This window comes from Clostridium sp. YIM B02555 (assembly GCF_022320955.1).
In the GTDB taxonomy this organism is placed as follows: domain Bacteria; phylum Bacillota; class Clostridia; order Clostridiales; family Clostridiaceae; genus Clostridium; species Clostridium saccharoperbutylacetonicum.
Window position 1 is genome coordinate 173,015 of the sequence record NZ_JAKJJY010000005.1, and the last position, 115,343, is coordinate 288,357.

Annotated in this window: 107 protein-coding genes and 1 riboswitch (1 of these 108 cut by a window edge); of the genes, 11 read left to right on the forward strand and 96 right to left on the reverse strand. The window is 28.5% G+C overall.

Annotation, left to right across the window (positions count from 1 at the left end; all coding sequences use genetic code 11):
• From L3B98_RS09915 to L3B98_RS09960, 10 genes are all read right to left on the reverse strand, one after another.
• Position 1: a 1-nt sliver of a PilN domain-containing protein gene (locus L3B98_RS09915; RefSeq protein WP_238916490.1), read on the reverse strand. The gene continues 557 nt to the left of window position 1, outside the view; only 1 of the gene's 558 nt is visible here; its start codon straddles the left edge of the window (only 1 of its three bases is visible, at position 1); the stop codon falls past the left edge of the window.
• 11 nt (positions 2-12) lie between these two features.
• A complete protein-coding gene (pilM, locus tag L3B98_RS09920; protein WP_238916491.1) occupies positions 13-1,194 on the reverse strand; it encodes a type IV pilus assembly protein PilM in 1,182 nt (393 codons plus the stop codon).
• 233 nt (positions 1,195-1,427) lie between these two features.
• Positions 1,428-1,886, reverse strand: a complete 459-nt coding sequence (locus tag L3B98_RS09925; RefSeq protein WP_015394512.1) for a prepilin-type N-terminal cleavage/methylation domain-containing protein — start codon at positions 1,884-1,886, stop codon at positions 1,428-1,430.
• A 77-nt stretch (positions 1,887-1,963) separates the two neighbouring features.
• Complete coding sequence (locus L3B98_RS09930) at positions 1,964-3,166, reverse strand: type II secretion system F family protein (protein ID WP_238916492.1); 1,203 nt, start codon at positions 3,164-3,166, stop codon at positions 1,964-1,966.
• 19 nt (positions 3,167-3,185) lie between these two features.
• A complete protein-coding gene (locus L3B98_RS09935; protein ID WP_238916493.1) occupies positions 3,186-4,880 on the reverse strand; it encodes a type II/IV secretion system protein in 1,695 nt (564 codons plus the stop codon).
• Between the two features lie 116 nt (positions 4,881-4,996).
• Positions 4,997-5,749 carry an A24 family peptidase gene (locus L3B98_RS09940; protein ID WP_238916494.1) on the reverse strand — a complete coding sequence of 251 codons (753 nt, stop codon included), beginning with the start codon at positions 5,747-5,749 and terminating at the stop codon, positions 4,997-4,999.
• A 95-nt stretch (positions 5,750-5,844) separates the two neighbouring features.
• Positions 5,845-5,928, reverse strand: a riboswitch (cyclic di-GMP riboswitch).
• A gap of 423 nt (positions 5,929-6,351) precedes the next feature.
• Positions 6,352-7,389, reverse strand: coding sequence for a PilT/PilU family type 4a pilus ATPase (locus tag L3B98_RS09945; protein WP_238916495.1), 1,038 nt, complete (start codon positions 7,387-7,389; stop codon positions 6,352-6,354).
• Between the two features lie 240 nt (positions 7,390-7,629).
• Positions 7,630-8,196, reverse strand: coding sequence for a hemerythrin domain-containing protein (locus L3B98_RS09950; RefSeq protein ID WP_238916496.1), 567 nt, complete (start codon positions 8,194-8,196; stop codon positions 7,630-7,632).
• A gap of 104 nt (positions 8,197-8,300) precedes the next feature.
• Positions 8,301-8,714 (reverse strand): hypothetical protein, encoded by a 414-nt coding sequence (locus tag L3B98_RS09955; RefSeq protein WP_238916497.1) that lies wholly within the window; start codon positions 8,712-8,714, stop codon positions 8,301-8,303.
• A gap of 69 nt (positions 8,715-8,783) precedes the next feature.
• Positions 8,784-9,200: a hemerythrin domain-containing protein gene (locus L3B98_RS09960; protein WP_238916498.1), complete on the reverse strand. Its 417-nt coding sequence runs from the start codon at positions 9,198-9,200 to the stop codon at positions 8,784-8,786.
• Positions 9,201-10,022: 822 nt separating this feature from the next.
• Here L3B98_RS09960 and L3B98_RS09965 point away from each other — a divergent pair.
• Positions 10,023-11,666 (forward strand): hypothetical protein, encoded by a 1,644-nt coding sequence (locus L3B98_RS09965; protein WP_238916499.1) that lies wholly within the window; start codon positions 10,023-10,025, stop codon positions 11,664-11,666.
• A gap of 1,004 nt (positions 11,667-12,670) precedes the next feature.
• Here the strand turns inward: L3B98_RS09965 and L3B98_RS09970 are convergent.
• From L3B98_RS09970 to hflX, 8 genes are all read right to left on the reverse strand, one after another.
• The gene (locus L3B98_RS09970; protein WP_238916500.1) at positions 12,671-12,892 is read right to left on the reverse strand and encodes a hypothetical protein; all 222 of its coding nucleotides are present in this window, start codon (positions 12,890-12,892) and stop codon (positions 12,671-12,673) included.
• A gap of 279 nt (positions 12,893-13,171) precedes the next feature.
• Entirely contained in the window at positions 13,172-13,912 is a 741-nt protein-coding gene (locus L3B98_RS09975) for a YebC/PmpR family DNA-binding transcriptional regulator (protein WP_015394532.1), read from the reverse strand.
• A gap of 483 nt (positions 13,913-14,395) precedes the next feature.
• Complete coding sequence (locus L3B98_RS09980) at positions 14,396-16,513, reverse strand: sensor domain-containing diguanylate cyclase (protein ID WP_238916501.1); 2,118 nt, start codon at positions 16,511-16,513, stop codon at positions 14,396-14,398.
• Positions 16,514-16,548: 35 nt separating this feature from the next.
• Positions 16,549-17,196, reverse strand: a complete 648-nt coding sequence (locus tag L3B98_RS09985; protein WP_015394534.1) for a YigZ family protein — start codon at positions 17,194-17,196, stop codon at positions 16,549-16,551.
• Between the two features lie 92 nt (positions 17,197-17,288).
• A complete protein-coding gene (locus L3B98_RS09990; protein WP_238916502.1) occupies positions 17,289-18,719 on the reverse strand; it encodes a PLP-dependent aminotransferase family protein in 1,431 nt (476 codons plus the stop codon).
• A gap of 116 nt (positions 18,720-18,835) precedes the next feature.
• Complete coding sequence (locus tag L3B98_RS09995; RefSeq protein WP_015394536.1) at positions 18,836-19,741, reverse strand: nucleotidyltransferase domain-containing protein; 906 nt, start codon at positions 19,739-19,741, stop codon at positions 18,836-18,838.
• 130 nt (positions 19,742-19,871) lie between these two features.
• The gene (locus L3B98_RS10000; RefSeq protein WP_238916503.1) at positions 19,872-20,567 is read right to left on the reverse strand and encodes a hypothetical protein; all 696 of its coding nucleotides are present in this window, start codon (positions 20,565-20,567) and stop codon (positions 19,872-19,874) included.
• Between the two features lie 55 nt (positions 20,568-20,622).
• Positions 20,623-22,413, reverse strand: a complete 1,791-nt coding sequence (gene hflX / locus L3B98_RS10005; protein WP_238916504.1) for a GTPase HflX — start codon at positions 22,411-22,413, stop codon at positions 20,623-20,625.
• Positions 22,414-22,804: 391 nt separating this feature from the next.
• On the opposite strand from hflX, the gene hpt reads away from it, so the two are divergent.
• Positions 22,805-23,326, forward strand: a complete 522-nt coding sequence (gene hpt / locus L3B98_RS10010; protein ID WP_238916505.1) for a hypoxanthine phosphoribosyltransferase — start codon at positions 22,805-22,807, stop codon at positions 23,324-23,326.
• 47 nt (positions 23,327-23,373) lie between these two features.
• On the opposite strand, the gene yunB is transcribed toward hpt, so the two are convergent.
• A complete protein-coding gene (gene yunB / locus L3B98_RS10015; protein ID WP_077365485.1) occupies positions 23,374-24,033 on the reverse strand; it encodes a sporulation protein YunB in 660 nt (219 codons plus the stop codon).
• A 105-nt stretch (positions 24,034-24,138) separates the two neighbouring features.
• Between yunB and L3B98_RS10020 the strand changes: the two genes are divergently transcribed.
• Entirely contained in the window at positions 24,139-26,730 is a 2,592-nt protein-coding gene (locus L3B98_RS10020) for a transglycosylase domain-containing protein (RefSeq protein WP_238916506.1), read from the forward strand.
• Positions 26,731-26,791: 61 nt separating this feature from the next.
• Here L3B98_RS10020 and L3B98_RS10025 read toward each other — a convergent pair whose 3' ends face one another.
• The gene (locus L3B98_RS10025) at positions 26,792-27,649 is read right to left on the reverse strand and encodes a PepSY domain-containing protein (protein ID WP_238916507.1); all 858 of its coding nucleotides are present in this window, start codon (positions 27,647-27,649) and stop codon (positions 26,792-26,794) included.
• Positions 27,650-27,857: 208 nt separating this feature from the next.
• On the opposite strand from L3B98_RS10025, the gene L3B98_RS10030 reads away from it, so the two are divergent.
• On the forward strand, positions 27,858-28,217 hold the full coding sequence (locus tag L3B98_RS10030) for a NifB/NifX family molybdenum-iron cluster-binding protein (RefSeq protein ID WP_015394543.1): 360 nt from the start codon (positions 27,858-27,860) through the stop codon (positions 28,215-28,217).
• 328 nt (positions 28,218-28,545) lie between these two features.
• On the opposite strand, the gene L3B98_RS10035 is transcribed toward L3B98_RS10030, so the two are convergent.
• The 3 genes from L3B98_RS10035 to L3B98_RS10045 form a co-directional block, all read right to left on the reverse strand.
• Positions 28,546-28,989 (reverse strand): DUF134 domain-containing protein, encoded by a 444-nt coding sequence (locus tag L3B98_RS10035; protein ID WP_238916508.1) that lies wholly within the window; start codon positions 28,987-28,989, stop codon positions 28,546-28,548.
• 489 nt (positions 28,990-29,478) lie between these two features.
• Complete coding sequence (locus L3B98_RS10040; RefSeq protein WP_238916509.1) at positions 29,479-30,339, reverse strand: 4Fe-4S binding protein; 861 nt, start codon at positions 30,337-30,339, stop codon at positions 29,479-29,481.
• 181 nt (positions 30,340-30,520) lie between these two features.
• Entirely contained in the window at positions 30,521-31,396 is an 876-nt protein-coding gene (locus tag L3B98_RS10045) for a LysR family transcriptional regulator (RefSeq protein WP_238916510.1), read from the reverse strand.
• A 127-nt stretch (positions 31,397-31,523) separates the two neighbouring features.
• Here L3B98_RS10045 and L3B98_RS10050 point away from each other — a divergent pair, with 127 nt between their 5' ends.
• The gene (locus L3B98_RS10050) at positions 31,524-32,522 is read left to right on the forward strand and encodes a YeiH family protein (RefSeq protein ID WP_238916511.1); all 999 of its coding nucleotides are present in this window, start codon (positions 31,524-31,526) and stop codon (positions 32,520-32,522) included.
• 168 nt (positions 32,523-32,690) lie between these two features.
• Here L3B98_RS10050 and L3B98_RS10055 read toward each other — a convergent pair whose 3' ends face one another.
• Positions 32,691-33,278, reverse strand: a complete 588-nt coding sequence (locus L3B98_RS10055) for a cupin domain-containing protein (protein WP_238916512.1) — start codon at positions 33,276-33,278, stop codon at positions 32,691-32,693.
• A 144-nt stretch (positions 33,279-33,422) separates the two neighbouring features.
• On the reverse strand, positions 33,423-34,052 hold the full coding sequence (locus L3B98_RS10060; protein ID WP_238916513.1) for a L,D-transpeptidase family protein: 630 nt from the start codon (positions 34,050-34,052) through the stop codon (positions 33,423-33,425).
• A gap of 325 nt (positions 34,053-34,377) precedes the next feature.
• On the opposite strand from L3B98_RS10060, the gene L3B98_RS10065 reads away from it, so the two are divergent.
• Both L3B98_RS10065 and L3B98_RS10070 read left to right on the forward strand, forming a co-directional pair.
• A complete protein-coding gene (locus L3B98_RS10065; RefSeq protein ID WP_015394550.1) occupies positions 34,378-35,274 on the forward strand; it encodes a cation diffusion facilitator family transporter in 897 nt (298 codons plus the stop codon).
• 437 nt (positions 35,275-35,711) lie between these two features.
• The gene (locus tag L3B98_RS10070; protein WP_238916514.1) at positions 35,712-36,284 is read left to right on the forward strand and encodes a methyltransferase domain-containing protein; all 573 of its coding nucleotides are present in this window, start codon (positions 35,712-35,714) and stop codon (positions 36,282-36,284) included.
• Positions 36,285-36,441: 157 nt separating this feature from the next.
• Here the strand turns inward: L3B98_RS10070 and ndk are convergent, their stop codons facing one another.
• A complete protein-coding gene (gene ndk / locus L3B98_RS10075) occupies positions 36,442-36,855 on the reverse strand; it encodes a nucleoside-diphosphate kinase (RefSeq protein ID WP_015394552.1) in 414 nt (137 codons plus the stop codon).
• A gap of 293 nt (positions 36,856-37,148) precedes the next feature.
• Between ndk and L3B98_RS10080 the strand changes: the two genes are divergently transcribed.
• Complete coding sequence (locus tag L3B98_RS10080; protein ID WP_238916515.1) at positions 37,149-37,421, forward strand: acylphosphatase; 273 nt, start codon at positions 37,149-37,151, stop codon at positions 37,419-37,421.
• A 79-nt stretch (positions 37,422-37,500) separates the two neighbouring features.
• On the opposite strand, the gene L3B98_RS10085 is transcribed toward L3B98_RS10080, so the two are convergent.
• On the reverse strand, positions 37,501-38,232 hold the full coding sequence (locus tag L3B98_RS10085; protein WP_077365511.1) for a phosphatase: 732 nt from the start codon (positions 38,230-38,232) through the stop codon (positions 37,501-37,503).
• A 299-nt stretch (positions 38,233-38,531) separates the two neighbouring features.
• Between L3B98_RS10085 and L3B98_RS10090 the strand changes: the two genes are divergently transcribed.
• Positions 38,532-39,320 (forward strand): HAD family hydrolase, encoded by a 789-nt coding sequence (locus L3B98_RS10090; protein ID WP_238916516.1) that lies wholly within the window; start codon positions 38,532-38,534, stop codon positions 39,318-39,320.
• Positions 39,321-39,375: 55 nt separating this feature from the next.
• Here L3B98_RS10090 and L3B98_RS10095 read toward each other — a convergent pair whose 3' ends face one another.
• Entirely contained in the window at positions 39,376-41,448 is a 2,073-nt protein-coding gene (locus L3B98_RS10095) for a bifunctional glycosyltransferase/class I SAM-dependent methyltransferase (RefSeq protein ID WP_238916517.1), read from the reverse strand.
• 177 nt (positions 41,449-41,625) lie between these two features.
• On the opposite strand from L3B98_RS10095, the gene L3B98_RS10100 reads away from it, so the two are divergent.
• The gene (locus L3B98_RS10100; protein WP_238916587.1) at positions 41,626-42,606 is read left to right on the forward strand and encodes a glycosyltransferase; all 981 of its coding nucleotides are present in this window, start codon (positions 41,626-41,628) and stop codon (positions 42,604-42,606) included.
• Between the two features lie 49 nt (positions 42,607-42,655).
• Here L3B98_RS10100 and L3B98_RS10105 read toward each other — a convergent pair whose 3' ends face one another.
• On the reverse strand, positions 42,656-43,702 hold the full coding sequence (locus L3B98_RS10105; RefSeq protein WP_077365519.1) for a DNA polymerase IV: 1,047 nt from the start codon (positions 43,700-43,702) through the stop codon (positions 42,656-42,658).
• A gap of 160 nt (positions 43,703-43,862) precedes the next feature.
• Here L3B98_RS10105 and L3B98_RS10110 point away from each other — a divergent pair, with 160 nt between their 5' ends.
• The gene (locus L3B98_RS10110; protein ID WP_015394559.1) at positions 43,863-44,294 is read left to right on the forward strand and encodes a hypothetical protein; all 432 of its coding nucleotides are present in this window, start codon (positions 43,863-43,865) and stop codon (positions 44,292-44,294) included.
• Positions 44,295-44,374: 80 nt separating this feature from the next.
• Here the strand turns inward: L3B98_RS10110 and L3B98_RS10115 are convergent, their stop codons facing one another.
• The 67 genes from L3B98_RS10115 to L3B98_RS10445 form a co-directional block, all read right to left on the reverse strand.
• Positions 44,375-46,108, reverse strand: a complete 1,734-nt coding sequence (locus L3B98_RS10115; protein WP_077365521.1) for a flagellinolysin — start codon at positions 46,106-46,108, stop codon at positions 44,375-44,377.
• A gap of 93 nt (positions 46,109-46,201) precedes the next feature.
• Entirely contained in the window at positions 46,202-48,826 is a 2,625-nt protein-coding gene (locus tag L3B98_RS10120) for a cation-translocating P-type ATPase (protein WP_238916518.1), read from the reverse strand.
• Positions 48,827-49,090: 264 nt separating this feature from the next.
• Positions 49,091-50,737, reverse strand: coding sequence for a putative manganese-dependent inorganic diphosphatase (locus tag L3B98_RS10125; protein ID WP_238916519.1), 1,647 nt, complete (start codon positions 50,735-50,737; stop codon positions 49,091-49,093).
• Positions 50,738-50,973: 236 nt separating this feature from the next.
• Positions 50,974-51,741: a flagellar hook-basal body complex protein gene (locus L3B98_RS10130; RefSeq protein WP_238916520.1), complete on the reverse strand. Its 768-nt coding sequence runs from the start codon at positions 51,739-51,741 to the stop codon at positions 50,974-50,976.
• Between the two features lie 26 nt (positions 51,742-51,767).
• Complete coding sequence (locus tag L3B98_RS10135) at positions 51,768-52,538, reverse strand: flagellar hook-basal body complex protein (protein WP_238916521.1); 771 nt, start codon at positions 52,536-52,538, stop codon at positions 51,768-51,770.
• Between the two features lies 1 nt (position 52,539).
• Positions 52,540-52,713: a hypothetical protein gene (locus L3B98_RS10140; RefSeq protein ID WP_198046256.1), complete on the reverse strand. Its 174-nt coding sequence runs from the start codon at positions 52,711-52,713 to the stop codon at positions 52,540-52,542.
• A gap of 20 nt (positions 52,714-52,733) precedes the next feature.
• Positions 52,734-53,285 carry a hypothetical protein gene (locus tag L3B98_RS10145; RefSeq protein WP_238916522.1) on the reverse strand — a complete coding sequence of 184 codons (552 nt, stop codon included), beginning with the start codon at positions 53,283-53,285 and terminating at the stop codon, positions 52,734-52,736.
• A gap of 67 nt (positions 53,286-53,352) precedes the next feature.
• Positions 53,353-54,084 (reverse strand): FliA/WhiG family RNA polymerase sigma factor, encoded by a 732-nt coding sequence (locus L3B98_RS10150; protein WP_015394567.1) that lies wholly within the window; start codon positions 54,082-54,084, stop codon positions 53,353-53,355.
• A gap of 50 nt (positions 54,085-54,134) precedes the next feature.
• Positions 54,135-54,776 (reverse strand): flagellar brake domain-containing protein, encoded by a 642-nt coding sequence (locus L3B98_RS10155; RefSeq protein WP_238916523.1) that lies wholly within the window; start codon positions 54,774-54,776, stop codon positions 54,135-54,137.
• A gap of 12 nt (positions 54,777-54,788) precedes the next feature.
• Positions 54,789-55,643 carry a MinD/ParA family protein gene (locus L3B98_RS10160; RefSeq protein WP_015394569.1) on the reverse strand — a complete coding sequence of 285 codons (855 nt, stop codon included), beginning with the start codon at positions 55,641-55,643 and terminating at the stop codon, positions 54,789-54,791.
• On the reverse strand, positions 55,637-56,962 hold the full coding sequence (flhF, locus tag L3B98_RS10165; RefSeq protein ID WP_238916524.1) for a flagellar biosynthesis protein FlhF: 1,326 nt from the start codon (positions 56,960-56,962) through the stop codon (positions 55,637-55,639). The genes L3B98_RS10160 and flhF overlap by 7 nt, the downstream gene beginning before the upstream one ends.
• The gene (gene flhA / locus L3B98_RS10170; protein WP_238916525.1) at positions 56,963-59,029 is read right to left on the reverse strand and encodes a flagellar biosynthesis protein FlhA; all 2,067 of its coding nucleotides are present in this window, start codon (positions 59,027-59,029) and stop codon (positions 56,963-56,965) included.
• Positions 59,030-59,237: 208 nt separating this feature from the next.
• Complete coding sequence (locus L3B98_RS10175) at positions 59,238-61,076, reverse strand: fused FliR family export protein/FlhB family type III secretion system protein (RefSeq protein ID WP_238916526.1); 1,839 nt, start codon at positions 61,074-61,076, stop codon at positions 59,238-59,240.
• A gap of 13 nt (positions 61,077-61,089) precedes the next feature.
• On the reverse strand, positions 61,090-61,359 hold the full coding sequence (locus L3B98_RS10180; RefSeq protein WP_015394573.1) for a flagellar biosynthetic protein FliQ: 270 nt from the start codon (positions 61,357-61,359) through the stop codon (positions 61,090-61,092).
• Between the two features lie 10 nt (positions 61,360-61,369).
• Positions 61,370-62,149: a flagellar type III secretion system pore protein FliP gene (fliP, locus tag L3B98_RS10185; protein WP_015394574.1), complete on the reverse strand. Its 780-nt coding sequence runs from the start codon at positions 62,147-62,149 to the stop codon at positions 61,370-61,372.
• Positions 62,139-62,537, reverse strand: coding sequence for a flagellar biosynthetic protein FliO (locus L3B98_RS10190; RefSeq protein WP_238916527.1), 399 nt, complete (start codon positions 62,535-62,537; stop codon positions 62,139-62,141). Before L3B98_RS10190 ends, fliP begins: the two co-directional genes overlap by 11 nt.
• A 9-nt stretch (positions 62,538-62,546) precedes the next feature.
• Entirely contained in the window at positions 62,547-63,044 is a 498-nt protein-coding gene (locus L3B98_RS10195; RefSeq protein WP_238916528.1) for a flagellar basal body-associated FliL family protein, read from the reverse strand.
• Between the two features lie 61 nt (positions 63,045-63,105).
• Positions 63,106-63,297, reverse strand: a complete 192-nt coding sequence (locus L3B98_RS10200) for a flagellar FlbD family protein (protein WP_077365543.1) — start codon at positions 63,295-63,297, stop codon at positions 63,106-63,108.
• A gap of 223 nt (positions 63,298-63,520) precedes the next feature.
• Positions 63,521-64,594, reverse strand: a complete 1,074-nt coding sequence (locus L3B98_RS10205; RefSeq protein ID WP_238916529.1) for a flagellar hook-basal body complex protein — start codon at positions 64,592-64,594, stop codon at positions 63,521-63,523.
• Between the two features lie 150 nt (positions 64,595-64,744).
• Positions 64,745-65,143, reverse strand: coding sequence for a TIGR02530 family flagellar biosynthesis protein (locus tag L3B98_RS10210; RefSeq protein WP_238916530.1), 399 nt, complete (start codon positions 65,141-65,143; stop codon positions 64,745-64,747).
• Between the two features lie 9 nt (positions 65,144-65,152).
• Positions 65,153-66,361, reverse strand: coding sequence for a flagellar hook capping FlgD N-terminal domain-containing protein (locus L3B98_RS10215; protein ID WP_238916531.1), 1,209 nt, complete (start codon positions 66,359-66,361; stop codon positions 65,153-65,155).
• A 12-nt stretch (positions 66,362-66,373) separates the two neighbouring features.
• Complete coding sequence (locus L3B98_RS10220) at positions 66,374-67,762, reverse strand: flagellar hook-length control protein FliK (protein ID WP_238916532.1); 1,389 nt, start codon at positions 67,760-67,762, stop codon at positions 66,374-66,376.
• 89 nt (positions 67,763-67,851) lie between these two features.
• Positions 67,852-68,295 carry a flagellar export protein FliJ gene (gene fliJ, locus L3B98_RS10225; protein WP_015394582.1) on the reverse strand — a complete coding sequence of 148 codons (444 nt, stop codon included), beginning with the start codon at positions 68,293-68,295 and terminating at the stop codon, positions 67,852-67,854.
• 153 nt (positions 68,296-68,448) lie between these two features.
• Entirely contained in the window at positions 68,449-69,765 is a 1,317-nt protein-coding gene (gene fliI, locus L3B98_RS10230) for a flagellar protein export ATPase FliI (protein ID WP_238916533.1), read from the reverse strand.
• Between the two features lie 169 nt (positions 69,766-69,934).
• Complete coding sequence (locus L3B98_RS10235) at positions 69,935-70,720, reverse strand: FliH/SctL family protein (RefSeq protein WP_238916534.1); 786 nt, start codon at positions 70,718-70,720, stop codon at positions 69,935-69,937.
• Entirely contained in the window at positions 70,704-71,720 is a 1,017-nt protein-coding gene (gene fliG, locus L3B98_RS10240; protein ID WP_015394585.1) for a flagellar motor switch protein FliG, read from the reverse strand. The genes L3B98_RS10235 and fliG overlap by 17 nt, the downstream gene beginning before the upstream one ends.
• Positions 71,721-71,725: 5 nt before the next feature.
• A complete protein-coding gene (fliF, locus tag L3B98_RS10245; RefSeq protein WP_077365559.1) occupies positions 71,726-73,297 on the reverse strand; it encodes a flagellar basal-body MS-ring/collar protein FliF in 1,572 nt (523 codons plus the stop codon).
• Positions 73,298-73,317: 20 nt separating this feature from the next.
• Positions 73,318-73,635, reverse strand: a complete 318-nt coding sequence (gene fliE, locus L3B98_RS10250) for a flagellar hook-basal body complex protein FliE (protein WP_015394587.1) — start codon at positions 73,633-73,635, stop codon at positions 73,318-73,320.
• A 13-nt stretch (positions 73,636-73,648) separates the two neighbouring features.
• On the reverse strand, positions 73,649-74,056 hold the full coding sequence (flgC, locus tag L3B98_RS10255) for a flagellar basal body rod protein FlgC (protein WP_015394588.1): 408 nt from the start codon (positions 74,054-74,056) through the stop codon (positions 73,649-73,651).
• A 75-nt stretch (positions 74,057-74,131) separates the two neighbouring features.
• Positions 74,132-74,530, reverse strand: coding sequence for a flagellar basal body rod protein FlgB (gene flgB, locus L3B98_RS10260; RefSeq protein ID WP_077365561.1), 399 nt, complete (start codon positions 74,528-74,530; stop codon positions 74,132-74,134).
• A gap of 421 nt (positions 74,531-74,951) precedes the next feature.
• Positions 74,952-75,851 carry a flagellin gene (locus tag L3B98_RS10265; protein ID WP_238916535.1) on the reverse strand — a complete coding sequence of 300 codons (900 nt, stop codon included), beginning with the start codon at positions 75,849-75,851 and terminating at the stop codon, positions 74,952-74,954.
• 182 nt (positions 75,852-76,033) lie between these two features.
• Complete coding sequence (locus tag L3B98_RS10270) at positions 76,034-77,038, reverse strand: SGNH/GDSL hydrolase family protein (RefSeq protein WP_343073680.1); 1,005 nt, start codon at positions 77,036-77,038, stop codon at positions 76,034-76,036.
• A gap of 10 nt (positions 77,039-77,048) precedes the next feature.
• A complete protein-coding gene (locus tag L3B98_RS10275) occupies positions 77,049-78,278 on the reverse strand; it encodes a 6-hydroxymethylpterin diphosphokinase MptE-like protein (RefSeq protein WP_238916537.1) in 1,230 nt (409 codons plus the stop codon).
• Entirely contained in the window at positions 78,265-79,308 is a 1,044-nt protein-coding gene (pseG, locus tag L3B98_RS10280; RefSeq protein ID WP_238916538.1) for a UDP-2,4-diacetamido-2,4,6-trideoxy-beta-L-altropyranose hydrolase, read from the reverse strand. The genes L3B98_RS10275 and pseG overlap by 14 nt, the downstream gene beginning before the upstream one ends.
• A gap of 33 nt (positions 79,309-79,341) precedes the next feature.
• Positions 79,342-81,318, reverse strand: a complete 1,977-nt coding sequence (locus L3B98_RS10285; protein ID WP_238916539.1) for a glycosyl transferase family 1 — start codon at positions 81,316-81,318, stop codon at positions 79,342-79,344.
• Between the two features lie 35 nt (positions 81,319-81,353).
• On the reverse strand, positions 81,354-82,406 hold the full coding sequence (pseI, locus tag L3B98_RS10290) for a pseudaminic acid synthase (protein ID WP_238916540.1): 1,053 nt from the start codon (positions 82,404-82,406) through the stop codon (positions 81,354-81,356).
• Between the two features lie 187 nt (positions 82,407-82,593).
• A complete protein-coding gene (gene glf / locus L3B98_RS10295) occupies positions 82,594-83,679 on the reverse strand; it encodes a UDP-galactopyranose mutase (protein WP_238916541.1) in 1,086 nt (361 codons plus the stop codon).
• Positions 83,680-83,791: 112 nt separating this feature from the next.
• Positions 83,792-84,298 (reverse strand): DUF4422 domain-containing protein, encoded by a 507-nt coding sequence (locus L3B98_RS10300; RefSeq protein WP_343073681.1) that lies wholly within the window; start codon positions 84,296-84,298, stop codon positions 83,792-83,794.
• Positions 84,258-84,452: a hypothetical protein gene (locus L3B98_RS10305; protein ID WP_238916542.1), complete on the reverse strand. Its 195-nt coding sequence runs from the start codon at positions 84,450-84,452 to the stop codon at positions 84,258-84,260. Before L3B98_RS10305 ends, L3B98_RS10300 begins: the two co-directional genes overlap by 41 nt.
• Before the next feature lie 203 nt (positions 84,453-84,655).
• A complete protein-coding gene (locus tag L3B98_RS10310) occupies positions 84,656-85,141 on the reverse strand; it encodes a hypothetical protein (protein WP_238916543.1) in 486 nt (161 codons plus the stop codon).
• A gap of 14 nt (positions 85,142-85,155) precedes the next feature.
• The gene (locus tag L3B98_RS10315; protein ID WP_238916544.1) at positions 85,156-86,052 is read right to left on the reverse strand and encodes a glycosyltransferase family 2 protein; all 897 of its coding nucleotides are present in this window, start codon (positions 86,050-86,052) and stop codon (positions 85,156-85,158) included.
• A gap of 51 nt (positions 86,053-86,103) precedes the next feature.
• Complete coding sequence (locus L3B98_RS10320; protein ID WP_238916545.1) at positions 86,104-87,174, reverse strand: FkbM family methyltransferase; 1,071 nt, start codon at positions 87,172-87,174, stop codon at positions 86,104-86,106.
• A 17-nt stretch (positions 87,175-87,191) separates the two neighbouring features.
• Positions 87,192-88,277 (reverse strand): D-alanyl-lipoteichoic acid biosynthesis protein DltD, encoded by a 1,086-nt coding sequence (locus L3B98_RS10325; RefSeq protein ID WP_238916546.1) that lies wholly within the window; start codon positions 88,275-88,277, stop codon positions 87,192-87,194.
• A gap of 2 nt (positions 88,278-88,279) precedes the next feature.
• Positions 88,280-89,281 (reverse strand): glycosyltransferase, encoded by a 1,002-nt coding sequence (locus L3B98_RS10330; protein WP_238916547.1) that lies wholly within the window; start codon positions 89,279-89,281, stop codon positions 88,280-88,282.
• A gap of 26 nt (positions 89,282-89,307) precedes the next feature.
• Entirely contained in the window at positions 89,308-91,665 is a 2,358-nt protein-coding gene (locus tag L3B98_RS10335) for an HAD family hydrolase (RefSeq protein WP_238916548.1), read from the reverse strand.
• 84 nt (positions 91,666-91,749) lie between these two features.
• Complete coding sequence (locus L3B98_RS10340) at positions 91,750-92,760, reverse strand: glycosyltransferase (protein ID WP_238916549.1); 1,011 nt, start codon at positions 92,758-92,760, stop codon at positions 91,750-91,752.
• Positions 92,761-92,773: 13 nt separating this feature from the next.
• Positions 92,774-93,871 carry a glycosyltransferase gene (locus L3B98_RS10345; RefSeq protein ID WP_238916550.1) on the reverse strand — a complete coding sequence of 366 codons (1,098 nt, stop codon included), beginning with the start codon at positions 93,869-93,871 and terminating at the stop codon, positions 92,774-92,776.
• A gap of 10 nt (positions 93,872-93,881) precedes the next feature.
• Complete coding sequence (locus tag L3B98_RS10350) at positions 93,882-94,325, reverse strand: hypothetical protein (RefSeq protein ID WP_238916551.1); 444 nt, start codon at positions 94,323-94,325, stop codon at positions 93,882-93,884.
• 171 nt (positions 94,326-94,496) lie between these two features.
• A complete protein-coding gene (asnB, locus tag L3B98_RS10355) occupies positions 94,497-96,356 on the reverse strand; it encodes an asparagine synthase (glutamine-hydrolyzing) (RefSeq protein WP_238916552.1) in 1,860 nt (619 codons plus the stop codon).
• 43 nt (positions 96,357-96,399) lie between these two features.
• A complete protein-coding gene (locus L3B98_RS10360) occupies positions 96,400-97,821 on the reverse strand; it encodes a hypothetical protein (protein WP_238916553.1) in 1,422 nt (473 codons plus the stop codon).
• 45 nt (positions 97,822-97,866) lie between these two features.
• On the reverse strand, positions 97,867-98,565 hold the full coding sequence (locus L3B98_RS10365) for a sugar phosphate nucleotidyltransferase (protein WP_238916554.1): 699 nt from the start codon (positions 98,563-98,565) through the stop codon (positions 97,867-97,869).
• Position 98,566: 1 nt separating this feature from the next.
• Entirely contained in the window at positions 98,567-99,436 is an 870-nt protein-coding gene (locus L3B98_RS10370; protein WP_238916555.1) for an NAD(P)-dependent oxidoreductase, read from the reverse strand.
• Positions 99,437-99,458: 22 nt separating this feature from the next.
• Complete coding sequence (locus tag L3B98_RS10375) at positions 99,459-100,100, reverse strand: acetyltransferase (protein WP_238916556.1); 642 nt, start codon at positions 100,098-100,100, stop codon at positions 99,459-99,461.
• Positions 100,101-100,136: 36 nt separating this feature from the next.
• A complete protein-coding gene (locus L3B98_RS10380) occupies positions 100,137-101,294 on the reverse strand; it encodes a LegC family aminotransferase (protein ID WP_238916557.1) in 1,158 nt (385 codons plus the stop codon).
• A gap of 47 nt (positions 101,295-101,341) precedes the next feature.
• On the reverse strand, positions 101,342-102,328 hold the full coding sequence (locus L3B98_RS10385; RefSeq protein WP_238916558.1) for an NAD-dependent 4,6-dehydratase LegB: 987 nt from the start codon (positions 102,326-102,328) through the stop codon (positions 101,342-101,344).
• Between the two features lie 156 nt (positions 102,329-102,484).
• Complete coding sequence (locus L3B98_RS10390) at positions 102,485-103,774, reverse strand: glycosyltransferase family 10 (protein ID WP_238916559.1); 1,290 nt, start codon at positions 103,772-103,774, stop codon at positions 102,485-102,487.
• A gap of 38 nt (positions 103,775-103,812) precedes the next feature.
• A complete protein-coding gene (locus L3B98_RS10395) occupies positions 103,813-104,736 on the reverse strand; it encodes an NAD-dependent epimerase/dehydratase family protein (RefSeq protein WP_238916560.1) in 924 nt (307 codons plus the stop codon).
• A 274-nt stretch (positions 104,737-105,010) separates the two neighbouring features.
• Positions 105,011-106,411: a glycosyltransferase family 2 protein gene (locus L3B98_RS10400; protein ID WP_238916561.1), complete on the reverse strand. Its 1,401-nt coding sequence runs from the start codon at positions 106,409-106,411 to the stop codon at positions 105,011-105,013.
• A 30-nt stretch (positions 106,412-106,441) separates the two neighbouring features.
• Positions 106,442-107,527 (reverse strand): GDP-mannose 4,6-dehydratase, encoded by a 1,086-nt coding sequence (gmd, locus tag L3B98_RS10405; protein WP_238916562.1) that lies wholly within the window; start codon positions 107,525-107,527, stop codon positions 106,442-106,444.
• A gap of 193 nt (positions 107,528-107,720) precedes the next feature.
• Positions 107,721-108,278 carry a dTDP-4-dehydrorhamnose 3,5-epimerase gene (gene rfbC, locus L3B98_RS10410; protein WP_238916563.1) on the reverse strand — a complete coding sequence of 186 codons (558 nt, stop codon included), beginning with the start codon at positions 108,276-108,278 and terminating at the stop codon, positions 107,721-107,723.
• A 20-nt stretch (positions 108,279-108,298) separates the two neighbouring features.
• Complete coding sequence (locus tag L3B98_RS10415) at positions 108,299-109,192, reverse strand: NAD-dependent epimerase/dehydratase family protein (protein ID WP_238916564.1); 894 nt, start codon at positions 109,190-109,192, stop codon at positions 108,299-108,301.
• Complete coding sequence (gene rfbH, locus L3B98_RS10420; protein ID WP_238916565.1) at positions 109,189-110,532, reverse strand: lipopolysaccharide biosynthesis protein RfbH; 1,344 nt, start codon at positions 110,530-110,532, stop codon at positions 109,189-109,191. The genes L3B98_RS10415 and rfbH overlap by 4 nt, the downstream gene beginning before the upstream one ends.
• Positions 110,532-111,605 carry a CDP-glucose 4,6-dehydratase gene (gene rfbG, locus L3B98_RS10425; RefSeq protein WP_238916566.1) on the reverse strand — a complete coding sequence of 358 codons (1,074 nt, stop codon included), beginning with the start codon at positions 111,603-111,605 and terminating at the stop codon, positions 110,532-110,534. Before rfbG ends, rfbH begins: the two co-directional genes overlap by 1 nt.
• Positions 111,587-112,363, reverse strand: coding sequence for a glucose-1-phosphate cytidylyltransferase (rfbF, locus tag L3B98_RS10430; RefSeq protein WP_238916567.1), 777 nt, complete (start codon positions 112,361-112,363; stop codon positions 111,587-111,589). Before rfbF ends, rfbG begins: the two co-directional genes overlap by 19 nt.
• Complete coding sequence (locus L3B98_RS10435) at positions 112,360-113,652, reverse strand: NAD(P)-binding protein (RefSeq protein ID WP_238916568.1); 1,293 nt, start codon at positions 113,650-113,652, stop codon at positions 112,360-112,362. The genes rfbF and L3B98_RS10435 overlap by 4 nt, the downstream gene beginning before the upstream one ends.
• A 259-nt stretch (positions 113,653-113,911) precedes the next feature.
• Positions 113,912-114,574, reverse strand: a complete 663-nt coding sequence (locus tag L3B98_RS10440; protein ID WP_238916569.1) for a glycosyltransferase family protein — start codon at positions 114,572-114,574, stop codon at positions 113,912-113,914.
• 30 nt (positions 114,575-114,604) lie between these two features.
• The gene (locus L3B98_RS10445) at positions 114,605-115,285 is read right to left on the reverse strand and encodes an HAD-IA family hydrolase (protein ID WP_238916570.1); all 681 of its coding nucleotides are present in this window, start codon (positions 115,283-115,285) and stop codon (positions 114,605-114,607) included.
• Positions 115,286-115,343: the final 58 nt, after the last annotated feature.

Here is a 115,343-nt window from a genome sequence, read left to right on the forward strand (position 1 = left end):
CTTTATGGCCTCCTATTCATGCCTTATGACTGACCCTATAGCATTTATATAGTCATCAATAGGTTTTCCATCATCATTTGACTTAAAGGCTATCTTAGAAATTCCTTTTATCTCTGTCATTATTCCAAGCCTATCTGTCATATATTTTTCCATACCTTTTATTTTTGAACTACCTCCAAAAATAATTATGTTATTTATTTCATTACCTTTATTTCTATTTTTATAAAATTGAATAATTTTTTCTATTTTTTCAATCCATTCATCTACTATTGCTCTTGTTCTAATATTTATTGGTTCAAATTCTTCACTTAGATCTATATTGCTATTTTTAAATTTTTCTACTTCATTACTTTGAAGACCATTTGATTCTCTTAACATTTCATCAATTTCATTACCACAATCTTTGATTATTCTAGTAAAATCTAATTGATTATTTTTATATATATTAACATCGATTGTACTTGCTCCTAAATCTATAAAAGCAACTGCTTCGTTTGTATTATTTTCATATTCTTTAGTTATACCTATTAAATTAATAAATTTATTTACTGCATTATAATTTACATCTAAGGCATATGGCTTTAATTCTAATTTTAACAACAAACTATAATACCCTCTTGCCACCTTTTCAGGGTAAGCAATAACACGAACATTAAGCTTTTTAACACCATCTACCTCTAGCTCTTCTAAAATTGTTCCTTGTAATATATAATCTTCTAAATTTATAGGTAGATATTGTTGAATTTCATATCTAACTACAGTGTCCATTTCTTCTTCTTCAACCTTTGGAATCATTATTTCTCTGTTTATTATTAAAGATGAATTAGTTGTACAAATAGCATCCTTAGTTTTGATTCCATTTTCTTTTAAAACTTGATTTAATTTTTTATGTAATTCTACTTCTTTTTTGATTTCTCCATCTACAATTGCATCTTTAGGCGTAGGAATTTTAATATATTTATCAATTGTTAAACTATTTTTATAATATAAACCTTCAACTATTTTAATTGTTGAACTCCCCATATCAAAAGCTATGACTTTTCTCTTTTTCAAGGAAAGATTTGTTTGTTTTGTGTTTTTCAAATTTTTAAGTAGTTTTTGCTTTACTATACCCAAATCCATATTCATTATGGCTTTTATATCAATTTTCCTTTTGTTCTTCTTAGGATTTAATTCCTTATTTTTATTCTCCATAATTCCCCCATGTACCCTGCCCTAAATTTGCAGATATAATTTAATTATAACTATATAGATGTGACATCATTTTTTAATATATATACATCAAAAAATATATAACTTGAACTAAAATAATTGTTTAGGATAAAATCAATTTCCATCTTATTACATAAACAGATCATATAATCATAAACATTATCTTAAAATGGAGAATCACAATACAATTCTCCATTTTAATACATTAGCATTTTTTAGTTTGCAGCACTATATGGATTTCCAGCTACATGTGCTACTTGCGGAAGTACTTGTAAAGTTGTAGCTCCATTCACTACATTAACTACTACTTCCCCATTTCCATCAACAATAGCTTGAAATGTGTCTGCTGTATGCCCATCAGCTTTTGGTCTTGGCACAACTCCTCCTGAAAGTACATCTGTAAGATCATTTCCAGCAGCTACTGCTGCGTTTAATGTACTATTAACCGGAATAGTTCCATTAGCTACCCCTGTAGCTACAGCTGTTTGAATGGTTTTAGCTGTTGCTATATCAGCACTTACATTTGAATTTTCTCTTATTTGACCAAATCTAGGCAATGCTATTGCTGCTAACACTCCAATAATTGCAATAACAATAATTAATTCAATTAATGTAAATCCTTTCTTTTTTTTCTTTGTTTGTAGATTGTTTTTTCTTATAGATAATTGGTTCATTCTAAACCCCTCCTGTAATTATTTTTTTATATATTAATGCACTCTGGCTCGCACATTGTGCACTAATTCCTCTTTAATTAAATTTGATTATAACTATCAAACATAGGTATCATTATCGATGCCACCATAAAGCCTATTAAGAGTCCCATTATTACTATTAATAATGGTTCAAGCATAGCCACCGAAGCTTGGATTATTGCTTCTAATTCATAATCATAAAAGTCTGCTGTCTTATTTAAAATATCATCTAAAGAACCTGTTTCTTCACCTATTTTTATCATTGAATAAAGCATTGGAGGAAACATATTACTTTCAACCATTGAAGCATATAAACTTTCTCCTCTCATCACATTATCTCTTATTCTTAATAGAGCCTTCTCTGCAACTTTATTTCCTGTAACGGTTGAAACTATATTTAAAGCTTCTACAAGAGGTAGGCCACTTGCTATCAAAGTAGATAAAGTTCTTGTAAATCTTGATACAATAAGCATTTGATTAAGCTTTTTAAGAATTGGCAGCTTTAATCTTAGCTTACTAAAAAATAGAATTCCTTCATCAGTTTTTCTAAGTATATTTAAGAAAAAGCTAATTATAAATATTACTGCTATTATAATAAACCAATAATTTTGAATTCCTTCACTAATCCCCATAATAAATTTAGTAGTCCAAGGCAGCTCCGTTCCACTTTGTTTAAATATATCTATAAAGGTAGGCATTACATAAACTAAAATAAAGGCAACAGCTGCAATTGAAACAAAACCTAATACTATTGGATAAATTAATGCGCTTGTGACTTTATTATTAATTTTATTTTCCTTTTCATAATGAGTTGACATTCTTAGCATTATGGCTTCCAAACTACCACTTGCTTCCCCTGAAGCTACTAAGGAAACTAAAAGCTCTGGAAATACTTCCTTATGCTTTCTCATGGCTTCCGACAGCACTCCACCTTTTTCAACTTCCTCATTAACTGCTTTTGTTGCTTCTCTTAATTTTTGATTTTCAATTTGATTTGCTAATATATCTAAACACGTTAAAATTGGAACTCCCGCATTTAACATAGTATAAAACTGTCTACAAAAAACTGATAAATCTTTTAGTTTAACTTTCTTACTTAACTTTAGTTCAATATTAGCGCTTTGTACTACTTCTTCCACCATTAAAGGGTAATATCCATTGCTAGAAATAAAGGCTATAACCTCATCTTTAGAGTTAGCTTCATATTGTCCTTCTATTTTTTCTCCTTCTGAATTCATAACTCTATATTTAAACTTTCCCATATGTTATCCCCCCTTTAAATTATGCTTTTTTTATCATAGCAATAGTTGAAAGTTCTTCCATTGTAGTGACTCCACTTAATACTAAGTCTTTACATTCACTTTCTAAGGTTTTCATTCCATTTGCTACTGATATATCTCTAATAACATCTGAATTTCCACCTTTATTTATTGCTTCTCTATGTTCTCTTGTCATTTCCATAATCTCATAAACACCAATTCTACCTATATATCCTGTTTCATTGCAATATCCACAGCCCTTTGCTTTATAAAGCATAAGAGGCTTGTCTGCATCTTGTTCTAATATTTCCTTTTCATATAAACTTGCTTCATAGGCTTCTTTGCATTTATTGCAGGTTCTTCTAACCAGCCTTTGTGCCATTACTCCCATAACAGAAGTTGACACTAAATATGGTTTAATTCCCATATCTACAAGTCTTATTATAGATGAGGGTGCATCATTTGTATGAAGAGTACTTAACACTAGATGTCCTGTTATGGCAGCTCTAGTGGCTATTTCTGCTGTTTCTTCATCTCTTATTTCTCCTATCATGATTATATCTGGATCTTGTCTTAATATACTTCTAAGTCCATTTGCAAAAGTAAGCCCAGCTTTTTCATTTACACTTACTTGATTTACTCCATCCATGGTAAATTCAACAGGGTCTTCTACTGTAATAATATTTACATCACTATCATTTAATTCTTTAAGTATTGAATACAAGGTTGTAGACTTTCCACTTCCTGTAGGCCCAGTAACTAAAATTATTCCATGGGGATTTGAAATTATTCGCTCTAAGCGCTTTAAATTTTCTTCACTCATGCCCAATTGACTTTTTGTTAATACAGCAGCTCCTGTATTTAATACTCTTATAACTACTTTTTCTCCATTAACAACAGGTAAAATTGAAACTCTAAGGTCGATGTCTTTACCATCTACATTAGTCATAATTCTTCCATCTTGAGGTATTCTTTTTTCAGCTATATTTAAGCCTGCTAAAATTTTAATTCTTGTAACTAATGGCCCTAAGCTTTCTATTCCAAGAGTATTAACAGTTTTAAGTTTTCCATCTATTCTATATCTGATTCTTATGTCATATTCAAAAGGCTCTATATGTATGTCTGATGCCTTAAGTTCAACTGAGTTTTTGAACATATAATCAATCATCTTAACAGCAGGAGCACTATTTACTTCATTTATATCTTCTACAGTTCTTGTTTTAGAATTTCTATTTAATTTTAAGCTTTCTTTTTCAAGCTGAAGGGCTGCATTATTAACCTGCTGACTGCTATAATATATCCCTATAAATTTTTTAATATCAGCTGTCCTTGCTATAAAGGACTCTATTTCAAAACCTGTTGATATAGCCACATCATCTATTGCAAATATATTTAAAGGATCTGCAAGCGCAACTTTTATTTTGTTATTATCAAAGCCAAAGGGAATTAATATATATTTTTCACATAAATTCTCAGGAATTAATGTTATTGCTTTTCTATCAAAATTAATTATATTTAAATCTACCTTTTTAATTCCTGTCTGTTGTTCAATAGCTTCAATTATATCTTCTTCAGTGATTATTTTAGTATCTACCAATATTTCTCCAAGCTTTTTACCTAGAGCCTTTTGTGACTTTAATGCTTCTTGTAATTGATAACTGGTAATTTTCCCTGCATTCACCAGTATATTCCCTAATCTTCTTTTCTCTGTAGCCATTTCTCATATCGCACCTTTCTATCTCATATTCTCCCATGCAATATTCTTCATTAGTATAAAATTGTTCTTAAGCTTTTTCAATCATTAGTATGTTAAAAGCTTATTATAATTTGCTCTTACATTAAATAGTTCATATATAATGTTAATATTTCTACTCCAAATAACATAGAAATCAAACTTCCAATTGCTATACATGGTCCAAAGGCCATTTTATCTTTTGCTTTTTTAAGTTTTAGTAGCAAAATTATTATTCCGACTATTCCTCCAAGAATAACTGCTAAAAACAATCCAAGCAAAATTCCTTTAATCCCCAAAAATAATCCACAGATGCCTGCAATTTCAATATCACCTTCACCCATTCCTTTTGTCAAATATACTATTAAGCCTATTATTCCTCCACCGATAATTCCACCTAAAAGCAAATCTATAACTCCATTTTTATTTATAATAGCCTGTAATATTACAAATCCAATTCCAACAACTCCACCAAAAATAATCGTATTTGTAAACACAAATTGTGTATCAAAGTCTATCATCCCAATTACAATTAAAATAGATGCTAAAACACAATATTTTAAAGTAATAATTGTTAATCCAAATTTTAAATATATTAATAAATATAAAATTCCATTAACAATTTCAATAACTGGATATCTTACAGAAATTTTAGCTTTGCAATACTTACATCTTCCGCCAAGAAATATATAACTTATTATTGGAATAAGATCAAGCGGTTCCAGTTTATGGTCACAATTTGTACAATGAGATGGCGGAAAAGCAATAGATTGTTCCAACGGTATTCTATAAATACAGACATTTAGAAAACTACCTATGACCAAACCTAAAACCAAAACTAACACAAAATCCATTTCAATTTAAACCTTTCCATTTTTATTCATTTATGTATTTTAAGAGATTAATTTGTAATTTTTTTCTTTAAAAAAGCGCAAAAAACGACCCTAAAAAAATTTAAGGCCGGTTGCACTACTAACTCCTCATGCATCAAGTGCCCATCTACAATACATGATTCATAGTCTTCTTAAACAAATTAAATTATCTTATTTTTAATATAATAATATCATACTACTATTAATTTACAAGTGTATTTTGTAAATTTTCACAAAACACTTTAACATAAATTTTAATATCTAGATATAGATATCCAAATGAATAACCAAACTTATAAATGTAATATGTATAAACTCTTAAGAAATTATAATAGTAACACTACACTAGAAATTAGATACATATTTGTGCAAGCGGCATATGAAATTAAGCTGTGATGGTTATTAGTGGAAGGTTGTTCCACTTTCTGCTTGTCATAAATTTACTTTAGGAACATGCAGAAATGGGTGCATCCTTCCAATTAGAACCCATCCAGCGAAAATTTCATTAGTCCGCTGTAATAAATATGTGTTTAATTTCGGTAAGTTCCGCATATGTCTAATTCTTGCTTTGGATATCTATAGGATTAATTAATTTTATTATTTCTAATCCAGGTATCATATTCTTCTTTTGAAATTATATTACTGTTAACCAATCTTCTTAAATCCATTTCCATTGTTTGCATTCCAAACTTTGATCCCATTTGAATAAAACTATTGATTTGTTCAAAATTCCCTTCTCTTATTAAGTTTTTTATACTTGAGGTACATACCATTATTTCCATTGCTGCCGACCTTCCAATTCCAGATGCATTTGGCAATAAAACTTGTGAAACAACTCCTCTAAGCAAGGATGATAGTTGAATTTTCACTTCATTTTGATGACCAGCTTCAAATGAATTTATAATCCTATATATACTATTTGCTGCTCCCATATTATGAAGCGTTGAAAAAACCAAATGTCCTGTTTGTGCTGCTCTTAATGCTATTTCGATAGTTTCAGGATCTCTCATTTCTCCAACTAATATAACATCTGGATCTTGTCTAAGTGCTGCCCTAAGACCAGCCGCATAACTTTTAGTATCTTCTCCAACTTCTCTTTGATTTATCACCGACCTATTTGTTTCATGTATATATTCTATTGGTTCTTCTAATGTTATTATGTGCTTTTCCTTATTCTTGTTGATTTCATTTATCATTGCTGCTAAAGTTGTGCTTTTACCTGAACCAGTTGGTCCCGTAACTAAAACTAAGCCATCCTTTAATTCCGTGAATTCTTTCAAAGCTTCTGCTGTTGATATATCACTAAGTTTAGGAATCTTTTCCTTAATAATTCTCATACATATTGCATAACTTTCTCTGCATTTAAACGCATTTACTCTGAAATTACAAATTCCTTTCCTATTATATTTAAAATCAATTTCTCCTTTTTCGAGAAATTCCTCAAATTTTTCTGGCATTAAATCTTCAATATATTCTCCAACTACATCATGTGAAATAATTTCTTCATTCGCTCTCACTAAATTGCCATCAATTCTTACCATAGGAGTTAATCCAGATGTGATATGAATATCGGATGCACGTTTAATGTCAATGGTATCTAGTAATTCATCTATCTTTGCCATAATTTTACGCCCCTTTATATAAATTAAGCTACTGCTTATATTATTAACTTGTAACTACATTAAAAATATCACCATTTTTCTAAATGTGTCAATATCTTCTGAAACTAATATATAAAAATAAAAAAACACTAAATTGAAGATAGCATATAAAAGATTATTCAACAAAAGAATCTCTTACATATACATTTCTTAATTTAGTGCCTTAATTTTTCATCTTACAAATAATTTTAGTCCTAAAAATTATTTCCTGATTTTTCTCATTAAAAATTCCCCAAAATCTTTATCTAAATTTATAACGTGTCTTCTATAAGATGTAAGCATTTCTTGCTGAATTTCTACTACAAATGTAGTTGATAGCTCATCTTTTTCTATAACTCTTCTCAAATCATCTATTTGATTTTTAAATTCTTCATGCTCTTTATGTACTAATCCATAATTATGATATTGATTTTGCTTTTGAATAGATTCCTCTTCAATAAAGTGTTTAAGCAAACTTTCTTCTAACAAATCTAAAGATTTAATTATTTCTTTTTTATCCTCTTCCTGCTCCATATCATAAAATAGCTTATTAGCATATTTAAATATTTCCTTATGTTGCTTATCAAGATTATCAATTCCTGTTGATAAAGACTTGTCCCAATTTGTATTATCAAAGAAAATTACAATTTCTCCATTATTATTATCATTTTCATTCTCTTCTAATATCATAGTCTTCACTTTCATATCCTTATGTTGCTTTACATTTTCTTCTATTCTTTTTAATTTAACATCTTTTTTTCTTTCCCCACCTTTTTCGTTTGTAACCATATACATACAACCACTCCTCACATAATTTTTATCAAATACCCATCTTAACTTTACATTTCTACATATTTATTGTTTTTCATCTTATTTCATTACTATACAACAAATTATTCCGGATTAATTTTAATAGATACCTTATTTAAATAAAAATCAAATTTTTCAATTGAATTTATAAACCCATTTATAATTTTACCAACAGCATATTGTTCTTTCGTAATTATCATATTTTCATTCGGCCCAGGAATAAAACATTTACATCCATCAACAAATACCCCATAGATTTTTTTTACAATATTATCTCTATACTTTAATATAAACCTTTTTCTATACGCACGACTTTCAAAAGATTTATTTGCCCAATCATCATAACAACAATCATCACTATTTTCCAACCAACTTATATCATTTTCTATTACAATATCAATATCATATTTATAAAAATAAACCCCTGACTCATCATCATAATTCCAATCATCTATTGTACTATTACATATTTTCTCAAAATATTCATCATATCTCATATTTCTCAACTCCTTTGAAACAATATATACTAAAGCCTCCTTTCATATAATAAAATCCCAATATTACATCTAAATTGTAACTTTACATTTTTCTTTTAAAAACCTTCCAAAATCTTTATCTAATTTCTGTATGTGATAATTCCAAAAATCTAGAATTTTTTGTTGCATATAATTAATCACTGCCCCTGTGGCACCATAAGACTCATATATATATCTTATATCTTGTAAATGATTTCTAAACACTTGATGTTGTATACATTGCTGATTATACTTCCCATAATTATACTTTCTCTGAATTTCTTCTTCTAATTTACAATGATCATTTGTGTATTTTTCAAGAAAATCTAGTATTCTAATCACTTCTTCCTTTGTCGCCCCACTATTCACTGATTCGAAAAAATAATTAATTCTTTCAAGAAGCTCCCTATGCTGATTATCAATATCCGGATAGCCAATTTCTAAAGATTTTTCCCACATTAACTTCATAAAATCACACACCCTTTATATCAAAATAATATTTAACTAATTTTATAATATCATAATATTTTAGCTTTTATATAAGCTGTCATAACAATTATTTTGACAATAAATTGTTTTTTTCTTATTTATTCGCAAAAAGTGCAGCCAAATCACTGACTGCACTTTTTGAACCTTTATATAAGGAGAATAAAATAATTGGATTTAAAGTTATACATATTCCATATATTTTTCTTTGGTTTTCGACACCATATATAACAACCCTTAACTTTTTCTATTTTTACTATAACATATTATCACATTAAATTCCATACTATTTTTTACCCTTGATTGTATTTTATTTTTCGACAAAGTATATTTTTTATTCATCTCTAATCATTCTTTCTGTATTGTTAATAAATATTTTTTACTGTTTACATTTATGACACAATTTTGTAACATTTTAAGTATATAATATATCTTGTAATTCTTTTTAACATATTATTTATTCCATATAAATAATATGGGATAGAAATGACTTATTTCCCCAAAATTAAGTCATTTCTTTTTTTATACAAAAAACCATTTTCTATCTATTCCCACATAAAAAAAATGATTTTTAAAAGTTAATCTGTCCTTTAAAAATATCTTACAAATCGGTTTACAATTTATTGTTCATAAACCAAACACTTTGCCATTCCAATATATAATTATTTATCACCATTTATTAATTTTTTACAATTTTTCCTTGAATTTTCCACCATATAGTTGTATTATAATACTTAATTGAGATTAATTGGAAATAAAATTATTTTTTCTCAGTTTATGTTGTAAAATAAAAGGGGGATTTTTATGTTAAAAAAATTTTTAGGGATTACATTAACTATGCTTTTATGTCTACCATCAAGTGTAGCATTTGCAAATAGTAATGTTAATTCATCAAGTGAGAAATTTACCACTTTCACAAAAACTCTTAGTAATAGCTCTGACCAAAATAGTGACTACAGAAAACTCTTAGCCAACGCAAACATAGCACCAGAAAATAAATCATCTGATTTATTAGAATCAGAAAGAGTTGTTGATAGTAACATAAAAATAGGAAAGTTTACTAAAACAGATGTAAATGATGCTTTATTAAGTAATCAACAAAATTCAACTAAAGAGAAAATAAACTTTAAAACAAGTAACAGTATTGCAAGTGTTTCTTCTATAGAAACAGCAACTACTACATCTTCTGCCGTAGATGTTAAGCCAATTGCTAACTTAAAATACGCTATTTTAAATCCAGCATCTTTAAAAAATGGGCAGATTACTACAGATACTCAAATTGCATGGTTATGGTCTTATAATGGACAAAATTATACTTATGATCCTAATGGCTATAAAATCACTAATGTGAATATAGATGGAACTCCAGGTGTAAGCGACTCTATTATAGGAACATTGACAGGTAATATTGGGTTTGCTACTCAATTTAAAACACCAGGGCAATATATATTGAAATTTAAATGCATGAATGATCACAATGTATGGTCTGATGAGTGGAGTATAGCTATATCTGTTGAACCAACAGATAATAACACTAGACCTCAATGTGTTCTTAATTATTCTGCGTTAAGCGGAAATACAGATACAGAATTTTTCTTTAGCTGGGCTAACTCAAAAGATAATGATAATAATGATTCACTAAAAAATGTACAAAGTTTAGTAATAGTAGATGGAGAAACTCATCTACTCTATGATTATGCTTTAATTAAAGGTGATAATTCTTGCATAGTAAAATTAAAAAAACCTGGCACTTATCCAATAATGGTTAGGGTAAGTGATTCTCATGGCGCTTGGTCTAATTGGGTTGGTTCTGATGTTGTTGTCACAGCTTCTACACGTACAACACCTCCAAAAAACACACCAACACCTAATAATATTTCTATTGATGAAGTATGGTCAAAAATTAAGCATAACCCTAAAAATAATACTCCGTACACTAACCCAGATGATCTTGTAAATGCAGAAGCTTATACAAGAACTAGTCCTTCTAAGTCTGAATATATCACTTCTTATAAAGACAACTTAGGTTATGTTCATAATTATTATAGGCTAAAACTTGATCAGATGCTAACTTATCCCGATCTTCCTTCTAGTTTCGATCCTGTTTATTTGATATACGACGATGAATTTTTGACTTCTTATCCATATCTAAATGGCTATTTTGGTACATGGTTTCCAGAAAACTCAATGAAGTTTAAAGATGGAGTAATGACAGCTGATCTAAACTATCAACTGCATTCTTATGAAAAGCCTGATGAACGTAAAAAATTTCATATATTTGATTTTTATACTGCAAAGGACTATACCATTACTTATTATAATGGTTCATTAAAAGATAAACATTCCTTTTTGGAAAATATGACTGATAATACTAGAATAGTATATAGTGATAAAAACAACACTTATAGCATCGATAGACAAACTGGTAAAACAAGTATAATCCGATGATATTATTAATGATATCAATGGGTAATTGTTCCAACATATAATTAATTTATAAATTAACACTTTATTAAGATGATTTCTGTATTGAACAGGAGTCATCTTTTTTTAATACATAGGTAAAAACTCTTCTAATTCCTTAACTTCAAATTCACTTTTGCAATAATTTATAATTTTAAAACTAGAATTAAAACAAGTTTTTATTGTTCTTTGACTATAATTATTTTTAGTAATATTCAATATTCGAAAATCTCTTCATCTATATATGTATATATGCCATATTTTCCAACAACAAAAAAAGAATCTAGTATAACTTGTACTAAATTCGAAATTATAATATTTATATTATTATTTTAAGCCTTCTACTTATTATTTCAAGCCTTCAAAATTGTATTTTTTACCATATAATGATATACTTAACATGCCATCTCGAATATTTATACATCGCAGGAGGCGGTACACATGAAACGTAGACTTAGCAGAAAACGTTTCGATAAAGAACTACTGAAAGATATATTTGTTTTTCTTGGATCTCTATTTAATTTAGTCTCCGTAATTCTAAAATGCCTTAAATAATAAATTGATATACAAAAGTAAAATTTAAAGGATTAGTATAATTATATTACTTAAAAGCGTGAATGGTACTCACGTGAGATGGTAAATAATATAATCAGAAAGTCCTTTTGTTTAATTAAATTATCAAGTATAACTTATTCTACTCAAAACACAAGTCTTATTATATCATAAATAGAAATACGTGTCAATTGTTAATGTGATTCTATAAATAAAATAAATAAAAAAAATAGGGATAGCAAAACAAGAATTTCCCCTATCTATACTATCCCTATTATGTATTGGCTAGTTGTGCAATTTAGCCTTAAATATTATAACATATTAAATATCTACTATGTAATACGAATTTAAGAACAATTCTCCTATCCATTATCCCTATATATGTACTACCCTAACTTTTCCATTATTCTATCAACTTTCTATTCTATGTCTTCCATTTAAGTATTTACATTACCCACAAAACTTGCATTAGTTTCTACTAATACTTTATTATTTTCAGTGATTGTACTAAGTGACTTTAAAAGTTCATCCAATATTGGCTTAAAGAATTTATCGCATAATGCTTTAAATCCTCTATATACTCCATAAATAATTATCAATGCAAGCCCAATAGGAAAACCACCACTTCCTATTAAACTGCCCATAGCTGTCAAATCCATATTACTCACCCCTATTCTGTCTTATCAACTTCTTTTGTTTGATTTGTTGTACTGTCTTGTATTTTAACCATCTATTTTAATAATTTCTTATCTCTAATTCAAGTATGAATTCTCTCAATAAATCTTCTAATAACAAAAAACACCCACTGTTAATAACAGAAAGTGTTTATCATTACATACACCATTAACAAAAACCATAATAGACGTATACCTTAATTATTTAGTTTTTAGAGTTATAACTTTGATACATTCAAAGCTAGTGATACCACAGTCTTTAAACTATTCATCCCATCCTTCTGGGAATTCAGCGTTGTGATACACCTCTTGAACATCATCATCTTCATCAAGTAAGTTTAACATCTTTTGGAATTTCTTTGCTTCATCTTCATTAATTGCTGTATAAGTATCTGGAATCATCTTAACAGCTGCTTCTAGGAATTCAATTCCTTCTGCTTCTAATGCTTCTCTAACTGTCCCAAAATCTTCTGGTAACGTTGTTACTACAAATACTTCTTCTTCGTCAGCTGAGAAATCTTCTGCACCAGCATCTAAAGCCAGCATCATCATTTCTTCTTCATCCCTATCACCTTTTTCAATGATAAGTTCTCCCTTTTCTTGGAACATGAATGCTACACAACCAGATGTTCCCATATTTCCGCCACCTTTAGTAAATGCACTTCTTACATTTCCAGCAGATCTATTTTTATTATCAGTAAGAGTTTCAACTATTACAGCTACTCCACTAGGGCCATAACCTTCATAAACTATATTTTCATAATTAACTGATGACAATTCACCAGATGCTTTTTTAATTGCTTTTGCTATTGTATCATTAGGCATATTCGCAGCCTTTGCCTTTGCAATTACATCTCTTAATTTTGCATTTGTATCTGTACTAGCTCCACCATTTTTAACAGCCACAACAATTTCTTTACCAAGCTTAGTAAATACCTTTCCTCTTGCTGCATCTGTCTTACCTTTTTTTGCTTGAATGTTATGCCACTTTGAGTGTCCTGACATATGCTTTCCTCCTTACTTTATTTCCTGTAATTTGCTTAATTATAGTAGATTTAATTAATCAACTTGAAAATTAAACCATCAAATATTATACCATGTAATCTATGAATTTACAATTTTCATATTATATTCACCATAAAAAAATCGCAGGCGACTGTGGAGCCGGAGATTTTTAATATTAAGTTCCGTATTGTGCTTCGCACTCTTTTTATAGGTGCGCATCTGCCTTTTCGAACGTATGTGAGAAAAATGTGCACCTTAGAAAGAGCAGCTATGCTGCGTATAAGAACATTTCCTTAGAAAAGGCAGCTATGCTGCATATGATAACATTTTATGCAGGCGAATATGATTTGTTTTTTATTCTTTTCTTATAAACAGCTCATTTAAATAGCCTTTTCCATATATTATCCATAGATTTTACTACATCATAAATTCCTAAAAGAATAAAAAAACATGTGTTACCGGTCACACATGTTCTTTATTTTCTTAATTCCCATCACTTTCTTTACATTCATCAAAACTAACACTTATATTTCTCCCCATATCTTTAGCCTTATAAAGCGCCATATCAGCTTTTTTTAGTCCATCTATCAGCAGCTGATCACTTTCACTGAACTCATACACTCCCAAACTCACAGTCACTTTCCCATAGATTCCATCTTTTATTTCATATTCTGATTTTTCAACTGTTTCTCTTATAAGTTCAGCAATCTTCTTCGCATTTTCTAAATCTAATTTAGGGAGTAAAATCAAGAATTCTTCTCCACCATACCTTCCAACGAATCCAATATCCTTAATTTGTTTTTTAGATATTTTAGCTATTCCTTTAAGTACAATATCGCCAACATAATGCCCATAAGTATCATTAATTTTTTTAAAATAATCTACATCCATCATTATTATCGATAGTTTACTATTGGTTTTAGCTCTATTTCTGACTAATTCTTCACCTTGTCTTATAATTTTATTACGATTTAGAATTTTTGTAAGCATATCATTATTGGCAAAATAATTCACTTCATCGAAGAGCTTTCCATTTTCAATTGCAATAGCAATATACGAAGCCAATATTCTCAATGCAAATATATCACTACTTGCATAAACATTTTTTGCATTGCTTTGTACGGTTAAAACTGCTATCGGCTTATCCTCTAATAAAATTGGTAGATATATTATTGAAGCAGGATATTTATCTATTCTTTCTATATCCAAAGGTAATATATCAACATACTTCCAATATTCATTGACAATGTCATTTATCACAACTTCTTTTTTAGTTAAAAAACTATACACACCCAAACTTGCTTTGTTATCAAGAGATAATTCCTTATATTCAACTTCTTCTCCTTTTTCTATAAAAGTCTCATAAACAAGTCTATTTTTTTCCTTATTATATAAACCAACCCCAACCACATCTGCTGCTACAACTTTTCCAATTTCATTATAAATCAATCTTACAAGCTGCTTCATCCCTAAGCTTGCGGTTATTTTTCTACCTACTGTTGATATCAAATCCATTTTTTTATATAAGGATTTATAGGTTTTAGCTTCCTTAGCTGCACTCTTATATCTTAAAATAGAAAGACATAAATTGCTATGATTTGTATTTGCTTCTTTTTTATATTCATCATATTTTTCAAAGGCTTTATATGCTTTTTCAAAGTCACCCATATTACTATAAATATTCTTAAGCATTTCATAAGCTTGAACTCTGAACTTTATATAAGAAGCTAGATTTTCATCATTAATTGCAATAAATAATTTTTCTTTTGCTAATTCATATTGTTTTAAATTAAAATAGCACTTTGCCCATCTTATAGCAGTCTTAATTTTATAAAAAGAATCATTATTTTCTGTAGTAATTTTAATTATTTCTTCAAATTCCTTTATAGCTTCTTCAATATTTCCTACTCGATAATTTATTAATGCTCTTGTGCCCATAAATTCTTCTCTATCTATTATATAATTAATTTCATCCATAATAGTTAATGCTGTATTACAATATTCATAAGCCTCATTATAATCTCCATTATATAGAGCACACTTGGATAAAACACTAAGTATTACAACTTCACTTTCAGGAGCAAGATTATAATTATCATTTTTTAATCTTTCCACTAAATCCAAAGCTTCATCATAGTTTTCGCTTTCAACATAAGTTTCAGCGGTATTCAAAAGTAAAGAAACCAAATTTTTTTCATCTTCTTCTTCAGTAGCTAATTCTATTCCTCTCATTCCATTTCTTATTGCTAGTTCTAATTCTCCTAAATTCAAATAATCTGAAAGCAGAGCATTACAAGATACAATTATTCCTTCTACACATTGCTCTTTTTCAAAGAAATCATTAGCAATCAAATGAGTAGTAGATGCTTTCAAAAAATCATTAGCACAATTTTCACACCAACCAATATAAGTTAAACACCAATGTTCAGCAAATTTATACTTCCACTTTCGGGTTAGTTCAAGAATATATTCAAGGACCTCTTTTACATATTTGAAATCTGACATCATATTCTTTATAGCATAATTTCTAAAATACTGAATATAATTCTCATCTTTTTTCAACTTTTCGATATGTTCATAAAATTCCATATATTTATACATCGTAAGCCCCCATTTATCTTAATTCATTTTAAGCTTCAAAGTTCTTTATATAGCCTATTTCCTTCTTTAAAATAAATCCCTGCCTCACTTTCATGAATTATTATTTTCCCATTAGCAGCCTCAATCATTTCATTTTTAATATCTTCAGAAAGTGTTTTTTCCGATAAAATGTGAACTATTACTTTATCGGTATACTCTGTTTCCTCTATATGCAAGTTCTTTTGAGAACATAAATGTTGAATTTTTCCAAATAAATCATATTCCATTTCAAAACTCAATTTAATACCATCAACTTTTTCTACTATTCCAGCAGCTTTTATTGCTATGCTTGCACCTTTTGTATACGCTCTGGTTAATCCACCAGTTCCTAAAAGTATCCCACCAAAGTATCTGGTAACAACTATTGCGCAATCTGTTACTCTGCTTTTTTTCAACACTTCAAGTATAGGTATTCCTGCGGTACCTTGTGGCTCCCCATCATCAGAATATTTTTGTATATTCATATTTTGTCCAATTATGTAAGCTGAGCAATTATGTCTTGCCTGCTTATGCATATTCTTTATCTCTGCTATAAAAGCCTTTGCCTCTTCCTCAGTCTCCACTCTCTTTGCATAGCCAATAAATTCCGACTTCTTTTCTTCAAACCTATCTTCACCTAAACCTCTTATTGTAATGTAAGACATCTCTATTTACTCCTTTTCATTATTTTACCCATATAAATTTCAAATAGTAGTACTCAATTTTAGATCTTCTAAAAGTGAATTAAAGAAAAATCTTACTTATGAGGTTCTTTTAATAGTAACAACTCCTCTTTTAATATTGTTAATCCTTTTTTAATTTTAGCTTCATTTGTCTGATAAAAGGATATTCTAAAAGAGTCTTGTCCTTGATCTTGTACTGTAAAAAACATAGCTCCAGGTGTAATGTATACTTTTCTTTTCTTTAGGCGAGTGAAAAGTTCTGTTGTATTTATTTTAAAATTTTCCCTTAATGTTATATAAAAATTCAACCCACCTTTAGGTTCTTTGTATACTAATATATCCTTAAAGTCCTTGTTTAGCAAGTCTTTCATACAATTATATCTTTTTATATATTCATCATTTAAATTTTTAATATTATTTTTCCATTTCTCACCTGAAATATATGATTCTAAAGCTCTCTGCATTAGACTTGAAGTAGTTATATCCGTATTATGCTTTGAATTTTGAAGAGTTTCTCTGAAAATTGTAGGTGCTATTAAATAACCTAAGCGTATTCCAGGAAGAAAGATTTTAGAAAAACTTTTTATATATATTACCCTATCTTTTTTATCAAGCCATTTAAATGGAATATATTCTAAAGAACTTTCATATATGAGTTCAGACAAATAATCATCTTCAATTATGTAAAAATCATAAATTTCAGCAAGTTCTAAAATTCTTTTTTTCTTTTCTAAACTATAACTTATTCCTGTAGGATTCTGAAAATAGCTCATTGTATAAAAACATTTTATTTCATTCTTTTGGAGTATTTTTTCGAATTTATCTAAATTCACGCCATCTTCTTCAATTGGAACCTCAAATAAATTAACCTTTCTCCACTTAAAGACTGATAATGCCCCTACATAAGTTGGCTTTTCAACTATTATATTATCATTAATATTTAATATTCCTTTTGATGCTATATCAATTCCTTGCTGAGCTCCTGATACAATTATCACATCTTCATTTTTTAATTTGTCATTCCAAAAAACTTTATTAATTGTAGCTATTAGTTTTTCATATCCATTTCTATTATCTGAAAATAGAGCTTTGGCACCATCTCTTTCTAGTACTTCATTAATAATAGTCTTTAAATCATCAATAGGAAATAATATTTCCCCTGTAGTTTCACCTGTAAAATCTATCACTTTTTCTAAATCTTCTGTAGATATCTTTTTTAATGCATTTGAATATTCTTTTCTTAAACTAGAAGCAACTTCTTTTCTTTTAGCATAACTTCCACTTCCAACCTTTTGGTATGCATACCCCTCAAGCTTAAGTTTATTATATGCACTAACTATTGTTACATTGTTAACTCCAAGCTTCTTTGACAAATCCCTTATGGTTGGAAGCTTATCCCCTTCTTTTATTTTCCGCTTGTCAATTAAATTCTTTATATAATTAGCTACCTGAACGTATTTTGGTGTCTCATCTTCTTTAAATTTAAAATTTTTATAGATATCCATAATTTCGCTCCTGTCACAAAACCATTCAAATGATTATATACCAATTGTCAATACTCAATTAACTTTGAAATCCATTAAGAATTTCTCAAATTGAGATGTACAATCTTTATTTCAAATTATATGTAAACTTTATATGAATATACATTTTCACATACTAAATTTTCATTAAATGGCAGTTCCAAATTTTTAGTATCCTTTATTATTAAATTTCTTTTATATAATTCCTTTAAAATATCTTCTATTTTTATATCAAATTCTTTAAAGAGCTGGCTGTTCTTTATTTCATATGAACTTATAAATATCCCTTTATCGTATAGATAATCTAACAAAAGCTTAGCCGCCTCAGCTATATTTTCATCTAAAAAATCATTTATATAATCAATACTATACTGTATATTTTCCTTTGTGCATTTATTATTATACAGTTCCTTTATTAATTTATTAAAAGTATTATTTAAATTCATAACCATTTTAACTGCATCCTTAACTACACTATACCCATTTAAGTTTAAGTATAATTTAGCAAAACTATCTAATGCCCTAATTATCACTTCGTAGCAAGTAAATATACTATCATTTTGTAAATACTTTTTAGTAACTCTAATATCCTTAATTATATTCCCCAAATATACTAAATCCCATATTTCTTTATACTTATCAGAACTATATTTTGCTTTATTAAAAATATTTTCTACCTCATCATCTCTTGAAAATATCATTTTAGAGGATATCAATAAATTTCTTATTTTTCCTTTATCTCCATCACAGTTATATAGTTCCAAAAATCTTTCTCTACTTAGTACTTTCATATGTACAGGTATATCTAACATTTCTGAATATACATCTCTAACTTCATCAAAAACATCCTTATAGACAACAAATAAATCTATATCAGATTCTTCCCATAAATCTCCGCTAACTATACTTCCAAATGCAAATATAGCTAAAACTTTCATATTATCTTTTAATGTATTTATTAATTTCTCAGAGGATTTTTGATAATCCACTATGGATTTTGACATCTTATCTCCACCTTTTTGTCTAAGTAAATAGTATCTGTTTAAAACTCATTACCATTATAACTGAAACATGTATTTATTTAAAGAATTGTCTACTTAAAAATATTATAAAAAGATTCTTAAATAATTAAATCTAAGAATCTTCTTTATAATTAAATGGTGGACAATTTCTATCCATACTATCTATTTCTGAAACATATAATTTTATTCTTCTAGTTAAAGCTCCTAATAATTCTTCCACTTCGCCATTCATTTTATAACATAATTTAAATGCATTTTTAATTTCTTTTCTATCACCAAAGGTGTTAATATTTATGTTTTGTGCAACAGTCGACATATTTGAAGCTGCAAAAGCTATAAGATTTACAGCATCAATCAAAGGTCTTACTTCCCTTGTAAAATATATATTACTTAATACTTCAACCCTAAGAGATGCTATATTATCTCTAGTTAAAGTAATAGATGATATAGCATCATTTAAATTTTTAAGATTATCTAAAAGTTCCTGCTGCTTTGCTTTTATTTCTTCATAGCATTGATTGGCATCAGCAGATGTTGTATCTGATATATTATTAGTTGTATCCTTTGCATCTGTTTCGTTTTTATTAGACGCATCTTCAGAAGTATTTTCCACACTACCTTCTGATATATTTTTTGTATTAGCATTTGAATTTTGTTCTTGCTTAGTACCAAAAAAGATCTCGGCAATTTCATCATCACTATTTTTTTGCTTGCTTTGTTCTTTGGATAAATTAGATTCATTATTCTTTGCTCTATTTTTTTTTGATTTTCCTTTTTTAGAACCACGCTTAGAATGTCTTTTACCCATAACTATGAATTCCTTAATTAATACTTATATATAATATATTAATTAAGCTTAATTTTTATTCTTTAGTCATATATTCAACTGTTTTGTTATAAACTTCATCATCTACTTCTGCAATCATAAAAGTACCATTTTCTTTATACTCTTCTTCAAGCACCCTTGCATTTCTATGCAAATATGATTGAACATCACTCTTATCATATGGTATTAAATACTCAATCTTTCTATAATTGTATGGAACCTTTTCTTCAATTAGGTTTAAAAGTTCTTCTAAATTTATTTTTTCTCTAGCTGAAATTTCAATTATTTCACCTTCACCTATTTCTTCTTTGATTGCCTTTATTTGCTCGTCTGATGCTTTATCTATTTTATTTAATACAAATATCGTTTCTTTATCAATTGCACCTAATTCATTTAAAACTTCATTTACTGCTTTATATTGATCTAGTGCGCTATCTGAAGCTACATCTATTACGTGACATAAAAGATCAGAATAAATAACTTCCTCTAATGTAGATTTAAAAGCTTCTACCAATTCATGAGGCAGCTTTCTTACAAAACCAACTGTATCTGTGAGTGTAACCACGCCCTTCTTACTCAAGGTTATAGCCCTTGTAGTAGTATCTAAGGTTGCAAAAAGCATGTTTGCTTCAAATACTTTATCTTTAGTTACATTTTCTTTTTTAGCTGCTAAATCACAAAGAGCATTTCTTAAAGTGGACTTTCCTGCATTTGTATATCCAACCAAGGACACTTTAGGAATATTTTCTTTATTTCTTTTTTCTCTTTGAATATCTCTAGTTTTTTTGATTTTTTTAAGTTCATCTTTAAGATTATATACTGTCTCCATTATATGTCTTCTATCTGTTTCAAGCTTCTTTTCTCCAGGTCCTCTAGTACCTATTCCTCCACCTGTTCTAGATAAAACTGTTCCTAGACCTTGCAATCTGCTCATTCTATATTTTAACTGAGCTAATTCTACTTGAATTTTGGCTTCTTTGGTTTTTGCTCTTGTTGCAAATATTTCTAATATTAATGTGGTTCTATCAATTACCTTTGCTCCTAAAGCAGCTTCAAGATTTCTAACTTGAGAGCCTGAAAGTTCATCATCAAAGATAATTACATTTGCTCTTTCCACCTGTCTCATCGATGCAATTTCTAATACCTTCCCTCTACCTATAAAAAAGGCTGCATCAATTTTATTTCTACTTTGAAAAACTGTCTTTAAAACTGGTATATTACAAGCCTCAGTAAGCTCCTCTAATTCTTCTAAACTTTCCTTAGTATCAGAACCAACTAATATTGCTTTTTCTTCTGTATCTTCTATAACATCATTAGTTTTAATTAAATTTTCAATAAATCTTATTTTATCTAATATATGAATAGTTTTTATCTCTTCTAGTGAAAGATTGCTCTTTTCTTCTGCTTCCAACTTATTATTAAATAAAGAAAGCATTCCTAATGAAAAATCAATTATTTTCCCATCTACTATTGCTACAGATACAATTGCATCTAATTTTAGCTTTAGAAGTGCTGTTAAATCTAAAGCTGATAAATTACAGTAACCATTTGGATGTGTATGAATTACCCTAATTCCTGATAATCTCTTTTCTTCTATATCTATTAGAGGTACTTCTACAGATGTAGAATCTCCTATTGCAACAGAAGTTACATTTCCCTTTCTATTTATTCCAACACTTACTTCTCTTTCAATTAAACTTGAAATTCTAGAAATTATATATAAAATTTCTTCATTACATACTTCATCCTTTAAATTTCTAATTGAATAAATACTTTCTAGTTCATCTATTATAGATTTTTTAATTCCTTCAATATTTCCAAATATCATATTAACACCTCACATTAGCTATCTTGACAACTTTCTTATAATTTTATACTATTAATTCATTAAGGTATATTATATAAGCAATAAGTCAATATTTTTTATATATTTGACTTGTTTTTTATTTAGTACCCCTAATTATAACTTATAAAATTCACAATTGACAATGTACAATTGATAAATTTAAGGTAATTTATTATGTTTTGTTGAAATATTTCATAGAAAACCTACAATAATGTGTGCTGAAAAAATTTGATAAAATTATAATATTTTCAAGGAAAATAAGCATTCAATGTTCATCAAATATTGAGCATTGATAATTTCAATTATCCTATATTTTTCCCCTTGTACTATGTTAGTTGCAAAATAAATAAAAAATAAAAGGAGTTTTTTAAACATGGACGATAAGAAACGTAACATTCTTTTTTCTGAAGAAAAAATTAATTCTAGAATAAAGGAATTAGGAAAAACTATTACTGAAGATTATAAAGGTAAAAATATTTATCTATTATCTTTACTTCGCGGAAGCTTTGTCTATGCCGCTGATTTAGCTAGAGCAATAGACTTAAATGTAAAAATAGGATTTATGACTACTTCAAGTTATGGAGATTCTGAAACTTCTTCTGGATCTGTTAAAGTGGTTAATGATATTTCTGATAACATTGAAGGATGGGACGTTCTTATCGTTGATGATATTGTTGATACTGGTATTACAATGGATTTTGTTGTTAAGCATGTACAATCTTTAAAGCCTGCAAGCGTTAAGACATGTGTTCTTCTTGACAAGCCATCTAGAAGAAAGGTAGAAATCAAACCAGATTATTGCTGCTTTGAGATTGAAGATTTATTTGTAGTTGGTTATGGATTAAACTATGGTGATTTTTACAGAAATGTACCATATGTATTTAATTGGGAATAAAAAAGAAACCTTTAGGGTTTCTTTTTTATTACACATTTTCATTATCTTTAATTTTTATTCTGATCGTTTGTTGGAATACCAATAGTTGTATTTGGTATTTTTCCTACTATTATTGTATCTGATACAGGAATTTGCGTAGTTACGTCAACCTCTTGATCTCTTAGAGGTAATTTCAATTTAACCTTTGCATTGACATCCAAATATATTTTATGTCTAGTTTGGTTAATTCCTGCACTTTCAAATTTAGATTCATAACTTGTAATTATATTTCCTATGGGTTCAATTTCAATTGTCATTTTAGGACCCAAGCTGTAAAAGGCACTTTGTTTACTCATCCATCCTAAAGGAACCTGTATAGCAGAATTTTTCATATCACTTAATTCTTTATTGCATTCTGAAGATAATTCGGCTGCTATATAATTTAATTTAACTGTATCAGACTGCATTAATATTATATTTCCTTGATTATCCTTTTCTATCTTTATCATTTCATCATATTTAAAATCTTTTGATAAAATGTTCACACTTTTTTCATTAATAATATTTAAGGTTTGAGTTTTTGCCATTATCATTGCAATTTCAGTTACTGCTGGCATAACTCTTTTATCAAAAAATATTAATAAAATGTTAAATATGACAATAATAAAGATAATAACTATTATAAATGATATGTATTTATGTTTTTTCCGTTTTGTATAATACTCCATTATGAACACCTTTATATTGAGTTATTGATTTAATCATAATATAATTATGCTATAATGTTATAGAATATTATTAATTTACAAACCTTATTATTTTAGGAGGACACAATGGCAATTAACGATAAAGCAAAAAAGACAAATAGTGCTCCCAGAACTAAAAAGCCAGTTAAGCAAAAAAAAGGTAGGAAAATCTTTAAAGGTATATGTTTTGGATTACTATTTTGTTTTATGGCAATTTTTGTAGTTGGTGCTGGATATGCTTTTGCTATAATAAAATCTACGCCTCCTCTTAATGTCAATGAAGTATTATCCCTTAACCAAGCTTCAAGCTTATATGATAGCTCTGGAGAATTTATGGATAATCTCCATTCAGACGAGGAACGTTATGTTATTGATTCAAGCAAAATTCCTGCTAACTTAAAAAATGCTTTTGTATCTATAGAAGATGAGAGATTTTATTCCCATCATGGAATAGACCCTCAACGAATCGCAGGTGCCGCTTTTCTAGATGTCAAAAGAATGCTAACAGGACAAAAAGGCATGCAAGGTGCTTCTACATTAACTCAACAATTACTTAAAAATACAATTTTAACCAATGATCTTTCTATTGAGCGAAAAATCAAAGAAGCGTATTTAGCGGTCAGCCTAGAAGATAGATTGACTAAAGATCAAATATTAACCGCTTACTTGAATACTATACCTTTAGGCGGTCATGCATATGGAGTTGAAGCAGCATCTTTGTTATATTTTAGTAAAAGTGCTTCTGACTTATCCCTAATTGAATGTGCATACATTGCTGGTATAACTCAAGCACCAACTTCTTACAGCGCATATAATGCAAATAATCAAAAAGATCCAACTCCATATATTAATAGAACTATTACAGTATTAAGTATGATGCATAAACTTCAATATATTAGCGATGCTGATTACGAAAAAGCAGTTAATGATGTTAAAAATGGCGGTTTAGTTTTTAAATCTAGTAAAAAAGACTATAGATTAAATTACGAATGGTTCGTATATCCTACAGTAGCTCAAGTAAAAGAAGATTTAAAAGAGAAATACAACTATACGGACGATGAAGCATCAAAATTAATGGTAAATGGTGGTCTTAAAATTTATACAACCATGAATAGGCAACTTCAAGATTTTACTCAAGCAACTTTAGATGACTATAGTAATTTACTAATCAATAATAAGGAAGCTTATGATAAAGATGGGGTTCCTTTATTACAAGCTTCTGCTACAATTATGGATTATAAAACAGGCCAAATTGTTACTATGGTCGGAGGTCGTGGTAAACAAATGCCTCAATCCCTTAATAGAGCTTATAATGACTTAAAGCCTATTGGTTCATCAACTAAACCATTAACTGTGTATGGACCTGGGATTGATAAAAAAATAATAACAGCTGCTACCCCTATAGATGATGCTCCATTACCTGATGACTTTAGCAATAAATATAAAACTGGTAATGAACCTTATAATCCTTTAAATTCTCCAAATGAATATGCTGGACTTATGACTGCAAGAGAAGCACTTACTCATTCGAAAAATACTGCTGCAGTACTTATGGAGGATAAGATTGGATTAAAAACAGGTGTTTCTTATGGTGAAAAGTTAGGTTTAAAATATAATTCTGCTTCAAAAGCTTCTATTGCCTCTGTAGCATTAGGCCAATTTAATAATAATCCTAATGATCGAGATGGAGGAAATACAAGTATTTTAGCTGCTGCTTATGGTTCTTTTGGTAATGATGGTATATATACAAAACCAGTATTATATACAAAAGTGGTTGATTCTAATGGTAAAGTTTTACTTGATAACACTACTCCTAAACAAACTAAAGTATTTTCACCTCAAGCAGCATATATTTTATACGATATGCTAAAAGGTCCAGTAAATGAATATAATGCTACTGGAGCAAAATGGGGAGATATGCCTGTTGCAGGTAAAACTGGTACTACATCAAATTCAACAGATTTATGGTTTGGTGGACTTTCAGCTTATTATTCAGGTGCTGTTTGGGTTGGTTATGATAAACCTACAAAACTACAAGGTAGTTCTAGCGGTTGTGCCAGCATTTGGGGAAAATTAATGGCTAAAGCTCATGAAAACCTAGAAGTAAAAGATGTTCAAGAACCTAGTGGTATAGTAAATGTTAGTGTTTGTAAGGATTCTGGTTTACTTCCTAGTGATTTATGTGGTCAAGATCCTAGAGGAAGAGTATATGATGAAATGTTTATTGATGGAACAGAGCCTACAACCATATGTGAAACTCACGTTGCTGCAAATATAAATAGATTTACTAATAAAGTTGCTGGTCCTCTTACTCCATCAATTTTAACCAAAAGTAATATATTTATAAAAAAGGATCATCCAAATCCTGTTACAGCAGATTATTATATGGTATTACCTTCATCCTATGATGCAGGTGGAACTGAATCACAAACTAATACAGCTACAGATGGAAGCCAAGAAAACGCTCCTCCTGTAACTAATAATATGGCACCTCCACCTATTGGAGACACTGCCCCTATTCAAAATAATGATAGTAAAACAAATTCAAATGCTAGTACTAACGATAATAGCAATCATGCAAATACTAATTCAAATAATACTAATAGCAATAATACTCATAATCCTAATGGTCCTGGAAGCACTAATTCAAATAAACCAAGTACTATTATGAGGCCGTAAAATCAAATTAAATTAGATAGAAAAAGAGGATAATCCTTCAGTTGATTATCCTCTTTTTTATCTAATTTGTTACTACTTCCTCTTCTGCTCCATCCTTTAATATATTTAATATAGTCCCATTTTCAGCACTAACAAAAATTTTCCAAGAAATATATGAGCCTTTATCATTTTTGCCATCAGTAGTAAAAACATAACAAACCTCATATATTTGATTTTCCTTCTTGTCCATCCTGTTATTTGCATAAACTAACTCAACGTTATTTCGAGCTTCTCCAGAATTATTATATTTTTCAAAAGTTTCTAATGCTATCTTCTTAGCTTTTTCTTCACTGATATTTATTGTTGGCTCTTTACTTTCTTTCTGCATTGTAGAGTTTGAATATCCATCCAAGAAACCGTTTTCTTTATCTATGTTTACTTTTATTTCATCAAAATAAAACGCATATCCATTTTTCTGTTTAGTATACACAAATGAATAATAGGGTAATGTACTTTCATCCATGTTATCATTAATTGATTTTAATATCACTTCTCCATCATAAATTTTTTTTATATAAGAGTCTGCCAAAATTGTTGCATCTTTTAAACTAATCTTAGTTGTATTTACTGGAATTTCTTTTTTAGTAAATCCTATAACATTATTGTTTTTATCTAGATCTATACCGTAATTTTGAGTAACTATGCTTTTACTAACCATTTTTTTATCATTATTTAATACTCTACCTCTTTCATACTTTATAGATTCTAAACTAAACTCATTACTAATTGCATTTATTGAATACAATTTAGATATAAATTCCTTAGATGCTTTAACATCTTTAGAGCCTGGTCCAATAAAATTATATAGTATTATACCAACTATAACGAGAAGACTTAATATAATAAGCAAGACTATAATACTAGCTTTTTTTAACTTCATTAATGACCTCCTTCTGGAAATTTAATTTATTTTTCTTTCATATTATATCACATTTTTTTCTTTAAAGCTTAAATTTTCTTATAAACAATAGTGATATTTCAAATATTATTGACATCTTTTATTTACAAGTTTATTATAATACATAAAGGGCATATGCCAATAATTTTCTTACATATGCTATTTTAATTTAATATTGGAGGTTTATTTTATGAAAATTGCATTACCATCACGTAATAATAATATTGATGATCATTTTGGACATTGTGAGTACTTCACTGTTTTAACTATTGATCAACAAAATAAACAAATAACCGCTTCTGAAACTGTTCAATCACCAGCTGGCTGTGGTTGTAAATCAAATATAGCATCAACTCTTGCCGAAATAGGTGTTAAGGTTATGCTTGCTGGTAATATGGGTGAAGGTGCTGTAAGAGTATTAAACAATGCTGGAATTGACGTAGTACGTGGATGCTCTGGAGAGATTAACACAGTTGCCCTAAATTGGCTTAAAGGCTCTCTTGTAGATTCTGGCGATTCATGTGATCATCATGATTGTCATCATGAATAAATAAAAAAATCGCAGGCGACTGTGGAGCCGGAGATTTTTAATATTAAGTTTCGTATTGTGCTTCGCACTCTTTTTATAGGTGCGCATCTGCCTTTTCGAACGTATGTGAGAAAAATGTGCACCTTAGAAAGGCAGCTATGCTGCATATAAGAACATTTTATACAGGCGAATATGATTTGTTTTTTATTCTTTTCTTATACACAACTCATTTAAATAGCCTTTTTCAGATATCATCCACAGATTTTACTGCATTATTAATTCCTAAGAATAAAAAAAGATTGACTGGAAATATGTGAACTTTCCGGTTAATCTTTTTTAAATTTAATTACTATATTTTATTTCCTCTGCACCAGTTTTTGCAAAATCCTGCTTTTTTACTACACATGACTTTATCAGAACCACAACTAGGGCAAACAGCTCTATCTGAATCATAATTTATCTCATAAATTGTTTCACATTCTGCACATTTAAATTTACAAAGCTTTGTAGTATAATGACCACCACTTATTCTTATTGCTTTTCCTTCTGTTAATGCTGTGGCTACTTTTTTTCTTGCGCTATCAATTATATTCTGAAAAGTCTGCCTAGACACCTGCATTTTTTCAGCACATTCTTCTTGATTTAACTCTTCAATATCTTTTAATCTCATTGCTTCAAGTTCTTCTACTTTTAAAAGTATATCTTCTATTTCACATTTTGGTTTTCCACAGGGCACAAAATAATCGTCTTCTGGAAAAAACTCAACTGTTCTAAATTTTGTTGGTCTTGCCATTTTTTATCCTCCTTGGCTTACTATACATTCAAAATGATATATCTCCTAAATCTATCGTCACTATTTATATATTTAATTATACTCGATTTAATAAAATGCTTCAAATTTGCATATACAGCAACCAAACCACAGTATTACTAACAAAATGTAATTCTAAAGCCTCTGCTTATTCTAATTATAAATTTCACCTAAGCTCCATTTATTTTATTTGACTTTATCAAGTGAAACTTGATTCAGGTGGGGTTTGATCCCCATCTGAATCTTAGTTGAACTTATCCAGGAGCGTGCAGACATTATATCCCACTTAAAGAAGTGGGAGTGTTAAGGATGCTAGCTATCGGATAAATTCATATATCATTTCTGCTGTATCACTACTAAGCTCAACACAAGGATGTTTTTAAGCAATACATAATAATTTATCTTAAATATAACAAAAGTGAGAATACTCTATATAAAGTTTCCCACAATAAAAATAATTAATCTAATTATTTAGTCAAGCTTTCTTAATACCTCAGATATAAACTTTCCCTTCCCAACTCTATCCATAACTCCTGAAATTCGCTCACCTTTATTTCCTATTTCTCTGTAATGTTCCATTATTTTATCAATAACAAACACTATTTCTTCTTCTTTAAAAATCCTTCCAAGTGAATCTCCAATTCTCATTCCTCTTCCAAATCTTCCACCAACAAATATATCTGCACCTTTTTCTTTAGCAATAGCTCCATTAGTTTTGCATACTCTTACACATTCACCACAGCTTACACACAATTCCTCATTATAAATTATTTTTTTGTCTACTACTTCTAACGCTTTTTGTCTACAACCTTGTATACAAAGTCCACAACCTATACATTTATCTAAGTTAAATTCTGGTATTGTTTTTCCCATTACTCCAATATCATTTATATTTGCTTTTGCACAGTTATTAGCACATCCAACAATACCCATTTTACATTTATGAGGCGTATCTGTTCCAAAATACTTACTTTCCAATTGTCTACAAATTTCTTGAGTATCAATATTTCCATGAAGACAAACAGTCCCTTTACAGGCCACTAGAGGTCTTATTTTTTGACCTGTACCACCATGGTGCAAACCTATTTTTTTTGCTTTTTCAATCACTTTTTCTACATCTTCATCTTTAATCCAAGGAATTTCTATTTGAAGTCTTGTTGTAAGTCCACAATATCCCCTTCCATATTTTTCTGCAAGCTTATTAATATTGTTTAGTTCTACAACTGTAAAGTTACCTGCTTTACTTAAAAATCTCACTGCAAAATGCTCTTTATCATTTTGTAATAAAAATCCTAATGATTTCATTTCTTTTTGTCTCTTTGCATTAACCATAAAAAATATACATCTCCCTTAAACTTATCATCTTTTAAATAAAAGACACTTAAAAATATTTATTGATCTCAAGTTTTCTATTTTCCTTCATGCTCTTAATATTATATTTTGATAATTTTAAGTATAATTTATATTTATTCATAAGTGAAATAAGTATTTATTATGCAATCATAAATATAGCTTATTGAAACTCTTTTAATATTTCCAGATACAATTCTTCAAAAGTACTATTTTTTCTCCATATAAAATAAAACTTATGATTTTTTTGTAAATCAGAAACTTCAACTTTTTGTAGAGATCCATTTTCAAGTTCTTCTTTGACTGCTGCCTCATATAAAGCTGTAATTCCGTGATTATTTTTAACTAAATATTTTATTGAATTTATATTTCCTATTTCTATAACTTTACTAAAATCATTTATAGTTAAGTTTTGTTCTTCTAAGTTCTTCTCAAAAATATCTCTTGTACCAGAGCCCTTTTCTCTTACAATCAAGGTTTCTCCTAATAAATCTTCTAATACTTGTGGCTGTTTTTTTAATTTGTAATTCTTACCTGTTACACAAATATAGTTTTCCTTTGAATAAACAACATAGTCATACTCACTCTTAATAAAATATCCTTCAACTAATGCAAAATCAATTTCTCCATGTTCTAATCTATATAGAAGCTCCTTAGTATTTTCTACAATCATAGTAATTTTCATATTCTTATTTTTGTTTAAATAAGAATTAAGTTTAGCTGACAATATAAATTCCCCAATTGTAAGGGTTGCACCAAATTTAATACTTGTAATTCCTAGTTGTTCCTCTTTAATTTTCCCCTTAAGATATTCTTCATCATGCTTCATAGTAATACTGGTTTGATATAATAATTTTCCTGCTTTTGTTAGCCTTATTTTTTTCCCTTCATATTCAAATAACTTTGAGTTATATACTGTTTCTAAATATTTAATGTGCTGTGATACAGCCGGCTGCGTAATACATAGTATTTCCGCGGCTTTAGTAAAATTCATATATTCACATACAGTTAAAAAAGTATTTATTCTAAAATCTAACATATCTCCACCTCTTCAAATTAATCATAACATATTTTTATCATTATATAAAAACAAATAATTTTATCTTATTATATTGCTATGCTACTATTAAGCCATAAAAGAAAAAATTAAGAAAAGAGGAATAGTTATGAACTTCATAAAAAGAAATTATCAAGGCCTATTACTTTGCCTTATAATGGGTATTTTTGCAACATTACTAGGAGAGAATTTTTCAATCATAGGTGGTCCTGTGTTTGCAATTTTACTAGGCTTAATAATTGCACTTTTTCCGCGTAAAGACTATTTTCAAAGCGGAATATCCTTCACCTCAAAAAAAATCCTTCAATATGCAATTGTTTTACTTGGTTTTGGTATGAACCTTTTTGATATTTTTAAAGTTGGTAGTCAATCATTATTAATAATAATATCAACAATCTCAACTTCACTTATTATTTCATATTTAATAAGCAAAGTTATAAAAATCCCTTCAAATGTTTCTATTTTAGTAGGAGTTGGCTCCTCCATATGTGGGGGATCGGCAATTGCTGCAACTGCACCAGTAATTGATGCTAGTGATGAAGATATTGCCAAATCAATTTCTGTTATCTTCTTATTTAATGTAATTGCAGCCTTTTTATTTCCATTCCTAGGCAATTTATTAGGCTTTAATGATATAGGCTTTGGTATGTGGGCTGGAACTGCCATAAATGATACCTCTTCAGTGGTGGCTGCTGGACAAACCTGGGCAGGTTCTCATGGAAATGACATTGCCCTTAATTATGCTACTATAGTCAAACTTACACGAACTCTTGCTATAATTCCGATCACATTAGCTTTAGCTTTATATCGTTCTAAGAAAAATGCATCCACTACTGTTAATTTTTCAAAAATATTTCCATGGTTTATTTTATTTTTCCTATTAGCAGCTATTATAAGTACAATTTTCAATCTTAATCCTTACACTACAAAATCTTTATCTGATCTTGGTAAAATTTTCATTACAATGGCTATGGGTGCAATAGGTTTAAATACTAATATAATAAAATTAATAAAAACAAGTGAAAAACCAATTATTATTGGACTTTGCTGCTGGATCTGCATAGCCTTTGTCAGTCTTCTTATGCAGCATTTACTACATATTTGGTAAGAATCTATTGTAAAGTTAGCTTCTTTATATAATACTTATAAGCAAACAGCTCTTTATAGTAATTCTATCCAACCATAAAGACCTATACATAATAAAGGATGAATAATTTAAGCTAAATTCATTCACCCTTTATTATTAATAATTCATTATTATATTATTATAATTATCTTATTCAGTAGGTTTAGTTGCCTGAACTACTCCATGCGGATGATGAGGCGGTGCATATATAGAGTATACCTTAAGAGGCTTATTCCCTGTATTGATAATATTGTGCCAAGTACCGGCAGGTATCATAATTGCAAAGTCATCACGAGCATTTGCTTGAAACTCTAAGTTATCTTTACTATTTCCCATTTTAACAACTGCTTGCCCCTCTTCTATACGTATGAACTGATCAGTATCTGGGTGAATTTCTAGGCCTATATCATCACCTACATTGATACTCATCAACGTAACTTGATAATGTTCTCCTGTCCATAAAGCAATACGAAAATTGTTATTTTGCTTGGTAACTTTATCGATGTTAACTACTACTGGCTGTGGTCCATAATCTTGCAATTTGATTTGATTGGTTGCCATTTCTGAAGTGGAGTAATCAGCTCTTGAATCATTTTCTATTTCATCAAAAAGCGTACTACATGGGACATATCTAAAATTAAAACTCGGATATGTCCAATCATTATTGTATATATTGTCTGAATTATAACTTGAAGTTTCAGGCGAGTAATCCGCTGAATACATTTTATTATTATACATGCTTTTCTTCCTTTTTAGTATTTCAAATTATACTATGTTTGAGTTTTCTCAAAGGTTCTATATTAAAGTAGCAAGAAGCATAACTAAACTTTTTTCCATTGACTCCAATTAAATTCAAATCAATCTCCATTTATCTTAAGTTAATTAATCTACCAAAGTAATCCCAAGCTTTTCATAGAATTCTTTATTAATGTCATGGCCTTCCTTAAGATTGTTGTCCTTTCTAAATTTCATCACATATTTTTTCATTTCCTCTCCATATATCCCATCCAGATTTCCTGGGTAATAACCCTTTTCTTTCATTTTTCTTTGCACTTCTAAAACATCAGCACCTCTATCTCCTGGTCTTAAAAGTACTAATCCTTTTTCAAAAGGGCCATATGGGCCAGCATATATACATATTATCATCCCTGGATTTATATACGCATATAATTCTTCTATATCTTCATTTCTCATTCTAATACAACCATGTGAAGCCTCTCCTCCAATTGATCCTGGTTTATTGGTACCATGAATTCCATATATCCCCCAAGGAACATTTATTCCAATCCATCTTGTTCCAAATCCACCACTCCATTTTCCCATACTAACAACTTTCCAAGTTCCAACTGGCGATGGTGTTTCTGCTTTGCCACTGGCTATAATATATTTTTTTAATATTATATTTTTTTCAGAATCTATTAAATAGAGCCTTTCTTCACTAATATCAACTAATATTGATAAATTGCTCTTAGAATAATTTTTTGATTTTGCTTCAACAGTATATCTCAACATATTAAATATAAAAACAAATGTAAGAAATAAAATAAAATTTTTTATTAGAGTTCTTCCTTTCAATTATTGCACCTCATTTCATTTAACTTATCTTTAGTATTTTTATATTTAGATATTTTTTATACATTTATGTCTACATATTAAATATTCTTTATCATTTTCAAATAATACTATGTGATTCTCCTGAAACTATAATAGGTATTATTATCAATTGATAATACACATCATCATTCACCTATTGACTTATAATGCATATAGATATATTATATTATTAATTCGTTTTATCAAATGATAAAACTTATGTTAAATTATGGAGGATTTTAAAATGAATGCAAAAACTAAAGTTGCAAGATTATCTCTATTGTCAAATAGCACACTGATAATCTTAAAACTAATTGTTGGACTTGCTACTGGATCAGTAAGTATAATTTCTGAAGCGATACATTCAACTATGGATTTATTGGCTGCCATTATAGCTTTTTTTTCTGTAAAAATATCTGATAAACCAGCTGATGATGTACATCCTTATGGACACGGTAAAATAGAAAATGTTTCTGGTGTGATAGAGGCTCTTCTTATTCTTGTTGCTTCCATTTGGATAATAATTGAAGCAGTAAGCAAATTACTAGAACCCGGTGAAGTAGAATCCATTGGTCTTGGTTTTATGGTTATGTTTATTTCTTCAGCTATAAATTTTGTAGTTTCTAAAAAACTATACGCAGTTGCAAAACAAGAGGACTCTATTGCTCTTGAAGCTGATGCCCTACATTTAAAGGCTGATGTTTATACATCCTTAGGTGTTGGAATTGGTTTATTTCTTATATGGATAACTAAATTGAATTTTTTAGATCCAATTGTAGCTATTTTGGTTGCCGTATTTATATTAAAAGAAGCTGTTGAATTATTAATCTCTGCATTCAACCCACTTTTAGATGTTAAATTATCTAATGATGAAATTAATATAATTAAGAACAATATAAATAAATACTCAACTATTTATTGCAACTATCATGACTTTAAAACTAGAAAATCTGGGAGAGTTAGATATATTGAACTACATTTAGTTTTTCCTGAAAACATGAAAATAAAGGATGCTCATGATGTATGTGATGAAATTGAAAATGATATAAAAAAATCACTTGATCACTCTGAGATTATGATTCATTTAGAGTCTCCAGAAAATAGTCGTAATTGTGATCAATGCAAAAATATACACCTATAAAAAGAGCAGCTATGCTGCAATACGGATCATTTTTTTTAAAAAAGCAGCTATGCTGCAATAAAGATCATTTTTTTTAAAAAAGCAGCTATGCTATGCTACAATGAAGATCATTTTTTTAAAAGAGCAGCTATGCTGCAATTAGGATTAATTTTGAAATTATCCAATAAAGCTATGGAATAATTCCATAGCTTTATTGGATAATTTATTTACTTAAATCTAATCACAAAATGCTATAAAGAGCCTTTATTAAAGCATTCTAAGCAAAAAATTTTTCTTTAAAATGTTCAAATACTTTATTGTTAAAACTTTTCTGTGATAAAATCACATTTATTTTTTCTTCCATGTGTATTAATATATAATATAATTGTAATTAAGCGCTTATAATGCTTAAATTTTATATATTATTAATAAATAATTTCAGGAGGTGCCTTTAAAAAATGACACATAAATTTGACGTAAAAAATAAACATAAACTTGATAATGAAAAGAGAAGAGAACTTTTACCACCAAAACAAACACTTATTAATCTTCATTTGCAAGAAGAAGAAATAATGGCTGATATAGGTTGTGGAATTGGATATTTTACTATTCCAGCATCAGAAATTGTTGGAGTAAAAGGTAAAATATTTGCAATGGACATATCAACTGAAATGCTTGAAGAGGTTAAAATTAGAATTAGTGATAATCATATTTCAAATACAGAACCAGTTTTAACAAAAGAAAATGATTTAATACTAGAATCTAACAAAGTTACTTTTGCTTTTATCAGTCTTGTATTACATGAAGCTGATGATATAAAGAACTTTTTAAAGGAAGTAAAAAGAATTATAACTCCTAATGGAAAAATTGCTATTGTTGAATGGGAAAAGGTCTCAAGTGAATTCGGACCACATATTAATCACAGACTAGATAGAATGTACTTAATGAAGCTTCTAGATGAACTTGGATTTTCAACAATAGAATCTATAGATATTGGCGAGAATTTTTATGGCATTGTAGCACAAAAATAATTTTTAGTTATTATCTTTTCCATATTCAATAGCTAGTTGTACTCTAAATACAGTCAGGTTCACCCGTAGCTGGCAGTATTGCGAATACAATAAGACGCTGCCGCAATTTAATACGACAGCGCCATTTATAATCATTAAATTAGATTTTATTTTTTATTTAATTTTCAACTTCTGGAAACCATAATGCAATCTCTTCTTTTGCACTTTCTACAGTATCTGAAGCATGAACACAATTTTCCGTCTTACTTCTAGCATATCTATGTCTTATTGACCCTTCCTCAGCATCAGTTGGACTAGTTGCTCCATTAATTTTTCTTATCCTAGCTACTGCATCTTCTCCTTTAAGAATTACTGCACATAATGGACTTCTTGTAATAAATGTTATAAGTTCCTCATAAAAATCCTTGCCTTTATGTTGAGAGTAATGCTTTTCAGCTATTTCTCTTGTAGCTCTCATAAGCTTAAGTTCAACTATTTTTAATCCATTAGCTTCATAACAACTTAAAATATTTCCAATTATATTTCTTTCTACTCCATCAGGTTTAATTAATACTACACTTCTTTCAATCATCTTAAAGCCTCCATATCATGTAAATTCTTTGTTATTCTTACCCTTTATATGTATATTATACTAAAAATTCTGAAAATTTAAAACACTTTTATAGTTTTATTTTGTAAGTATTACATTATGTACCCTATATGATATAATCTTTATAAACAATATTCAATTGTCAATCTTCAATTATCATTAGTGATTAATTGTAAATTTTTAATTTACTTTTGAGTAATTTGAAAAACAAAAAGAAAGGAGCAGGTTACTAAATTCTATATAAGTTTTTATAGTTTAGTAACTGGGATGAACATATGATCAGATATTTAATTATTGTAAACGGAAGAGTTCAAGGTGTTGGTTTCAGATATTTTCTTCAACTTACCGCCAGCAAATTAAATCTAAGTGGTTGGTGCAAAAATCTTATGAATGGCGATGTAGAAATTGAAGTACAAGGCTTAGAAAAGAATGTTTTTTCCTTTGTTTCTGAAATAAAAAAGGGAAATGGCTTTGCAAGAGTTGATGATATTGATGTAAAAGATATTTCAGTAGTAGAAGACGAAAAGAAATTTTCTGTAAAATACTAATTTAAAGGTTCAATAATCAATTGTCAATGATCAAGTGTCATTGATCATTGATTATTGATGACAATTTGTCATTGACAATTTAGAGTTCAACGTCCTGTAATTTTCCTTTTTTCTTTAATCTAGCTAGTAATTGATTTGGATCTTTATTTATTATAAGTTCCTCTGGAAAATCTATTGATTCCAACATATTAACAGCTTCTGAAAATTCCCCTATTAATGTACAAAAATGTGCATCACTATTCATTATTAGTGTAGCTTCATGTTTTTTACATAACTTTGCTATTTCTGTACAATTTCCTAAACTTCCTATTCTTGATGTAGTAAAGGAACTGTTATTAATTTCAATTAAAACCTCATTTTCCTTTGCACATTTAATCACTTTTTCAAAATCTACTGGCACTCCTGGATTTCCAAGATGACCAATTATATCAACTTTTCCACTCTTTATTACATTTATAAAAGCTCTTGTATTTTCTTCAACACTTCCAACTTTATAAACTTCATCGTGTATGCTTGCAATTACAATATCTAATTTTTCTAAGGTATAGTCTTCCATATCTAGCTTTCCATCATAATCAATAATATTAGCTTCTGTCCCATAAAGCATAGTCACACCATACATTTCTCTTGGTAATACCTTATAATTGTGGAAATACCAAATATGTGGAGAATGTGGCATAGAAACACCATGTTCTGTAGTTCCAAGAACCTTTAAGCCTTTTTCCGATGCAGCCTTTGCATTTTCTATTAATGTTGAATATGCATGCCCACTTGCAATAGTATGCGTATGTACATCTAATGCATATTTCATATAAATCACCTCTTCTTATTTCACTGAAAAATTATCGCATAATAATTCTTCATTACTATGTTATCATATTTAAATTATTAATGAAACTCAAACAATCCCTTGAAATCTTTTACTATAAAATAAAATTTTCATAACTTTATTGGATAAATAATCTATATTAGGTCTAATTACGATTATACATCTCAATTCAAGAAATCCTAAAGGGCTTTCGCTATTAATTGAACATTGATAATTGCAATCACTATATGCTATCATTAGAAAGGTTAAATTTTAAGAATAAAGCATTGGAAGGAGTTCTTATGATAAAATTAATTGCAACAGATATGGATGGAACATTGTTAGATGAAAATGGTGTTTTACCTATTGAATTTACAGAAATTTTAGATCGTTTAGCAGCAAAGAACATAAAATTAGTCGTAGCTAGCGGAAGGCCTTATTATACTTTACAAGCCAACTTTGACCCTATTGGAGAAAATTTATCTTATATATGTGAAAATGGTGCTTTAGTCGTTGAAAATGGTAAAATAATATATGAAAGTTCTATTGACAGAAATCTTGTTCATGAGGTCATCGAATGTGCTAAAGGGATAGTTGGTAATGCAGTTATCTTATGTGCAGCTAACTGTGCTTATGTTGAAAAGAATTGTTCTGAAGGTCATTTAAATGAAATAAAAAAATATTATAAAATTATTAATCCTGTAGATGACTTAAAAAATGTTGATGACGATATAGTTAAAATTACCATATGCAATTTAGAAAATTCCTTAGAAAATCTTAATAATGTTTTCAAACCTAAATTTGGAGATATATTAAATGTGGTTGGTTCTGGTGAGGTTTGGATTGATATCTCCAATACAGGTGCAAATAAAGGTGTTGCTTTAAGAAAGCTAATGAATACAGAAAATATTACAAAAGAAGAAACCATGGTATTTGGTGATTATTATAATGACATAGAAATGCTAGCTGAAGCTGAATATAGTTTTGTTATGGAAAATGCTCCAGAAGATATGAAACAATATGGTAAGTACATAGCTGCAAGTAATATAGAACATGGAGTTCTAAAAGCTATTATTGAGTATGCTCTTTAGACAGCAATGATCAATTGTCAGTAGCCATTTATAATTGACAATTGATCTTTCATACTTATTGATTTATCTGTTCATTAATAAAATCTTCTAATTCATCTGTATCATTATTACTTGCATACAATGAATTTAGATAATCTAATGCTTGAATATATTCATGTCTTGTTGTTAATAACGCACTCAAGTTGTAAATAATATCCAGATCTCTTGGTTCTAATACATTTGCTTTTTCTAAAAGAGGAAGCACATGCTCCTCTAGATTATTATTAAGACATGCAATTGCAATTTTACTTAATATTTTCCCTTGATGTTTAACCTTATTTTCAATCCTCTTAATAATATAACTGCTTGTTATATTTTCAGATTTTATTAATTTTATTAATTCTGACACCATACCATCGTTTTCTAAATTTTTATCTAATTCCTTAATTATAATATTAATATCATTTTTTAGATTTTCCGCTCTCTCTTTTTCATCGTTTGTTATATCTATATTTTGAGCCTTAATATAATACTCAAAATTAATTAATTCTTCTTGAATATTTTCATAATTTGATAATGCACTTATTTTGTTAATAAATTCATTGTCTTCAATAGTTTCAGGCATATTTGCAATTGACGTTATAAAAATATTATTATAGTTTGCTTTTTTTAGCATTGCTAATATATCTTTATAAGTAAAAAATTTCAAACACTCCGCATCTAAAAATCCTTCATTTTCATAATACCAATTTCCATTAATCAAATCTTTTAATATCGTAAAATTCATTACATTAGGTACACTTATTAAAACCTTCCCCTTATATTTTAAATATTTTTTTATATTTTCTAATGTTTTAATTGGATATTTTAAATAATTTAAAACATCGGCAAGAATAATATAATCAAAAAAGTTCTCTTTATAATTTAACTTAGAATTCTCTATATCTCCAATAGTAATATTGGCAAATGTCTTTGCGATCTCTGCAGTATCTTTATCTAATTCAACCCCATAAATATTTGCATTGGGATATAAATTTTTAATTTCCAGTAAAGTCGCTCCACAAGCACAACCAATCTCGAGAATATTAAAGGTTGAATTATTTAGTTCATCTATTAGCTCTAATATATCATTTCTTCTTCTAAAAGATTTTTCTGGATCAATTCTCCATTTATCTTGAAATTTTTTATTATTAACATTTAATATATCACTATAACGCTGAATATCTCTTTTAAAACTTTTACCACCATAATGATATATGAAACTATCTTTACAGAGTATGTTTTTATATCCTAACTTAACAATTCTCAGACTTATATCATTATCTTCATAATTTCCTGGTGTAAATATTTCATCCAATAACCCAACTTCATTTAATACTGTTCTTTTGAATAATAATGCGAATCCTATTAATGTTAACCTATATTCATATTTATTATCATTTGGAATATTATTTTTTAATGAATAATTATGATATTGAGATATACTTTCAAATTTCTCTTGTATAGTTTGATATGGAGCTTCATTACTTACTGAACTAACTGATCCAACACTTTCATTGGAATACAATCCCATTCTCAATGTAAAAATTGAATTTGGCATTATTAAAGTATCATTATTCAAAAGAAAAACATCATTATCTTTATTAGCAATACTTATTCCTTGATTACACCCTGCTGGAAAACCGTTGTTTTCGCTATTTAGTATATATTTAATATCTTTTTGAGCTTTTAGCCATTCCCTTGTATCATCAATAGAATTATTATCTATTACAATAATTTCATAATTATTTAATGTATTATATTTTCTAATACTTTCTATACATTGTATTGTATATTTCAAGTTATTAAAGGTAAGTATTATTATAGAAAAGTTATTAATTGATATTGCTTTAGATTCCTTTAATTTATTTATTTCAAAAATAATATTATCTTTTTCTTCAATATTTTTAGAATATTGTAATGCATTTTCAAAACACAAATATGCACAGTTATAATTTTTCTTATAATTATATACTAATCCCATATAATAATATAAATCACTATCAAAAAGGTTTATGCTAAGTCCTTCTCTTATTAGCTGAATTGCAGAATCATATGAAAAATCATTAATGTGAGCTAATATTGTACTTTTTAGTTGTTCAAATCTCATAATCTCCTCCTATTTTAGTATTTATTCTACACATAATTTTACCTTAGATAAATCATAAATGCATGAACAATTTACATATTATTAAAATTTAATTTCCTAATATATTAACATAAAGTATTAACTTTTTATAATTTCCTTTATAATATATATATACTATAAAGAGGGACAGTGAAAAAAATGATAAAAGTATCAATAATTGTACCTGTACATAACAGCGAAATATATTTACATAAATGTTTGGATTCTCTTGTAAATCAATCTTTAGAAGAGATTGAAATAATATTAATTAATGATAATTCTATAGATGAAAGCATTAATATACTTCAAGAATATAAAAATCGTTATCCAAATAAGATAATTTTAATAGATTTAAAGGAAAGACAAGGTCCTGGTGGTGCTAGAAATGAAGGCCTTAATATTGCTAGCGGCCAATACATAGGCTTTGTAGATAGTGATGATTATGTTGAAATCGAAATGTTTGAAGAACTATATAATTTAGCAATATCAGGAGATTACGATATGGTAGATTGTTGTTTTGAAAATAAAAGAGTTGAAAAATTCGCTTTATCAACTACTGAAAATACCTGGGGAAAACTAAATATAGAAAAAAGACGACAGCTTATTGCTTATCCAGGATTTTTATGGAGTAAAATTATCAAAAGAAACATATTAATTGACAACCATATAAGATTTAGAGAAAAGGTCACTTATGAAGATATGGATTTTTTACCTGTTGTTATGCTGTATTTAAAGAGCGTTTATGCAACTGATCTTCTTTTGTATTACTATGAAAACAATCTACATTCAATTACAAATAGCTATGAAAAAGATATTCAAATAAAGGATAAAATGGCAGCTTTAAAAGCTTTAGTTGAAAAGTTTAATGAATTAAATGCTTATGAAGATTATAAAGAAGAAATTACTTTTCAAGTATACAATACATACATGCATATGGTTAAATTCTGTACATTCTATCTAGATGACAATGAGGTAAATTACTCTATTTATAAGGAACTTCAAGAATTTTTCTTTAAATTAGTAAACCACGACTATAAAAATAACAAATATATTGCTAAATTGGACAAGAAGAATAGAATGTATGCAGACCTTAACAATATTGATTATAGAATAATTTTAGATACTTACCACGAACAATAAGTAATGATCAAAAATCAATTTTCAAACGACAATTGATTTTTGATCATTGTTAAATTAAGCTTATCTGCTCCATTTCTGTTTCTTTAAATGAGGATATACTTATTCCAATTAATCTTACCTCTTCATTTAACTCTTCATCTTCTAGCAATTCTTTGGCAACATTAAAAATCTCACTATTATTTCCAATATAATAATTTAAGGTCTTGCTTCGTGTATGGTTTTCGAAATTCTTTGTTTTAAATTTTAATGTTATGGTCTTTCCAACAACATTCTTTCTTCTCAAGATCTCTTCAATTTCAAAAGAAAATTCTTTTAAATACTCAGCTAATTCTTCTTTATTTCTTGTATCAAATTTTAGTGTAGTTTCTTTACCAACAGACTTTCTTTCGTGAAGAGTTTCAACTTTTCTATTATCAATGCCTCGAATTCTATTATATATATCAATTCCATTTTTTCCAAAGCAATCTATATAAAAATTTTTTGGCATATTGTATAAATCTTTTACATAATATATTCCTATGTTATTTAGCTTAGCTGCTGACACCTTACCTAAACCATGAATTTTAGAGATAGGAAGAGGAAAAAGGATATCTGGAAGCATTTCTTTATTTATTTCCTTTATCCCATTTGGTTTATTCCAATCAGATGCAAGTTTTGCTAAAAATTTATTATAAGATATGCCAATAGATAAGGTCAATCCAACTTCTCTAAACACCTTATTCTTAATATATCTTGCTGCTTCCATTCCATCATTAAACTTTCCTTGTGATATATCTAGAAATCCTTCATCAATAGAAACCTGTTCCACTAAAGGAGTCACTTCATTAAATATTTTAAATATCTCTTGAGAAACTTTAGTATATCTGCCATACCTCCCAGGTACAAATATTCCATTTGGACATTTTTCTTTAGCCATAAAGATTGGCATCGCTGAATGAACCCCAAATTTTCTTGCTTCATACGAACAAGTAGATACCACTCCTCTTTCACTTGCACCACCAACAATAACAGGCTTTCCACGAAGTGCTGGATTATCTAGTTGCTCAACTGATGCAAAAAAAGCATCCATATCAATATGTAATATTTTATTTTCCATTAATCTCACCCCATTATTGATACATTATTATAGCATAATTTTTATGTAATGTAATGCCCTATTATTTACTTTCCTGTACTTTAAACATATGGTATAATAATTAAGTATTTTAAGTAACATAGCTTTGTTAGCTATATTTTTATGTAAAGGAGTAATTTTTATGGGTCTTAAAGAAAAACTGAGCAATAAGTTCGGTAACTATTTTCAAAATGCTTATATAGAAAAGTATGGTGACAGAATTACAAGTATTTCTGGAACTGTTTTATCTGTAAAGTTAATTGAAAAGAGTTACATTATCTTCAATAGATTAATGGTTGAACTGGTTATTAAACCTGAAGTTGGTACAAAAATCGTTAAATGCTGGTATAAGAAAAATAGATGGTTTAAAAAACCCGAATTCATCCCTGTTAAGCAAGGTAATAAAGTTATAGTAATGGGTGTTACAGGTGATAAGGAAAGCAAGAAAGAAAATTCACAAGAAGTTCAAATTATGAATTTATTAAATCTTACAACTAAAAAAGATTTAATTCCAATTGACCACAGTCAACTAAAAAAATCGCGTCAACAAGCTTCAAATATGATGAGAAGATAGATTTAAGTTTATCAAAACTTAAAAAGCTGGAAAATTTAAATATTAATTTTCCAGCTTTTATTGATTTTATTCTCCATTGGTTATCCTTGTAGTAGTCCAAGGATTTTGTTTGGCTGCTGATTTGCTTGTGCCAGCATAGTCTGTGCAGCTTGAGTTAATATATTATCCTTAGTGTAAGACATCATTTCCTTAGCAATATCAGCATCCCTTATTCTACTTTCTGCTGCTGTAAGATTTTCAGATGTATTATCTGTAGCTGTAATAGTATGCTCCAATCTATTTTGCGTTGCTCCTAATGTAGCCCTTTGAGTCGATACATTATTAATAGCAGTATCAATTATAGCTAATGCATCAACAGCACCACTTCTTGATGAAATATCCATATTATCTATTCCCAAAGAACCACAAGTAACATTTCCACCTGTCACTGATATTATATCTCCAATATTACCACCAACTTGTATATCCATTCCTTTTCCAGTTATAGGTGTTCCCCATTCTATTGAATAGTTTCCAATTGTAGAAGTTCCCGTTGGCGTCGTTGTATTTAATGCACCTGCTTCTGGTACTATATCTGATGCATCTAACGGAGCTCCTCCACTTGCATCAGAACCTGTTAAAGAACCTGTATCTGCATCAGTTAAATCTATTTTAGCTAAACTCAGCAAATCACTTGTACTGTTAATATCTGATGACAGTTTCGATAAAAATGCACTTGCAGTAGCTGGCGCTGATGATGGATTTGCAGATGCAGCTTTTGCTGCAGTCAAAGCTTGATCAAATGTATAACTTGTATTATTTTTTAACTGATTTAATATATTTTTAATACCATCATTACCTGCTCCAGTTTCATATAATTTATTCATATATCTTGTTGCAATATATGCTGCAGCATATTTATCATTATTACTTGCCCAGCCACTACTTAAAGTGCTTGTAAGTCCTGAAACTGTATTAAGACCATTACTTAAAATACCTTCTACTCTGTCATCACCACCGTGAACACATTCTGCTACGCCTTCTATAAACCAAGTAGGCTGATTCCACATATCAGTTGTTGCTGCCATGGTTGCATGAGTTAATTCATGAGCGATAACTCTGTCTATATAAATATTTCCTGTTTTTCCATCCTTATCACTAGTTAAATCCAAACCCTTTATAAAAGCAGTACTAACATGCAATTCTAAATTTGGATTAGCAATGTTATTACTATATTGTACAAATGCTGCAAGATTAGATGCCATATTATTATCCATTACAACTTTCATTCCTGTTCCTGATGGTACGTCAAGTCCTGTTGCATTTTTGACTAAATTTTGAGCACTGCTTATCCACCAAGTATTCAAGCCTTGTAATGCTTGATTCTGCTCCTGAGTACTAGCTCCCGCACTACTTAAACTACCATCTAATACATAGTTCCCATTAAATGTAGTATTCTTTGCTATTCTATCAATATCTTTCTTAATTTCTTGTAGTTCTTGATTTGCCATTTCTCTATCTTTATCTTGATAAGTACCATTTGCACACTGTGTTGCCAAGGTCTTACATCTTTGTAGCATGCTATGAACTTCACTCATTGCACCTTCTGTAGTTTGAATTAATGAAATTCCATCTTGAGAATTTACACTTCCCTGTTCCAATCCCCTAATCTGAGATCGCATTTTTTCAGATATTGCAAGACCAGCAGAATCATCTCCTGCTCTGTTTATCCTATATCCAGAACTTAATTTTTCGGCCGTTTTACTTTGATTACGTACATTTGTTCCTAACTTGCGTTGTGCATTCATTGCACTTAAATTATGTGTTATAACCATAATTTCTCCTCCTTGAGTTTTTACCTTCATTTATCTTTCGTATAAGAAATTAATTTCTTAATAGTAAAATAATACACTTTGTCTTAATATCTATTATTTGGATTTAATTAGTAAATACACGCTATTTATAAATGCAATTATTCCTGAAAAGAAAATTACAATAAGCCATTGATTTAGCGTTAATGCTACAGTATGAAATATATTTTGTAAAAATGGTACATATAGTACTGAACACATTAGTAATACTGATATTAACACTGCACCTACTAAATATGGATTTGTCAATAATTTTATTTGGAAAATGGAATGTCTTTCAGATCTGCACTCAAATACGTGTATAAGCTGGGACATTACTAAAGTGCACAAAGCTAACGTCCTACATTCCTCTAAATTCATCCTATAAAATCTTCCAACCATAAATGATAACAAGGTACACAATCCTATAAGTGATCCTCTAACTAATATTTTCTCTACTAATCCCCTAGCAAAAATGCTTTCTTTCTTTTCTCTTGGAGGTTGTCTCATTATATCCTGTTCTGGTGGATCAACTCCAAGTGCTATTGCTGGAAGACCATCTGTAGCTAAATTTACAAGTAATATTTGAATTGGGCTTAATGGATTAGGTAAATAAAAAATAGTTGCTAGAAACATAGTTAATACTTCACCAAGATTACAAGATAATAAATATCTGATAAATTTTCTTATGTTATCATATATTATTCTTCCTTCTTCTACAGCTGCTACAATAGTAGAAAAGTTATCGTCCATTAGAATCATTGAAGATGCCTCTTTTGTAACATCTGTCCCAGAAATCCCCATTGCAACCCCTATATCAGATTCCTTAATTGCAGGTGCATCATTTACACCATCACCTGTCATAGCAACAATATTACCTTTTCTCTTAAATGCTCGTACAATTCTTAACTTATGGTTAGGAGATACTCTTGCAAATACTCTTATTTTTTTAATCGTTCCTTCTAATTCTAAGTCACTTATTTCTTCGATCTCTTCTCCTGTCATTACTTGGTCTGATGTATTGCATATATTCAAAGCTTTTGCTATAGCAAGCGCTGTATTTTTATGGTCTCCTGTAATCATAACCGGTTTTATTCCTGCAAGTTTACACTTTAGCACTGCATCTGCTGCTTCTTGTCTAGGTGGATCTATACTTCCTGCAACACCTAAAAAAATCAGATTTTGCTCTAATCTCTCTCCTCTTGTTAAATGTTCTTCTTTATAAGCAGCAGCAATACATCTTAAGGCTCTGGAAGACATTGCAGTAATAAATTCCATTACTTGCTTTTTCTTTTGATATGTGAAAGGTTTAAGCTTACCACTTTCCAAAATCAAATCACATTTATCAATCAACCTTTCAGGAGCTCCTTTTACATAACAAGTTTCCTTTCCTTCCTCTTTTACTATTACAGACATCATCTTTCTTGTTGAATCAAAGGGAATATCATATACTCTGTTGGCTCTATTTATAAAGCGTTCTAATTCTTTAGAATCGCTAAAAAATACATTAACCAACGCTGTTTCTGTTGGATCTCCATGCATAACTTCACACATTTTATTTTTAGTAAAGTCATAATTGCAATCATTACAATATACTAGTGCCTTCATAAACTTTGTATAGTCATTTAATTTTTCTTTTTCAAGTTCATGAATTCTTCCATTTAAATAAACTTCTTTTACAGTCATCTTATTTTGAGTCAAGGTTCCTGTTTTGTCAGAACATATTACAGATGTACAACCCAAGGTCTCTACTGCTGGAAGTTTTCTAATAAGTGCATTTTTCTTAAGCATTCTGGATACTCCAAGAGCAAGAGATACTGTGACAATAGCAGCTAATCCTTCTGGTATTGCCGCTACTGCTAAACTTACACCAAGTAAAAACATTTCTGTAATATCATTACCTCTTATTATCCCCATTATAGTTACAATAGCACAAATAATAATGCAGATAACAACAAGAATTTTACCTAAGGAATCTAATTTCTTATTTAATGGAGATTTTTCTTCCTCAATATTTTGAATCAAATCCGCTATTTTTCCCATTTCAGTATCCATTCCTATGCAGTCAACCTTAAATAAGCCTCTTCCTTTAACTACTGTTGTTCCCATAAATCCTTCATTATTAAGACCATTTTCTTTTTTGCTTTTTCCTAATTTATTGCTACCATCTTTCCCTTCTTCTGCTTTCTTTGAACTAATTTTATATTTTCCACATTCTTTATTCACTCCAACTGATTCACCAGTTAATAGTGATTCATCTACAACGATTCCTGAACTCTCAATAAAAAAGCCATCAGCTGGTATTCTATCACCAGCCTCTAAAATAACTACATCACCTATAGTTAAATATATTGAGTTAATAATTTTTATACTTGAATCTCTTAAAACTTTGCAAGTTGGTGCAGCTAACTCTTTTAAAGCTTCTAATGATTTCTCTGTTCTAAATTCTTGAACAAATCCTAATATTGCATTAATTACTACTATTATAAGTATAGTAACAGCATCTGCTTTATCTCCTATTATTCCCGAAATTATTGTTGCTGCAATTAATACCCAAACAATAAAATCATTAAATTGCGATAATAATATTTTTATAGCAGATATCTTCTTTTGATGCTTCAATTCATTAAGTCCAAAGTTCTTAATTCTCTTTTCCGCTTCCTTAGTACTAAGACCCGAAGTCAACTCTTTTTCCTGTATCACAACTTTTTCCTCCTAAATAGAAATATATTACTATATATATTTCACTTTAGAAAAGTTATGCACTTATAGATATAATTCTATCACCAATAAATATTATTCTATCCTATTTAAATGTAATTCCATGACCTTAAAATACTTTTATATCACCTCTAAAAAAATACTTTCCCATCACAATTGACTATTAAAAATAAAATACAAAAAAGCAGTGTTTTTAAATTATCCCCGATAATTTAAAAACACTGCCGAAACACTTAACTGAATTAACTATTTCATTGAATTAATCACATTTGTAAGTGGTGGTATTACTTGTTTCTTTCTTGATAATACTCCTGGTAAGAAGGCCATTGAATCTACTAATTCAACCTTAAAAGTCTTTTCAATGAAATCAGGTCTATCTCCTGCAACTAATACCTGTGAGCCTTCAGTTAATATATCTGTTAATAATAAAGCAACTACAGCATAACCTTTATTATCTGCTTCACTTTTCATGAAACTTAACATTTCATCTTTTAATGGCATAAAGCCTTCAATATCCATTGTATTAACTTGAGCTACACCTACTTTATAATCTCCCATAGTGAAAGGCTTAAAGTCTTGGTTAAAAATTTGAGATACAGTTTTTCCTTTTAAAGAAGTACCTGCCTTAAACATTTCCTTAGCGAAATCTTCAATACTTGAGATACCAGCTATTTCAGCTAGCTTCTTACAAACTATTTTGTCTTGTTCTGTGCAAGTTGGACTCTTAAATAATAGAGTATCTGAAATAATAGCTCCACATAATAATCCAGCAACTTCCTTTGATGGTGTTAAATCAAGTTCAAAATAACTTTTTGCAACTATAGTAGATGAACTTCCTAATGGTTCATTTCTAAAGAAAATAGGATTACTTGTTTGAATATCTGCAACTCTGTGGTGGTCTATAATCTCAATAACTTCTGCTTCTTCTAGCCCATCAACAGATTGGCCTCTTTCGTTATGATCTACTTGAATTACCTTTTTCTTGTGATTAGAAATCAAATGATATCTTGAAACAGTTCCTATAACTTTACCATCTTCATCAACTACTGGATAGCTGTTAAATCTAGTTTCAGCCATAATATCTCTAATATCTTCAACTAAATCATCCTTTGAGAATGAAATTAAATCTTTAGTAGCCATAACATAACTTACAGGTATACTTTGAATTAATAATCTTGATGCTGTAAATGAATCATGAGGGGTACTAATAATAGTAACTCCATTTTCCTTAGCTTTAGATAATAAATTTTCTGCAAGTTTATGAGAGCCCGTTATAATAATCAATGATGTCTTTATATCTATTAATGCCTCTTGCACGTCAGGTCTGTCCCCTACAATTGCAATATCACCTTCATCAACGATTTCCTTTAAGCTTTCTGGCTGCATTGCTGTAACAGCAATTTTTCCTTTGAATACTTTGCATTCTTCATTTATGTATATACTGTTAGCAGAAAGTGTATCTAAAATGCTTTCAATTGATGTTTTACTTTTTGCTAATATATCATTATCTCCTATGTCCATATATGATGATGTTAAATTTGAAATAGAAAGAACTCCTATTAAATGTCCTTTAGCATCAGTTACTGGCAATGACTTTATATGATTATCTCTCATAATATTCCAAGCCATTCTTAAAGAATAATCACCTTTGATTGCTTCAATGGTATCAAAATTTAAATCTTCTACTTTAAGCTTAACTGTTTCTAATAATTTTGGAGCTTTAACTCCAAAATAATCTAAGATAAATTGTGTTTCTCTATTTACATTTCCAAGTCTTACTGGTACAGCAGGAAGATCGCTAGTTCTATTTTTAAATTCTGCATAACCATATGCAGCACAAATGGAATCTGAATCGGGATTTTTGTGTCCAGTTACATAAACTACGTTTTCCAAAATAATTCCTCCTATGTCTTTTAATAAAAAATAATACATATTTATTTTACTTTTAAAATTAATTTGTGTAAAGTCTAAATTTACATGTTGAGGAAGTTGAGAAAAATAAAAAAATGACAAGCTCTAGATGATAAGTTACAAACTAAAATACATACAGTTTTATAGATAACCTTTTTATCAAAACCAATATTTTACTTAACTAATAACTTATCAAATTTTACTTGCCACTAAACTAATTATCTCATACTATTAATCATTCCCCACATATCATCTGCAGAGGTTATTGCCTTTGAACTTAGTTGAAAAGCTCTAGTTGTTAATACCATATCTGAAAAAGCTTCAGCTGTATCAACATTCGATGCTTCTAAATAGCCTTGTTCAATATTATAATCATTACTTAAAGTTACTTGTGCATCTGATGCAGGAACAAAATGATTATTTCCAACAGGTATAAAACTTTTATCTCCTATAGATGTAAATACCGGTATATTCCCTATTACTGTCTCCTGCCCATCAACCTTCATTGATATTTCACCATTTTGAGCTATAGAAATATTTTGACTATCTAATGCTGGATTACCTTCTGAGGCTCCATTAGTATATTCCACATACACTTTTGTTCCACTTGTATCAACCAAAACTCCATTCGAATCTACTTTAAAATTACCATCTCTAGTATATGCAACAGTTCCATCTGATTGAGTAAGACCAAAATAACCTTTTCCATCAATAGCTAAGTCAGTCTTTCCACCAGTTGTAATAAGATTTCCCTGCTTATTACTTGCATAATTTGTACCTAACCTAACTCCTGTTCCAGTCACTGCTTTTTCATTGACTAAAGGGGTTCCCTTTCTGTTCAATGTATCAGTTACTAAATCCTTAAAATTTACATCTGTTCTCTTATAACCTGTTGTCTCATTGTTAACCAAGTCATTTGAAATATAATCAATTTTTTCTTGATATGCTGTTAACCCACTTTTTCCGGTTGCGAAAATATTAAACATAATTTTTTACTCCTTTATACCTATTTCTATACACGTCCTAATTCAGTTGCAGCTTTTTGAATTGTTTCGTCCTGCATTTTTACAAACTTTTGATTTGTTTCAAATTGTCTCTTTATTTCCATAAGCTTTACCATTTCTGTTGAAGGATCAACGTTTGAACCTTCAAGGAAATTCTGTCTTATATTAACTTTAGCATCATAAACTGGATTCTCTGTTGTACTATAATTATCACCAATAGGTTCTAAATTTTTATAACTTTGAAAATCAGCAGTTAATAATTTATGTGTCTGCCCAATTCCATCTATGTTAATATTATTTTCTGCATCTAAAGAAAATTTATTATTTCCAATATAAATAGGTTCCCTTGCCCCTGTTGCAAGATTAGTACCTAGAACTTGAGATCCATCATTAGTAATCAAATATCCTTGATTGCTAATTTTAAAATTTCCATCTCTCGTATACACTTCTTGATTTCCATTTTGAGCTACAAAAAAGCCTCTTCCATCTATGGCAAAATCAGTTGAACTATCTGTAGCTTTAAGAGTCCCTTGTGTAAATACAGTTTCTACATCATTAACTTTTACTCCTAAGCTTAATTTTCCAATATCATTTCTAACATATTTATCTCCATCAAGCTTTTGTCTATTTGATATCATAACATCATCGAAACTACTTTTTGTCAAATCACGCTTTTTATATCCTGTGTTATTTATATTAGCAATATTATTTGTAGTTACTTCCTGATCATTTTGAAGTGCTATTAATCCTGAAACAGAAGTATACAATCCTCTTATCAATTTAATCCTCTCCTTTTAACAAAGATTTACTCTCATTTGGGTAAATCATACCTAATCCTCTAGCTTTTTGTTCAATTTGACTATCTGACATGCTCGAAGTATAATCATATCCCCACATGAATATTACCCCAATAACAAGTCCTATTCCTATCCCTAATAAAATTTTTTTATCCATGAGTTTCAAGATAATGCTTTTTATTTTTTGAATAAACCTTTTACTAATAACACTTCCCCCTTGCTCACAGATAATTCATGACATATTTGTTCTTCAGTTAATCCCTCTTCCAAAAGTTTTTTAATCTTATGAGTCTTATTGCTGTCAGTTTCTTTTGAAAATTTAATTTCAGATATTACATCTTCACCAACCTTAAGCAATGAGTTTTCATTTATATCAGCACTTTCTTCAGAAGCTTCACTATTTTCTATTAATAAATCAGATTTTATAACATCATTATTTTCTAATTCTTCTTTATTTTCGTATAACTTTTCGTTTTTCTTAAGTATATTTATCTCACTTTTCATTTCTAAAATTTCTTCTTGCAACTCAGTGAGGCTTTCAGCTATATCTCTTCGCAAAATTCCAATTTCTATTTTATAATCTTCCAATTCTTCTTTATTATTGGAAAGTACACGTTCAAAAGGAATATCTAAACCTTCATCTGTATTTTTTGCCTTTTCTTCAATTTTAATAGCTCTATAATTGTATATTATCAAACCTATTCCGATTGCTAATAATATTAATGGCATAAAACACCTCAAATATCAATGATCAATGATCAATGATCAATTGTAAATTCATTTTAATATGTATAATTTAATCCATATAATGCAGTTTTCGCATACATTCTCTTAAACTACTTATGGCTCTGCTATGTAATTGACAAACTCTAGATTCAGATACACTTAATACTGCACCTATTTCTTTTAAGGTCAAACCTTCATAGTAATATAGATTTAATACTGTCTTGTCTTTTTCTTTAAGCAATTCTATTGCCTTAGTTAATGTCTCCAGCTGCTCCTTATCCTGCAGATAGGAATCAGGACTTGGACTATTTTTATCTTCTATTATTCCAATAAGATTTACATCTTCATCATCCGAAAAAATAACATTTTCCAAGGAGACCATAGAAATGTAGTTGATATAATTTTCAATTTCTGCAACTTCGCTTAAAGATATACCTAAGTGCTTTGCAATTTCATCACAGGATGGCTCTCTGAGCAACTCAGCTTGTAAAGTATCAATTGCTTTATTATATTTATTTAGCTTGTCCATAGCTCCTTTAGAAATTGGTCTATTCTTTCTCAGTTCGTCTATCATTGCACCTTTAATTCTTATGGATGCATAAGATGAAAATTTCATTCCTTTTGTGCTATCAAACTTATTAATAGCATCCATGAGTCCAATCATACCATGACTCACTAAATCTTCATATTCCATATATTTATTTTTACCGAACATAACCCTTGAGGCAATATATTTTACTAATGGAATATATTCTTGTATTATTTGTTCTTTTCCATCAACATCTTTCTTTAATGCCTGCATACCCTCATTACCTCCCCATTTTTTTCTCATCTCTATTTTCCATCTAACATTTATACATTAGATCTTTGTTTTCTAACTATCTGGAAAAGTTCTTTGATAATAATTTCCACTTGTGTAGGCATGATGTCAACAAATCTTAAACCACATAATTTCTCTTTATCATCAGCTATTACACTTCTCACAAATTCACATCTCAATTCAAATTCTATCTTAGGAAGCTTAAGATCAACTAAAATTATGTCACCTTTCCTCAAATCCTCTTTAGTCTTCAGCCTTAAGCCACCAGCGCTTACGTCAACCATTAACCCTTTTTGATAAGGTATACTCTCAATATCATCCTCATCTATATTTGTTATTTTCTTAAATTGTATTTCTTGTACTAATTCAACCCTAAAAAAATTTCTTCTTTGTATCTTGGCCACATTAAAAGGTGTAGATAATCTGTAGTATATAATGTTTCCTTCTTTACCTCTTGAAAGCACCGTGCAAAAGAAATTATAACATCTGCTTTCATCTAAATAAGAATTAATCTCAATTTCTTCCCCTGTATGTAATACTAAATAATCTCCATCATATACCGGTACATTTATTCTCAAAAATTCATCTTCAACGTCTAAGATTAGCGATTTGTATGCTTTTTCATTTGCCACTATCTCTATTCTGTCATTAACTTTTAAGTTAAAATCAATCACCTTTAAATCCTCCTATGAAAATATATTGAATAGTCTTTTAAATAACCCCTTTGCTCCATTTAAAGAATTAACTTCTTGGCCCATAAGCTTCATGGCTATATTATGAATATCATTAGCTGCATCGCAATTTGGGTATAATACCACAAAAGGTTTTTGTTGTCTTACGCTTTGAACTAATTTCCTATCTTCCAGTATACATCCTAAGTATTCAATATTAATCTTCAAGAACTTACTAACTGCCCTGTCAAATTTTTTATAGGTTTCTTCTCCTTCTTCCTTTGTAAAAGCCTTATTTACAACAATTTTTGCTGTAGTCTTAAGCTTAAAATGATCAGTAGCCTTAATTAAACTGTAACCATCAGTTAGAGATGTTGGTTCAGGAGTCGTTAAAATAATTAACTCTTCAGAAGCTGCTATAAAAGATAATACATCCTTATTAACCCCTGCACCTGTATCCATTAAAATGTAATCATACTCGTCTAAAGTTTCAAGTTTCTCCAAAAAAAGTTTTCTTTCTTCTTCCGTTAACTCTTGAGCTTTATTTAATGCAGATCCAGCTGGAATTAAATTTACACCATTAGTTCCTTCTACAATTATATCCTTTATTTCAAGTCCAGTAAATACTATATCAAATATATTATGTTTAGGATATAATCCCATTAAAACATCATCATTTCCCATTCCTAAATCAGCATCAAAAATCAGAACTTTCTTGCCTTGATTTTGAAGAGTTATGGCTAAATTTACAACAAAATTACTTTTTCCAACTCCACCTTTTCCTGATGTCACAGTTATTATTTTAGTTGCAGAATTTTTTTCATCCTCTTCATTAACCAATCTTCTTAAGGCTTCAGCTTGATCTAGCATATAATTTCCTCCCCTAGGATGAAACTTGCAATCTTTTCCTTGGTTGGTACCATTATATCATCTGGTACATTTTGTCCAATAGTAATAAAACTAACTGGTTTATTCGATAATTTTGCTATATTATATAGAGACCCATATACTGTAGTTTCATCAAGTTTTGTAATAATTATATTATCAAAGTCAAGTTCCGCATAACCTTTTAATATACTTTTAATATCACTATTTTTAGTAGTTGCACTTATTACCATATCGACATGATCAGGGTTCGCCTTTTGTACAAAAGCTCTTAACTCAGAAATCTGCATTGCATTTTTACTGCTTCTTCCTGTTGTATCAATAAGAATGACATCACATTCCTTCATAGCTTCTATTGCTTCTTCCATTTCTTTCATGGTAATTACAACTTTAAATGGAATATTCATAATTTCCGCATATGTCTTAAGCTGTTCAATTGCTCCAATTCTATAGGTATCAACTGTAATTAATCCAACCTTCTTCTTTTCAACAAGAGCTAATCTTCCTGCAAGCTTTGCTATAGTAGTAGTTTTACCTACACCAGTAGGTCCAACTAATACAACTCGTCCAGTTAAATTTTGTCTAGCTACTAATATGTCTCTTTCAAATACATCTCTTAATATTTCTATTTCATCAATATCTTCAGTTTTCATTGTTTCTGCAACACTTAAAATATCATCTTGAAGTGCTTCATCAATATCTAGATTTTTTAGTCTTTCTTGAAGAAGATTTTCTGAAATTTCTCCATAAGTACCTGTCTTTATTACTTTATTCAATAAATCCTTTAATTCAGTTACTTCTTTATGTATTGATTCCATACTTGAATTTTCTTCATCATTACTTTTTACAGCTTTTGTTTGGATCTTATCAACTTTGTTTATTTGAGGTATATTTTCTTCTTTACTCGTAGCTGTTTCTTTTTCAACATTAGTATTATGTTCTAAAATTTTATCAAATAATGTTTCAGCCTTTACCTCTTCTTTGATTATATTATTACTATTAGAGGATAGCATTTCATTCTGCATGAGTTTTTTTATGCTTTCTAAAGAATTCCTAAATTCTTCTTCTTCATCCTTTTGTTTATAGTAATTTTTATCTTGTTTAAAACTCCTATTATCTTTTTCCTGATCTGTAGAATTTTCAACAGCTGCCGTAACTTCAATTAGTTTTTTTGATAATAGCCCTATGATTCCAGGTCTTCTAACTTTTCTTTGGCTTATGATAATAGCGTCTTTTCCTAATTCGTATCTAATTCTAGTTAAACCTTCGTTCATGTCTTTCACAAGATATTTTTTAATAATCATCTAAATTCTTATGACTCCTTCACTATTAATTTGAACATCATTTGGTATTTCATTTAATGAAAGTACCATAATATGTGGAAATACCATTTCAATTAATTTTCTAAATACAGGTCTTATATTTGGTGAAACCAATATTATTGGCTGATTATTATAGAAATATACTGATTCAACAGTATTTTTAATACCTGTAAGTATATTAGTTGTCGTTTCTGGGTCAACTGTTGGGAATGAACCTTGAACAGATTTTTGTATATTACTTGATACTATTTCTTCAATGCTAGGATCTAATGTTACAACTGTAATTGTTCTGTTCTCATCAACCACTTGATTACAAATAGTTCTTGCCAATGCAAATCTAACATATTCAGTTAATACTTCTAAATCTCTAGTATTTTTTGAGTTATCTGCTAATGATTCCATTATAGTAACTGTATCTTTAATTGGCACTTTTTCTCTAAGTAAATTTTGTAATACTTTTTGAAGTTCACCAATTGATAACAAATCTGGTATAAGCTCTTCAACGACTGCACTATATTTTTCTTTTGCATTATCAACGATAAGTTTAACTTCTTGTCTACCAAGTAATTCATAAGAATGACTCTTAATAGTTTCAGTTAAATGCGTTACCATAACAGTTGTTGGATCAACAACTGTTAATCCTTTAATTTCTGCTTCTTCTCTTTGATCCTTATTTATCCAAACTGCTGGAAGACCAAAAGTTGGTTCAACAGTCTTTATACCAGGGATATCTGAATTTTCCCCAGTAGGATCCATGCAAAGCAACATGCTTGGCATTAAGTCAGAAGACACAACCATAGTTCCCCTTATTTTTATTATGTATTCGTTAGTTCTTAATTGAAGATTATCTCTAATTCTTATAGGTTGTACAACTATTCCCATTTCAATAGCACATTGTCTTCTAACTGATGCTATTCTTTGAAGTAAATCCCCTCCAGAAGCTTCATCTGCAAGCGGGATAAGACCATATCCAATTTCCACTTCCATTGGTTCTACAGAAATTAAATTCATAACATTTTCTGGCTCTTTACGTTCTGCTTGAATAATCTCTTCTTCCTCTGAAACAAAATCCTCCATTTGTTTATTAGCAGCATCTTTATATAGCAGATAAGTTAGAGATCCCATTGCTAAAGAAGCTGCAAAAAATGGAATTTTAGGCATACTAGGCACAATCCCTAAAAATAACATTATTGCACTAGCGATTCCTGTTGCTATAGGAAATCCTGTTAATTGTCGTGACAATGTATCTCCTAATGTTTCTGAACTTCCTGAACGTGTTACCAAAATACCTGAAGCTGTTGATATTAATAAGGCTGGGAGTTGACTTACAAGACCATCACCAACAGATAAAATAGTATATGTTTGTGCAGCAGTAGCAGCACTCATATTCTTCCCAAGTATTCCAATTATCATTCCACCAACAATATTTATAATCGTAATTATAATTCCAGCTGTAGCGTCACCTTTTACGAACTTAGATGCACCATCCATAGCTCCATAAAAATCTGCCTCTGATTGAAGGTCTTTTCTTTTCTTCTTTGCTGTTTCTTCATCTATTAACCCTGAATTTAAGTCAGCATCAATACTCATTTGCTTACCAGGCATAGCATCAAGAGTGAATCTTGCAGCTACTTCTGAAACTCTACCTGCACCAGCAGTAATAACCATAAATTGAATTACGACTATAATTAAAAATATTACAATACCAACTACATAATTTCCACCTATAACAAAATTTCCAAAGGCTGTAATAATTGTTCCTGCATCTGCATCGAGCAGTATTAACCTTGTGGATGATATGTTAAGTGCTAATCTAAACAACGTTGTAACCAGCAATAGCGTTGGAAAAACGGATAATTGTAATACACTTGTTGTAAACATCGTAATCAATATTATAATTATAGAAATTGTTATGTTTAAAGCTAAAAGTAAATCTATAAGTTGTTTTGGTAATGGAATTACAATCATTAGTACAATAGTAATAATTGCAAATGCTATAATTACATCCAAATTATCCTTTATATTCAGCCTTTTGTTACCAAACTCCAAAATTTAAACCTCCCATTCATATTTTACCACCATAATTAAAATCTAAAGGGCATATTTATTTCAAATTAAATCAAATTGTATTATATATCTATATTCTTGCTTAATTGCGTTTATCCTTCTAAATAATTCAAATTTCAATCATTAAATATCAACATATTAGTGATAAAAATTTGATATTTGAATATTATCAATTAAACATTGACATTTCTTATTTTTTAAGTTTCATTACTACAACTAAAACTTCTGCAACAGCTTGATACATATCCTTAGGTATATCTTCGCCTATTTCCACTCTATCATACATCAATCTTGCCAAAGGTTTATTTTCGATGATCGGAACATTATTTTCTTTAGCAACATTTTTTATCTTAAATGCAATGTAATCAGCTCCCTTAGCTACTACCTTTGGTGCTTCCATATCTTTACCTTCCTCATATTTTAAAGCAATTGCTAAATGAGTAGGATTTGTTATTACAACTGTTGCATCTGGAACAGAAGACATCATTCTTCTCATTGATACTTCTCTTTGCTTCTGCTTAATTTTTCCCTTTATTACTGGATCTCCTTCTGCATTTTTATATTCATCTTTAACTTCTTGCTTAGTCATTTTCATATCCTTCTTGTACATTTTCTTTTGAATGTAATAATCTATGGCTGCAATTACAACAAGTACTATACAAATCTGCTTAAAAATTCCCACTACTAAATTTTTAACTTCATCACTCAAAGAAGGTAGGTAGAGATTTGAAATTCCTAATAAATTTTGATAATTTCCTGCTAAGTATTTATATGATATTATCGATACAATTGTTACTACAACAATGTTCTTTAACATATTTATCATGCTTCTTTTTGAAAACATATTCTTAAATCCAGAGAATAAATTCATTTTCCCAAAAGATGGTTTTAATGGTTCCGTAGTGAACATAAACCCTGTTTGCATTATACTTGCTACAATTCCACCTATCATTAAAGGAAAAATGAAAGGAAATAAGTAACTTGCTGTTTTCATTGCAACAGTAGTTACTATATATGAAAGTGATGCCTCATTAAAGCTATCCAACATTGGAAATCTAAAAAAATAAACTATTACATCCTTAAATCCACTTGTTAATACTCCCCATGAAGCAGATATTACTGCCGTACAGATTATCATAGTTATTGCAACAGAAACATCTTTACTCCTAGCTATCTGACCTTTCTTCTTAGCATCACCTTGTTTCTTTGGTGTAGCTTCTTCAGTTTTGTCATCAGCTGCAAAAATAAGCAATAATGGAACTGCAGGAATTAAATTAACTATTTCCCGGAAAATATTTGGTAAATTATATATAGCTGTACCTAGTAATTTAAGCATTAATGGCAATAGTATAGTATATGTAATTAACCCTAGCAAATTTTTTATTGGAACACCAAAAATCATAATAGGAATAGTTGGTACTGTTCTTGAAATCAGCCCCAAACATACATCCGTCATAACAATTATTAATACTACTGGAATTGCTATCTTTATTCCCAAAGTAAAAAATGTTGAAATTGTCTGCATTACTCCCATTAAAGTTTCTTGATATACAATTGTTTTTCCAATAGGAACTATTTTAGTACTCTCCACTAACATATTTATAACTATATGATGCCCATCAATAATAAAGAAAAATGCTACTGCAACAAAGTGTGAAAAGTTTCCCAGTAAAGTTGATGAACTTTGACTTGTTGGATCTATTACTGATATCATTGAAAATCCTGCATGTATATCCATCCACTCTCCTGCTAGCTTAGCAGCATGAAAAACCAAACTTGTAATATATCCCAAGATTAAGCCCGTAGTAATTTCACTTACAGCATATATTATCAATATATAACTACTATTAATAGTATTAACTGTAGAATAATCTATTCCAGACATCATCCCAAAAGCTAAAATTAAAGAAAAAACACCTTTCATAATTTCAGGTGTTCCAGTTGGAAAAAATACTTGAACCGCTATAAAATATGAAGTTAGCCGCAAAACTAATAGAAACAATGCTAGAAAGTAGGCTATATCTACCAAAAGCCTTCCCTCCTTATGTAATTACTTTTGATATTAAATCAAAAATCCTATGTGTAAAAGACATTATCGTTTCAAGCATCCAACTTCCTAAAAATATTCCCACTGCAGCTGCTGCAATTAATTTAGGTACAAAAGTTAAGGTTTGTTCTTGTATTTGAGTTGATGCTTGTAATATACTTATAATCAAGCCTAATACAAGTACAACTATCAATATAGGTGCAGCTACTTTTGCTGCTGTTACTATTGTATCTTTAACTACAGCAGTAAGCATTGTCTGCGTCATAATTTTCACCTCACATAAAACTCTGTATTAGTGATTTAGTTAATAAAAGCCATCCATCTACCATAACAAATAGTATTAATTTAAACGGCAAAGATACCATTGTAGGAGGAAGCATAAACATACCCATAGACATCAAAACACTGGCAACTACCATATCAATAACTATAAATGGTAAATAAATCAAAAATCCTATTGTAAATGCTGTTTTTAATTCACTAATAGCAAAAGCTGGAATCAAACTTGTAAATGCTACATTTTCTCTTGTTATATTATTTGCGTCCACACCACTAATATCTACAAATAATTTCAAATCATCTTGTCTAGTTTCTTTTAACATAAATTCCTTTAATGGTTTTGATGCCTCTTCATAGGCTTGTTCTTGTGTTATTTTATTATCTAAATAAGGTTGTATTGCATTTGTGTTTATTTGAGTATATACAGGTCTCATAATAAACAAGGTCAAAAATATTGCAAGCCCTGTTAATATTTGATTCGGAACTGCCTGCTGCACTCCCATTGCACTTTTAAGAAACGAAAATACCACGACTATTCTAGTAAAAGATGTCATCATTATAACAATTGAAGGTAGTAATGATACAATTGTTAAAAATATTAATATCTTTATACTAGCAGCATAATCTTGTGGAGTACCATTTTGATTTCCAAGAGAAATATTTAATTGTGGCATATTAGTATTACTCGGAGCAGCATATGCATGTACAGTTGAAAACATTATTATTCCAATAGCCATCATAAAAACAAATGCTATTTTTCTTTTATTATTTTTCATGCTTCTCTTCCTTTGATCCTATATTCTTAATCGTCTTTGAAATCATCCCTTTAAATTTAAGTCCTGCCTGCTTGTAATTTTTAATTATTTCCTCATTGGACTTCTTCTTATCTTCTTCAATGTTTTTAATTTCATATTCTGATAGTTCTGATAACTTTTCCATATGTCCTGCTGTACTAGTCATTATGTATCCTTTTTCTCCTATTTTAACTATCAATATGGAATTTTCTTTTGTAATCTGGACTCGATCTATAACTTTTATATATTTATTATTATTAATAACATTATATTTTGAGCCCATAACTTTAAAACTTAAAAACATTAAACCAAAAGTAACTCCCAATGCAAAAATAAGTTGTCCCAATGATTTAAATAATTCAAAATCCATTTTGTCTCCTTACTGAACTAACATACTTTTGAATCTTATATCTGTAATTTTTCCTTTAGTTAAATCTTTATTTATAGCTTCAATTAATTCCTTTTTCATAGTCTCTCTATTTGCCACATTATTTATAAAGTCAGCTTTTTGACTCTTAAAGAAAAATATAATATCATCTCTTATAACTACTTGATTTTCAGTTAATTCTTGTTGAAACTTTGTTTTGGTTTTATCATATCCTAAAGATAATTCACCCTTAAAATATCTTTTACCACCTTCATCAGCCAAATTAACTGTGAATTCTGCTAAATCCATATAAGCATTTTCTACCACAACTTCTTGTGCTTCAACAGTTTTACTTTGCTTCATAAACAAATATACTCCACCGAAGGTTGCAGCACCTAAAACTAATAATCCTAAAATAAATAGAACTACCATTACCCCTTTATTACTTTTACCGCCCTTTTCAACATTTTCAGCAGCATCATTTTCTTTATTCTTTTTTCCAAAAGCCATTATATTCACTCCTTACTATTGCAACTCTCTCTAATAATAATTAATTAATGCATTTTATTTATTATACCTTTAATGTAAATATTTTATTTTTATATACCATGACAGCATTTTTAACTTCATCAATGCTTTCAAGAACTATATATTTTCTCCCATTCGTTAATGTTATTATTGTCTCAGGCACTTCCTCAATTTTTTCAATATGATCTGCATTTAATACAAACTTTTCATGATTCATTCCCGTTACATTTATCATAACTTTTCACCCCTTTAATATTAACTGTACAGTTCACAATACACAATCATTTTCTGCTGTATATTTACCAAAATATTTTATATTATGTTAAAAAATACACCCACTAATTGTGCATTGTGCATTGTGCATTGCAAAATTCACCCTAAATAAATTTTGTAATCCCAATTTTAATTTATTGCAAGTTGAGATATACTCAACTTGCATTAATTTAATTTTCTCTTAATTATCTAACTAAACCTGTTATAGTTGTAAGAATTTCATCTCCAGTAGATATCAACTTTGACGCAGCTTGGAAACTCTTAGATGCTGTTATCATATCTGTAAATTGTTCTGTTAAATCTACATTTGATCCTTCAAGGGCACCTTGAATCATAGATCCATATCCAGCCGAATTATCTGGTGTTGTAGCAGTTTTTGTTGTTGCATTAACTTTTCCATTTTTATAAACAGTTGGTCCTGAGTTTGAAGAATTTAAACTCATATTTCCTCCAATATCTGTTAATCCTTCTGGATTTTTAAAGCTCGCCATAGCAATTTGACCTATTGCGGCTCTTTTACCACTTCCAAGTACACAAGTAATAACTCCATCTGATCCAATTTCATATTTTTTTACTGGATCTTTTACAGCTGAAGCTCCAGTTCCAACTGTTATACTGTCAGGTATTGCCAAAGGTTTCATTGTATTATCAGTTGTAGCTTGTAAATCCTTCATATCTGCATTTACATAAGTGGCTTCTATAGCTCCACTAGTAGCATTATATGCTAAACTAGTAGCATTAGCAGTCCCACCTGTATTGGTTGCACTAGTCATGTAATATCCCATAACTCTATGACCATCAGCAGTCAATAAATTTCCTTGATAATCTAATGTAAGATTACCATCTCTTGTAAACAACGTTTCAGAAAGAGTTCCTGTAGCTGTTGATGTTGTAGCAAGTCCATCAGCAGGAGTAATTGTTATACCTCCTGTTATATCGCCTTTAGCCACTACTAGATAACCATCTCCATCTATACATACATCAAGACTTCTTCCTGTTGCTAGAGCATTACCTTGTCCCATTACTTTATTAATGCTTGAAACCTGCGATCCAAGACCTACTTGTTTAGCATTTGTACCACCAAGTGCTGAAGTTGGTGCAGTTGCTTCACCTGCATTTTGATATAACATATCCTTAAATCTTACACTTGACGATTTAAATCCTGTAGTTGATACATTTGTTATATTATTACCGATAACATCTAATTTCGTTTGATTAACCTTCATTCCGCTTATTCCAGAATACATAAATCTTAACATAAACGTTCCTCCCATTTATTATATTTTGCCTGCTTCTGTCATTCTGCAAGCTTAGCCCCGTCGTATCAGTTTGCAGTTTACAAGGTACAGTTTACAGTTTCTTTCAACTGTAAATTGTAAACCCATAACTGTAAACTGTCCAAAGTCCAGCTATAATATCACAACACTATCTATATTTGTAAATATGTTGTCCTTTGCTCGATCCTTTTCTACAGCTGTTATTAAAGTTTTGTTTTCAACACTAGCTATTAACGCTACATCTTTATATAACATTACTGTATTTTTAGAATTCTTGTCTTTTGCAATTTCAAACCCTTTTTCTATTTCTTTCATATCATCTTCTGTAAAATTAATTTCATTAAGTCTTAAAGCTGCATGCTTTGATACTGTGAATCCAGCATCTTTAGCCTTAGCATTCTCAAGCAGATCCTTAAAACTTGACTTTTCACTATTTTCATTAGTAACATTTGCTTTACTTTTTTGGATAAAATCTATTTGAGCAAAATTTCCAATAGGATAAGCTTGGCCATTAATTATTCTATAACTCATTGTCCTCACCTAACCATTTTGAACTTCATTAGCTTTTTGTATTTGCTCATTAATAGTATCCGAAGTAGAGGTATTACTTGTAGAACCCTTAACATCATTTGTTTGACTTGCTAATTTTGCTTCTGCTGCTGCCTTTTTAGCTGGATCAGTTGTAGTAGATGTATAATCTTCAAGTTTAACATTCATATCCTCATCAGTTAAATTTCCTGATTTCACTATTTCAGAGTATGGATAATCTGTAGTTGTAACTGTTTCTTTTCCATCTGCATCAAAGGTTGCTACACTTACTTTTGCAACATTATTTTGAAGGAATGCTTTTTTAACAGTTCCTTTTACTAAAGATTTATTTCCATTGTCATCAGTGTGAACAATAATGACTTTATTGTCAGCATTATTAGCTAAAGCTTTAGCTGCTGTAAGATCAGAATTTTGAATATAATCTTCAAGTGTTACATTCATATCTTCATCTGTTAAGTTACCAGCTTTTACTATTGAAGAATATGAATAATCGGTAGTCGTAGTTGACTCTTTTCCATCAGAATCATAAGTTGCAACTCTCATTTTTACTACTCCATTATCTAGGAATGCACTCTTAACTGTACCTTTTACTACTGACTGAGTACCTTTGCTATCAGTATTTAAAATAACAACTTTATTATCCTTATTACTAGCCAAACTTGAAGCTGCCATAAAATCAGAATTAACAAGCATACTAGCACTTGTATTTTCTGTAGTTCCCAACACAGATTTTAATGTACTCGCTTCAAATACTTTAGATACAATTTTCCCACTTTCCTTCACATCAACAGATAAATACCAAGTATTATTCATTCTAGATACACCTTTTACAATACCTGTGTAATCATACCCATCAGTATCAGCAACACCAACTGTAACCCCTTTTCCAAGCAAAGCTTGATATGAATAAGCACTCATAGTCTTATTTAAATCACTCATTTGTTGCATTGTGGTCATTTGAGCCATTTGAGTAACATATGCAGTATTATCTTGACTTGAAGAAGGATCTATATTCTTCATTTCTGCAACCATTATCTTCAGAAAAGATGAACCATCCAAATCATTATCTCTCGACCTTTGAATCAAAGTTCCCCTATCTGTAGTTTGTTTTCCATAAGTGTTTGCTCTTTTTGCTGCTGCTGCGTTATCAACAGCCTGTTTACCTGTGATAACATTCGTAGTATTCATTTGAGAATCCATAATTGTCACCTCCTATGCAAAGAAATTAATATTATTATTCTCTTCAGCTAAATTTTCTTCTATTTCTTCACCTGCTATGCCTTGAGCATTTGATACTCCACTTTTAGCATTACTGTTTTGTTTATTTTGTTCTCCTGCAAGTTCTCCTTGAAAACTTTGTCCCTTAAAGAAAGTAGTATCATCTTGATAAAGTTCAATATTAACATCAGAGATTTTTATATTTTGTTCACTTAACTGCTTTTTAATTTCTGTTAAGTTTTGAGAAAGTAAAGCTGTTGTCTCTTTTGAGTTAGCTTTTAAATTTGCTTTCATAACTCCATCTTCTTCAACTAATTTAATAGTAATTTCACCCAAGTTTCCTGGGTTTAGCTTTACAGTTAATTCTTTTAGTGAATTATTACTCATATACTTAACATCTTTTATCAAGTCATCTGTAAAAGTAGCCTTGTTAATAGTAAGCCCTCTAGCTACAGTATTTGCTCCCTGATTTTGTATTGAAGCAGTTCTTGATGCAAACAAATTAATTTTATTTGAAGAATCATCCTTTTTATCATCAAGTAAAGAATTCAAGAATTTATCTTCCTTTGAAAGTTCCTTATTTTCATTAGAAGTTGACGAATTTTCTTCTTGACTAGAACTATCACTATTACTCTTACTTTGTGAATAACTCTTATTTAAAATATCTTCAAGAGTTAATACTTTATTAGTTTGAGCATGTTTATTATCTAGTATATTTGATATTTCTGACATTAAATTCTTAATACTGTTCTTGATATCTTTAGTAGCTTCTGATTTATCATCAGCTAAGCTAGTACTTAAATTACTTAAAATTTTATCTACTAATTTCAAGGAATTAGTATCCAACTTATCGGATTCAATCTTTAAAACTCCCATAATTTTTTCCAATAAATTATTGGAATTATTGTTTGAATCTTGTTTTTTATTAATTTGCTCAAGTATTGCTTTTAACATATCAGAATCAACTTTACTATTTCCTTTTAAATCTTCTTCTTTTATTCCAAATTGTGCTAACAAGTTCAATAATTCTGCTAATACATCATTAACTTTATCTTTAGAATCAGATTTACTATCTTCTTCTAATTCTTTAAGTTTTTCATTCAATTCATCAACCTTATCATCAGTTTTAGGTGTACTCTCTGTATCAACTTTCTTACTATCATTTGGAACTTCTTTTTGATTATAGTCCTCTACCTTTTCAGCATCTCTTTCTTTTGTAGAAGTTTTTGAATCTAATACATTCTTAAAATCTTCGCTTTTGTAAGTAGATTTATATAATTCAGAATTTGATTTATCTAACGAAGTACTTGTTCTGTAATTCTTTACTGAAGTATCTACAGTATTCATTAATGAATCAGTTGACGTTTTAATAGCCATAACCATATATTCTCACCTCCTTTCAATGATCAAAATCAATTATCAATGAACAAATACTTATCTCTTCATTAACAATTGAGTATTGAAAATCACTTTTAATTCCCTATCCCACTATTTCTAACATATGCATAAAGAGCTAATTCATCAAGATTAATTTGTTCTATTCTATCTTGTTCCTTAACATATGCAGAGTACTTTTTTTCCTTCAAAGTTTGAACAGTTTTTCTTTCCATCTGCTTAACAGTAAGATCTCTTCTTCTAACATTAATTTCCTGTTCTTTTTTTTCCAAATCTTTCTCTGTTGTTTCTATTCCACTTTGAAGTCCTTGAAGATAATATCTTTTCAATTTTTGATATACAACATCTTCATTTGGAGATATTCCATTATATTTGTGAAAATTCTCATTTAATTCTTCTAGCTTTTCTTCTATCCTCTTTTTTTCTCTTTGACTTTCGGTAAATAATCTTTTGCTTTCCTCTTCCTTAGCTATTCTTATTTCAAGAAGTTTTTCTAACCCAAACTTAAACTTCTCAGCCAAAGTAAATCCCCCTTTATTTTAGTTTACAGTTTATGCCCTTTAGAGTACCCTGTGGGCAATTTACAGTTCACAGTTATGAGTTAACAGTTAACTGTTATTATATGAAATTTTATAAATTAATTGTTATTTATAAAATTTAATAAGTATTTCTCTTTATTTAAACATCGATACTAAACCATTTTGTGTTTCTTCAAAACTTGATTTTTCTTCAATCCCTTGACATAGGAACTCATTTAACATTTCATTATAATTAATGGCCATATCTATTTTTCTATTACTTCCTTTTACATAAGCACCTATATTAATCAAATCTTCTGAATCTTTATAAGTAGCTAAAAGGTCTCTAGCTATCGATGCAGATTTTTTATGTTCATCTGGTGCTATTTGACTCATAAGTCTGCTGACACTATTTAGTATATCTATAGCTGGATAGTGATTCTTATGCGCTAAATCTCTAGATAAAACTATATGTCCATCAAGTATACCTCTTACAGCATCTGCTATTGGTTCATTAAAATCATCACCATCAACAAGAACTGTATAAAAAGCTGTAATTGATCCATCTGCTGAAGTACCTGATCTTTCCATAAGCTTAGGAAGTTTTGCAAAAACAGAAGGAGTATATCCTTTTGTTGCTGGAGGCTCTCCTATAGCAAGTCCAACTTCTCTCTGAGCCATAGCAAATCTTGTAACTGAGTCCATCATAAGAATTACTTTTTTTCCTTTATCCCTAAAGTATTCTGCTATTGCAGTTGCTGTTAATGCACCTTTAATTCTTATTAAGGCTGGTTTATCAGATGTTGCACATACTACAACTGATTTTTTCATGCCTTCCGGTCCTAGATCCTTTTCAATAAACTCTAAAACCTCCCTGCCTCTTTCTCCAATAAGTGAAATAACATTAACATCAGCCTTAGCTTCTCTTGCTATCATACCTAAAGTAGTACTCTTACCAACTCCACTACCTGCAAAAATACCAATTCTCTGTCCATCTCCACAAGTTAAAAATCCATCTATTGCTCTAACTCCTGTTGGCATTATTTCTTTTATTCTTTTTCTTTTCAATGGATCTGGAGCTTCATTTTCCAAAGGATACTCTTCTCCATCCATTGATATACTATCACAATCAAGAGGTTTACCAAGACCATCAATTATATGTCCAAGTAATTTATCTGAACACTTTATACTCAGTGGTTTACGCTGTGGTACAACTCTACAGCCTGGTGAAATTCCAATAAGTTCATCTAGAGGCATAAGAATGACAAATTCCTCTTTAAAACCAACAACTTCACAATTTACCGGAAAATTTCTTTCATTATATATGATACAAAGTTCGCCAACAAAAGCTTTTATTCCTTGTACTTCAATTGTAAGTCCTATTACCTTTTTTACAACGCCCTCACAATATATTGTGGATATATTATTGACCTTTTTAGTCAATTTTTGAAAATCCAAATCTAGCTCTAGCATTCTCCACCCCCACTTGTGCAGTTTACAGTTGTCAATTCACAGTTTACAGTTAATGATCAAATTTCTACGAAATTTCTTTTTTTATAATCTCAGCTTGTGAGTGAAATTTTAATTTTTATTCATTAAAAACTCCATAGGAGTTTTCTCCTCAACTATAAATTGTAAACTCTTAACTGAATAAAGCCTTTCGTATTTGTTCCATGCCAGTATCTACACCTATTTTTACAATACCACTTGGCTTTTCTAAAATTGCATTTCCTGGATTCATAAAATCATCAGCAACTACAAAAATTTCATTTTTTATACCATAGGTCTTTGTCCATAATACCGATTGTTCTTTCAGTTCTTCAACATGAACTGAGTTAACCTTTATAATAACATTTTCCTCTCCCTTTGAAAGCTTAAAGGCTTCTTCTATAAGAGAGTTCATAGCATCATCTTTACTTAAAGTCTTTTGGGTAATTCCTTCTGCTATCTCCAGTGCTAATTTAACTATTTCAACCTTTTTATGTTCTAAATACTGCTCATAATTTTCATTAGCCGATTTTAAAAGTTGCTCAGCCTTAGCTACAATTTCTGCTGCTTCAGCCTTTGCCACTTCAACATTTTCTTCATAAGCCTTTTTATATCCATCATCATATCCATTTTCAAGTCCTTTGGAATAGCCTTTTTCATAAGCCTGCTTTTCTGCTGAGTCAGCTTCCATTTGTGCTCTTAGAGCTATAGCCTGCTTTTCCCTTTTAGCATCTTGAATTATTCTTTGACCAATATCTTCATAACGCTTTAAAAGTTCTTCTGGATCAACTTGAGGTACTTTTTCAACCTGTTCTTCTTCGATTTCTTCTTGTTCAAAAGTTGGAAATTCATGTTTTTTACCAGCATATTCTGTTGAAATAACCTTGCTTTCTCCTGATTTAGCAAAGTTTTTCTTTATTAAACTATACGATGATTGCATCTTCTCCACCTCTTGAAATAATGATTTCATTTGCATCATCTAATCTTCTAATAACAGCAACAATCTTTTGTTGTGCCTTTTCAACATCAGTAATTCTAACTGGCCCTAAGAATTCCATATCTTCCTTTAATGCAGCTGAAGCTCTCTTAGATTGATTTCTGTAAATAGAATTAGCAACCTCATCAGAACATCCTTTAAGTGCAAGTGCAAGATCACCAGATTCAACTTCTCTAAGAATTCTTTGGATAGAAACATCATCAAGAGAAATAATATCCTCAAATACAAACATTGAACTCTTAACTTTATCAGCAAGTTCAGCATCTTCTCTTTCTAAGCCTTCAGTTATATTCTTTTCAGTTGTTCTATCAACTTGATTTAATATTCCAACTAATGCTTCTACTCCTCCTAATGAAGTCATTTCAGTTCTTACAACTGAAGATAACTTACCTTCAAGAACAGCTTCTATTTCCTTAATTACCATTGGTGAAGTATTGCTCATAGTTGCAATTCTATATGCAACTTCACTTTGAGTATCTTCTGGCAGCTCAGCCATAACTTGAGCTGCCTTTTCTGGTTGAAGATAACATAAAATCAACGCTATTGTTTGTGGTTGTTCTGATATAATTACATTTAACAATTGATGCGAATCTGCTTTTCTCGCAATTGAGAACGGTCTGTATTGAGCAGTCGCCTCAGATACTTTCTCTAAGATTTCACTTGCTCTTTGAGATCCTAATGCCTTTGATAATAAAGTTTTAGCATAATCCATACCGCCTTCAACAATATAATCTCTTGCCTTATTTATTTGTAAAAACTCATTTAATATTTCTTCTCTTTGTTCTGATGTAACAGAAGTAATATTAGCAATTTCATAAGTTATTTTTTGAATTTCATTTTCTGGCAATTTCTTTAGTATACCAGATGAAGCTTCTGGACCAAGTGTTATAAATAATATTGCTGCTTTATGCACTCCAGTCAATTTCATTTCTTCCTTTGGCATACTTATCACCTCTCACTTTCAGTCAACCAAGACTTGATAATTTCAACAACTTGATCTGGTTTTTCCATTGCATATTTCTTAATTTCTTCTTCTAAATGTGACTTCTTAGTCTTAGTCTCAAATTCAATAGGTTCAAATGTTTCTGGTTCTTTAGGTATTATCGAATCATCAATTAATGTATCTAACAATTGAGCTTCTTCTTCTTGTTTCTTTCTTCTCTTTCTCATGAATACTATAATACCTGCAATAGCAGCTGCTAAAATGATTGTTCCTAAAATTCCAGCAATAACCATCATCCTATTTCTGCTTTCAGTTGCTACTTGAGCATTCATTGCATCTATATCTTTTTGAGCATCTGCTTGAGCTGTTGTATCAAATGCCATACCAAGGACTGATACTTTATCTCCTCTAAGTGCGTCATATCCAATAACATTTGCAACTGCATTTTCAAGTGCCTGTTGCTGTGTTGCATCTAAATTCCCATCAATAATAACTGATGCTGTAACTCTTTTTATTGCACCTTGTGCGCTTATAGTCTTAGATTCACTTTTCCCAACTTCATAATTAGTTTTTTGATTTTCTTTGCTTGAAGTTGAATTATTTGCATTATTAGTAATTTGATTAGACATATTATTATCTACAGGACTTTGACTTGTAGCTCCTGTACTTCCAGTGTTTGCTTCTTTATTATTTTCTTGACTAATAATAACTTTATTAGGATCAACAGTAGTTTTTGTATCCTGCTTTGAATCAAAATCCAAATCAACATTAACACTAGCTTTAACTTTATTTTTACCAATAATAGGCTCTAATTGATTAATAATTGCTTTTTGAAGCTTATCTTCCTGAGCTTTTACTGCTGCCTGCTGCTTTGAAAGAGCTTCAGAACTAATAGAACCATTTTGCTCAGAATTAATATCCTTAGTTAATAAGTTCATTTTTCCATCAACAATATTAATATTTTCTTTAGGAATATTTTGACTTGCTCCAGATACAATTGCCACAATTGCTTTAACCTGATCTTCACTTAAAGTCTGTCCATTCTTTAGCATCAAAGTAACTGATGCTGTACCAGGCTTTTTATCCTTTGCAAATACAGAATCCTGAGCTTCTGTAATATGTACCCTTGCGTCCTGCACTTGAGGAAAACTTTTTATGGTTTTTTCCAGTTCCCCTTCTTGCATTCTAAGTTTCTTAATTTTAAACTCTTCATCTGTCATACCAAAGGAACTTGCGTTATCCATAAGCTCATAACCCTTGCTTCCAGATGTAAGAGTTGGTGCCAACTCTAATCTCAATTTATCTTTTTGATCTTTTGGAACCCAAATAGTATTAGTATTACTGTCTATTTTCGTTTCAATTTTTTGATCGTTCAGCTTCGTTATTACAGTTTGAGCATCAGCTGGATCAAGATTTGCAAACAAAATATCATATTTATTAGATGATGAATAGACAACTCCACTAACTATAGCTATAATCACTGCTAAAATAGATACAATTATAGCTATTTTTATCTTCTTGTTTTGGGATTTAAACTTTTCCAAAAGCCCCTTAACTTTCTCTAAAAGTTTTTTCATTATTTAGCTCTCCTCACCTACTACAATTGCAACCTTGATAATTGATTATAACCTTCCAATAACTTGTCTCTAGTTTGAGTTAAAAACTGTAAACTTAGACTAGCTTCTTGATTTTTAATCATAACGTCATCTACGCTAACATCTTCACCCTTAATAAATCTTGTTGCAGTTGAATCAGCTGTTGAAAGCTTGTTATTTGTATCTTCCAAACACTTTTTCAAAACATCTCCGAAACCAACAACACCTTCATTAGTTTCACTATTTTCATTACCACTAATCTCATTAAATTTACTATTAAATCTCGCTTGATTTATAGCAAAATTATCCTCTATTCTCATAAATCATTTCCCCCTACTTTCCAATTTCCAAAGCTTTTGAAAACATGCTTTTCAAAGCATTAAAAGTGTCAACATTAGCCTCATAAGATCTTGATGCCACCATCATATCTGCCATTTCATTTAAAACATTAACATTTGGCATAGTTACATATCCATTTTTATCTGCATCTGGATGTGTTGGATCATATACTTTTCTCAATGGAGATGAATCCTTTTCAATTTTAACTGCTTTAACTCCAGCCATTTCTTTATTGGCATCTAGTGCCTCTTGAAACACGGCTACTTTTCTAACATATGGTCCACTTCCATCTGCACTCCTTGTTGTATTGGCATTAGCCATATTAGAAGTTATGGTATCCATTCTCAATCTTTCCGCTGAAAGACCAGTTGCACTTATTTGCATAGAACTAAATGCGTTCATTCACAATTCCCCCTTATTAATAAACACTAAATGTATTGTTGTTTTATACCCTATTTTTTGTAATAAAACACCCTATTATTTCATTACAGTTCTTAAGTCATTAAATTTATGATTTATTTCAGTAATCAAAGCATTATACTTCAGCGTATTAGCTGCTTGATTAACTTTTTCAATATCTAAATCCACATTATTCCCATCATTTTTCATACTAGTACTCTTATCTTGTTCAATTGTAACATTGTCACCATTTGAATTGTTACTCGCTAAATGAGCTGAATTTGTTCTCTTTAGTTCAAAATCTGATGAATCAGATTTTTCTAAATTTTCTTCAAAAACCACATTAAATCTCTTATAATCTTTTGTATTAACATTTGCCATATTATTAGCTATGGCTTTTGCCCTAATATTCGATGCATTAATACCTAATTTTAATAAATCATAAGTACCATCAGTTCCAATAAACCCCGTTCCCATTAATTCACTTCCTCACAATCTCTCTTTAAATTTCAATTAACAAATTCTATAATTCCTTTATATTTAATGATACCTTAAATATAATAATTTGTAAAATTAAATATAATTTTATCTAAGTATGTTTTTTATAAAAATATATATATTTATTATAAAATAAATAGATTTATTTTACCATAAATTTTTGAAAATTTCTCTAGTATTTTTATTTATTCTATAATATATAACAAATTTAGTTAAAACTCTGTTATTAATTCGCATTTTTTGTCTTTATAGCACCCTTAATTAAACACAATTATTATCTTCTAGAATCTTCTGCACGAAAATAGGTAGTTTTAATTACAATGTACGTAATTAAAACTACCTATTTAAAATCCATGCTCTCATAAGCTATAATAATTCTACATTAATATCAATATTCATTCTATCTAACACTTGCTAATACATTCAAAGCATTTTGTGGTAATTTATTACTTTGAGCCATAAGCGCTATAGATGCTTGATAAATCACCTGTGTTCTTGATAGTTGAAGTGATTCTTCTGCAATATCTGCATCTTCAATACTGCTTTGTGCACTTGTAAGGGATTGATTCATACCTGAAATATCATCTAAAGTATCATTTAATCTTGATTGAATAGCTCCATATTTACTTCTTGCAGAACTAATTAATTTACCAGCATAATCTGTCCAATCAATGTTAGTTTGTAATTTTGTTGTATCTGTAACATCAATATTGGCAATTCCTGTTCCAGCATTTGTCAAATTATAAAAAGGAATATCAATGCTCTGATCTGGCAATGCTCCAATTGTTGACTGTCTGTTGACAGGAGTTTGATTGTCAAGAGGCAACTTAGCTGTTAATGCCGATGGCGATGCTACTAATGTTGGATCTTGTGCTAATGTAGCCCCAGAGTTTGACATAACAATTCCATTAAACTTAGTATTTGTAGCTAAATAATCCATGTCTTCTTTAATTTTATCAATTTCAGTTTGAATTATTTTTCTATCTTCTGGTCTAGTAGTTCCTGTCGCAGCTTTAACTGTTAATTCTTTAATCCTCGTTACATTGTTATTCATTTCCTGCAATGCTCCATCAAAGGTTTGAAGCATTGAATTTGTGTCTTGGATATTTTGACTTGCTGCATCTCTACTTAATAAACTTATCTTTATATTTCCTGCCTCAGCTATTTTCCCAGGGTTATCTTTAGCAGAATTAAGCTTCAAACCAGAACCAATATTATTCATTGCTTTTGAGTTTTGCACCAAGGTTCTTTTATAATTCTTATATATCCCTTCTGAAAACATATTATGACTTAATCTCAATCATATCACTCCTTAATTCAATGCTGCCTTTTTATTATATTTAAGCATTATCATAATTCTTTATACTAACTTATTTGACTAATTCCAATTAGTTTCTATCTTTTTTTATTATCGTATTTTATATAAAAAACTTAACAATTATTTTTGTAATACTCAGCAATACACTTCTATTAACATAATAATTAAATCTCATCAACACAAAAACCACCAATAATAATTTTATTTCCAGTACTATTACTATTTCTTTTGTCACTTACTATCATCGTTAGGGTATGTTCTATATCTTCTAAGTCAATCAAATTGATAGTATTTTCAAAATATCCATCTGAATCCATATATAAATCAATATTAAAGGTATAACTATCTAGTTTACATTGCAATATTCCTGAATCCTTAGATACTAAATTCATCATACTTAAATAACTTCCTTTAAATTTAAATATAATACCATCTCCAATAGACTCTGTAATTGCTGCGTTATCAAATTTATTATTTAATTTAAAACTTTGTTCCGCCCAATGCCCATAATATTCTATACAATTATCATCATAAGAATTTATTTTAGGATTCTTAAAAACATAATTTGAAATTGTATCTTCACTTAATTCAACTTTTATATCACTTATATTGATTTCTTCTAAATTTTCTTTTATAATTTCAAAATATAAATTATGTCCTGCATCATTTGGATGAAGATTATCTATAGCAATATCATCCCACTTAAATTTTATAGAACCTATTCTTTTACATACTTCATCTTTAATATCTATGACGGGAATATCATAATAATATGCTATTCTCTTATGTACACTTGTACTGCTATCTGCAAGACCTGTAGGAAGATCAATAATCATGATTTTTTGTGTTATTTTTGCACATTCTCTAATTAAGCCTTCAAAATATTTGCTCGAGTCAACAGAATCATATATCCTATCATTCACTGCAAATTCTACAAAAATTACATCCGGTTTAAAATTTCCTAAATCTCTTTTTAATCTAAAAAGGCCAAAATGAGATGCCGTACTTCCATACCCTAAATTTTTAATTCTTATATCATTATTTTTAGCACTTAAATATTTTTCAAGTTTATACACATAAGATTTTTCATATGCACTAGCACCTGAACCTCCTGTTATAGAACCACCTATTATTGCTATATTAATTTTTAATTCTTCTATTGCTCTAATTAGCCTACTTTTAGTCTCCTACTTTTTTGTTTATATACTCTTTAAAAGACATATGAATTGTCCCTTTTATTTTAGCCCCCATACTGCAATTAATAAATTTTATCTCCTTATTTTCTAAAATTAACGATTCTATTTTATTTTTAAACATCATATATCCCTGAGTTGTAGGCAGCATACTGCCATTAACTCCTCGAACCTCCTTATTTTTATGATCGTTTTTCACATTATCTTGAAACCCATAAACTTTTTCAAAGGTTGCTGTATGAGATTTCCCATCAATAAAAGCTAAGTCTTGTCCTAGAAATATAATTTCCTTTGAATTACATTTTATTGCAATATCAATAGCTGAAACTGCCACTGTTCCTCTAGATTTTATACTAGTTTCATTTTCTTTTCCAGTATTGAATATAAATTTAGGACCATTATAAGCATTAACTGCCCATCTTGAAGCACTTGACGAAAAACATAAGGGTATATCCTCATTTTCATATCCTACCAGTTGCATTTTTACAACTTCTTTCCCATCTAATATAACTACTGCATCTGGTTTTATTCCATTATTCATTAACGCCCTTAGAGAGCTCCCAACACTTATTATCCTAAATTTTTCTCTATACTTCTTAACCAATTCTAATTCAATATCTAGCGATGGTCCTGCAGATGTAACTATATATGTCTTATTATCAGTTAATTTCTTTGTAAATTCATCAATAGTATTATAATTATGACTCATATTCTCATTAAAGTTATCATCTAATAACTTATTTAAATTTTCATCATTCATTGACTTCTTGACTTCACAATAATCAAAAATTAAATTATAGAAATTCTCATTTGTATCTTTAATAGTTTCTAAAGATCCTTTATGAACTATCACATCTCCAGTTAAGTCTAAAATTTCCGAAAAATAATTATAGAAATTTTCAAATTTACTATTAATTATTTTTACATTATTGTTTTCAAAAATTCTAGGATTAACTTCTTTTGCATATTTAACTAATTCATCATTTAATTCAAAAACATATAAAATTGACTGATTATTCATATTATCCACAATTTCATTAACATGGTATCCTAAACCTATACCATATAATAAAATATTAGATTTGTCAGTAATAAGATCTATATTTTGTTGAATAAACTGCTTGCTTTCCTTAATAGGATCATACTTACTATGTATATACTTATTATTAAATTTTGCTGTAAATAATCCGCTCTTGCTTTTTTCAATATTCATCATAATTCTTTCCTCTTATAATTCCATTAATTTCTTCTACCAAGCTCTCAACACCATATAAATTAACTAATGCTTTTTGCTTTTCAATAACATTCTCTCGTAACATTTCGTCTTCTATAAGTTTATTTAAAAGAACAAGCAAATTAATCTTCTCTATAGCTCGTATTTCATAACATTCAATAATCAAGTTCATTTCTTTCATTTTTTCAGCAACAAATTTTTGATTTTCTGCAAGGACTACGCCTATTGTAGGAACAGACATAGCAGCCAATTCATATAATGTTGAACCACATGCACTTATTGCCACATCACACTTGAGCATTAATTGAGCCATATTTGCATTTTCATATATATAAATATTATTATGTTTTTTAGTTATATCTTGTATTTTCTCTATAAGTTCTTTATCAAAGGCACTTCCTATGACAACATGTAAATTTTTATTGATATCTTTGATTTTTTCTAATATCTTTAAAGTGTTATTGTTATTATCCATACCACCTAAGGTCAAAAGAATATCTTGTATTTCTTTTTTTATTACTTTGCTTTTATATGCTTGTCTAAATTCATCTCTTAGCATACAATATTGAGTGCCTAAAAATAATTTTGTACTTGAATTTATATTGTCTTCATAATTTAAATCACGAGCATTTATATTTTGGTTTATTATAAAATCCACATCCATCTTACACTTATTAACATCATCAACATAACCAGTAAATCTAAAATATTTTTTTAATTTAATAAAATATTTTTCATCTACTTCATAACTATCTGTAATAAGTACGTCTGCATTACATTTATTTTGTATTTCTTTAATATCTTCAATATAATTCAATTCACTGATTTCAATTACATTAAAATTGTTTTCCTTTATCTTTTTTATTCCTGCCTCAAATTTATTAGCAAGTGAGTTCCTGCATATAAATAAAACCTCATTTTTCCTTTGTAACTCCGCTCCTAAAACAATCATTCTCATAACATGTCCAAGACCAATCTCTTTTCCACCATCAGCCCTAATAAAAATTTTCATATATTCACCTTATTCTTTTTTGGTATTTTTAAACTACTTAAAAATAGGACTATTTATTATATCATTATACATATTCACAAAGTACTTCTTAGTATCCATCATATCAGCTGCTCTGGCTTTTGCTTCCCTGCTCATTTCTAAATAAAAATCCTTATCTTTCTTACATCTAATTGCCAAATCAATAAGTTCTTTGTAGGTTTCACATATAAAAGCTTCATCTACTATTATAGATACATCTCCATGTCTTAGAGATAAGGCCGGCTTTCCTTTAAACATACATTCAACTGCTGAAGTTCCTCCGCCTTGTCTTCTTGGATTAATATACAAATCTACTAGTTCCACACAGGCTAATATATCATTTTGAAAGCCAAGTTCCATAAAATTCTTCTGTAAATTTAAATATTTTTGTCTATTTTCTTCACTAAGCTTAAAATTTCCAATTGTAACTACAAAACAATCTTTGCTTGCTAAATTATTTAAAACACCAAGAAATTCATCATCGATTTCATCATTTAATCTTCCACCTACAACTGCAATAACAAATTTCTCTCTTGGTATTTTTAATTCTTCTCTCATATATTCATGTTCTTGTGGCTTTAATTCAAATGTAAATGGACATTCTATTATTGCCTCCTTAGTATGTCCTTCCTTAGCAATATATTCATAATCTGATTCCAAAGGTTTTCTTCCCATAATAAAAAATTGACCTTTATTCTTTGAAATAGAATAGTTCCCTGATGTTGAAATTGTTGCCATTGGAATAATTTGTGCAGCTAAATCTGCAGTTATACTCCATCCACCTATATTTATTAATAAATATGGCTTTTCTTTCTTGATAAAGTTTAATATATTAATACATTCATTTTCATCTGGCATTGAACATTTCGGTTGATAAAAACCAATTTCAATATCCTTATATTGCAAATTATTAAAATCACTATATTCTTCTACTATATTTCCTTTTGCTGGTCTAAAAAATGGAATATCTCCTTTTACCGTAATTAACTCTTTTGTGTTAATTAGTATTACCTTTTTATTTAGATATTTACTTAAAATATAGCATCTATCTAAAACAGTTTTTGTTGGTCCATGTTCTAACTTTAATAGTTGACTTATAAACACAACAATTACGTCTTTATTTCTATCATTTTTAGGAATAAACTCTAATTTTCCAACTAATTTTTTAAATTCATCAAAAATAGAATCATAAAGTCTATCTATTTTATCTTTTTCTATACTATTGCTTATTTCAGTATCTGTAAATCCTATAGATATTAACTGATACATAATATAATATTTTTGATTTTTATCTATATTAGATTTTAACAATTCATCAAGTAATTTTTTTCCATATTCTTTAGCTTTAAAAGTAGTTATCAAAAAAGATCCCATGTAAATTTTAAATAATATATCTTCACTATTAAAAGTATTTTTAAATAATTCTTTGAGTTCTTCTTTTCTATTTTGATCAATACTTGTTATATATTGGTTAGCTTTATCAGAATGCTCCCATATATTTGGATAATATTCAGAAAACTCATTCATATTCTTAAACAATTCTTCTGAAGCATTTATAAAATTTTTTACTCCCAAAACTCCAAAATCATTCACATTATTATCATTCAAAATTGAGTATTCAAATTTAGTATCCCATTCTTTTATTGAATATAAATTACTTCCATAATTATAGCTTTTGTATTTTTCAATAATCATTTCATTTGTTTTAATATAAATTGAATTATCAAATATAAATGCATTATAATATAAAGTATATTGATTATATAAATTTAATATTAGCTCTTCATTATTACTTATTATATTAATACTATACATTCTAATCTTTTCACCTAAAGTATTAATTAATATATTTTCTAAATTAAATTCTTTTAAATCTTCTTCTGTCAAATTATCAAATATATGTACTTCAAAATTATCTATTTCAAACTTTTCCAAATTTGAAATATAACTTTCAGCTGAACCTTTATAAAATCCTAGTAGTATTTTTTTCATAATTACTTCTCCAAAATTATTAATAAATTTCTATCTTACCTTACTAAATCCCATTTCATTGGAGTTCCTTTTATTATGTTCCTTGAAGCTTTTTTCCCAATTATATCTTTAATATATTTTGCTTCCAACCCAAAGCCTGGTCTTATACTTCTAACATTGTCATCCGTAAATAATTCACCTTCTTTAACATCTTTAACAACAAAAAGGCTTCTTGAATGTTCTCTTGAATTAATTTGCTTTTGAGATAAATCATAAGTTACTTTTCCAATTGCCTTCTCTACAATTCTTATATTATCTACCATTTCTTTAAATTCTTCTGGTTCCATAGAAAATTTTGAATCTGCTCCACCATCCGCTCTTCTTAAAGTCATGTGCTTTTCAATAATTTGAGCTCCTATCGATACCCCTCCAACAGAAACAGCATTTCCCATAGTATGATCTGATAGACCTACTACAACATCAAAAGTTTCCTTCATATTCGGAATTGTTTTTAAATTAATTTCCTCCACTGGTGCAGGATATGATGATGTGCATTTTAATAGCGCTACATTTTCATTTCCCATTCTTTTGCAGGCATCAAGTGCGTCTTGAATATCACTCATTCTTGCAATACCTGTTGAAATTATTACTGGTTTTCCTTTTGATGCTATATATTCAATAAACGTAATATCATTTATTTCAAAAGATGCAATTTTATAAGCCGGCACATCCATTTCTTCCAAGAAATCCACAGAAGTAAAATCAAAAGGAGATGAAAAACATATTAATCCTTCCTCTTCAGCAATTTTCTTTAATTTAGGCTGCCATTCCCATGGAGTATATGCTTCCTGATAAAGCTTATGTAAAGTTGTTCCATCCCAAATAGTTCCTTGTTTAATTTGAAAGTACTCATTATCACAGTCAATTGTAATTGTATCTGGAGTATACGTTTGTAATTTTATTGCATCAGCTCCTGCCCATGCTGCTTTTCTTACGAGTTCGACTGCTCTATCAAAATCATGATTGTGATTTGCTGACATTTCGGCTATTATAAAAGTTTTTTGCCCCTCTCCTATTTTTACCTTATCTATATTAAAATTTTTGTTCATAATTCTTCACCTCAAATAGTTTTATATCATTTAATTATCGAATAAAAATATTATTTCTTTATTCACATAAACATATTAATTAAAATTATTACTTATCTTTACAAAAAAACTTACAATGCGTTCATTTTTATAATCATAAAAATAAATCAGACCACAAAATTCAAATTATGAATTTTGTGATCTGATTTTACTCTAAAATACTATCGCAAAATTGTAATGCTTGATAAATTACTGCATCCATATTCATGTAATTATAAGTACCAAGTCTTCCTAGGAAATATACATTTTCTAATTTATCTGTTTCACTTCTATATGCGCTATAAAGCTTTTTATTTTCTGGCTTTGGAATTGGATAATATGGTTCCCCATCTGCCTTTGAAACTTCCTTCATTATAGTTGTTTTATCATTCTTTTGTCCTGTAAGATATTTATATTCTGTTATTCTAGTATAGTCATATTCATTAGGATAGTTAATTACTCCTATAGATTGATAATATTCTTTTTCATGGGTCTCTTCAATGAAATTCAAGGATCTATATGGAAGTTTTCCATATTTTTCTTCAAAAAATTCATCAATACAACCAGTAAAAATAATTTTAGCATAACTAACTTCTTCTTTAATTTCTTCATAAGTTGTATTTAGCATAACTTTAATATTTTTATGACTAATAATATTTTCTGCCATTTTAGTATAACCATATTTAGGCATTCCTTGATACTTATCTGTAAAATATCTAGGATCTCTATTACTTCTTGTAGGTACCCTTGATGTTACTTCTTTACCTAATTCATATGGATATAAGTCCCATTGTTTTTTTGTATATCCTTCGAAAAATAATTTATATAATTCTTCTCCAACCTGACTTACAATAACATCTTTAGAATTATTTATTTCTTCAACATTTTCTTTAACACTGTTAAAAAATTCTTTTACAGTTAATGAATTATAATTTGTGCTGTATAGCATATTAATTGTATCTAAATTTATAGGCATTGGAACAAGTATACCATTTACATAAGATAACACCTTATGTTGATATTCTCTCCACTCTGTAAATCTGCCCAAAAATCCCCATACACGTTTATTATTTGTATGAAATATATGAGGACCATATTTATGTATTAAAATTTCAGCTTCATTATAATAATCATATATATTTCCACCTATATGATTTCTTTTATCTACTATTAGAACTTTCTTACCTTTTTCAGCCAGAACCCTTGATGCGGTCATACCTGCAAGTCCACAACCTATAATTAAGTAATCAAACATATTATTCCTCCTTCTACTAGTATTATCATAATTAGTATATGTTAACTAGATAATTTCTTATTATTATTTATCGCTATAATTCTAGACTTCTTTAACTTAGTTTAAGGTACAACTAAAACTCTACAATAAAGGCCCTTTCTTCCCTAACTTTTAATTCATTATTCGCAATCCATACATTAAGCAGACGCTCAGACATAAAACCAAATATTCTTTTTTGGTAATCATCATAATTTGAAATAGCTATTCTCTGTTCTAATTCAAAAAGTATATCAAAAAGCCATTTGCAATATTTATCAAAGTTTTCTTTATGAGTTATAATCATATTGGTTATATATACTGTGTGTCCTTCCATAACATGATCAAATGCTTTTAAATATTCCTCATATTTTTCTTTTATAATATCCCTTGCCATAAGCATATCCTCTTCTTTATGATTTATTGCATATTGATTATAAACATTATCTTTCCAGACAATTTTTGAAGGTAAAATCATATCATACTCATTTAATATCCTATCAATGTATTCCTTAGTCAAAAAGGTATCATTCTTTAAAAAATATCTTCTGTAGTGGCAAATTCTAATATTGCCTGCCTTTACATTTTTCCATGCAATCCAAATTTACATCTCTTTCTATTTCCATATTTAAAAATTGCTTTGAAAAAGCTCTATTATTTATCATTGTCATTCCTGCATCCAAAACAGATTTTACTTGAAGTCTATTTACCATTTGAAAAAACATATATAATTCTTTCAATTCTTTATTTAATTCCACCTAATCATCCTTTTCTGATTTTTAATTGCTTAATTTTAAGCTGCACAAGCATATTAATTCACTATTTAATGTGAAGCAACATCTCATTTTCAGTTTTAATCTTAAAGCCTCCAATTTGATTACTCTACAAAAGCTTATCAAATCGGAGGCAAATTTACATGATAGTATTTATCCTATCATTTACTAACTCAATCATAATATTTCTATTTTTTTTCAATTCCTTTTAACTTTGACAATAATATAATCAAAACCAAAGGTGATATTATTAATGTTCCTAAAAATGATATAGTCTGCATTATTACTGTTCTAACTTCCATCCAATATATCTTGCCAATAGTAAAAGATTTTATTTCAGAAATCACATTGCACATAACTCTTTCCTTCGCATTAATGCTTTTAGAAAATTTTAAAACATTAAAAAATCCTCCACCATTAATATTGGTTACAGGAACCACCACAACATCAAAATTAATATCAAATAATTCTTTAACTTTATTACTAATATTAAATCCATTTTTATGAGGATATACATAAATATTTTCTATATCACTATACTTTTCAGCAAGTTTAACCCCATGCTCATGTGTAAGTAACGATATATTGCACGGAGCATATTTTTCATTAATAGCAGGAAGATTTAAATCAAGTTGTTGAAAACTTACCGAACGAATTATTAATATATTTTTCATGCACTTCTCCTTTGCTACTTAAAAAATGTAAAAGAAACATTAAAAGGGATCCTTAAATTATCTTCTATATACTTATCCACAGGCTTTCTTTTTCCTTTTAAATTTTTACTACCCATAAATGCTAGAAACATTCCCTTCAAATACACAAAAGTTTTTTGCTCCATTGAATAATATAAACAATCTTCTATCATTTTAAAAGTCAATTTTATAGTTACTCCAAGTGAGTAATTCTTCCATATAAGCCAAAAAGCATTTCTAGTATAGTAAAGTGGCGCTCTCCAAGACGCTCTATTCTTTGGAGAATATTTATGATATGATACTACATCAGAAAAAAATTCAATTTTATAACCTATATCTAAAATCCTAAAAGCAGTATCTTGCTCATTCCAATATAAAAAGAACTCTTCTGGATAAAAACCAACTTGTTCAAGTAAATCTCTTCGTACACCGGCTCCTGCACCATTAAAGGCCATCAAATAATCTTTTGCATCAGCCTTAGTATCCCTATTTTCTTCTATTTTTTCCATGGTCACAGAATCATAATTATAAAAATTTCTAACATCAAAAGCAACTACTCCAAGCTTTTCATCTTTTTCAAACTTCTCAACCATTCTACTTACTGCTTGTCTATGAGGAAAAGAATCATCATCTATGATTATTATGTACTTGCCTTTTGCATTTTTAAAACCTATGTTATATGCTTCTATCCCTATGTTTTTAAACATTTTTATTAGTTTTACTTCTTTGAAGTTTTCTTCTATTTCTTCAACTGTGCCATCAGTTGAAAAGTTGTCAACTAATATAACTTCTAGGTTATCATATTCTATTTCTCTTATTTTTCTTAAAGAGTCACATATATCTGCTTTTCTGTTCCAACAAATTGAGACTATGCTTACTAGTGGAGTATTCATATATTTCCCCCCTTGATATAGTTTTATTTAGAAATATTAATTAACTTACCATCAAATAACCGCGTAACATACTGTTTCAGACAAATCTTCGTAATGATGTCTTATATATATTTTATATTCTGGAACCATTTTAGCTAAAATCAGTGGAATATTCCACAAATCATCTGCTTGATGATAGATGCAAATTGCCAGTTTAGGTTTATTCTTTTTTATAGTTTCTTCTGCACCATACAACGCTGATATTTCTGATCCTTCAATATCCATTTTTATAAAACTTACTGGTATATCTTTAAAATATTCATCTATTTTCTTTGTATTTATTTTTTCTGCCCCCTCTGAATCAATATGTGAAGTCCAATTTCCAGTTCCACTAAAACTCATTAATCCTGTTTTACCATACACAGCTGCATTTTCAATAATAACCTTATCTGAAATTCCTTTTTCATTTACAAAATCACTTAAATTTTTAGCACTATCCTTAAATGGTTCAAATGCATATATTTTTTTAAACTTATTGCCACTCACTGATAAAAACTTTTCTATTGTATCTCCATTAGCTGCACCTGCATCAATAAATATCTCATCTTCACCTAATTTTATTATCTCTTCTGTAAAATATTGATTTCCTTCATAAATATTATCTATATACTCAAAATCATTAGTTAATCTATGCTGTATGATATTATCTACCACATATTTTGATTTTTTATCAAATAAACATTTGTATAATTCTTCAATCTTTTCTTTATCTCTTAAGATTATACTTCTATCATAAAAATTTCTAGCTTCTGTAACTATATTTCTACTCATTATATTTTTAAATCCTAATTCCTTTAACTGCTTATTTATATCAGAAAAAAACATAGATGTTATCATAATATTAGTTTCTTTATCTAATCCAGATAATTCATCAATTGAAATAACCTTTATTTCTTGAAATATAGTGCCATGCTTATTTTTATCATTGTCACAAAATGCTTTTATTTCTATACCTTTTTCTTTTAATTTTTTAATGGTTTCTTTTCCAGCGCTAGAAGCTCCAAAAAGTATTAAACCATTCATTTTACAACTTTCAATAAATTCATCATATTTTGACCTAATGTTAAAATCAAATTCAATCATTTTTTCATATCCCCTTCTCATACTATTATCTCGTTTAAAATTTCTGTAAACTTTTTAGCTCCATATAAATTCAAATGAGATACGTCTTTAAAATCATTATCTTCAAATAGGTTTGATTTAAAATAATCAATATATTGAAAATCATATTCTTTTCTAACCATATTTATTATTTCATGAAATTCATTTTCAATTCTATCTGAAAAATATTGTGTATAATGCTTGCTTGCTGGAAAAACAACTACCACAGGCTTTATATTTTTATCTTTTAAAAATTTTAAATAATTTTTAAATATACAAATATTCTCCTCTACAGTTTTAGGATATTCCTTATTACAATCTAAATCTGCCTGCCATTTTCCGATTCCATCATCAATAGTATATTTATTTTCACATACTCCCCAATTAATCATAGCATTTCCTGTATCGTAAAAACTAAATATTTTATTTGCTATTCTATTATTTTTATCTATATTATCACTAAACTTCTCAACATTTATATAATTATGCTTTACTTTAATATTCTTATAATATAATGCACACTTGCTCTTCATTCCCGAGGATGACATATCATATTGAAAACTATAATAACAAAGTCCTATTATCACTTCTTTTAAATTTTCAAATTTATTATTCTCTAATAGAAATTTCACTAAATTATAATCATAAAATAAATCTTGGCTTACATTAGCTAAATTGTATGCATTTTTTTTATAACTATTAATATCTAAACCGCAGTATGAATAAGATATTCCAGTTACTAATGTTTCAATTTCTCCTTTTGAACATAATGCACAATCTATACTGTATCTTACATAATCCCACCCAAAATCCAAAAAATTACCAAATTCAAATATCTTTTCATTATCAATGCCAAAATTCAACAATTGAGTATATATTTCTTCATTAAATTGACTTCCTATCAATATATAATCGAAATCATAATTTAATATATTATTGGGTTGAATCACAATCTTATCATTATGCACACTCCCCCATTTAGTTCTATCATTATCTGCATATGCAATGATTTCAACATTTTTATTAATAGAGTCTTCTAAAACTTTGGATAATTTTCCAGTTCCAAAAACTATTACTTTCTTCATATTCATTCCTCATATATATCTTCTACTGAAATTATTTCTATGTTATTAAAATTATCATTTAAATTCTTACTAATATCATTTAAATATGTGATTGGAGTGATTACAACGCAATCAAAACTAAAGTTTTTCGATTCAACTATACTAACTACAGGTATATCATTATATTGGTTACATTCAATATTTTTATCAATAATACATACCGGTTTAATTCCTTGTGCATTTAATAATTTAATTAATATATGCCCGATTTGTCCATTACCATATACAGCTACTGTTTTGTTAATAAGTTTTTTTTGTAATTTCTTACAATTAATCATATTCTCTATTAGTTTTAGTAAATAGAAATAATATGACCTATATGTTTTTAATTCTTTTATAGCTCTATCATATGGGAACCACGAAGCATCACCATAATGAATCGAAAAATTTTTCTCTTTAGTTATATTTACCGAGAAATATTCTTTTGAAAATACATAAACATCGTTATTTAAAATTTGATTACTATTATCTTGTTTTAAATTGAAATCTTTGACGCATACTTTCGTCAAAAAATCATTATTAGTTTGCATTATCATTTGGCCATTTTCAACAAAGTGCTTATCATAATATTCATCCAAAAGTATCTTTATAAAATTATGTTTTTGTTTTGCTCCAATAACTGCTGTTAAAATACTATTATCTGATTGAAATCCCAAAAATACATTGTATCTTAAAAAAACATCTAAACTTTTTGTTACTTCAACATCTGTATCAAAATATATTCCACCATAATTATATAGAGCATATAATCTTATGTAATCACTTACAAATGCCCATTTTTTATTTTCATATGCTTCTTTAGTATATGGAATACTATTTATATCAAAATTGCCTTCATTCCATTCCACAATTCTATAATCTGGAAGATACTTTTCCCAACTTTGGATACATTTTTTTATTAAATCCTTTTTTTCACCTTTTCCAAACCAACAATAATGAATTATCTTAGGAATTTGTTCTTCCATATTTCCACTCCCTTAAAAAGTAAATATTAATCTCTCATTTTAACTATATTTATATTATCAAAAGCCTTATTAATGCTTTTCTCAATTTCTTCTAAAAAGGAAAAAGATGCAATTATTATAGTATCACTTTGCTTTATACTTAATTTACTTTCTTCTAAAGAAATTATTTGAATATCATTTATATTATTTCCCCAAAGTGAACTATTTCTATCTATAATAAATTCTATTTCCATTTTACATAATTGCAACACTTGTACCAATGTTCTTCCTATTTCTCCAGCTCCATATACAATGACTTTATCTATTCCATTATTAAGAAGCATATTACATGTATTAAAACATTCACTAAAATATTTAGGGTTTTCCTTACCAAATTTAATAGTTTGTAATAAATTTTCATTATGATACATTAATGTCGCTACGCCTTGAGGCCACATTATTTTTTCACTTTTAGCAATATCCATTAATGTTTGATAATTGTATTTCTTAGCTAATTTTATGTCCTTCTCATTGATAAATGTAGTAATAAAATTTGTTCCTGTATTTTCATCATGATGTAAATTGGATAATCTTTTAACTTCCTCTATCGTTGGAACTTCTAACAATCTAGAGATAGGTACCATAACTTCTTGTGCATATTTTAAATAATCTAAATCATTACTTATTTTATATACAGATTCATAAAATAATTTCTGAAAAATCAATATACCTTCTTGGCATATATTTTTATAACAAAATTCTTCTTTAGGTATCTTATTTTCCTCTAAAATAGGAATGGCTATATCATTGTTCTTACTTAATTTATAGCCTTGAGTTGATCCTCTTTCATCATTCATAAGTTCTTCAATAATTCCTGCATCCCATAATATAGCTTCTGTTAATTTATTAAAATCATCTAATGAGCTTATATACGATCTTATTTCCACATTATTAATTACTTTTTCACAAATTTCTTCTGAACCAATTCCTAAAATATGAATTATATTCTCTTGCTTAATGACATTCTTTAAAACATTATTTAAATTTTTTTGTATTGTACCTCTGTAACCTAAATCTAAAGTAATGAATTTTTTAGATAAATCTATATTGTTTTTTAAATAATTTAATAATAAAGACTTCCTTCTATTTATTTCCTTATTAATGATTTCTTTATTTTTTATTACTGCATTTTTTACTTGATTCATCTCTTCTTCATTTAATTTGCAAGTTTGTTTACTTCGTATTTTATTTATTTCATTGTTTTCAACTAATAGAAAATTCAAACCTAAACTATTTAACATTTCTTCTACAGTTATAATTCTTTGCAAAAAATATTTTTTTATATATTCAACCTTAAACTCATCTAGAGATGCTAAATTAGTGGCCTCCCTTGAAACATATAATTCAGAAATTTTTATATTTATATCATTATATTTAACTGCCTGTCTTAATGTTTTTCCTAAAATTACTCCTTCACGCATAAGGGCATATATTTGATTAACACTTTGATTCTTAGCCACATCTACAGTATACTGAGATAAAAATGTTAAAAATGGTCCTAATACTTTAACGCCTATTTCAAACCAAAATCTTTCTTCTTTATTAAATGTATAAGATAAATTTAGGGCAATTTTTCTTATATTATTTATTTTACTAGATGTAATACCATACTTAATTTTCTCTAATTCAATTTCTAAATTCATCTTAGAAATTGGATTATATCTACAATAATCTATTTCATTTTTAATCGCGCCTTCAACATCAGCTAATTCATTATCGCCAATATGTAAAATATATTTAGGTTCTACGTTGTAATATCTTATGACTTCTTTATATAACTTACCACTACTTTTAGATTTTCTAAACTCTGATGAGACAAAAATATTGTCTATAAGTGTTAAATCAATTCCTAAATCAAATAAAATATCCTCTATATTTTTCCTTGTTAAATACATATCTGATACAAGAATTATCTTCTTCGATTTTTCTTTTGCATCTTTCAAAAACTCATAAACAACAGGATTAATGAAAATATTCTTCTTTTCTATATTCAATTCTAAATCTATTAATTCTTTTTTATACTTTGATAAGTATTGAAATTCATTGTAAATTTCCAACAAAGTTACTTCAAAATCTACTTTATTAGAATCTACATCCATCTTTTTATTTTCTCTAGCTTTTTTCTCTGCTAAAATTCTTAATTTTTTAAATTCTTCTTTTCTTAGTGGACATTCTTTGTAAATCTTATTTTTAAATTCTTCATATACCAATTCAAAAATATCACTTGGTTTATTGACTGTTCTAGAAATTAAAGTATCAAATATATCAAAACTAATTATTTGATACTTATGAATATTATTTTGCAGATGTGATAAATTTATATCTTTTAACCACAATTTATTCATTATTCCCTCCTGTAATACTTATACACTTTATTGTTTTATCTTATAGATATAATAGTTAAATTCCAAAGTATAGAATTATCATTATTAAAATAAGTTTACAAAATCTCTTACAACTTTTTTTCCTAAACTAGAAAGATACACTGTCGCATAAAAATTCCCAGGTTGTGAGGCTACAAAAATATAGTCAAAATTCGTATTTTTTAATTTAGTCGGAGAATATATTTTTTTATTATTAAATTCTCCTTTCTTATACATATCAATATAACCTAAGCATTTTCCATTTAGTAATAGGTGTTCGCATTCTTCTAAACACAATCTCCCTCCATTACCTGCCCCCCATATGTAATATGAAACATTGCTTTGCTCTTTCATTTTATTCAATTCTATAATAGTTTCTAATTTCATTCTTATAATATCAGTTAAAAAAACATCTCTAGTCTTATATGTCTTACTATCATCATTCTTTCTGTACATTAATAGTCTTTCAGATAAATTTTTGATTTTAACTCCATTTTTCATAAACCTAAGCCATAATTCCAAATCTTCACAATACAAGTAACTTTCATCATACTTACCATATTTCTGAAATAAAACTCTTCTTATCATAACTGTTGGATGACATAAAACAAATCCTCCACACAAAAGATCGATAAATTCAAAATCTTCTTTATTATGGATAATTTCAAAATTTCTCATTTCTTTGTCACTATACCCATTTCCAAATGCAGTTATAAAAGTTGAAACCATACTGTATTCACTGTTCTTCTCTAGAAATTCAAATTCTTTCATAAATCTATCTGGTAAGCTAATATCATCAGCATCCATCCTTGCTATGTATTTACCTTTTGCTAAATCTATTCCCTCATTTAGAGTATATACTAACCCTTTATTTTCTCTATCTATAATTACAATTCTATCATCCATATCAGAATATCTTTTTATTATGTTAAGTGAGTCATCTGTAGATCCATCATTTACTATTATAAATTCAAAATTCTCATACGTTTGATTTAATATACTTTCAATGCTCTCCTTTAAATATTTTTCTGCATTATAGACTGGCATTACTACAGAAATTGCTATATTTTGTTTCATGTTACCACTGCCTTTACATTTCGATTTTATTTAGTATTCTTTTAATTTTAACATTCCAATCTAAATGCTTTTCTGCATATATTCTCATGTTGTTTATATAACTTGGATCGTTTTTGATATCTTTAATAAATTCAATTGCTGCATTTATATCTACTGGTTCTTCACTATCCTCTATATTCAACGCATATTTGAATTTCAAATCAAAATCAACATCAATTCCTGAATATATAAATGGTAATCCTATGACACAGTACTCCCTATTTTTTAAAGCCGATCCATCTTTCATATTTATTCTACTTCTACTTAGCGTTCCTATGGCTATATCTGCATTCTGATATAATTCTTGTAATTCTATTCCAGATTTATGCCCCAAGAACTTTACATTCTTTTCTAATTTCAACTCATGAACCAGTTTTATTAAATTACTAATTTCTTTTCCTTCTCCTATTATTTGAAATTCTAAATTACTCTGATTATTATCTTTTAGGTATTTATGAATTCCTAATATGACTCTATCATACCCATGCCATATTGAAATATTTCCAACTCCAATAATTACTATCTTACTTGTATTTATCTTTTTATAATTCAAAATGCTTTTTCCTGTTATTTCTATCCCATTACCTATAAATAAAGCACCTATACCAAAGGCTTCTTTAATATTATTATATACAACTGCATAATCAGCAGACTCTTTTAGAAATTCTCTAAAATACTTATCTTCACTTAGTATTCTTTGATTTTTTATTTCTTTATCATATGGCAATGTAGGAAACTCCAAAATAATTTTAATATCAGGGTTAATTTCCTTTACTTTCATTAAAAATTCTATAAAAAAATAGTTTGATAATATATATCTAATGAAAATAAAATTATATTCATTTTGTAAAATATTTTCTAATAAAAACTTATATTTATCATAACGGCTACAATTAATAATTTCTATATCTTCATTCATTTTTTTTAATCTAAAATATATATTTTTTTGATAAAATAAATCCATTTCAATATTATTATTTATAAATGAATTATACATTCCAATAACTTTATTAGTAATACCTCTATTCTTATTATCTTCAAAATCAAAATCAGCGATAAATAATCCTTTCATACAACCTCTCCTAAATATCAAAAATTATCTCATCTAAAGTTAAAATAATTTTTGATTTTTTATACACCTTTTTTATATCTTTTTTTATTGGTTCTGCTGCATATATTGGTGTAATTATTATTACATCTATATCAATTGAGTTGTCCACGTCCTCAATACTTTTAGACTTAAATTGATTTATTTTAATATTATCAATATTACTATCTAAAGTATAAGGAACATTGATATTAGAATTAATCAATTCCTTATATAGTAATTCTCCTAACTTCCCCATTCCATATATCACAATATTATTTAAATTCTTCTTCTTTAAATAATCACTTATTTTTTTATCATTCATATTATTATCTAACCATCGTGTTAATATATCATAATACGTTTTATATGAATTATACATAATTTCAATATCAATTATACTATCTTCATAAATTTGTTTTGGTATAAAATCATTCATATTTTATTTCTCCGATCATCTTCTAAATTATTATCATATTAATTTAATGCGTATACGATAATATTTAAATTATAAAAACCAATAACTATCATAATAACTATAATTATTCAATAATCTATCGCATCTCTAATAAATTACTTCACCTTTTTTTACTTGATTTAAATCCAAACTTTAAGATATCTCCTTTATATTAAAAATCTCTATCCACTTCCCAATACATACAATTCTCCAAATTGTAAAATCAAAATCTTTCTCAGATATCATTGTATCATCAAACCAACTAAGAGCTAAATCAGAATTTATAATCCATTTTAATTTGCCACAACCTTCTTTGAACAACTTTCTAAAAACTTCATTATTACTTCTAATCCAATCTATTTCTGGAGTAACAAAACCCATTTTATCTTTCCTATTGATAATTTTACTTGGTAATTTTTCTTCCATTGCTTTTCTTAAAACATATTTTCTTATTCCATTTTTTATCTTTTCGTTACTTTTACATGAAATATTGAATTCAACGACTCTATGATCTAAAAATGGAACTCGGCTTTCTATAGAATAAGTCATAGAATTTCTATCCTCATAATGCAGCAACTCAGGCAAATTATGTACAAATTGATGTATAGAATAAGATTTTAATGTCTTCATAGATTCTATTAATTCCTTATAGTAATCATAATATGGTTCAAAAGCTGGTTTGATAAACTTTCCTTCCCTATTTAAATTCATTTTTAATTTTTGTTCTAATGATTCCATAGGTCTCTTTGTTGATAAATAATAAAGATCATCCCTTTTTAAATATGGATTCTCAGCAAGTATAGCATTAAGTTCTTTTTCAAATTCATCATATTCCTTATTTAGAAATAACTCAGTCAAGTAAACAAAATAGAATTCACCATATCCACATAATTGTTCATCCGCCCCTTGACCATCTAACATTGCTTTTAAATTATTTTTTTTAGCTTCTTCAAATACTTTTCTTTGAGCAAATATGCTAGTGGATCCAAATGGTTCATCTTGATGCCAAATCAAATCTTCTAACTCATTCATTAATTGATCTGTATTAGGAAAAACTTTATGTGGATTTGCTTCTACTAGATTATTTATTTCATCTATATATTCTTGTTCATCATATTTCTTATTGTTGAAGCATGATGATACAGTATCAATTTTTTTGCTTTCATTTTCTTTTTGCAACATATCATTCATTAATGTTACTATGGTTGAACTATCCAGCCCCCCTGATAAACAAGATCCTACTTTAACATCGCTTATCATATGTTCCCTTACTGATTCAGCCATGACATTATAAAACTTATCGTATATATTTATATCACCAAATTCTTTATCTATCCTCTTTTCTAAATCATAATATTTATATATGTTAAATTTTTTTGTTTCTAAATTATATATTAAATTATTTCCTGGTCGCAATTGCTTAACATTTTTAAACATTGTTTCTTCTGTATGATCCAACACACTAAACACTAAAAAATCTTGTATTCTATCCTTATTTCCTATAGCTGACCATTCTGGTAGCACTGTAAATTGCTTTATTTCTGAAGCAAAAGCTATATAATTTACATTTTCATAATAATAAAATGGTTTTATTCCAAATCTATCTCTAGAGCAAAATAATATTTTTTTTTCTATATCATATAATATAAATGACCACATTCCTCTAAAATGACTTACACATTCCTCTCCCCATTTTTTATATGCAGCTAATATAACTTCACTATCACTATTTGTCATATAATTATAATCTCTCAAATAATTTTTAAGCTCCTTATAATTATATATTTCTCCATTAAAAACCAAAACATATTTATCACTTTTTAAAGGTTGATTCGACCTACTATCTAAATCAATTATTGCTAATCTTCTGTGTCCTAAAGCCAAAGTATCATTACTATAATATCCTTCCCCATCAGGACCTCTATGTAAAATAATCTCATTCATCTGCTTAATTATTGAACTCATATCCTCTTTTTTTAAAGACTTACTAACCAAACCACTTATACCGCACATAATATTCCTCCAAATAAATTATTAATTTAAATAATCACTCTATTTATTTAATACACTGAGTTATTAACTCTACCCACTTCTTAACGCACACTTCATTGCTTGAAGTATTTCGTATTCTTGACTTATTTTCATATTTTAAAGCTTTTAATTTTGTTATATTGTTTATGCAATATTCAAGTGCATTGTTAATTTCATTTATTGTTTTTATTGATATCATATTATTTTTAGACAGTATATCATATTTTAGCCATTCTCCATATATTACAATGCTACCTGCATACAAACACTCTTGCATCCAACCCGAAAAATTATCACTATTTAATAAATTTACATGTATATCAATAGCAAGCTTTAATTCTGTTATTTCATCTTCCTCCAAAAACTTGTCTAATAATAAAAATTCTATCTTACTTTCTATTAGCTTCATTTTTATCTTTTCTTTATATTCGCTATCTCCACCATATGTTAGTGGTAGTATGCAAAAAATATTTTTCTTTAACATAAATTTATTTAATTGTTCAATTATTTCTAAATGATTATCTTCTTTATCAGCACTATGTCCTATATTAATTATTATTTTATCATTTGGAATATTATATACTTTTTTGACATCCATTATATTTTTAGATTCAATTTTATCCAATATATCTAATGCTGGTAATCCAAACCTAATAATTGATATAAGTTTATTATACTCATTCCCATATCTGTCTAAAAACTCATTGGCCATACTTGGATTGCAAAATAAAATTTTATCACTCTTGGAATAAATCTCTTTCTGCTTCTCAATCCCTATTCTACGAGCATTATGGAAATCTGCACCATAAATTGATACAATTAGCTTGTCTGATTTCTCCTTAAAACTATTTATTAAAATTGAATATTCACTTTCAATATAATGGATATTAATTAAATCAAACTTATCAGTGCTATTTAAAAATTCATATAATTCCAATATATTATTTATATTCACTCGTACATAATTGCAATTATAATCTTTCTCGTCTTTGCGTTGAGTAACAAGTAATTCCAAATTACCTATTGAACTAATATATCTAGCACATGTTTCAACAAAAACGCTATTTTTGCCAGAGTAAATTAATAGCACTCTCCTTTTATTACCTAACTTTTCTACTTTTTTCTGCATAGCTTCTTTGTAACTTTTGCTTAATTTTTTTACATATAACTCGCAATATTCTTTTGAATATATCCTGTCAATATTAAAATAATTTATCTTGTCTAATTGATCTTCTATTTCATCTCCCCAACTACTAGCAATAATAACCTTTTCTGTTGAGTTATCTAATATTTTAGGTGAATAAATTTTTTTATCACAAAACTCTTTTCCCCACTTATTACTACTATTATCTATAAATCCAACAATATCAAAATGATACTGTAACATATCATTAACTATTTTCCCTAAATTTGATGCTCCAAATATATATATTTTTTCTTTAATCATAAATTCATTCCCTCTATATACTTGTATTTCAATATCTTTTATCTATCATACTAATTTTTCTTTTTCTATTTTTTCTTGTAATTTCATATAGTCATTCATCATTCCTATATCTGTCCATTCTTCTTCGAAATTATATAAATATATCTCATGATTCATTTTAATCTTTTCCCATAAATCAGGCATATCTATACTCTCATTGTCTTTTACCAAATTAATTATTTTATTGTTGCATATGTATATTCCTGAATTAATTTTCTTTATTATTTTAGGTTTTTCTTTAAATTCAATTAATTTATTCTCATGATTTTCGTCTAAAACCCCGTAAGGAATTTGCATTTCATATGTCCTTGTTGCTATTGTAAATACACTACTATTCTTTTTATGAAATTTAAACATATCTTCTATATTTATATCGGTATATAAATCTCCATTTATTATAAAAAAGTCATCTTTAATTTTGTCTTTTAATAAACCTATTGGTCCAGCTGTTCCTAATCGCTGTTTTTCTTCTAAATAATATATGTTTACTCCAAAGTCCTCTCCACTTCCAAAGTATGACTTTATCAATTCTTTTTTGTAATTTACAGATATATATATATTGCTTATTCCATATTTTTTTAAATTATTTATAATTATTTCTAAGATTGGCTTTTCTCCTATTGGGAGTAAAGGTTTGGGAATAGCATAAGTTAATGGTCTTAATCTTGTTCCTAACCCACCTGCCAAAATTAATGCACTATCCATACTATTTCTCCTTACTAACTTTAAACAATTCAATGAAGTTGCTTAATGCCTCATATATGTTATATTCAAATTTAAAATTCAATTCATCACTTATTTTAGATATATCTGCTCTTACTTCATTATAATCTGAAACTGTTCTAATTTTGTTTGGATTAAAAATAATATTTTTATCTTTCTTTGTTATTTTTTTTATCATATCTATAATTTCTCTAATTGTATGACTTTTCCCCATACCAAAATTATAAACATTATATTTTTCATCTATATCTTTACTAATTATTATGTTTATAAATCTTATTAAATCTTTAATATAAACATAATCTCTTTTTTTTCTCATATCTCCTATAAACAATTCTGGATTACCCTTTAAAAATTCATCTACTAAATAAGTTATTATGAAATCTTTGCTTTGATATAGTCCAAAAGTATTGAAAGTTCTAATTATAAATGCTTGCTTTTCGTTTTTTTCGCAAGCACATTTAATCATACATTCATAATGATAATGTAAAGCACTTTTATAATCTTGTGGTTCAATTTTATCTTCTTCATTATAAGATTCATTGTCTAACTTTTCTTTATAGACACCATAGGTAGAAAGAAAAATTATCTTTTTTATAACTATTGATTTTGATATTATATAAATTATATTAGTTAAAATCTCACTGTAATTTTTGAGATTATATTCATCATTATTTTTAAAATCAATCCCTATTAACATTATTTGATATTCCTTAAAAGTATCCAAATTATCGATAAAATTCATACCTTTGAATTCTTCTTCACTAACAAAATTATACTCTAAATTGCTATCATTAAATTGTATTGCATTTTTCATTATATACTCAGGTATTCCTATACAAAGAACTTTCATTTTCCTCCTCCTATAACCCCTTCTAATATTCTTGAATTATTTTGCATGGATTTCCCAATGCCTTTACATTACTCTTTATATCTTTGGTAACTATACTTCCTGCACCAATCATTACATTGCTTCCGACAGTTCTATATTGAATTATTGTTGAACTTGAACCGATATGACTATCAGATCCAATTTTAACTCCTCCACATAATACACTTCCAGGCGAAACATGTACAAAATCCTCTAAATAACAGTCATGGTCTATAATTGCACCACTATTTAAAATACAATTTGACCCAACTACACTTCCTGTATTAACCAAAACTCTTTTTCCAATAAAAGTCCCTTCACCAACTTGTACATCTTCTGATACTATTGCACTATTATCTATTATAATTGGAAAAATAAATTCTGTTTTTTTAGCTAAATAATATAATTTTCTTCTTAATAATGTATTTCCTACAGACCCAATCGAAATGAAAGCATTTTTTATTCCATCACTTTTATATTTCCACAAGTTTTTATCACTATCAATAACTCTTATTCCATTTACATATTTTCCGATATTATTTTCCACATCAATTATTCCTACTATATTATATAAACTGGCCATCTTAATTGTATCAATAATACTTTTGCAATGGCCTCCGCCTCCAATTAATATAATATCTTCCATATGAACACTTCCTCTTAAAACATTAGTTATAAATATTTAATATATAATACTTTTAATATATTTTATAACCCTATTAACATCTTCTACTTTTAAATTAGAACTACATGGTATATTAATTATCTTATCCTGATACAACATAGCTTTTTCTATTTTGTAAGCCTGACTTTGTAAATATGGCTTCTGTTTATGTATTAATCCCCATATTGGTCTAGTTTGTATTTTATTTTCTAATAGTTTATTAATTATTTCATCTTTATTCATATTATCCAAGACTAGCGAATAAAACCAATAGTTAGGCCTAATATCTTCATTGAAATCTAAAATTGTAGCTTTAGCTATATTCTCAAATGCTTCTTTATATAAATTATAATTATTCCTTTTTATTTCAATAAACTCTTCAAGTTTCTCTAATTGTGCTACTCCAAGTGCAGCTTGAAGATTAGTCATCCTATAATTATATCCAATTTCGTCATGTATATAATTTAATGTATCATCCTTAGCTTGAGTAGAAAGATATTTAATTTGATTTAAATCATCCTGATTATTTGCAACTATCATTCCTCCTCCTCCAGTAGTTATTATCTTATTACCATTGAAAGAATAACACCCAAAATCTCCAATTGTTCCTGCAAACTTACCTTTATATATTCCATCTGTATAATAAGATCCAAGGGCTTCTGTTGCATCTTCTACAACTTTCAAATTATAACTTTTTGCTATATCCATTATTTTAGCCATATTAGCTAAATTTCCAAACACATGAACCACAATTATTGCTTTAACTTTTCTTTTTGTATTACTATTAATTAAATTTCCGTCTTTAAATTCACACTGTGTACTACAGAATTCCTCTAACTTTTTAACATCTAAAGTTAATGAATCATCACAATCCATAAAAACAGGAAATGCTCCGCGATATTTTACTGGATTAACTGCGGCTATAAATGTCAAAGTAGGTACTATTACCTCATCCCCAGCATCTATACCACTTTGTATTAAAGATAGATGTAAAGCTGCTGTACCACTTTGACATGCAACAGCACTTTCAATTTTTAGATAATCGGCTATATTTTTTTCAAACGTACTTATATATGTTCCACCTGTAGATACCCATTCTTGCTCTACTGCTTCTGTAACATATTTTAATTCATTTCCCTTTAGATTAGGTACCGATAATGGTATAAATTCATTCATAAAATCACCAACTTTCTACTTTCATAAATATTTTTAATAATATTTTTTTAAATATTATATATGCTATTCTTATATCCAAAAACATTTCTTTTGACTTTAAACCACTCTATTGTTTCATTTAAACCTTCCTCAAAAGTATATTGTGGTCTCCAATCAGTTAATTCTTTTATTTTTTTATTTGAACCTAATAATCTATTTACTTCACTTTTATCAGGTCTTAATCTTTCTTCATCGCATATTATTTTAGCATTTGGATTTATTTGCTTTATTAATTCCTTTGCTAAATCACCTATGGATATCTCTCTTTCAGTTGCAATGTTAATTTCCTGACCTATAGTTTTACTACTTTTAGCTATTTCTATAAAACCATTTGCAGTATCTTTCACATAATTAAAGTCCCTAGTTGGAGACAACGCTCCAAGCTTTATTTCTTTCTTTTCAGATAATAATTGAGTAATTACTGTTGGTATAATCGCTCTTGCTGATTGTCTTGGTCCATATGTATTAAATGGTCTAACAATACTTATTGGCACATTGAAACTTCTATAAAAAGACTCTGCTAACCTATCTGAACCTATTTTGGTTGCAGCATACGGTGATTGGCCTTGATATGGATGATTTTCATCTATAGGTACATATTGTGCTGTTCCATATACTTCTGAAGTTGATGTAACAAGCACTCGAGATGTATTTAAATCTCGAGCAGCTTGAAGCACATTTAATGTCCCTTTAATATTAGTATCAACATATGAATCTGGTGAATGATAACTAAACGGAATCGCAATTAAAGCTGCCAGATGAAAAACCTCATCAATCCCTTTCATTGCCTCTCTAACTCCATTTGGATCTCTTATATCCCCAGCAAAAATATCAATCTCATCCAACTTTTTTCGATCTAATGTATCTAACCATCCCCAAGAATTAAATGAATTATAGTATGTTAATGCTCTTACCTCATATCCTTTTTCCAAAAGCATTTCTGTTAAATGACTTCCTATAAATCCATCTGCTCCTGTTACTAACACTTTTTTCATTTTTAATCGTACCTTTCATATTTTTAAATATATATAATACTCTTAATTTTATATACTATTCCCACTAAAATTATCTCTTTATAATTTTAATAGCAGTAGTCATATTAAATCTTATGTATATTTTACCAGATTTTTGACACATAAAAATATAAAGCTCTATTCTTCAATTTTCTCAATAACATTCAATTCATCAATTGGTTTAAAAAAACTCAAACCAATAAAGTTCTCAAATTCTTTAAAATTAGATTCAAACAATTTTTTCTTTATTTCCTCGTAATAATCAATTGATAAGATAATTATAAATATTTCTTCTTTATCCTCATTTAGCAATTCCTCAAAAGAATGTATACATAATCCATTTTTCTTAGTTCCTACTTTCAAATCATTACTATCTACCAAGTATTCAATCTTTATGTCTTTATTATATTCCATTAATATATCTAATCCATTACCGCTTCCCCAACCAATAACTTTCTTATTATTTAAATATCTATTAAAATAATACCTATAATATTTTTCTTTTTCACTAAGTAACATTTTATTCCTTTTCACTAGATTATGGATTGTATTAAACCACCATTCATTCCTCACCTTTGCCTTTTTTATTTCTTTTTCAAAAATATTAATTAAAAATTTTTGAAGATTATTTTTTGCTAATTTAAAAATGTCTATATCATTTTTCAGCATTGGTTCCTTTAGATATTTTAAATATAAATTATCGTCATTATCTATTCTCTTTATTAAATTAATAACTTCATCAAAACTATTATATGCATGACAATTTATAAATGACTTTCCATTAAATTCATCTTCAATTATTGGATTGCCCCAATATATTGGTATACTTCCTGCTCCAAAAGCCTCGATTATCTTTTCAGTAGTATATCCTGCTGAATATGAATTTTCAAATGCAATACTAAATTTATATTGTTTTTGAAACTCATATTTATCTTGAATTCTTCTCCCAATGTTATTTAAATATCCTCCTCCACTGTCTACTTCCTTATATCTACTTAATTCATGAAAAAAAACTTCCCTTTCTTTTTCTGCATTTCCATTAGAATATATGAAATCACAGAAATTTTTTTTAGATATATCTTCATTTATGAAAAGACGTTCTTTATTCATTCCTCTATAAATTGAATCCCAATACAAATTACCTAATACATAATATGGCACTCTTATGTATCTGTCTTCAAAATTCATATAGTCATATCCAATGGCATAATCACAAATATTAAAATTAGGTCTTATATTTTCAAATGTATAAAATATTCTTATACAATCATATTTTAAATGTTCATTTCCCCATACTGAATATATTATATAATCTGGATCATCTGCAATTTTAACTTTATACTTTTCTCTTAATAAATCCATAAAAATATTATTATTCTCATCAAATGTATTACTGCAATCCACAAACTTTATTTTTATTTCTTTCATACACATTCCTCCAATTGATACCTCTATTATTTAAAAAATTACTTATTTAAATAATATTCAATTGTATTTATTAACCCTTGTTGGAAATCCATTTCAGCTTTAAAATTAAATTTTTCATAAGCCTTAGATACATCTAGCATCCGTCTCTGCTGCCCTCCAAGTTTATTATTTAAATATTTTATTTTTCCTTCATAACCAATTAGTTCGCTTAATTTTTCAACCAATTCACAAATTTTTATTTCCTTACCACTACCTATATTAATTGGTGAAATTTCATCATAAAATTCTGTGGCTAATAAAACAGCTTTTGCTACATCCTCAACATATATAAATTCTCTACTTTCTGAGCCACTTCCCCATACTTCTACTTCATTGGCATTATTTTCTTTTGCTTCTATTATTTTTTTAATTAATGCTGGAATTACATGTGAACTCTCGCTACTGAAATTATCCTTTGGTCCATACATATTAACAGGTAATAAGTGTATAGAATTAAAATTATAATCTCTCTTATATGCAATACTTTGTGCTAAAAGCATTCTCTTCGTTAAACCATATGCATCATTTGTTTCCACTGGATATCCATTCCACAAATCTTCTTCTTTGAATGGAATTTTAGTTTCTTTCGGATATTCACATACACTTCCTATTCCCACAAATTTAGATATATTATTTATATACGATTCATGTAACATATTTGTGTTAATAAAAATGTTATTGTAAAATTGCTTCGAAGAATGTGTACTGCTATAACCTATTCCTCCAATATCTGCCGCTGCATGAATTACAATATCAACATTCCTAAAGTCATTGAAAAGTTCTTTTACGGCTTCTTTCTCTACAAGATCATATTTTCTGCTTCTAGGTATACATACCTCGTTATTTTCATTAAGCAAATTTACTATATTACTTCCTAAAAATCCATTTCCTCCTGTTATTATTATTCTTTTATTTTTTATCATCTTAAACCTCCAAATAACATTAAGATATTGTACTAATTATCATTTTAATTGTCATATTCTTTCAACTACTTTTTTATCCTCTTATATTTTGTCTTTGTAATATTAAACTTGCAAAGCAATCATTCTTATATATCATTTTATGATATATATAAATAGTTTAAGATATAATCAATTCTACAATAAAAGCTGATGTAAGTTGAGACTTACAATTTATTATTTTAATTTAGTAGTGCGCTCTCATTTTCTATTGTTCATCCATAAAACTGAGATTTTCTTATAAAACCTCCTCATCAATAAATAGGGGGTAATAAAATAATGGTAAATTCTTATATAACCTAAATATAATACTTTCAGAACTTTTATTAATATGATTTTTTAGATTAACAAACATCTCATCTTCATATCTTAAACTCGAGATTATTATATAATCAAATTCATAATTACAAACATCCTCTATATTTATAATATTTTTATTATTAAACCTTTCTCCATTTTTACCCTTAAAACTGTCTATATAGCTCAATTCAGAATTAATTTTTCCTATATTCTCATTATAAAACTTTAACATTGAATATGTGTGTTCTCCAATTCCGTAGATAGCTATTCTTTTATTTAAATTTTCAAATGGAATTTGTTTTAAAAGTTCAATTTTGTATTCTTTTTCTTCATAAATATTTTCATTAAAGATTTGAATAATGATTTCATCTTCTATTTTTATTTTAAATGACTTTATAGCTACACGAATTAATTGGTTAAAATACAAACAATCATATGTAGTCATTCCTTGACTTAAGTACAGTTTCTTATATAAATAGCTAAATTGTTCAAATGCAATTTCATATAGATATTCAATGTTTAATTTTACATTTTCTTCAATCGTCATTAATAGTAAATACATTTGATAAATAAAATTTTTTTTCAACATACTCATTAATGCCTTATCATCGCTATTATTTTTTTCTATTAAATCATACAATTTATATAATACAATCTGTTCCGTATTAATAAATTCTCTATTATCAGTATGATACGATATACTTCCAGAATTGGTTCTGTATGTATATAAAAAATAATTTATATACATTGTTCTTGATGCTTCAAGAAATAATCTGTGACTAAATTCAAAATCAACCCTTAATACAGATTCATCAAAAAACAGCTTACTTTTTATCAAAAAATTTCTATTAAACATATGCGCAAATTCAGGACCTGTCCAACTCTCTCTTTTAAAGAATTCTTTACCGTTATAAATTTTTTCACATTCAACGCCACTTAACTCAAAATTTTCAGCTTTTTTTCCATTATTATAAACATGATATGGAAAATTAATAAAATCTAATTCATACTGTTCCATATATTTGCAACAAACATCTAGTAGTTTTTCATCTGCTAAATCATCTGCATGCAAAATACATATGTATTTTCCATTAGCATTTCTAATTCCTGTATTATTAGCGCCTCCAATTCCTCTATTATCCTGATTAATTAATCTAATATTACTATTTTCTTTAACATATTTTTCTGCTATTTCCCTGCTTCCATCTTCTGACCCATTATTAACTAATAATATCTCATAATCAGATTTATTCATAGTTTGATTAAGTGCGCTCTCAATTGCTTCATGCAAGTATTTTTCTTTATTATAAATAGTGATTATTATACTAGCCTTTACCATTACTTTCTCTCCTATCAAGCTAAATCTCTATTATTTTCTATCAATAGCAACTTCTTGAGACCCAATAAATTCTTCAATTGACATGCCTGCTATTACCTTCATATCATAATCAACCATCATTTCCACTAATTTAAAAAAATCAACTTCCCTTGTCCATCCTAACTTTTTAATTGCTTTACTACAATCACCATGTAATACTTCCACCTCTGCTGGTCTAAAATATTTACTATTTATTTCCACTAGAACTTTTCCAGTTTTCCTATCAATTCCTTTTTCATCTATTCCAGAACCACTCCATACAATTTGTATTCCGACTATTTTAAATGCTAATTCTACAAATTCTCTAACAGTATGTGTTTCATTTGTAGCTAGAACATAATCTTCTGGTTCATTCTGCTGAAGCATTAACCACATCCCCTTAACATAATCTCCAGCGAATCCCCAATCTCTTTTTGCATCTAAATTGCCAAGCGAAAGGATATTCTGCTTTCCTGCTACAATTGATGCAACAGCCCTTGTTATTTTTCTTGTTACAAACGTTTCTCCCCTTCTTGGTGATTCATGATTAAACAATATCCCATTGCAAGCAAACACATTATATGATTCTCTATAATTAACAGTTACCCAATATGAATAAAGTTTTGCAACTCCATAAGGACTTTTAGGATAAAAAGGAGTATTTTCATTCTGAGGAGCAGTTTCTGCCAATCCGCCAAAAAGTTCTGATGTAGATGCTTGATAAAATTTGCACTTTAATCCTGAATCTTTTATTGCATCTAATAGCCTTAAAGTACCAACCCCTGTTGTTTCTGCAGTATACTCTGGAACCTCAAACGAAACAGCGACATGGCTTTGAGCTGCTAGATTATATATTTCATCTGGTTTTACCTTTTCCAATATTCTATTCAAGTTACTTGAATCTGTCAAATCTCCATAATGAAGAAACAATGATTTATTTCCTATTTTAGAATCTTCAAAAAGATAATCTATTCTTGATGTACTAATCATACTATGTCTTCTTATAATCCCATGCACTTCATATCCTTTTTTTAACAAAAACTCTGTCAAGTATGATCCATCTTGGCCTGTTATCCCTGTTATTAGTGCTTTCTTCAATTCATTTCACCTCGATATTTTCATTTTATTATATCAAATTATAATAATAATTGAACTTCTTTCTAAATTACGTAATTAATATTATATTTCAATTACCAAATGTTAATCTTATTAATTTAATATTTTTCCTTATTATAATACAATAAAATACATTATTATATTGCAATATCCAATAATCCTATATTTATAATTACTAGATACCTCTGCTGAACTTTTTAAATGCTTGTAGTTTTTCATCTCTATCCGAAATTGTAATCTCTTCTTCATTGGATATCGGCCAGTCTATAGCCAAATCTTTGTCCCCCCAAAATATTCCATCGTCAGTTTCAGCTGAGTATTTATCGTCACACAAATATGAAACAATAGCAATGTCTGATAATGTTAGAAATCCATGTGCAAATCCCTTTGGAATATAAAACATCTTTCTGTTTTCACTTGAAAGAGTAATTCCATACCACTTACCAAATGTTTTCGAACCACTTCTAATATCAACAGCAACATCAAAAATCCTTCCATATGGTACTCTTATAAGCTTTGCCTGAGGGTTTTCTGTTTGAAAATGAAGACCTCTTATTACATATCTTTTAGAAGTTGTTTCAAAATATTCGTATGGAACAAAATCTATTCCATTTTCTTTAAATATATCTTTTTCAAAAGATTTTACAAATATTCCTCTATCATCTTCATTGTAAAACGGAGTTACTACAAACAAGTCCTTAATAGTAGTTTCTTCAAAAAAAAACTTATGCATATCAATATCCCTCACTTTTATTAATTTATTCCTAAAGTATTCTTGATTCCACTTTTAAAATCGAACTTACATTTAAAATCAAATTCTTTATATAATAACTCAACATCTATTTTGCTATAATCTACATCTATTCCGTTATATGGAATATCCCCAAAGCCAATATCTGCATTTTTATCAATGCACTCCCTTAATTCATTTATAAAATCTTTAAGAGGCCTTTGAAAATCATTTCCTATATAATATTCGTCACTTATTTTTTCGCTTTTTCCTATTAAATAAAGAGCTTCAACAGCATCATTTATATGCATAAAATCATATACTTGATGGCAATTTGTTAATGATAATTTTTTTCTTGCTAATATTTTATTTATTGAGTACTGAATAAAAGATTTTGAATCCTGCCCTGGCCCATAGATATTTGACATTATCCCTAGGACATATTGAATATTCATACTATATGCTAAATTTTTAATAATACTATCAGCTGTTGACTTTGCTATTCCATAAATATTATTCTGTGTTAAACCTTTATATGCGTCACAGTACTTTTGATATTGACTTACAGTTCCTAAAAAAACGAATTTTTTAATCCCAATAGTGCTTGAAGTCTTTATGGCTTCGCATGCGCATTTTATATTGTTTAATTGTAACTTATAATCTGCTCTCTTGTCTCCAAATACTCCATCCCATGCAAGATGATAAAATACATCTATATTTTCTGCTCCTATGAGTGAACCAAGATTTTCATAATCATTCATTTCGCATTCAATAACCATCACATTATTAAATATTATATCGTTGGCTTTATCCCTATCTCTTACTATTGCATAAACTTTAATTCCTTTTAAAGAAAGCTGTCTCACCAAATTTCTCCCAATGAATCCAGTTGCACCAGTAATTATAGCACTTTTCATTCTAGATACTCCTTTATTTTTACAATCATATATTCAATAGCCTTTTCGTTCATTTCGGGATATACTCCAATCCAAAATGAATTATTCATTATCATATCTGTATTTTTCAATTCTTCAATAACTCTATATCCATCTTTTATTCCTCTCATTTCATCAAAACATGGATGTTTAATTAAATTACCTGCAAATAGCATTCTGGTTTGTATATTATGGCTTTCAAGATATTTGACAAGATCATCACGACTAATTCCACTGCCTTCTTCCACTGTAATTAAAAAACCAAACCATGAAGGATCTGCATTTTCATCAAACTGTGGCAAAATAATTTTTCCTGAAACACTTTCAAGACCTCTTTTTAAATTATTCCAATTCTTCTTTCTTTTTTCTATAAATGAAGATAATTTTTTAATTTGCTCACAACCTATTGCTGCCTGCATATCTGTGATCTTTAAATTATATCCAAAATGCGAATAAACATATTTATGATCATATCCTTTAGGCAATTCTCCAAATTGTCCATTAAACCTATTATTACATAGATTATCTACTCCAGATGGACATGAACAATCTCGTCCCCAATCTCTCATAGACTTAATTATTTTATTGAGTAAAGGATTATTTGTGTATACTGCACCACCTTCTCCCATAGTAATATGATGTGGAGGATAAAAGCTGGATGTTCCAATATCTCCCACTGTCCCAGTATATTTCCAAACTCCATCTATATAATATTTTGATCCCAGTGCATCACAATTATCTTCAACCAACCAAAGATTATGCCTGTTGCAAAATTGCTTTACTTTATCTAGCTTAAATGGATTTCCCAACGTATGTGCAATCATTATTGCCTTTGTTTTATTTGATAAAGCCTTCTCAAGCATATTAACATCTATATTATACTCAGGAATTGTAACATCAACAAAAACTGGAATTGCTCCATATTGAATTACTGGTGCTACTGTTGTCGGAAAACCAGCTGCAACAGTTATGACTTCATCACCTCTATTAATTCTTCTTTCTTTAAGAAGAGGAGAAGTCAAAGCAGAAAACGCCAACAAGTTGGCAGAAGATCCTGAATTCACGACAGAACAATACTTTATTCCAAGAAAACTTGCAAATTCTCTTTCAAATTTATCTGAATATCTTCCCATAGTAAGCCAAAAATCTAAAGAACTATCAACTAAACTACATAATTCTTTATCATCGTATACTCTTGCAGAGTATGATATTCTATCCCCTTTACTAAATTCTTTATTGTTATTTAAAAAATTTTCATAGTATTCCTTAACCATACTAATAATTTCTTGTCTTGCTTCTAGTTGTGTTTTATTTTCAAACATTATAGAATTCCTCCAAAATATGTTCTTATATGTGCTTCACTTATCTCACGTATATCTTTTTTATTATAGTATGCTTTTGTCCAATCTACAGTTAGATTAATAGCTTGTTCTATATTCATTTTGGGATGCCATCCAATAGTATTTCTTATTTTCGAACAATCAAGTCTTAATAAACTAGCTTCATGATTTGAATCAATTCCGTGTTTATCTATCCAGTTCAAATCTCCCCATGACTTGCAAAATATATCTGCAATTTTTCTAGTGCTAACACATCCATCTTCATTAGGCCCAATATTGTATACTCCTTCAAAAAATTTATTGCTATATTGAACCTTCGCAATCAAAAGATAGGCTGAAAGTGCTTCAAAAACATGTTGGTAAGGCCTAATAGAATTCGGATTTCTAATAATAATATCTTCATGCTTAACTGCTGCTCTTACACAATCTGGAACTATCCTATTCACTGAGAAATCTCCTCCACCTATTACATTACCTGCTCTTGCAGTAGATACTGAAATCTTTAATTCATTAAAAAATGAATTTTTATAAGAGCTGGTAACTAATTCAGAGCACGATTTAGAGTTAGAATATGGATCAAATCCATTTAATCGATCATTTTCACGATATCCCCATTCCCACTCCTTATTTTCATAGACTTTATCTGTAGTAACATTAACTACAGATTTCACACCTTTGCACTTTCTTACTGCTTCAAGTAAATTTACTGTCCCCATTACATTAGTTTCGAAAGTATAAACTGGATTTGTATAAGATTCTCTAACTATAGGTTGAGCAGCAAGATGAAATATAATATCAGGATTAAAATCATCCATTGCCATTTGTATTTCATCTAATTTCCTCACATCTCCAATTATAGACATCATTTCATTACTTAGTTCTAAAATATCAAACAAAGCAGGTTCATCCTTCGGTAGCTGAGAAAATCCACAAACTTTGGCTCCTGCCATAATCAATATTTTACTTAACCAACTTCCTTTAAATCCTGTATGTCCAGTTATAAAAATTTTTTTATCTTTATAAAACTCAAGCATATCTATTTCCAAACCTTCCATTTCGAGTTATTTTCTTTCCACAAACGCTCAAGTAATTCTTTATCTCTTTGAGTATCCATGCATTGCCAAAATCCCTCATGTTTATATGCACTCAATTTTCCTTGTTTTGCTAAGCATTCTAATGGCTTTCTTTCTAAAATAGTATCATCACCATCTAAATGTTCAAATATCTCTGGTTCAAGAACCATATATCCACCATTAATCCATCCTCCATCTTCTCGCGACTTTTCAGTAAATGAATTAATTTCGTTTTTTTCATTGATATCTAGCACACCAAATCTTCCACCTGGCTGGATTGCTGTTACTGTAGCAATTTTATTATTTTTATTATGAAACTGTAGCAATTCATTTATATTTACATCACTTACTCCATCACCATATGTAAGCATAAAAGTTTGGTTGCCAATATATTTCCTCACCCTTTTCAAACGTCCGCCAGTCATAGTATCTAAGCCGGTATCTATTAATGTAACTTTCCATGGTTCTACTACATTTGAGTGTATTTTAATCTCATTATTATTCGTAAAGTCAAATGTGACATCAGAACGATGTAAATAATAATCCGCGAAATATTCCTTTATCATATAACCTTTATACCCGCAACATATTACAAACTCATTAAATCCATAATATGAATAGCATTTCATTATATGCCACAATATTGGATTTCCACCAATTTCAATCATCGGCTTAGGTCGTAAATGTGACTCTTCAGATATTCTTGTTCCATATCCACCAGCTAATATAACTACTTTCATAAATTTACTCCATTCCTAACTTTATATTCTTTCGCTTTGTTTATTCCGCTTAGCAAACTTTGATCACTCCAAAAATATTCCCATTCTCCGAATCTTCCTACTAATTCTATTTCTCTTTTATTTATAAATTTCTTTACTATTTCTTTATTCTTTTTTGTCTCTAAGTCAAACACTACATTCGCATACTCTTTTTCCCTTATATCTACAAAGCTAATGTCATTCTGCGTACATATATTCATATTTATTAAATTTTCAACAACTCTTTCTACAAGATTATCTTTGTTTATGTTAATATTTCTTTTTCTATCATAGTAGATTTCACATTGAATTGATGAGCACCCATTTGGCACATTGTTACTAGATTTTTTATGTGGTAAATGCACTCTGCAGAACGGAATGTCCTCATCATATATATAAAACCATAATGAATTTAATTCAATATAGTTTTTAAATCCAATCGATACTAAAATAATTGATGTTGCATGTAGTTTATCTGATATTTGTTGTATTTCCTTGTGGTTTTCTTTTAACTTAATAACTAACTCTGGCAATGGAAGTGAGCTAATAAGTTTATTATAATATTCTTTTGTTCCATCTGAAAATTCTATATATTTTTTTGAAGTATCTATTAATTCAACATTTTTATTTTTCATTATATCTACCTTATCAATTAGTGGTTTTAAAAAAGACTTATATCCACCCCTTTGTGGATATCTCATTTCTTTTGCATAATATTCACCATTACTAACATTTAGAAGTATACTTTTTAACAATTTTTCCATTGATAAATCATACATTCTATTCTCTATCCACTCTATTCCTAAAACTTCTGATGATGCACACCAATACTTTCTTGTATATTTATCAAAAAATTTTTCTGCTATATATTTGCCATAGTGTGAATATAAATATTCCTTATAATTTTTAGGCTCTTTATTTAATTTAGGCTTATTAATAAAATCAACAACCGCTTCTAACTTTTCTTCATCTGATAAAAAGTATAAATTATTTTGTATCGGATGTCGTATCCAATTTCCACTATAATAATTAGTGGGCTGAGGTATGTGAGTATTATATTTAATATTATCAAATATTTTTCTTACTATTTTATCTTTAGTAAACGATAAATGAATAGCTGTATCGAATATATAATCTCCTATTCTAAAGCTATTACAAAGACCTCCACTGTAATTTTCTTTTTCGTATACTATTGATCTTTCCTTTCCTAGTTCATACGCTACGCCTAATCCCGCAATTCCTCCTCCTAAAATTGCAACTTCTTTATCCATACAAAAACTTCTCCTTAAATTTCTACTTTTGAATTTTATAATTTTAATATCTTCTATATTCTTTAAGTTCAACAATAATTTTATCATTGCTTTCAATCACGCATATATTACCTAATCATCAATATAAGATGTTCTTCACAATGTTGGAACTAAATAAATATTTTTGATACATTTTTTATCAGATAATTCTCTTTATCACCAAGTTATATTCTTATATTCTTGGCATTTTATAGCTTCCATCTGAGACAATCAACAAAAATTATTGTCCTTTTAAAATTTCTTCAACTCTCTCAAAATCTTCCAGTGTATCCACACTTAAATTGATATTTCTATTATCAAAAAATTTTTCTTCTCCTTTAACATATCCAACCTTAAATTCATCTTGATGATTGTAAATATAAAATGTTACATGTTCCCTAAAAGGAGCATAATCCTCATTATTAATGTTTTCATCTGAACAAACTTTGTTATAAACTCTATCTAAAGCTGCCTTTGAAAATACTTCTACATCAAATCCTCTTTGAAATGTATCAGGTACATCCAATCTTACATAGTCATAATCATACATTAAAAATTTAGTAACAACATGATCAACTATTATTGGATTTATTAATGGACAATCCCCTGTAACTCTTATTATTATGTCTCCCCCATATTTATCACTTGCGAGTTTATATCTTTCAATCACATTATTTTCATTATCATTTCTAAAAACTTCAAAGTTATTTTTATCAACATACTCTGCTAATGGATCATTAATTTCTTGTGTTGATGTAGCTAAAATTATCTCATCTATATATCTACTTTTCTTAAGAGAATTTAATGTATAGCTAATCATAGGCTGTCCATTAATTTCTTTCATAACTTTTCCTGGTAATCTTTCTGATCCCATTCTAGCTTGAACTATACATAAAACTTTCATATGTATTCATCATCCTTACATTTATTTAAATTAAATCTTATTATTTTCTAATAAATTTCTTAATTCAAAAAGGTTAGTTATATTTAAACCCGCCTCGTACTTTTCATCCAAAAAAGTTTTAATATGATCTCCTTTTTCCCTTATAATCCTAACAGTTTTTATTCCAATTTCTCTTGCACCAATAAAATCTTTATTAGGATTATCTCCAGTGTAGACACATTCATCTTCACTGATTTTGAAATGCTCTACCATTTCTAAATATGATTTCTTGTGTGGTTTCCAAAATGCTATTCCTAAATCATCAGTTACAATTATTTTATTCACTGATTTTTCAATACCTAAAGCCTTTATTTTGTTCCACTGTACCTTAGAACATCCATCTGTTATAATACCAAGCTTATAACCATTTCTTCTTGCCCAATTTAAGACTTCTTTACTATCCTCATAAAGTTCTAATTCAGGTACTGAACTTCTATATATATCAACTAGATCATTAATATCTTCTTTAAAACCATTTTCTTCACAAATAACATTAAATATCTTACCTCTACCAGACTCTTCAAGTATTTGTTTCATTCTTACATACAACTCTTCGCTGTCTTTTTTATATTTATTCCCCAAATAGTGAGCAACCTCTTTAAAAGCCCCCAACACATATTCCATTTCATAATACAAAGTATCATCTAAATCAAAAATTAAAGCCTTAATCATATCTTCATCCTTATAGTCATATCATAAATTAATTATTTATCAGTAAAACAATATACAT

Bases quoted from the DNA above. Each gene is read 5' to 3' on its own strand.
- pilM (WP_238916491.1), bottom strand. From the start codon at position 1,194: ATGGAGAATAAAAATAAGGAATTAAATCCTAAGAAGAACAAAAGGAAA.
- L3B98_RS09925 (WP_015394512.1), bottom strand. From the start codon at position 1,886: ATGAACCAATTATCTATAAGAAAAAACAATCTACAAACAAAGAAAAAA.
- L3B98_RS09930 (WP_238916492.1), bottom strand. From the start codon at position 3,166: ATGGGAAAGTTTAAATATAGAGTTATGAATTCAGAAGGAGAAAAAATA.
- L3B98_RS09935 (WP_238916493.1), bottom strand. From the start codon at position 4,880: ATGGCTACAGAGAAAAGAAGATTAGGGAATATACTGGTGAATGCAGGG.
- L3B98_RS09940 (WP_238916494.1), bottom strand. From the start codon at position 5,749: ATGGATTTTGTGTTAGTTTTGGTTTTAGGTTTGGTCATAGGTAGTTTT.
- L3B98_RS09945 (WP_238916495.1), bottom strand. From the start codon at position 7,389: ATGGCAAAGATAGATGAATTACTAGATACCATTGACATTAAACGTGCA.
- L3B98_RS09950 (WP_238916496.1), bottom strand. From the start codon at position 8,196: ATGGTTACAAACGAAAAAGGTGGGGAAAGAAAAAAAGATGTTAAATTA.
- L3B98_RS09955 (WP_238916497.1), bottom strand. From the start codon at position 8,714: ATGAGATATGATGAATATTTTGAGAAAATATGTAATAGTACAATAGAT.
- L3B98_RS09960 (WP_238916498.1), bottom strand. From the start codon at position 9,200: ATGAAGTTAATGTGGGAAAAATCTTTAGAAATTGGCTATCCGGATATT.
- L3B98_RS09965 (WP_238916499.1), top strand. From the start codon at position 10,023: ATGTTAAAAAAATTTTTAGGGATTACATTAACTATGCTTTTATGTCTA.
- L3B98_RS09970 (WP_238916500.1), bottom strand. From the start codon at position 12,892: ATGGATTTGACAGCTATGGGCAGTTTAATAGGAAGTGGTGGTTTTCCT.
- L3B98_RS09975 (WP_015394532.1), bottom strand. From the start codon at position 13,912: ATGTCAGGACACTCAAAGTGGCATAACATTCAAGCAAAAAAAGGTAAG.
- L3B98_RS09980 (WP_238916501.1), bottom strand. From the start codon at position 16,513: ATGTATAAATATATGGAATTTTATGAACATATCGAAAAGTTGAAAAAA.
- L3B98_RS09985 (WP_015394534.1), bottom strand. From the start codon at position 17,196: ATGTCTTACATTACAATAAGAGGTTTAGGTGAAGATAGGTTTGAAGAA.
- L3B98_RS09990 (WP_238916502.1), bottom strand. From the start codon at position 18,719: ATGGATATCTATAAAAATTTTAAATTTAAAGAAGATGAGACACCAAAA.
- L3B98_RS09995 (WP_015394536.1), bottom strand. From the start codon at position 19,741: ATGTCAAAATCCATAGTGGATTATCAAAAATCCTCTGAGAAATTAATA.
- L3B98_RS10000 (WP_238916503.1), bottom strand. From the start codon at position 20,567: ATGGGTAAAAGACATTCTAAGCGTGGTTCTAAAAAAGGAAAATCAAAA.
- hflX (WP_238916504.1), bottom strand. From the start codon at position 22,413: ATGATATTTGGAAATATTGAAGGAATTAAAAAATCTATAATAGATGAA.
- hpt (WP_238916505.1), top strand. From the start codon at position 22,805: ATGGACGATAAGAAACGTAACATTCTTTTTTCTGAAGAAAAAATTAAT.
- yunB (WP_077365485.1), bottom strand. From the start codon at position 24,033: ATGGAGTATTATACAAAACGGAAAAAACATAAATACATATCATTTATA.
- L3B98_RS10020 (WP_238916506.1), top strand. From the start codon at position 24,139: ATGGCAATTAACGATAAAGCAAAAAAGACAAATAGTGCTCCCAGAACT.
- L3B98_RS10025 (WP_238916507.1), bottom strand. From the start codon at position 27,649: ATGAAGTTAAAAAAAGCTAGTATTATAGTCTTGCTTATTATATTAAGT.
- L3B98_RS10030 (WP_015394543.1), top strand. From the start codon at position 27,858: ATGAAAATTGCATTACCATCACGTAATAATAATATTGATGATCATTTT.
- L3B98_RS10035 (WP_238916508.1), bottom strand. From the start codon at position 28,989: ATGGCAAGACCAACAAAATTTAGAACAGTTGAGTTTTTTCCAGAAGAC.
- L3B98_RS10040 (WP_238916509.1), bottom strand. From the start codon at position 30,339: ATGGTTAATGCAAAGAGACAAAAAGAAATGAAATCATTAGGATTTTTA.
- L3B98_RS10045 (WP_238916510.1), bottom strand. From the start codon at position 31,396: ATGTTAGATTTTAGAATAAATACTTTTTTAACTGTATGTGAATATATG.
- L3B98_RS10050 (WP_238916511.1), top strand. From the start codon at position 31,524: ATGAACTTCATAAAAAGAAATTATCAAGGCCTATTACTTTGCCTTATA.
- L3B98_RS10055 (WP_238916512.1), bottom strand. From the start codon at position 33,278: ATGTATAATAATAAAATGTATTCAGCGGATTACTCGCCTGAAACTTCA.
- L3B98_RS10060 (WP_238916513.1), bottom strand. From the start codon at position 34,052: ATGTTGAGATATACTGTTGAAGCAAAATCAAAAAATTATTCTAAGAGC.
- L3B98_RS10065 (WP_015394550.1), top strand. From the start codon at position 34,378: ATGAATGCAAAAACTAAAGTTGCAAGATTATCTCTATTGTCAAATAGC.
- L3B98_RS10070 (WP_238916514.1), top strand. From the start codon at position 35,712: ATGACACATAAATTTGACGTAAAAAATAAACATAAACTTGATAATGAA.
- ndk (WP_015394552.1), bottom strand. From the start codon at position 36,855: ATGATTGAAAGAAGTGTAGTATTAATTAAACCTGATGGAGTAGAAAGA.
- L3B98_RS10080 (WP_238916515.1), top strand. From the start codon at position 37,149: ATGATCAGATATTTAATTATTGTAAACGGAAGAGTTCAAGGTGTTGGT.
- L3B98_RS10085 (WP_077365511.1), bottom strand. From the start codon at position 38,232: ATGAAATATGCATTAGATGTACATACGCATACTATTGCAAGTGGGCAT.
- L3B98_RS10090 (WP_238916516.1), top strand. From the start codon at position 38,532: ATGATAAAATTAATTGCAACAGATATGGATGGAACATTGTTAGATGAA.
- L3B98_RS10095 (WP_238916517.1), bottom strand. From the start codon at position 41,448: ATGAGATTTGAACAACTAAAAAGTACAATATTAGCTCACATTAATGAT.
- L3B98_RS10100 (WP_238916587.1), top strand. From the start codon at position 41,626: ATGATAAAAGTATCAATAATTGTACCTGTACATAACAGCGAAATATAT.
- L3B98_RS10105 (WP_077365519.1), bottom strand. From the start codon at position 43,702: ATGGAAAATAAAATATTACATATTGATATGGATGCTTTTTTTGCATCA.
- L3B98_RS10110 (WP_015394559.1), top strand. From the start codon at position 43,863: ATGGGTCTTAAAGAAAAACTGAGCAATAAGTTCGGTAACTATTTTCAA.
- L3B98_RS10115 (WP_077365521.1), bottom strand. From the start codon at position 46,108: ATGGTTATAACACATAATTTAAGTGCAATGAATGCACAACGCAAGTTA.
- L3B98_RS10130 (WP_238916520.1), bottom strand. From the start codon at position 51,741: ATGTTTAATATTTTCGCAACCGGAAAAAGTGGGTTAACAGCATATCAA.
- L3B98_RS10140 (WP_198046256.1), bottom strand. From the start codon at position 52,713: ATGGATAAAAAAATTTTATTAGGGATAGGAATAGGACTTGTTATTGGG.
- L3B98_RS10145 (WP_238916522.1), bottom strand. From the start codon at position 53,285: ATGCCATTAATATTATTAGCAATCGGAATAGGTTTGATAATATACAAT.
- L3B98_RS10150 (WP_015394567.1), bottom strand. From the start codon at position 54,084: ATGCAGGCATTAAAGAAAGATGTTGATGGAAAAGAACAAATAATACAA.
- L3B98_RS10160 (WP_015394569.1), bottom strand. From the start codon at position 55,643: ATGCTAGATCAAGCTGAAGCCTTAAGAAGATTGGTTAATGAAGAGGAT.
- flhF (WP_238916524.1), bottom strand. From the start codon at position 56,962: ATGATTATTAAAAAATATCTTGTGAAAGACATGAACGAAGGTTTAACT.
- L3B98_RS10180 (WP_015394573.1), bottom strand. From the start codon at position 61,359: ATGACGCAGACAATGCTTACTGCTGTAGTTAAAGATACAATAGTAACA.
- fliP (WP_015394574.1), bottom strand. From the start codon at position 62,149: ATGAAAAATAATAAAAGAAAAATAGCATTTGTTTTTATGATGGCTATT.
- L3B98_RS10190 (WP_238916527.1), bottom strand. From the start codon at position 62,537: ATGGATTTTGAATTATTTAAATCATTGGGACAACTTATTTTTGCATTG.
- L3B98_RS10195 (WP_238916528.1), bottom strand. From the start codon at position 63,044: ATGGCTTTTGGAAAAAAGAATAAAGAAAATGATGCTGCTGAAAATGTT.
- L3B98_RS10200 (WP_077365543.1), bottom strand. From the start codon at position 63,297: ATGATAAATGTAACGGGAATGAATCATGAAAAGTTTGTATTAAATGCA.
- L3B98_RS10205 (WP_238916529.1), bottom strand. From the start codon at position 64,594: ATGTTAAGATTTATGTATTCTGGAATAAGCGGAATGAAGGTTAATCAA.
- L3B98_RS10210 (WP_238916530.1), bottom strand. From the start codon at position 65,143: ATGAGTTATAGAATAATTAATGGCCAAGCTTATCCTATTGGAAATTTT.
- L3B98_RS10215 (WP_238916531.1), bottom strand. From the start codon at position 66,361: ATGGATTCTCAAATGAATACTACGAATGTTATCACAGGTAAACAGGCT.
- L3B98_RS10220 (WP_238916532.1), bottom strand. From the start codon at position 67,762: ATGGTTATGGCTATTAAAACGTCAACTGATTCATTAATGAATACTGTA.
- fliI (WP_238916533.1), bottom strand. From the start codon at position 69,765: ATGCTAGAGCTAGATTTGGATTTTCAAAAATTGACTAAAAAGGTCAAT.
- L3B98_RS10235 (WP_238916534.1), bottom strand. From the start codon at position 70,720: ATGCAATCATCGTATAGTTTAATAAAGAAAAACTTTGCTAAATCAGGA.
- fliG (WP_015394585.1), bottom strand. From the start codon at position 71,720: ATGCCAAAGGAAGAAATGAAATTGACTGGAGTGCATAAAGCAGCAATA.
- fliF (WP_077365559.1), bottom strand. From the start codon at position 73,297: ATGAAAAAACTTTTAGAGAAAGTTAAGGGGCTTTTGGAAAAGTTTAAA.
- fliE (WP_015394587.1), bottom strand. From the start codon at position 73,635: ATGAGAATAGAGGATAATTTTGCTATAAATCAAGCGAGATTTAATAGT.
- flgC (WP_015394588.1), bottom strand. From the start codon at position 74,056: ATGAACGCATTTAGTTCTATGCAAATAAGTGCAACTGGTCTTTCAGCG.
- flgB (WP_077365561.1), bottom strand. From the start codon at position 74,530: ATGGGAACGGGGTTTATTGGAACTGATGGTACTTATGATTTATTAAAA.
- L3B98_RS10275 (WP_238916537.1), bottom strand. From the start codon at position 78,278: ATGATGAATATTGAAAAAAGCAAGAGCGGATTATTTACAGCAAAATTT.
- pseG (WP_238916538.1), bottom strand. From the start codon at position 79,308: ATGAAAATTTTTATTAGGGCTGATGGTGGAAAAGAGATTGGTCTTGGA.
- L3B98_RS10285 (WP_238916539.1), bottom strand. From the start codon at position 81,318: ATGAAAAAAATACTACTAGGATTTTATAAAGGTTCAGCTGAAAGTTAT.
- pseI (WP_238916540.1), bottom strand. From the start codon at position 82,406: ATGAACAAAAATTTTAATATAGATAAGGTAAAAATAGGAGAGGGGCAA.
- glf (WP_238916541.1), bottom strand. From the start codon at position 83,679: ATGTTTGATTACTTAATTATAGGTTGTGGACTTGCAGGTATGACCGCA.
- L3B98_RS10310 (WP_238916543.1), bottom strand. From the start codon at position 85,141: ATGAAAAATATATTAATAATTCGTTCGGTAAGTTTTCAACAACTTGAT.
- L3B98_RS10315 (WP_238916544.1), bottom strand. From the start codon at position 86,052: ATGAATACTCCACTAGTAAGCATAGTCTCAATTTGTTGGAACAGAAAA.
- L3B98_RS10320 (WP_238916545.1), bottom strand. From the start codon at position 87,174: ATGATTGAATTTGATTTTAACATTAGGTCAAAATATGATGAATTTATT.
- L3B98_RS10325 (WP_238916546.1), bottom strand. From the start codon at position 88,277: ATGAAGAAAGTAATAGTTTTTGGAACTGGAAAATTATCCAAAGTTTTA.
- L3B98_RS10330 (WP_238916547.1), bottom strand. From the start codon at position 89,281: ATGGAAGAACAAATTCCTAAGATAATTCATTATTGTTGGTTTGGAAAA.
- L3B98_RS10335 (WP_238916548.1), bottom strand. From the start codon at position 91,665: ATGAATAAATTGTGGTTAAAAGATATAAATTTATCACATCTGCAAAAT.
- L3B98_RS10340 (WP_238916549.1), bottom strand. From the start codon at position 92,760: ATGAAACAAAATATAGCAATTTCTGTAGTAATGCCAGTCTATAATGCA.
- L3B98_RS10345 (WP_238916550.1), bottom strand. From the start codon at position 93,871: ATGAAAGGATTATTTATCGCTGATTTTGATTTTGAAGATAATAAGAAT.
- L3B98_RS10350 (WP_238916551.1), bottom strand. From the start codon at position 94,325: ATGAATGATTTTATACCAAAACAAATTTATGAAGATAGTATAATTGAT.
- asnB (WP_238916552.1), bottom strand. From the start codon at position 96,356: ATGTGCGGTATAAGTGGTTTGGTTAGTAAGTCTTTAAAAAAAGAGGAT.
- L3B98_RS10360 (WP_238916553.1), bottom strand. From the start codon at position 97,821: ATGATTAAAGAAAAAATATATATATTTGGAGCATCAAATTTAGGGAAA.
- L3B98_RS10365 (WP_238916554.1), bottom strand. From the start codon at position 98,565: ATGGATAGTGCATTAATTTTGGCAGGTGGGTTAGGAACAAGATTAAGA.
- L3B98_RS10370 (WP_238916555.1), bottom strand. From the start codon at position 99,436: ATGAAAGTTCTTTGTATAGGAATACCTGAGTATATAATGAAAAATGCA.
- L3B98_RS10375 (WP_238916556.1), bottom strand. From the start codon at position 100,100: ATGGAAGATATTATATTAATTGGAGGCGGAGGCCATTGCAAAAGTATT.
- L3B98_RS10380 (WP_238916557.1), bottom strand. From the start codon at position 101,294: ATGAATGAATTTATACCATTATCGGTACCTAATCTAAAGGGAAATGAA.
- L3B98_RS10385 (WP_238916558.1), bottom strand. From the start codon at position 102,328: ATGAAAAAAGTGTTAGTAACAGGAGCAGATGGATTTATAGGAAGTCAT.
- L3B98_RS10390 (WP_238916559.1), bottom strand. From the start codon at position 103,774: ATGAAAGAAATAAAAATAAAGTTTGTGGATTGCAGTAATACATTTGAT.
- L3B98_RS10395 (WP_238916560.1), bottom strand. From the start codon at position 104,736: ATGATAAAAAATAAAAGAATAATAATAACAGGAGGAAATGGATTTTTA.
- L3B98_RS10400 (WP_238916561.1), bottom strand. From the start codon at position 106,411: ATGGTAAAGGCTAGTATAATAATCACTATTTATAATAAAGAAAAATAC.
- rfbC (WP_238916563.1), bottom strand. From the start codon at position 108,278: ATGCATAAGTTTTTTTTTGAAGAAACTACTATTAAGGACTTGTTTGTA.
- L3B98_RS10415 (WP_238916564.1), bottom strand. From the start codon at position 109,192: ATGAAAAGTGCTATAATTACTGGTGCAACTGGATTCATTGGGAGAAAT.
- rfbH (WP_238916565.1), bottom strand. From the start codon at position 110,532: ATGTTTGAAAATAAAACACAACTAGAAGCAAGACAAGAAATTATTAGT.
- rfbG (WP_238916566.1), bottom strand. From the start codon at position 111,605: ATGGAAGGTTTGGAAATAGATATGCTTGAGTTTTATAAAGATAAAAAA.
- rfbF (WP_238916567.1), bottom strand. From the start codon at position 112,363: ATGAAAGTAGTTATATTAGCTGGTGGATATGGAACAAGAATATCTGAA.
- L3B98_RS10435 (WP_238916568.1), bottom strand. From the start codon at position 113,652: ATGGATAAAGAAGTTGCAATTTTAGGAGGAGGAATTGCGGGATTAGGC.
- L3B98_RS10440 (WP_238916569.1), bottom strand. From the start codon at position 114,574: ATGAAAGTTTTATGTATAGTTCAAGCTAGAATGGGATCAGAAAGATTA.
- L3B98_RS10445 (WP_238916570.1), bottom strand. From the start codon at position 115,285: ATGATTAAGGCTTTAATTTTTGATTTAGATGATACTTTGTATTATGAA.